Genomic DNA, 96,512 nt, shown 5'->3' with positions numbered 1-96,512 from the left:
TATAAAAATGTAGTGAAATACTTAAAACAAGGACAATCTCTCAGAAACACAGCTAAGTTATGTAATGTGAGTTTGGGTACTGTGCAAAAGGTAAAAAGGATTTTGGAAGAAAATAAAGTGTAATTTATATTTATAGACATAAAATTATGTGATATATTTGTAATATTAACATCAAAACATGTCTTTTTATATAAAAAAATCAATATGGACTTAAAGAATATTATTTTACATCAAATCACTCGTGAAGGAGACGAATTACCTACTCTGAATTATTCTGACCATAACTTATTAGTGGATGAAACTGTTATAGAGTTTGTAAAAAAACTAATTAAAAATTATAGTTCTAAAAATCCAACCTTTGGAACTTTTGAGGAAGACATTACAAATTATCCTTTTCAAACAAAAGTAAAGCAATATATACAGAATCTTGATTTTGTAACTTTTTCTACTGAATCTATGAATATTCTTAAGAAAGAAATACAAGTTCCTAAAGCTACAGGAGGCTATATTGTTTTTGTGCATTATGAAGAAAGGCATGAAGATTTCATTATTACTGCTATGTTAGATAAATCTACACAATTTGCAGTAGATGACACTAATTTAGGAATAGAAAAATTAAAGACACTTGATATTGAAAAAGTAGCAAGAGCAAATAGAATTAATATAAGTAAATGGAATCGTGGAGATTCTTTATATCTATCTTTTATAAAAGGGACAAGAAACGTTTCAAATTATTTTCAAAAATTTATAGGCTCCACAGATATTACCTCAGCAAAATACAATGTTAAATTGCTTGATAATGCCATAAATATGTATTTAAGGAAGAATAATGTTACTGGAGGTAAAAAAGATTTGATTAAGGAAAATATATCTAATTATTTTGAAAGCCAATACAAAAATAAAGAAGATATTACTCTTTCTTCAATTGCATCAATTATAAATCCAGAGCAGCCTAGTTTATTTAGTGATTTTCTATCAAGTCAGAATATCGAACTAAGTGGTAATTTTAGTTTATCTAAAAGGGACGACTTTAATATTTTTAAAAAGAGTGTAGTTAAAGAAAAAGGATATACTTTTGGCTTTGAAAAAGAATTAATAAAAAATGGAAAAATAGAAAGAGTTGGAAATGACATTCTAATTAAGAATGTTCCAGCCGAGCAATTAGATTCCGCATTTAATATTTAAAAATGAATGATGTAATTGATAACATTATTTTACTCAAGCAAAGACTAATAAATTTAGAAAATGTTGAGTTTGGGATCAAAGGTGATATTCCAGACTTAAAGTCTGAGGATATTAATGTTATCACAAATGTTTGGGAATATATTGATGATATATTTTCTCCAGAAAGTGGTGGCACAATTTATAAAGAAGATATCAATAATTTTATATCACAGAATATTTGTTTAACAATAAAAACAGGAGATATTCCTAATTATTACGAGAATTTTAATGATTTTTTATCAGGAAATAAGATAAAATGCAGTAATATCAATTTTTATATTGAAAAATTAAATTATAGAGACGGAAAGACAGTCCCTATTCCTACGATTATAAACCACTATAAATCTAATTTAGAAATTATCTCATTACTTGACAAAATTGCAGACTACAAGAAAGAACAAGGAAATAGACTTGAATTATTTTTTTATAAATCAGAAAATGGAGTCTCATTAAATATTAATTATAATGAGAAAGATTTACAAAGTTTAAAGGCAAATAGAATTTTAGATTTAAGAACACAGCTATTAAATAATATTGATTCCAATGAGAGAAAGCAACTATTTGTAAATGAATTAATTTCGGAATTAAATAAAAATGGAAATCTTTATAAAAACCTCCTTGAAAATTGGGATTCTATAGTCAATAATTATGAGAGAAGTTTTAGATTATACCTATCAGGATTTTCATTTGATAAAATTAAAACGTCTTCAGTAGAATATTTTCAAAAATTAACTGATAGAATATATGAAACTATTAGTAAAGTATCAGGTTATATATTTGGGATTCCAATAGGGTATATTTTACTATTGAATAATTTTGATTTTACAGGAAAAAGCATTGAGAAGAATATAGCTCTTTTGTTTTTAGGTGTATTATTTTTCATCTTAATGTGGTTTGTTTTTTTTAAAAATATTGATGAATCCATATCAGCAATAGAAAAAGATATATCTAAATTTAAAGATAAGATTGAGGGAAGAGATGAATTGAAAGAAATTTTAAATGATTTAAAAGACCTAGAATCAAAGTCAATTAAAAAGCAGAAAAATAAATTATTACTCGTAAAAATTCTAACTATTGTAGTTCTTGTTGTAACTATTGTAGTCCTAGCATTTATATACAAAAATATTTTAAGTACTAAATTATGTGATTTATATTTTTGGCTAAAATCAGTAATAAACTGCGCATAGTCAAAAATATTTAAAGATTCAGTAGTTGAGCAAATGTCGAGCAACTATTGAAAACAAAAAAACCTAACATATTAATTATAAACATATTAGGTTTTTATTCTGCAGAGAGGAAGGGATTCGAACCCTCGATACAGTTACCCGTATACTACCTTTCCAGGGTAGCCTCTTCAACCACTCGAGCACCTCTCTAAATTTTGGTATGCAAATGTATAAAAAATTTTACTTATAAATTAGTTTTTTTTAATAATCTAATTGTAAATAGATATTATTAAATCATCAACTAAAGTTAAAATAATTAAAATTATCATTATGCATTTATATTTTTAATTAAATATTAAGTAATTATCCCAAATTTAAATTTTAGTAAAAAAAACTATTCTTATAGAATAAAACCCAATCTTTGTTTACCTAATTTATTAGAAATGAAATCAATACTTAACCAAATCTAAACCAGAAATTATATCTATACATATATCTTTGGCTTCGAAAATTAATTAAAGAACCCATAATTTATGAAAGCTATTTTATTTAAAATTGGCCTACTATGTTTAAGCCTTACTGCTATAACTTCTTGTAGCAATGATGACCAAGCTGCAGAAAAATTGCCTTCTTCCAGTTCCTTCAAAAGTATTAATTCCTTAGTTTCATTGAATTATGATAAAGCTACACAAAAGAATATTCTTGAAGTAAAAAAAGATGGAAATTGGAAGCTATCTAAGTATCCAGATGTCGGTACAAATAATCTTTTATTGAGTCACAATAAGGCTGGTAAATACTATATTGATAATGATTTGTTTAATTTGTTCACCTTTGAATGGAATGGACATGAAAAAAATATCATTGGTTTAAGACAATTACCACTAAACACTGTTAAGAACGTAAGAGACTTAGGTGGATTTCCTACTCAGGATGGAAAATTTGTTAAATGGGGTACGGTTTTTAGATCTGGAGCTTATAATGGTCTTTCCCAAAGAGATATTATATATTTAAATTCAATTCCTTTAGTTACCACGGTAGATTTTAGAACTCAAGAAGAAAAAGATAAAACGAAAAACTCTTATATACCTTCTGTTAAAAACAGAATTGAAATACCTATAGGTTTTGGAAATATGTCTACAGAATATATAACTCAAATTCTAACTACAGGAACACCTGAACAAGCTAAGGAATTCATGATTAATGGGAATAGAGCTTTTTTAAAGGATTTTCAACCTGAATATAAAAAGTTCTTTGCTTTGCTAATGGATCCTAAAAATACACCTCTTATGTTCAATTGTACCGCTGGTAAGGATCGTACAGGCTTTGCAAGCGCTTTATTCTTATCTGCTTTAGGGGTAGATCGAGAAACTATAATTAACGATTATCTTTCAAGTAATAAATTTATGGAAGTTACCATGGAAAGTATGAAGAATTTATATGGAGATACACCTTTAGCAGAAAACTTTTATTATGTATCATCAGTACAAAAAGAATATATTGAAACAGCATTTTCTACCATTGAAACGGAATACGGAAGTGTTGAAAATTATTTAAGAAATCAATTAGATGTAGACATAAATCTTTTGAGAAGTTTATACCTCTATTAAATTTATAAGCTTAATGACAGGTAGGGGTTATTATTTAACCCCTATTTAATTTATATATGTATTATTGAATAAGTAATTTATCCGTTACCATACGACTTAATATAACCGTTTCATTCGTTTTTAAAATTCTAATCTTCATATTACCATCAAAATTATCAACTGATTCAATTTCAAGTTCTAAATTTAGACTTAGTTTTTTTGAATTTAAATATTCCAAAAACTCTTTAGAACCATTAATAATTGCGGATAGTACAACAACCTGTCCTTCTTTGCTTTCACTTAGTTTTTTAAAATTTACCCATTGCATATTGCCATCTAGATCTGGAATTGGTGAACCATGAGGATCAAACTTAGGATTACCAAGGATTTCATCCATTTTATTAAAAAATTTTTCTGAATGAATATGCTCTATTTGCTCAGCAATTTCATGAACATCCTCCCATCCAAAGCCCATTTTTTCAACTAAAAACATTTCAGTTAGCCTATGTTTTCTAAGTATTAAGGCTGCCTCCTTCTTTCCTTTCTTAGTTAATTTAAATGGTTTATAATTTTTATAATAAATAAGTTCTTTATCCGCAAACTTTTTCATCATGCTATTCACTGTTGGCATTTTTATATCTAAAGCTTGACTTAAAGCTAAAGAAGAAACTTCTTCTTTCTCATCAGCTAAAAGATAGAGTGCCTTTAAATAATTTTCTTCTATGGATGAATACATATAAGCAAATATAATAATTAATAATACCAAAAATAAAAACAATTAACCTAAACTTATTCTTAGTTTAATCTAATTCTGTATTTTTGTATTTCTAATTTTAAAATCGATGAAATTTTATTTATCACTGGTAAATTTTTTATTTTTAACACAATTAATTCATTCTCAAACTTATACCGATTCATTAAACTATTTAAAAAATGAAGTTGATGAATTAGATAAGGTTATAATAACAAGTAAGAAAAAGGATATTAAAAAATCTGAAAGCCCTATACCTACTACAATAGTGTCCTCAGAATTATTTAAAAAAAGTGGTGCCACTAATTTTTTTGATGGTATGGGAATGATTAACGGAATACAATCTCAAGTCAATTGTAATGTTTGTAACACGGGAGATATTCATATTAATGGTATGGATGGACCATACACATTAATCTTAATTGATGGTACGCCTATTGTTAGCGGTTTATCAACCGTTTACGGATTAAATGGTATTCCTACTAGCATGATTGATCGCGTAGAAATTATCAAAGGACCGGCATCTGCTCAATATGGTGCTGAAGCCATGGGAGGTGTTATAAATATTATAACTAAAAATCCTAAAAAAGCTCCTTTATTAAGTACAGATCTATCTGGATCTAGCTGGGGAGAAATAAATACAGATCTAACCTTAAAAATTAAAGCTGGTAAAAAAGTTTCCAGTTTATTAGGGTTAAATTATTTTTATTATGATAACCCCATAGACAAAAATCACGATGGATTTACAGATCTAACCCTGCAAAATAGAATTTCAGTCTTTAATAAGTGGTCTTTTAGAAGAAATGAAAATAGATGGGCAGACTTTGCTTTACGCTGGATCAATGAAGATCGATGGGGTGGTCAAATGAATTGGAATAAAAAATACAGAGGAGGTGATGAAGTTTATGGTGAAAGTATTTATACAAAAAGGTTAGAAGTTTTAGGTACTTATCAACTACCAATTAAAGAAAAGGTTTATACTCAATTTTCCTATAATTGGCACAATCAAAATTCCTGGTATGGAAATAAACCTTTCATGGCTACACAACAAATTCTATTTGCTCAAACTTATTGGAATAAGAATATTCATTCTCACAATTTGATGTTAGGTGCTACTTTTAGATATACCTATTACGATGACAATACCCCAGCTACAGCTTCTTCGGATGGATTAAAAAATAAGCCATCTCATAGATATTTACCTGGTTTCTTTGTGGAAGATAATTGGAATTTTAATGATAAAAATAACTTGTTAATTGGTTACCGTTACGACAATGATAATATTCACGGTTCAATAAATTCACCTAGAATCGCTTATAAATATAAACTAGACTCTAAAAACACTTTTCGTATGAGTCTAGGAAATGGTTTTAGAGTTGTTAATATATTTACAGAAGACCACGCCGCACTTACAGGGGCCAGGGATGTAATCATTAAAAACACTCTAAAGCCTGAAAAATCTTACAATTCTAATATAAATTATACCACAAATTTAACTACCAACCACTTTAATTTAAATTTAGATATTACTGGATTCTACTCTTATTTTACCAACAAAATTGTTGCAGATTTAGATACGGATCCTAAAAAAATTATCTATAACAACTTAGACGGACATGCGATCTCCAATGGCATTTCTCTTGATACTGATTGGACCTTTACTTTCCCCTTAAAAATTACCACAGGAATTACTTATATGAATGTTTATACGAGAGAAAAAAATGAAAATGGGGATTTTGAACAAAAGAATCAATTATATTCCCCTAAATGGTCTGGTAATTTAATTTTGAATTATAGTTTTAAAAATAAACTATCCATTGATCTTACTGGTAATTGGAAAGGTCCTATGCGATTACCTATTCAACCTAACGATTATAGAAAAGAATATTCCCCATGGCAATGGATCGCTAATATACAAATTACCAAAGGCTTTACAAATGGGTTTGAAATCTATGGAGGAATAAAAAATTTATTAAATATTAAACCTAAAAATCCTTTGATGCGCCCTTTTGATCCTTTTGATAAGACTGCAGATGATCCCATAAATAACCCTTTCGGCTATACTTTTGATACGGCTTACAATTATGCTTCAATGCAAGGAATCAGAGGATTTCTAGGAGTTAGGTATACCGTTTTTTAATTTGGAAAAAGTTGAATTAAAATCTCAATTTTTTATCCTTTTAAATTTTTTTAATTATTGAGCTTTAAAAAAAATTTCATTCTACATTTATGACTATATGATTTACATTTATATATTTTAAGTTCTATATCTGAATTTGTTCTGTTTGGATATAGTTTTAGAATTAAACCCATTTAGATAAAATCTTGAATTTATGTTTAAGTTAATAAGTAGTACTATTCATGCTTATTCTATAAGTTGGGAATTAAAAATTCATTGACGATTCTCCAATAGCTTTAAACTTATTTCCATAAATATTCCTAACTTTTCTTTAATGTAAAAAGAAATGTAAGACCTGAAGGGATATTTTTCTTAATAAATATTTCTCCTCCATGAAGTTGTATTGCGTTTTTAACAATGGACAAACCTAATCCAGTTCCACCATTATTTCTTGTTCTTCCCTCTTGTGCTCGATAAAATCGTTCAAACAACCGATTGAAATATTTTTCATCTAGACCTTTTCCCGTATCACTATAGGAGAAGTATAAGTAACTTTCATCTTCTTTATAGTTATCAATAATTATTTCTATGTTTTCTCCTCCGTAATTGATAGAATTTTCCATAAGATTCTGAAAAACAGAAAATAAAAGAGTATAATTCCCTTGTAGAGTAAGTGCTTTATCAACTAATAAATTTAATTGTATTTTATTAGCTATTAATCGATCCGATAAATTAATTCTTACTTCCTGTATTAATTGATATATTGAAACCGGCTCCTTTTTAAATTGTTCTTTTGCTTCTTCTAACTTGCTTATTAATCCTATATCTTCAACTAAATCAGACAAACGTATGGATTGCTGATAGGCTTTGTTTATAAATAATTGTTGTTTATCTAATGGTAAAGTTTGTTCATTCAAAGTTTCTAAATAGGCTCGAATGCTGGTTACCGGAGTTCGCAATTCATGAGTAATATTGTTTGACATCTCTTGTTTAATCAAGCGTGTTCTTTCCGCTTTTGTAATGTCTTTAATTTGTATTTCAAAACTATTATCTTTAAATTTTATAGCTTCAATTAACCAAACTTTATCTTCTTTATAAATAGTAATTGAAGTATGGTTTAGATTTTCATCTGTTTTGGAAAGAAATTCTGTTACGGGTCTAAAAAAATCTTGCTTGAAAATTTCTTTAAGTTCTAAAGATGGCTGATCTGTAAGTAAATTTATATATTGAATAAGTTGGGAATTATAATAGATTACACTATTATCAGAATTAAAAATTCCTACTCCTTCTTCAACATGTTGAAAGTGAAAAATAATCTTCTCTTGTTCTTGTTTCAATTGTTTTTCGCTTTCCAGTTTTTGTTGAAATATTTCTTGAAGCTCTTCCCCTACTTCCCCTAAATCATCGTCTTGAAAAGTTACTTGTGCTGATAAATGTTTTCCTTCTTTTACCTGACTTACCAACAATTTTAGTTGTACTATAGATTTGTTAAAACGATTGGCAACAGCATTTAATAAAATAAGTACTAATATAAAAATTATAATGGTTAAGTAAATAAAGGCATTATCCGTTTTAAAAAATTTCTGGGTTTGTATATTGTAAGGCAAAGCAACCCGTACAAAATAATTATCAAACAATTGGGCATAATACATATATTCATGCTGTGTGGATACAGATTTTCTTATATTTATACCTCTATCTCTTAAATAGAGCGTCTGTTTAATTTCTGGTCTATTTAAATGATTCTCTAATTTTTGAATATTTTGAACATCATTGTCATACAAAACTTTTCCATCTCTTGCAATTAAGGTTATTCTTATATCTTTAGGTAATAAATCTGCAAGATGGTTTACTTTAGAAATTTCTAAATTGTTCTTTAGCAAATGTTCTTGTTGAACATAGTTATGTATAATTTGTGTATAATTGGCTAAGGAATTTTCTAAAGCCTCTGTTTTAAACTTTTTTTCTTCTTTTTGCTGAAAAAAAACTAATACAAAGGAGTACAATGCAAAAATTATTAAGAAAGTAAAGAATATTTTGTGTTTGTAGGACAATTTCATTTTTAATAAAGTTTGAGTATGTGTAATTTTTTTTAATGAGAGAAGCAATATCCGTAACCGGTTTTGTTTATAATAAACTTTCCATAATCGCCAATTTTTTTCCTAAGTCTAGCAATATGAACATCAACTGTACGCTCTAAAACATACTCATCTTCGTGCCAAACCTTAGTCAAAATATCGTTTCTAGAAAATAATTTGTTTTGATTTTTAAGTAATAATAACAAGATTTCAAACTCTGTTTTTGTCAAATTCACTGATTGATCATCAATACATACTTCCTTTCTATCTATATCGATTGATAGATTTTTTACTATTATAATCGATGATTTATTTATTATTGAATCGTCAACTTTACCGGTTCTCTTTAAAATACTTTTTACTCTTGCTATAACTTCTTTTACAGAAAAAGGTTTAGTTATAAAGTCATCAGCTCCAATGGAAAATCCAGTTAAAACGTCATTTTCAGTATTTTTAGCTGTTAAGAATATAATGGGTATATCATTGTTATTTTTACGAAGTTTTTCTGCCATTTTATAGCCAGATATTCCTCCCATCATTACGTCTAAAAGAATTAAATGGTAAGTAGAATTTTGAATTTTTTCCAGTGCTTGCTCCGCAGAATCAGCTAAGTCTACTAAATATCCTTCATTTTCCAAATTAAATTGGAGAATCTCTCTAATATCTATTTCATCGTCAACTATTAATAAATGAATCTTTGCGTCCGTCATAATACTTTTAGATTATTTTATGTCGAATATCTTTCCCTTCTGTTAAATACACTACAGCTTCCGCTATATTGGTTGCAGCATCTCCTATCCTTTCTAAATTTTGATTGATATAGCCTAAAGGAAAAATGCTTTTTAAATCGTTATCATTAAATTTTTTTTCAATAAGAACTAATTCTAAGTTGTTATTTAGATTGTAAAAAAGCTGATTTACTTGTTTATCTTCTTTAATAACCTGATAAGCCAGCTCAGTATCTTCCGTTTTAAAAGCTATTAATGTATCCCTTACCATCTGATTAACCAAATCTAGCATAGCTAAGAGCTGCTTACACTCTTTTTGAAAGTAGGAGTTGGAAACATCCACTTTTCTAAGTAAGTTAACTATATTTAATAGCTGATCTCCTATTCTTTCTAAATTGGTGGTGCTATCTTGGTAAGCAATTATCCTTCTAAGATCTGCTGCTAATGGATTGAAAGTAAAAATTGTAAAAACTACTTCCTCCCTAATTTTCATTTCTAAACGATCAATGATAATTTCATTCTCATTAAATTCCATGTACAATTCATCAATGCAATTGTTAGTAAGAAGTTTCTGAGTGATTTGAAGTTGAGTTAACACAGTTTTTGAAATTAATTCAAAATCATTTAGTAATATTTCTAATTGTTTTATTTTTATAGGTAACATGGATGTAAATTTGTATTTAGCTAAAAACTCCGGTTAAGTAATCTTCTGTTCGTTTATTAGAAGGCTTGGTAAACATTTGTCTTGTTGAATCATATTCAACTAACTCGCCTAAATACATAAACATTGAATTATCAGAGATTCGGGCTGCCTGTGACATATTATGGGTTACAACAAGTATCGTATAGTCCTTCTTTAAATCCAAAATCAATTCTTCAATTCTATTGGTTGAAATAGGATCTAGTGCTGAAGTAGGTTCATCCATTAATAAAACCTCAGGTTTTAAAGCTAAGGCTCTAGCAATGCATAATCTTTGTTGTTGCCCACCGGATAAAAAGGTTCCTTTTTTATTTACAGAATCTTTGACTTCCTCCCACAAACCTACGTTTCTCAAATTTTCTTCTACAATTTCTTTTTTTTGAGATTTTTTTAGTTTAATTCCATTTAATCCATACCCTGCCAAAACATTTTCAAAAATACTCATATTAGGAAATGGATTGGGACGCTGAAATACCATACCTATCTTTCTTCTTACCAATATGGGATCAATGGAAAGAATATTATTATTTTTTAATAATATTTCTCCTGAAATTTTAATGTTAGGATAAAGCTCATGCATGCGATTTATAGCACGAAGTAAAGTACTTTTTCCACATCCTGAGGGGCCCATGATCGCAGTAATTGTATTTTCATTGATGGTAGCATTAACTTTTTCTACTGCATTTTTACCTGGAGTATATGATATACTTAAATCTTTAAATTCTAAAATCGGTTGTTTTATGTTTTTTTCTATTGAATTTTCCATTTTTTTGAAATTGATTTTGCTATCACATTTATAAATAAGATAACTAATAATAAAAGCAAAGAAGAAGACCATACCAAATCTGATAAATTGGGATCGTTATAAAATTCCCATATCAGTAAAGGTATTGCACTGGTTGGTTCTGCTACATTCCAGTTAATGGTTGAAGCTCCTAAGGCTGTTACCAGCAGTGGAGCAGTTTCTCCCATAACTCTAGATACAGCCAATAATGAACCTGTAAAAATTCCTCCAAATGCGGAAGGCAATAATACTTTAAAGATAACATTGGTATAAGATCCTCCTAAAGCTAAAGCTGCTTCTTTTAAAGTAATTGGTAACATTTTAACACTTTCTTCTGTAGAACGTATAATCATCGGTAACATCATAATAGCTAAGGCTACGCTACCAGCTAACGCAGAATAAGAATGCATAGGTTTAACTACCCAAATATATACAATAACTCCTATTACTATTGAAGGGATACCCTGCAACAAATCTGTTAATGAACGAATCAACTGTACATAAAAATTATTTTTCTTTTCTGCTAAAAATATACCTGTAAATATTCCTACAGGTATAGATATTAATATAGCCATAGCTAAAATTAATAAACTTCCTGTAATCCCATTTAATATTCCACCCGGAATCAAATCATTACTCATTTTAGCTAACATCGCATCCATAGAAGTTGGAGCAATCTCGGTAAATAAACTAAAATTAAATTGTTTATATCCTTTTTTTATCAATTCCCACAATATAAGAAAAAGTGGAATCATTGAAATGAATGAAATTATGCAAATAATGTAAAAAAATATTTTACTTTTTATTTTTCTATAGGTAAGGTTAGAGGTTATCATGATTTGGATTTGTTTACAGGATTAATAACTCTCATGCTATATTTAGCTATAAAATTGATGATTGCTGTTATTAAAAATAATAATAGTCCTATGGCTATTAATGAACTTAATTTTAATCCGCTTGCTTCTCCGAATTGATTGGCTATAATACTTGCCATAGTGTTTCCTGTATCTCCTATAGAAGTTGGAATTAAATTGGTATTACCGATTAGCATTGTTACAGCCATAGTTTCTCCTAAAGCTCTCCCTAAAGCCAATATGTAAGAAGTAAATATTCCTGAACCAGAAAAGGGCAATGAAACTTTTGTAATCACTTCAATTCTTGTAGCCCCCAAACTATAAGCAGCTTCTTTTAAATCGTTGGGAACCATGGATATAAACTCTGTACTTAAAGAAGAGGCATAAGGTATTATCATTATCGATAAAACTAAGGAAGCGGCTAAAATACCAAATCCACTACTATTTACACCCAAACTTACTAATACTGGGCATATAACATAAAACCCCCATAGTCCATAAACTATGGAGGGTATACCTGCTAATAAATCTACAATAGAACTAACTATGGAAGAAAGTTTGGATCCTTTAAAGTATTCTCCGTTAAATACCGCAATAGGAAAGGAAAAAAATACACAAAAAACTAGAGCTAAAATGGACGTTAATAATGTGCCTGATATGAAAGACAATGCTCCATATTGTTCATTTTTTGGATCCCATTGATCTGAGGATATAAATTTAAAAATTCCTATTTCAGAAAATGCTTTTAAACTTTGAATCACTAATGCATATACAATCCCTGTAGTTATTAATAAAATAATTATAGAAGATAAATAAAGTAAAACTTTAAACAATCGATCTTTCATTGAGTCATCTATATGTAAATAGAAATATTTTAAGTTTTTTAATATTATTCAGCAACTGGTTTACCGTTATAAGTCATGGTATTTAAAATAGCATGAACTCTTTCAACCGCTTTTTCCGGAATTGGAGCATAGTTTAAACGAGAAGCACCTTCTTGTGACTCTGGGCTAACTATAAAATTTAATAAATTTTTTAATGCTCGCGCTTTTTCTTCTCCCCTGTTGTTATAATCTTGCTCTTGGTACACAATGATCCAAGTAAAAGTACTTATAGGATATGCATCTGGAGAACTTGAATTACTGATCATTATACGAGTATCGTCCGGCAAATCTACATTGGCTGAAGCTGAAATACTTTTAGAATTAGCTTCAATAAATTTTCCAGAAGAATTTTGTAAAGCTGCAAAAGGTATATTTTGTGCTAAAGCATATTCAGACCCTATATAACCAATGGCTCCTTTTGTTTTTGAGATAATTCCCGCAATCCCAGGATTACCCTTTGCTGCTATACCTTTAGGGAATTCTAAAGATTTTCCTGCACCAATTTTATCTTTCCATTGCTGATTAACCTTAGACATATAATCTGTAAATACAAAAGTAGTTCCGCTTCCATCGGATCTATAAACAGGAGTTATTTCTAAATCTGGGAAATTTATTTCCGGATTAATCTCTTTAATTTTTGGATCGTTCCAGTTTTTGATATTACCTAAATAAATATCTGAAATAATAGACGATGTTAAATTAATTTTGTCTATCCCTGGCAAATTATACGAAAGAACTACAGCTCCCATGGCCGTTGGAATATGCAAGATATTCCCTCCCATTTCTTTTATTTCTTCTTCAGAAAGGTAAACATCTGTAGCACCAAAGTCAACCGTTCTGTCTTTTAAGCTTCTTATACCGCTTCCACTTCCAGTTGCCCCGTAGGTAACTTCATTCCCTGTTTTTTTAGTAAAATCTTTAAATACTAAAGTGTAAAATGGGGCTGGAAAAGTTGCTCCTGCTCCGGACAATTTAGTGCCTTTTTTTTCTCCTCCGGAATTACAAGCAACTAAAGCTATTAGAGCTGTAAATAATAAAAAAATGTTTTTTTTCATTTTCAAAATTTTAAGCAATAATAGCTTTAATTCGTAACAATTATATTACAAAATTGTTACGATATAGTTAAGTAGTTATAATTAACAAAGGCAATAACTGGATTAAATAAACACATCTGTTGAAATGAATTTTAGATTTGATTTAAATAAATTTATATACCAAAATTTTTAATTTTAATTAGAGTAATGATAAAAAATAAATTATAATTCAGAATTGTAATATACTTTATAGTAAAACATTTTTTTCTCTTCATCATACCCCTGTTCCATAAAATCTTCTGATGATTCTGGAGAATTAATATCTAGTTTTATCTGTATATGAGTATCAAGCTTTATATCTGTTTTTATTTTTCTTTTCTCACGATTCAAAGCTACTGTAGAAACATCAAAAATTTCAGAAAATTGTAAAGCGCTTGTCTCGGAGTATTCTTTTTTGTAATTCTTAAATTCTTCGGTTACCCCATAATTATCCAATAATTCTTTTTCTAAAAGCTCTTGAGAAATGGTCTCGTTTTCATTAAAAACTTGTAAACAATTGCCAATAAATTCTGTTTGCACTTTTTTTCCTTTCTCTTCCAAAATGTATTGTTGCGAAAAATCTGACAATAAATGAATATAATTCTTTGTTTGATAGGCATCGTCTTTTATGTAATCTACATCTAAAAATGATTTTTTCCAATATTCTGATTCTACTTGAGCATCGTCATGGGTGAGTACTAAATATCCGGATTCTTTTTGTACATTCAAAATAACACAACCTTTATCCAAAGATGATTTTAGTCGATACCCCTTTTGTATGGCCATTTCAACAATATCTGATTCACGAAATCTTAGAAATTTATTTTTATTTTCTAACTTAAATATCCCAATACCTTTTACTTTAGATTCTTGTCCTACATCTATTCCTTCTAATAAGGCTATAAACACTTCACCTTTTTTTATTTGTGGATGGTTCGAACGTTCCAATAGATGATCCAATACTTTATCTGAGAATTCTACAAAATCTTTATCTTCATCAAATATATCTTTACATAAAGTATATAAAACATTGAAGTTTATATCTTGTGTATAATGAGTAAATTGATAATATTCTGACTGGTTTTTAAATGGAGTTATGAAGAAAGGTTGCAATTCTTCTTCTTCTTTTTCACTTAAGTGAAAAAGATCTCCAGCATAAACATTCTTTTCTTCTCTTAGCTTATTACCCACTGATTGTAAGGTCAGTTTAGTTATTAACGCAGTTCTTAAATTAATCATTTTAATTTATAATCTTTAAAATTGTGCAAAAATACCTTTTAATTCTCTCTCTTTAAAATTCTTATTCCAATGGAATTAGTATTTTTGTCATTAATAAAGAAATTTGTATGGTTCTATTGCCTTGTTTTTACTTTGCCCCTATTTCGTATTACAATGTTTGGGGATTACATAAGGATAAAGCTATTGAAAGGTGGGAGAATTTCCCCAAACAAACTTATAGAAACCGATGTATTATTCAGGGAGCCAATGGTAAACTTCCATTAATAATTCCTATTGAACATTCTGGAGCTCGTATTATAAAAGATATAAAAATATCTTACTCAAGCGCATGGCAAAAAATTCATTGGAAATCATTACAATCTTCCTATCAAAGTTCTCCTTACTTTGAATATTATGAAGATTCATTATCAAAAATTTTTGAAAAGAAGGAGACTTTTCTTTTTGATTTAAATTTGAGTACTTTAGAGTGGGCATGTAAAATTCTTGATTTAGACAACAATTTTATTTATACTCAGGAGTACATTCAAAAATCAGAAATCACGGATTTTAGAATGTCATTTAATGCTAAAAAAAATGATGAATATAAAAACCCATATTATATACAGGTTTTTTCTGATCGATTTGAATTTATGAATAATCTATCAATTTTAGATTTGGTTTTCAACGTTGGTCCGAAATCTGCTAATTATATTAAAACATTTTAAAAAAAATACATATTTAAATGAAAAAAATACTTTTAAGCTTAGGTATAATATTTACAATTACCTCAGCTTCTTTAACTGGACAGGTGGTTAGTCAACCGGTTGATTCAACTTACTTAAAGAACTGGTATCATCAAAGCTATGAAAAAACTAGTGTTTTTGGAGTTGGAACTAATGAAGCTTTAGACTTTTTAAAGTCTAAAGGGTTAAAACCCTCACCAATAATTGTTGGTGTTATAGATAGCGGTGTACAAATAGACCATCCTGATTTAAAAAACAATATTTGGGTAAACATAAAAGAGATTGAAAAAAATGGAAAAGACGACGATGGAAATGGATATATTGACGATGTATACGGTTGGAGCTTCATAGGTAATAAAAATGGGAAAGATGTAGATCATGATACTACTGAATCTACTCGTATAGTTGTTAAATACGAAAAGTTATTTGAAACCGGAGATCCTAAAACCAACGAGTCCAATCGCAAAAAATATTCAAAAGAATTTAAAGAATACCAAAGAGCGAAAGCGAAATATGACGAAGACTATGCTGAGGCACAACAGAATTTAAACCAAATAAATTCTCAAAAAGCTATGATAGGACAGATGACTTATGCTTTACAAGAGGCTTTAGGTGATAAACCATTAACAGTAGCAAATGTTAAAGCGGCTACATTCCCTAATGATCAGATTAAACAAGCATTCTTACACATGTCTGAAGATGAAGAAATTAGCGGTAAAAATGCGGATGAAATTAAGAAAATGTTTGATGAGCAAATAAAAGATGCTGTGGATTATTATTCCAATAAGTTAAATTATATGCTTAACAAAGAATATGATCCTAGAGGAATAGTTGGAGATAACTACGAAGATGTTACAGAGAAATTTTATGGAAATAACCAAGTAGAAGGTCCTGATGCTTTACACGGAACACATGTATCTGGAATTATTGCAGCAGAAAGAAACAATCATATAGGAATGGATGGTATTGCTGGTGATGTAGCAAAAATATTAGTGGTTAGAGCTGTACCAGATGGGGATGAAAGAGATAAAGATGTTGCTAACGCAATTATTTATGCTGTGGATAACGGAGCAAAAATTATTAATATGAGCTTTGGAAAGCCTTTTTCTCCTAATAAAGAAGTAGTATGGAAAGCTATGAAATATGCTGAGAAAAAAGGGGTTTTACTGGTTCATGCTGCGGGTAATGATAATATGAATGTAGATACGGAATATAACTTTCCAACCAATTTTAAAGATAATGAACATAAATCATTTGTTAACAATTGGATTACCGTGGGTGCAAGTACTAAAGATAGTTTAAAACTCAAAGCTTCTTTTTCTAATTATGGAAAAGAACGAGTAGATATTTTTGCACCGGGTTCTGAAATTTATTCTACGGTAACGGGTAGTAAATATAAATTTTTACAGGGTACAAGTATGGCTTCTCCGGTGGTTGCTGGATGTGCTGCTCTACTTTGGTCTTACTTTCCAGGTTTAACTGCTGAACAGGTAAAAGAAATTTTATTAAAAACTGCTAATGTATCTACAGTTGCAACAACTGCAGGTGGAGAGAGTGATAATAGCCCTAAAATCACAGTTCCTTTCAATGAACTTTCCATGAGCGGTGGAGTTGTTGATGTTTATAAAGCCGTAAAATATGCTTATGAACATTATCCTTCTAAGGAAACTAAAAAATCTTCCAAGAAATAAATTGTTTAAAATGAAAAATCCTGAATTATAAATTCAGGATTTTTTTTGATTATATTTTTGAACTCTTATTAATTTTCTGATATACCTTCAGTCAATGATTTAATAAGATTTTTAAGGGGTTTCTCAACCATAGCAGATATAAACATATTAAATTTTCCATCGAAGCTAAATTGCACATGGCAAGATTGCTCATTAATATTTTCAATTCTAAGGGATAAATCAAAATTTAAAGTTTCTTTGGCAGAGGTTAAAATTATCTTTGAAAATGGTTCTTTTTCCTTAAACTTTAAAGCTATTTCAGGCATACCCTTTAATGCAAAAACAAATCCATCTTCCGTAACCTCAAACTTCTCAGTATTTTCAGGCATAAAGCTTTTAAATTCTGAAGGATTTTCTGCTTGTTTATAAACTTCCTCAGCTGATTTATGAACAACTATTTTATCTCCCTTTATATTCATTTTTTGTATTTTTGATAAAACTTAAAAAAACAAATGTACAAAATTTCAGTAAACGAAAAATTTCTATCCTTAGGCAAAAAAAAAGTTAAAGGTGCCATTAACTTACCTTATAGCCCTACTAGCTTTCAAACATCTTTTGAACTGCTTTACAATTCCAAAGAAGTTCGTTATGTAAATATTTTTTCTAAAAATAAAAAAAAGACTTGGGCTAAATTTCAAGAATTTGCATTGCCCATTTATGCTGCTGGTGGAATCGTACATAATCAGTTGAATGAATTTTTATTTATTAAAAGAAATGGAATTTGGGATTTACCAAAAGGACATGTTGAAAAAGGTGAAAGCTTTGAAGAAACAGCCCTAAGAGAAGTTGAAGAAGAATGCGGAATTAAAAATTTAGAATTGAAGAATTATTTAAAAACTACTTATCATGTTTATTATTCTAAAGATCAGTATTATTTAAAAGTTGTTCAATGGTTTTCATTGTTTTACTTGGAAAATAAAAGTCCTAAACCGCAAATTGAAGAAGGTATTGAGATGGTTAAGTTTGCTTCTAAGAAAGAAGTGTCTACGTTTATGAAAAATACATATCGTACTATTTATGGTCTTTGCAATAAATATATTCTTAAATAAAAATTTTATAGTTAAAAAAATGAGAATAATTAAATTCTCATTTTTTTAACTATAAATTTCAATTAAAAAGAATACTGCATACCAAATTTAATTCCAAATTTATTTACCTTTTTAATATCTAAATAATTTCCTCTCCAGTTAAAATCTACTCTAAAAATTCTTAGATTTCCAAAACCTATATTTTCAATTCCAAACCCATATTCATAGTAAATGTCTTTATTAGGTGCAACATATTCAATATTGGAAGCATTCATGCTTTTGGAACCATCGGAAATATCTCCCCAAGCCCCTCTGAAAATAAGAACTTCTCTTAGTTGAAGTTTTTTAAGTAGAGGTATATAAGAAAATATTCTCCCGTTAAAATGATGTTCCAAGTGCATAGTTGCATATACATCTGTTACAAAGTCATAATAATTTAATAAGGCAAAAGTATTAGGAATGATTCCGTAAGATTGATTCCCCGGTATAACGCCTAAAAGTGATACGGGTAATTTGTTAAATGTTTTTCCAAATTCCGTAGTTATATCGGTTCTACCAATAGGTCCCCAAAGTATGGGTTGGCTATACATGAATTGAACTTTATCATAGTTAAATCCGCTGTTAAAAGCTCCTTTAATTCCTCTTACATATTTTAAAATAAACGTTGGCGCTAAAGTTGTATGTTCAAATCTATCTAATCCATATCGTGAGTATTTGGCTCCCGGTCTAGCTTCAACACTAAAGGTAAGATGTGTATCATACAAATCTTGCTTTATGTTTCCAAATTTATCGTAATAACCAATGTCAAATTTTTCAGGATTTGCTGATTTTATAAACTGATACGTTCCATCTAATCTTAATTGAACATTTTTCCATGGCTCTATTGAAACAAAGGCGTTTGTTTTATTTACAGAACTTAGAAATTCATTACTACCTCTTGATATAATTGATGATGAAGCAAAAGATCTACTCATTATACTTTCTCCTTCAGTTAATGATACTCCTAATTGAGATATATCTCGTTTAGTACCTAAACCAATAGTAAATCTATTGAATTTATTAAACATTAACCTACCTTCTGCTCCATATTTAACTTGCTCATCTTTAAATCCATAGGCTGTATAACCTTCTAGTCTCCACATATCATTAGGAGTAAAATATGTTCTAGCACCCAATCGTAGTCGTAATCCTTCTACATCATTATACCCTATAAATTGGTATAAGTTACCTATATCAATAGCTTTGCCTACATTTACATACCCTGAGGATAATATTTGCACTAAATTAGTAATATCTCTATAAAGCTTTGTTTTGGAAACCTTTGTTATTACTTCGTTAGCTTTTAAATCGTCATCAGTCAATTTCTCTAATCTATGTTCTTCCCAAAATTGATCATTTTGCTTATAGGCTCCTCCAGATATTGGTTCCCATTGTTCATCTAAGAGTGTATCAATTTTGCTTGATGGCTCATCAAATAAATAATTGTCATAGATGAGAGTTCTTTTTGCAAACATGCCTTTAGATTTATCTTTTTTCGTAATTAAAGACATATCCAAGTTGGTGTAATACTTTAAAGGCAAAAACACGGAGTCATTAACGTTTTTATAATCAAGCTCCATATAAATATCTTTTACAAAATTTACATTAATACCAGAAGCTGCTTGTAATGTTGCATGTTTTACTGCATATGTATCGTATGTAATGTATAGGTCACCCTTAAAAGTTAATTCATTTGCTCTGCGGGGTTTGTATTTTAAATAGTAGCATTTTACAGAGTCTACCATTACAGTATCAACTAACATATAATCATAGACTGAAAACCCTATGGTTGCTACAGGACTTGTAAATCCTTTATTAAAGAAGTTTAATACATTGTCATAAATATTAACGTCTTTATATAGGTTTTTTACTGTATTTGCTATAATGTCATTATCACTAGGAACACCTACTGATCTATTCCCTCTAAGAAAAGACTTTTCTCGCTTGGATGGTTTATTCTCTCCTACCACTTGGGTAATTGATTCGTTTAAAAATACAGGAAGATATGTTTTCCCAAGAAAAGCTGAGGTGTCAATATCCTGAACTGTAATATCTAATTTTTTAAAAATTTTCTTACTTATAAATGCACTATCAATATTATTTAAATCAAACTCAATTTTCTCGTATTCGTTATATTGATAGTTATTGAAATTTTTCAATCCATTGGTTTTCTTTCTCTTCCAAACTTCCTGCATAATTCTATAGGCTGGATTTTCCTTTTTAGGTATTCTCTTAGGTGGAAATCCTTTAACTACAACTCCTTCTAATTTATCTGACTTAATAACTTCTCTTTTTTCTTTTTCTTCAATTTTATTTGAAAACTCTACGATTAAGTTCGAATTATTACCTTTATCTAAAGTTACATACTTTACATCGAAATCATTGGTATAGATTGCTAATCTATTTACATTTGAATCATCTTGAATTTCAAAGTATCCATTTTCATCAGAATTTGTAAAGTTCTGAGTCCCTTCAAAAAAGATAGTAGCATCCGCAATTGGTTCATTTTTATCCATATTATAAAGATGTCCATTCGCTTTGTAATAACTTATGGAGTCTGTATGAATAATTAAAGAATCATGATCTATTTTTTCTTTAAGATTTGTTTCATTACTAACTATATACTCAGAATTTGGATTGCTATTACTATTAGAAAAATTAATTTCTAAATTTAAGTTATCTCCTTTACTTAAAGGAACTGATTTGATCGGATACTTATTAGCATCTATAAATATAGAATCGGAGAACTTTCTATTTATGATTTCAAAAAAACCATTCGAGTCTGAATAGGTTTGTACATGAGAATCCTTAAAAAATATTCGTGCATTGGTAATAGGTTCTTGATTTTCTAAATCTTTAAGCGTACCTGTTACTTTTACATATTCCTGAACCAAAGGGTGAACCGGTGAATCTTTTTCAAGATCATTAGAAGAAAATTTGACAATAATATTTGAGTCTTCTTGAGAATGAAGTGGAATAATTTTCTTTTTATATCCTAAAGCTATAATTACTAATGAGTCATTAGTGGTATTAGACTCTAAATGAAAAGTCCCATCAGTATTTGTTAAAATCTCTGCTTGTGGATGATTTGAAAAAGATATTCTAACTCCTGAAATAGGCCTTTGAATATCTTGATTAATGACTACTCCTGATATTTTAACCTGTGCTATCATGACCAATGTTTGCAATAACACAGATACAAATAATATTTTTTTCAACATAAAGCAATAGTTATAATAAAGAAAACTTTCATTTATTTGATAGTAATATCATTTAAACGAAAGTTTCTTTTAAAAATTATATTTTATAAATTTTAATAAGAAATATATTATAACAAATAATTTCTAATGTGTTAATTTTAAATTTTGTAATAGGATATTCATTTATTAAATGTAAGATCATTTAATAATTTTAACGCTTTTCTAAAACCTCATCTATTAATCCATATTCTTTAGCTTCACTAGAAATCATCCAATAATCTCTATCAGAATCTTTTTCAATTTTTTCGAAGGATTGTCCTGAATGAGAAGCTAAAATCTCATACAATTCATTCTTTAATTTTAAAATTTCTTTAAGGGTAATTTCCATATCGGATGCTTGTCCTTGAGCTCCACCTAAAGGTTGATGAATCATAATTCTTGAATGTTTCAATGCCGATCTTTTACCCGGTGCTCCTGCTGTTAATAAAACTGCTCCCATTGAAGCTGCCATTCCTGTACATATAGTGGCTACATCAGGTTTAATAATTTGCATAGTGTCATAAATTCCTAAACCAGCATAAACACCTCCTCCTGGTGAATTTACATAGATTTGAATATCCTTAGAAGAATCAGCACTTTCTAAAAACAACAACTGAGCCGTAACAATATTTGCAATATGATCATCAATGGCAGTACCTAAAAATATGATTCTATCCATCATTAATCGAGAAAAAACATCCATTTGAGCAACATTCAATTTCCTTTCTTCCGTAATATAAGGAGTCATTGAATTAAAATATTGATCCATAGTTAAACTACTAATTCCTCTATCTTTTACCGCATATTTTTGAAATTCTTTTCCTAAATTCATAGTTATATTATATTTATATTAAAAAATGTCTAAGTTTCACTTGATCAGCATTGACCAATGTTTTTAAAGGTACGATTTAATTTTGTTTGCAATAGTTTCAAATTCGTTAACTGTTAATTTCAATTTTTTTTCAAATTGCAAATCTGAAGGTTCATTTAATGGTATTAAATGAACATGTACATGAGGAATTTCTAATCCTTGAACCACCATACCAACACGCTCACATGGAATAGCTTTTTTTACAGCTTGAGCTATATTATAGGTATATGACATTAGTTCATTATATTCCTCTCTTGGTAGTTTAAATAATTGGTCTGTTTCTTTTTTAGGAATTACCAATACATGTCCTTGAACTACTGGAAATGCATCTAAAATAGCTATAAATTTATCATCCTCAGCTATTTTATAGCAAGGAATTTCACCAATTATGATTTTAGAAAATATACTGCTCATGGGTATTATTCTAATGAAATTTCTAAAATTTCAAAATCAATTTGATTTCCATTGGGTAAAGTTATTTGGGCTGTCTCTCCCACTTCTTTACCTAAAAGACCCTTTGCTATAGGAGTATGTACTGATATTTTATTTGCTTTCAAATCAGTTTCTGTATCAGGAACCAAGGTATACTTTAGCTCTTGCCCATTGGCTTTATTTTTTATTTTCACAGAACATAATATAGCAACTTTTGAAGTATCTAACTGGGATTGATCAATAACTTTTGAATTTGAAATAATATCTTTTAATTTAGCTATTCGCATTTCTAACATACCTTGAGCTTCTTTTGCTGCATCATATTCAGCATTTTCAGATAAATCACCTTTATCTCTTGCTTCAGCTATTTGTTGCGTAATTTTAGGTCTTTCAATTTGTTCTAATTGTTCTAGTTCTTTTCGCAATTTTCCCAAACCTTCTTTCGTTACATAACTCATGATACTTATATTTTTATTAATTTAGTATATATATAAAAAATAATCCGACTTTATATTTTCGCCGGATTATTTGAACTACAAAATTAAAGAATTTTATTATGATAAAAAAAAATATTAATCTCTTCTTATTTTTTTTAATTTTTTCATTGTTTACCCATTGCACAAATGGCGATAAAACAATAAGTTGTTTTCCCAACACAAGTATAAATGTTGCATTAGATTTAGGTTTACCTAGCAACCAAAATCTTGCAAGTATTAATGGTTATGTTTATGTACCGGCTGGTCCATTGTCTGGAACACGTGGGCTTATAGTAATTAATACATCTCAAGGCTTTGTAGCCTACGACAGAAACGCCCCTCACATTTGCCCATCAGAATCTAGCACTTTAGAGGTTGTGGATGACTTTTATATTTTATGTCCTGACGATGGTGCTCAATGGTTATTTAATGGACAGCCTATTGGAGACAAAGCTGCTGGAAGACCACCAAAATCTTATCCAGCACAATTAATTGGAAACATGGTATATATCAATTACAATTAATTTATTTTAAATTTGTTCGCAAGGATCATTTTCCTTTTTAAAAAAAATTTAAAATTTATTAACTAATAAATGTTTGACAATAAAAATTTATTTAAAACTCCTATTTCAGAATATGGAGAATTTGGTCTTATAGAGCATCTTACCAAGAACCTTTCACTATTTAATTCCTCAACTCTTAAAAGTATAGGAGATGACGCATGTGTTTTAGATTCAAAAAATAAAGAAGTTTTAGTTAGCTCCGATACACTTGTCGAAAATATTCATTTTAACCTTACATACACTCCTTTAAAACATTTAGGATATAAAGCAGTGGTTGTAGGAATAAGTGATATCATTGCTATGAATGCGATACCAGAACAAATATTAATATCTATAGCTATATCAAATCGATTTCCTGTTGAAGCATTAGATGAAATCTATGCGGGTATTTCAACTGCATGCAATTTCTACAAAATTGATTTAGTAGGTGGGGATACAACTTCTTCAAACCTTGGATTAGTTATAAACATCACTGCTATTGGATATGCAAAAAAGGAAGATATCGTTTATAGAAATGGTGCAAAACCCAATGATTTACTTGTTGTTACAGGGGATTTGGGAGGAGCATACTTTGGATTACAAGTACTTGAAAGAGAAAATGTCGCTTTTAAAGCAAATCCTAATTTACAACCAGATTTAAATGATTATACATACTTATTAGAAAGACAGCTTAAACCTGAAGCTCGGGTTGAAATTAAGAATCTATTGGAGGAAATGCAAGTACACCCTACTTCAATGATTGATATTTCTGATGGATTAGCTTCTGAAATTCTACATCTATCGCAAAAAAGCAATGTTGGTTTTTCTATTTATGAAGATAAAATACCTATGGATAATCAAGTTATATCCACAGCCTCTGAGTTTGGAATAAATCCTGTAACGGGTGTATTGAATGGAGGGGAAGATTATGAAATACTATTTACAATACCCGTAAGTGAACACGACAAAATCAAGCATAATCCAAATTTTTCAATTATTGGCCATGCAACACAAAATAATAAAAACTTTTTAGTAACTAAAGGCCAAAATGAAATTATTCCATTAAGGGCCCAAGGTTGGGAAGCCTATTTGAAAAACTAATTATTAACATTCTCACTGAAATTAAAACTTGTTTAAATCAAACATATTAGTATCTTTGCGAGATTAAAAAATAAAATTTTGGGACGGGTTCCCACTAATACATTTAATTTATGGCAGTTAAAATCAGATTACAAAGACACGGAAAGAAAGGTAAACCTGTTTATCACATTGTAGTGGCAGACTCTAGATCTAAAAGAGATGGTAAAAACATTGAAAAATTAGGTATCTATGTACCTACAACTAACCCAGCAACAATTGAGTTAAATTTAGACAAAGCGGTTGATTGGTTAGAAAAAGGTGCACAACCTTCTGACACAGCTAAAAGTATTCTTTCATTTAAAGGTGCATTATTAAAAAAACATTTAAATGGTGGAGTAAAAAAAGGTGCATTTTCTGCTGAAGATGCTGAAAAAAAATTCCAAGATTGGTTAGAACATAAAGAAAAAAGTATTCTAACTAAAAAAGAAAAATTAGTTTCATCTAAAGAACAAGCTAAAAAAGAAAAGTTTGAAGCTGAGAAAAAAATTAATGAAGCTCGTATAGCAGCACAACAAAAAGCTCTTGAAGAAGAAAACCAAGAAATAGCTAATGATGCTGAAGCTCCAGTAACTGAAGAAAATACTTCCGCAGATACTGAAGAAAATAAAAATGAAGAAACCAACGCTTAATAGCTTATGCTTTTAAAAGATTGTTACTATGTAGGCACAATCACTAAAACTCATGGTTTAAAAGGACATCTAGTTGCTAAATTAGATACTGATGAGCCAGAGGTATATGAAAATTTAGAATCGGTATTTATAAATATAAATGGAATGCCGATTCCTTTTTTTTTAGTAGAATGTCAGCTTCTTAATAAGAATTCTTTACGAATAAAATTTGAAAATACTTCTTTAAATTCACAAGAATTAATAGGCAAAGATATATATCTACCTTTAGAATTTTTACCTCAACTATCAGGAAAGCAATTTTATTACCATGAGGTAATAAATTTTAATATACTAGATCAAAATAATATTTCTGTTGGTAAAATTATTGAAATTAATGATCAATCCCCACAATCATTATTTAGTATTGAACTTTTAAATTCTAAAAATATTTACATCCCTATTATAAATGATTGGATTATTGAAGTAAATAGAAAAGAACAGTATATTAAAATGAATTTGCCAGAAGGTATTCTGGATATATAAGAGTCCTTATCTATTATATAAATTTAAAACCTTATACACAAAATACTTTATAAATGGAATATTTAGATTTTGAACTTCCTATAAAAGATTTGGAAGAGCAATTGAGTAAATGTATTGCTCTAGGTAAAGAAAGTGGAATTAATATTGACTCCGCTTACAAAGAAATTGAGGAAAAAATTATAAAAACCAAACATAACATTTACGATAAGTTAACCCCATGGCAAACTGTTCAATTATCTAGACATCCTAGCCGCCCCTACTCTTTAGATTACTGCATGTCAATCACCGATAATACCTTCATTGAATTACACGGGGATAGAAATTATGCCGATGATAAAGCTATGATAGGTGGAATAGGCAAAATAGATGGCAAAAGTTTTATGATCATCGGGCAACAAAAAGGTAAGAATACTAAAGAAAGACAATTCAGACGTTTTGGTATGCCTAATCCTGATGGTTATAGAAAAGCTTTACGTCTAATGAAAATGGCTGAAAAATTTAATATCCCAATTTTAACCTTAATTGATACTCCTGGAGCTTATCCTGGACTTGAAGCTGAAGAAAGAGGGCAAGGCGAAGCTATTGCAAATAACATACGCCAAATGTGTAGTATTGAGGTACCGATAATTTCTGTAGTTATAGGTGAAGGGGCTAGCGGAGGTGCTTTAGGCATTGGTGTCGGTAATAAAGTTTATATGATGGAATACAGTTGGTACTCTGTAATCTCTCCTGAAAGTTGTTCATCAATTTTATTTAGAAGTTGGGAATATAAAGAAGTTGCTGCAGAAAGTTTAAAACTAACCCCAAAACATTCTTACGAATTAGGGATTATTGACGGTATAATTAAAGAACCTTTAGGAGGTGCACACTATCAACCTCAAGAAGCTTTTAATTCATTGAAATCAAAAATCTTAGATGCTTATAATGAACTTGAAAAATTAAGTCCAGAAGAATTAGTTGAACATAGACAAAATAAATTTATCAATATAGGAGATTATAACGGCTAAATACAAATAATAAATAACAAAGCACTAAAAAATTTAGTGCTTTTTTTGTATATTCATTTTTAATAGAATATCATGCTTATAAAAAATTAAAACTATAGGGATCAATTCTAAAATAAAAAGCCCTACTTTAAAATTAAAGTAGGGCTAAAACTAACTACTATGAAAATTCACTGCCTTATGAATACTTTTTAATATTCAATTTACGTGCCAATTCATAACTATAAACGGATTATTATAATATGAACTTAAATTCAATTTATAAGATTAAAATGTATGAATCAAATTACTATAGTATAATTCTTAATATATAAAAAACCCTACTTTAAAAAATTAAAGTAGGGTTAAAACTAACTACTATGAAAATTCACTGCCTTATGAATACCTGTTTATAAACAATTAATATGCCAAAATAATTCTTTATTTTATTTTTTTATTTAAAACGATATAAAATAAAAAACCCTACTTTAAAAAATTAAAGTAGGGTTAAAACTAACTACTATGAAAATTCATTGCCTTATGAATACTTGTTTATAAACAATTAATATGCCAAACTTAATAATTATATATTTTACAAATTAAAATATAAAAAATAAAAAAAACCTACCTCTAAAAAAGGTAGGGCTAAAACTAACTACTATGAAAATTCATTGCCTTATGAATACTTATTATTAACCAATTTGCATACCAAGATTTAAATATTTAAAAACTTTTTTTTTCATCCCAGAATTTATCTAAATATTTATATCTATTATATACATACCTAGCATATATTTTGGATATAATAAATCCTTCTTTTCCATCTAAAATCCCATATTGAATGATGTAATGATGAAAAAAACGATATAATGGTTTTATATAACGATGAAAAAAATTTGCTTTTTTACCTTTTTCAAATAATTCTTTTGCTTTGAGTTGGGAATAATGATCTAATTTATCTTCATAACTCTTAACGGATGCCAATGAATAATGATCAATTTTATTTTTTAAAAATCCAGGTTCAGAATTGTAAATCATTTCTTCATGCACTAATTTTGATACTTTGTACTTGCATTTATTTTTTTTGAATAAACGTATTACTTTATCATTTTTCCATCCACTATTTTTAATATGCTTATTCTTAAAATAAAAATTTCTATATACCCAATATGCATCTTTAGCATGTGGATCGTTAATAGTCATTAATATTTCCATCTTTAAATCCATAGGAATTCGCTCATCTAAATCAAAAAATATCACCCATTCATTTGAAACTTGATCTATTGCATAATTTTTTTGATTAGTAAAATTGTCAAATTTTCTTTGTAAAAATTTTACTTTATTGCTTTTTTCAACCAACTCTTTAGTAGAATCAGTGCTATAAGAATCAACAACAATTATTTCATCTGCAAAATCAATATCTTTCAAAAATTTATTGACATTATTTTCTTCATTATAAGTTATACAAACTGCCGAAATTTTATTTGATGAATTTAATATTAATTCTAAATTACTTTTTTGTTCAATTTTTAACGTCTCAGTTATAAATTCATGTATTTTAGGGATTACCTTATTTGTATACATTAATTTATAAAAAGGTTCTGGATTATTTAGTATTTCTTTTATAGAATATAACTTGTAAATCTCTGGAAAAAGATCTGTAAGATGAAAACTTTGATGAATTGCTAAATTTTCATAACATCCCCAATCTTTCCTAAACTTATGTGGTGAAAAAATAGAATATGTTGGTATGTTTAATGCTTTAGCTATATTAACTGAGCCTCCTTCATTTGCTATTAGGGCATCACAATTAGATAAAATTGCAGCAAATTCCCGAATATTATTTCCTAAAATTGAAGTAAATATTTTTTCTTTTTCTACTATTTTATCTAGCAAATTTTCAACCTCTTTGAATTGTTCAGGTATATAATTAAATAAAAGATTTACATCATAGGAACTTAATATTGAGTTTATTAGTTCAGCCATATAATTTAATGGCCATGATTTTTTTAAAGAACTCCCCAATACACCAATTATTAAAACAGGTTTTTTAAAATCTACTCCATTTTCATACATAATTTTTTTAGAAATATCTTTTTCTTCCTGAGTTAAAAAAATTTCTGTTTGAAAATCTAAATTTCTAAATGGCCTCTTTAAAATTGAACTTAGTAATAAACATCTATTTTCAATGGATGTACATTGAATAACTTTGGGTAGACTTTCTTCTCTATGAGTTTTTGTATAAAGATATTTAAAAAATGGCTTGTCATAACTAATTTTTATTTTCGCAGTGGAAAATAAAGTCATTATCCTACTCTGTAATTTTGCATAAGGATCAATTAATATATCATATTTTTGATTTCTTATTAATTTTGAATAGGCTAATAGAACAGAAATTTTTTTTAGTTCCTCATTGTTAAAAGTTATAACTTTATCTATATAAGGATTATTTTCCAAAATACCTTTTGCTTTATCGTAGCAAAAAAAATGTATCTCAGCTTCTTTATTCTCTAACTTAATATTTTTAGCCAATACACTAGAGACTAATACATCACCAATAAATTTGTTTTGAATTATTAGGATTTTATTTTTCACCAGATGAAATTTATATAAATATACTTATTAATTATTTAGATGATCCAAAACCATAATTTAAAACATATGCCATGTAATAATTATTAATTTTTTTATAATTCGCAAAATATTTTGAACTTGATATATTATCTGTAATCCAACAAATAATATTTTTATCCATATTTAATTTAAAGGGTTCAACCCTATAGTGATTTAAAAAAGACCATAAATTCCCTTGATGAATTTTATATAATGCTTCTTTTAAGCCCCAAATAATATGTAAATAATCTTTTTGATTGTCTTTAGGAATAAAGCTGAATTCATCTTCTCTTACAAACTTTTCCTTTATGTTTTCAATTTTCTTATTTCTCTCCAATTCAATATCTACTCCAATTTGAAATGAAGAAGCTCCAACACATACCATTCCATGAGAATGAGAAATAGAAATATTATACGTTCCCTCAACGTAAGGCTTACCTTTATCAGTATACTTCACGTTATTGTCTAAACCTAGGGCCATCAAACAAGCTCTTAAACCCAAATATTCTCTTTTTCTTTTAGGTGTTAATAAATTATAGGTACTTAATCTATCTTTAGACAATTTTAGAATTCTTAGTAAATCTTCATTTGTTTCACTAACTTTCCATGTAACAATTCTTGTAAAATAATCCGGAATTATAAAGTCAACAACAGGCATTTATTAATGATAATATTTTAGTAAATATATGAATTTAATGATATACATTAATATTCATCAGTTTATATATTTTGATAATAATGTTTTAAAAAAAATCTGCAAAATAATTTTAATAATAAAAGAATATATATTACATTTGCAATCTTAAAAATTAGTATCGGCCGCGTAGCTCAATTGGATAGAGCGTCAGATTACGGCTCTGAAGGTTGGGAGTTCGACTCTTCCCGCGGTCACTAATATTTAATATTAATTCTACTTAATAGTTTAGTTTTTTTTACAAAAATTATATTAATAACTTAATAGTAGTTATCACTCGAACTATATTAGTATCTAGCCTAAAGTTCTAAATTCTATTCTACACAAATTGTATGTATTTTTCCAGCTTAGGAAATGTTAAAATTTTTTGAATGTTCATTGCGTTTAAATTGATTAAATAAATTTATAAATCTAATTTTATTAAATATCTATACTTTCTCTAATTCATATATAGAAATTTTAGTAGTAAATAACCCATAATTTAAAAATGCCATCTCTCCTTCTATTTTATCAATTGTTGCAGCACTTGTACTGCCTTTAATTTTTACTTTACGGTTTTCTTTCATCCACTGTTTCACACGATCTACTGTTGTTTTAATTTCTTGTATTTTCGCTGTTTGAAGTTGTTCTTTTATATCTTCTTTTTTTAATTCTAACTTAACTTTATTTCTGTGCCTTTTTGTTATAATTTTATCAACCTCCGTAATTTGAGAATTTTTAAATTTTTCTTGCTCTAAAAGTTTAGAAAAATCTTTAAATATATCTCTTTTACTTTTCCCATTTGCATAGGCATCAATAAATTTTTGAATTTTTTCTCCTAAAAAATTCAATCTAGATTCATCCTCATATAATTTCTGAAAATTTATCAATTTTTGTTTATAAAAATTTATAGTGTCTGATAATTGTTTGTTTTTCTCACTTGAATGATCTATTTGTTTATTTAAACTTCCCTTCAATCTTTCAATATTATATTTCTCTTGTTGTAATCTAACAATCGTCTTGTCAAGGTCAATTTTATTAGTTTCTATTTTTTTCCTCGCCAATTGAATGATTTCTGAAGGTATATTATTTTTCTCTGCAACTTCAAAAGTAAACGAGCTACCAACTTGACCTATTTCTAATTTATATATAGGTTTTAATGTTTTTTCATTAAATAACATAGAAGCATTCTGGGTATGTTTCAACTCTTCTACTCTTAATTTAATATTTGTATAATGGGTAGTTATAATTCCATAGGATTTTTTTTCATAAAAATATTCCAAAAAAGCTTCAGCTAGGGCACCACCTAATTCCGGATCAGATCCTGTACCGAATTCATCAATTAATAACAATGTTGAATTATCAACCTGTTTTATTATTGTATGCATTTTTTTTAAACGAGAACTATATGTACTTAATTGATTTTCAATCGATTGATTATCCCCTATATCTGTTAATATTTTATTGAAAAAACCTACTTTAGAATTAGGGTGAACTGGTACTAATATTCCACTTTGAATCATTAACTGAATTAACCCCACTGTTTTTAAAGTTATACTCTTGCCTCCTGCATTAGGACCTGAAATACAGATTATTCTAGTATCCTTGTTTATGCTTAAGGTTTGTGGGATGGTTTGTTTTTTTTCTTTTACATTATTTAATAATAATATAGGGTGATAAGCCTCTATAATCTGTATTTCTTGATCATTAGATATATGAGGTAATATCCCATGAATTGACTCTGCATACCGAGCCTTGGCTTGAACAACATCCAACTCATATATATACTTTTGATAGTTAAAAAGTAATGGATAAAACTCATAAATTTCCCGCGTTAAATCAGCTAAAATTTTTAGAATCTCATTTTTTTCTTGGTTGGATAATTCAATTAATTTTATATTCAAATTAGTCACTGATTCTGGTAAGATAAAGCAAATAGAACCAGTTTTGGAAAAACCTAAAACTCTTCCTTTTACTGATTTTTTTAAATTTGATTTTACAGCTAGAACTCTTTGATCATCAATTACACTTTCTTTAATTTCATCCAAATACCCACTTTGAGCATAATATGATAACGATTTATCAAAATTTTGTTGAATATTTCTTCTTGTGATCTGAAGTTGCTCTCTTATGATTTTTAACGAAGAAGATGCTTCATTTTTTATCTCTCCAAAACGATTAAATACATTATTAATTAATGAAATTATATTCTTGTTGTATTCTATATGAGATATCTGCTTGTGAAGAGTAGGAAAATATTCTTTAAATTTTTCAAAATGTACAATTAATGAATTAATGAGTTTGGAAAGATCTCTAATTTTTAAAAATGATTTTGCTTCAAGAGTGAAATTATCAATTTGAAGCATTTTTAATTCTGTATCAATACATTCAAATCCATTAAATGGAATGAAGTTCTCATTCATAAAACTGCTTAAATATTCATTAACACAATTTAGTGCATCTTTTATTTTCTCCTTTTTAAGTGGATGTAAGTTTATAACTTTTTCTTTTCCATAATCGGAATAGCAATAAACTGCAATTTCTTCAAGGATTTTATAATATTCAAGTTCTTTTAAGGTATCTCTAGCAATCTGCATATTTCAATCAATTATTAATTATCATTAACGCTTACTTTGCAAAAGTAAAGTTTTTGAATTTATCAAAATCATTTAGTTAAAAACATTCATACTAGTATTTATATCTATAGTTTATTAATAGAAAATTTTTTATAAAAATATTTATATAAAAATAAAAAACAACTTATATTTATATTATATTTATACTAATATTAACATTAAATAGTTTTTTATTAACAATAAAAGATTAATTTTATATTGTTTTTACTTAATTAGCTTAAACTCTTTTTCTCAAGTAGGAATTAATATAGATCAACCTACTGCAACACTTGATGTAAATGGCAATTTAAAAATTAGGGGTGTTATAGACCAAAATAGTCCTATTGCAAAAAATTCAAACAAATAATTTTCCATCTCAAATAAAGTTTTAGTTGTCAATGATGATGGTATAATACACTATGACACTAACATTATAAAAAATTCATACGTTAAAGGCGGCAATAGTTCAAACTCAACCTCAATAATTTCTCTTGATGGAATTTCTGGTTGGAATAAAATTGCTTTTGAAAATATTTCATTTGACTATAACAATGAATACGACTTAAATAGATACGAATTTATAGCTAAAAATAGTGGAATATATGTCGTATATATACAATACACCACCTCCAGTTTATTCTCTGCTTCTAACGTTGGTGTTGGTATATTAAAAAGAAAAGCCAGTGAAAATATTTATACTTTAGAAGCTGAGGAATCTTTTAATAATGTTTCAGTTTTAGGGATTAGTGTTTCTCCACCTACAAGAAAAATTTTTTCAATTGTTGATTTAAATGAGGGAGATGCTATAACCTTTGGCGCTTCAGGGCTATCCTTATCTATTCAACTACTCGGAGGGGCAGATACTTATTTTACCATATTTCAAATTAAATAAGTATAAATTTTATTTTAAATTTTTTAAGTATTATAATACATTACAATTTAAAGTATTTATATAAATACTATTTTATTAAACAGATAAATATATCTTAAAAAAAACCCCGTGTTAAAAACACGGGGCCAAAACTAACTACTATGAAAAATTTACTGTCTCGTAAATTAGTTTTATATTAACAAACACCGTGCCGTTTTATGATTTTAACGCTTTATTTTCTAAAAATTTTATATACTATCTATTTATAAGTAATTATTAAAACTATTGAAATTCTAATTTACTAAATTAACATGAAAAATAGAGATTAAATTACTTATATAAATGTTTCCACAAATTTAATAATCTATAATTTTTTACTTAACTTCACGTTATCAATAATAATTTCTTAATATGAAAAAGCTAGTCTACATTTTTTTATTATGCAATTTTTCGTTTTTAATAGCGCAAAGCATTTCTTTAGATAAAGATGTTATAGATTATGGAGATGTAAGGTTAAATTCTGATGGTCATAAGTCATTTACAATAACTAATAAAGGAAATAAACCTTTAATTATTTCTAACGTTAAATCTTCTTGTGATTGTTCTATTGTATCATGGACAAAAACCCCCATTCTTCCTGGCAAAACAGGTCAGGTTAACATCTCATATAATACTAAAATTAAGGGGAAATTTTTAAAATCTATTGAAATATATAGCAACGGTTTAGATAGTCCTAGAAAAGTTGTAAAGATAAAGGGAAACGTTTTATAAATATTAAATTCAAAAAAATATAGTTATGAAAAAAATAATTTTGAGCACTTTTTTTATATTTGGCGCAATAGCACTAAGTAACGCTCAACAATTAAAAATTGTTAATTACAACAATAATATTGTAGAATACGGGAATGTTGAAAAAGGTTCTGAAGGAAAAAGAATTCTTAAAATTGAAAATACTGGAGATAAACCACTTATTATTTCAAATATAAAGACTTCTTGTGGTTGTACTGTTCCTAGTTGGACTACAACTCCTATTGCCCCTGGTAAAAAAGGTGAAATAGTAGTTACTTACAACACTAGCATTGTAGGTAATTTTAATAAAACTATGGTTATATCTTCCAATGATGTTGAAAACCCAGTCTTAAATGTTACAGTACAGGGTAAAGTCAATTAATTTAACCTATACTTTTATAAGATAATAAAAAAAGCACTATTCAATAATAGTGTTTTTTTTAATTTGAAATATTAAACGAAAAATAATTTGTTTTTGTAGCTTTGTAAAGCTCTATAAAATATAGATTTTAAACAAATTGCATGAGAAAAATTCTGAATGTTTTTTTATTTATACTTTTTCTGTTAATTATTGCAGGATGTATTCTTCCTTACTTTTTACCTAAAAATATTGAGATTTCAGCTTCAAAGAAATTAATTAACCCTATAAGTGAAGTTTTTTTGGAATTTAATGATCTTGAAAATTTCGGTAGCTGGGGACTACTCACTGAACAGGATTCAATAAACACAAGAATTAATTATTTTTCACCTTATAAAGGTAAGGGTGCTAGCCTGACTTGGAAAAATAAAAAAAATTATGAAATTGGAAATGGAGAATTTAAAATCTTAGAGAGCATAATAAATAAGAAAATAAAAGCACAGATTATTTTTGTTAATTATGGCATATTATGCTCTGAAGATATTTATTTTAAATCTTTAAAAGAAGGAACTTATATAAAAGTATCATTAAAAACGCAAGATTTTTCATATTTTAAACGAATTTTTGCTTATTTAAATGCTGAAAATTTACAAGAAATTTTAGATGAATCCTTAAATAGATTAGAACTAAAATTAAATAAGAAAAATATTCCACAACAACTAAAACTCGGAGAATCTGATTTTATTGACAAAAAGAATGTACAATTATTAGCTGTAAAAAATGAAACTACTACTGATTCTGAAGAAATTTCTAAAAATTTACATAAATCTTTTCATACAGTAAATCAGTATATGGTTGATAGCTTAAATTACAGCCTTTTAGATATAAAAAATCCTATAGTTTATTATACCAATTTTGATACTATAAATAAATCTGCCACCTATTATGCAGGATATCCTGTAAATAATTTGGATATAATTCCAAATGATAATATTAAATTTATTTCGATCCCAAGTGGCAAAGCAATATTTACACCTATTAAAACTACTAATCTCAATTTATTAAATTCAAAATATACTTTAGATAGCTACGCCAAAGAAAATGGCATTAAACTAAAAAATCAATTTTGGCAGGAATTTAATGATTTCCCAATTTCCAATGATGATGAAATTAGAGGCAATGCATTTTATTTAATAATAGAATAAGTATTAACATTTATAAAAACAATTTCATGAAGAGAGCTCTAATTAGCGTATCAGATAAAACTAATCTAATTGAATTTTCATTATTTTTAGTTTCAAATAATTACGAAATTATTTCAACCGGTGGCACCTTTAACTATTTAAAAAACAACAATATTCAAGTAACTGATATTAATAAGGTAACGAATTTTCCTGAAATGCTAGATGGTAGAGTTAAAACTTTACATCCTAATATCCATGGAGGATTACTTGCTCTACGTGATAACGATGAGCATCTTAAAACTATTCAGGAACATAATATAAAACCGATTGATTTAGTTGTAGTTAATTTATATCCATTTTTTGATAAATTAAATACTGGATTAGCAGAAAATGAGATGATAGAATTTATTGACATTGGAGGTCCTTCTATGTTACGTTCAGCAGCAAAAAACTTTAAATTTGTTACAGTTATATCTGAAATTAATGACTATAAACTTGTTGAAGAAGAAATATCTTCCAATGGTGAAACATCCTTAAAAACTAGAAAATTATTGGCAGGAAAAGTATTCAATCTAACATCTGCTTATGATGCCGCAATATCAAACTATATTCTTGAAGATAGTTATCCAGAGTATTTAAATTTATCTTATAAGAAAATTCATGATTTAAGATATGGTGAAAACCCTCATCAAAAAGCTGCTCTGTATGTAGACATGACTAAAGAGGGATCTATGAAAAATTTAGAACAAATTCAAGGCAAAGAGCTTTCATTTAATAACTTTAGAGATATGGATATGGCTTATAAAGTTGTTAAAGAATTTTCTGAAATTGCCTGTTGTGCAGTAAAACATTCTACACCATGCGGGGTAGCCCTTGCAGATTCAGTTAAAAATGCATACCAAAAAGCATACGATTGTGATCCTGTCTCCATTTTCGGAGGTATTGTTGCGTTTAATAGGGAGGTTGATGCTGAAACTGCGGAAGTTATACTCCCATTATTTTTAGAAATTGTTATTGCCCCTTCATTTACTGAGGATGCCTTGAAAATTTTTTCTAATAAAAAGAATTTAAGAATTATAAAGGTTAATCATCCATTAGTTGATGAAGTAGAATATATTAAAGTTGATGGTGGATTATTAGTTCAAGACACTGACAGGGAGAATGCAACCAATTTTGAAAATGTTACAAATGCTTCTCCAAGTGATGAGCAAATGGAAGACTTAATTTTTGCACAAAAAATTGCTAAACATGCAAAATCTAATGCAATTGTTGTTGCTGCTAATAAACAAGCCGTTGGTATAGGTGCTGGTCAAACAAATAGAATATGGGCTGCAGAGCAAGCTATTCAAAGAGCTATCGAGAAAAATAAAGAAAATCTTGTATTAGCCTCTGATGCTTTTTTTCCATTTAAAGATGTAGTTGATGTTGCTGCAAAAAATGGGATTAAAGCAATTATACAGCCTGGCGGATCAATTCGTGACAAGGAAAGTATTGAAGCATGTAATGAATACAATATTCCTATGATATTCACAGGTCTAAGACATTTTAAACATTAAATTAAAAAAACCTGCTAAAAGCAGGTTTTTTTTAGAAATATTTATTAAAGTTATATATTAAATATTTTACTTATATACTAAAGTAAATTAATAATTTCTTCTAAAGTTATTTCTAGGTCTGTCATCTTTTGGTCTTGCTTCAGCAACGTTAATCACTTTACCGTCAATCTCTCTTTGATTTAATTCTTCAATAGCTGTATTTGCCTCATCATCTGACATTTCAACAAAACCAAATCCTCTTGATCTACCTGTTTCTCTGTCATTTATAATTTTAGCAGATTGTACATCTCCGTATTCAGAAAATAAATCATGTAAATCATCGCTGGTCAACCTATAATTAAGGTTGGAAATAAAAATGTTCATATAAAAATTTTAAAAATTGATAAAAATTGAGACCTTGTTAACTTAAAATTAATAATAAGTTCCAAAAATCTCAATGCGCTAATTTACATATTTTTATTTTATAAAAAGAATAAATTTTTAAAAAATTTAAAATTGAACTAATGCTATTATTTTTAATTTCCTATAATTTATATAAAGAGATTCATGTGAATTACAATTTTTATAATTATTGTATTTATAATTAAGTGAATTTATCTAAAACCAATTATTAATCTTGCAATTAATAAACCAAACAAACAACCTATAAAGTCAGCTAGCATATCTAAATATTCAAACGTCCTTCCAAGATTCATGAATTCTTGCAGAATTTCAATTAGTATTCCATACAATGAGAACAATACTAAAAAAATTATAGGTTTTTTATGAGGATAAGCAAACCTTCCTAATATAAATAATATAAAAAAAACTATAGTGTGTATAACCTTATCATTATAGAATGTAGAAATTATTTTTATAGATATATTATCTATCTGAGAATTCCCTCTTAACAATAACCAAGTTAATAGTAGAAAATATGAATATAATACTATTCTTAAAAAGGTTTGATTTCTATGCAACCAAACTCTTATATTCTTCAGCATTTAATAACCCTTCTGTTGATGATAACTTTGTTAACTCTACTTTAATAATCCAAGCTTTTCCATAGGAGTCAGAATTAATTAATTCTGGAGAATTCTCAATCTCATTATTAATTTCTAAAATTTTACCTTCTATGGGCATAAATAAATCCGAAACGGTCTTTACCGCTTCAACTGTACCGTAAACATCTCCTGGATTTAAAACTTTTCCTACCGTATCTATATCTACATAAACGATATCCCCTAATTGTTTCTGCGCATAGTCTGTAATCCCAATATAAGCGATATTATCATCAATTCTGATCCACTGGTGCTGATCGGTAAACCATAAATCCTTCAAGTTATTCATTTTTTCTTATTTTTAGATGATTTACAAATATAGTTAATTTCCAAATGTAAAGGTCGCACTCAACCCTGCCCTTATAGTTGAAAGTGGGTAAGCAGTAGATATCTTATATTTAGTAATCATTTGTTCATAGAAGAATTTTAAATTAAAGTTTTTAGTAAAGTTATAATCCGTCGAAAATTTAATTGATACTAAATTTTGTCCTCCAGTAATTTGCGAATCTTCATCTAAAATACGTCTTACTACCGTTTTATTATCTCTTAAAGAAATATCTCCTCGTATATTTAAATCTCCAACAATAGATTTAGTGTTTCCTCTATATCTCATATTTAGTTTAAGGTTCTTAACTATATATCCTAAACCAAATACAACTTCATTTCCGTAGTCTTCTTGTAAAGTATAGTTAGTTAGTCCTAATGAGAAAATTCTATCCTTATTGTAAGATAATCTAATCTGTATGTTGTTTCTCATAGTAACGTCAAATCCAATTAAAGGACTAAATCCTTCAGACATGACTACTGTGCCATAATTATAGTAATTATATAAATTTGAGATATTTGTTCCAGCTGACACCGATTGATTAGCATAATAATCTGGATTGGTTTGAACTCCGTTAATCGTATAGTTTGAAATATAAGAATGATTAATTCTAAATTCTTGGAACCAATAGTTTATAAACGGTATATTTTTTAATCCACCATAAGACAATGCCCAGTTAGGAACCGGTATTCCTCCTCTTTTATAACCTAAGCCTTGTTGATTAGGATTTTTACCTGTAAAAGCAGATACAAAGGATGGCATTAATACCGCTGAATTTGAGAGTCCGTAACCGTCAATATAACCATCATTATTTGAATCTATCATTGGTCTACCTTGAGAGGCAGCTACTCTTCCGGAAATAATTTTTGAGTTTTCAATCATCTTATTATATACGTAGTCTGATGATTTAAATGCGGTTGATATTGAAATTATGGTGGAGCTAAACATAGCTGATTGCGATTCGTAAGTATTTAATCTTTGCCCCGTAATTGGATCTACTAAATTATAACCTGATTGGGATAGAGTCTTTTGATGATTTCTCATGATATTTAAATCAATCTGTAAACGATTGATGGGCTCCAATTGCAGATTAGCGGTAATCTGAGAATTTTCAGTCCTAACATATGGGTTTGTCATATATTCATTGAGAGAAACCCATCCCTCTGTTACTGCTTTATTTCTTAAATCAAATTGAGAACCGAATAAAAACCCAAAAGTAGGTCCATTCGTAGATCCGGCATAGCTACCTACTCCAAAGAAATTAGGCGAAGATAATAATCCAGGTAAAATTGTTCCCCTATTTTCATTCACTTGAACTTGGCCTCTTTTAAATCCACCAGCTATCATCCACAAATAATCGGTAGGTTTATATTTATTTTTTAATTTATAAGACCTAAAAGGCTTTGGCTTCTTTAGTGAAAAGTTAGTTGTATAAACGTTATTTAGGGAGTCTATTTCTGATTGTCTTTTTCTTTTTCTTTCCTCAAAAGATTTATATGCCGGGAAATAATTATAAAATTTGTTAAAATCTACACTTCCCATAATATTTATGGTTTGTGCATTTTGTGCAGTATTTCCTAAACTTCTTTTTCTTGGATCTGCATTATTTAGGTCATATTCAAGATAAGCGGTAGAACCAGTCTGCCAATCGTACTGACCTGTATACCCCACTTCTAAAGATGTAAAATCCATATAAGGAAGTAAATGAATGGGAACTTTATAGTTTACTTGTAACTTTTGATTGTAATTGATGGGTCTGCCTGAATTTAATATATTGTTCCAAATCATGTTCTGATCGGGCATTCCTCCTCCCATTTCATCTAAAATTGTTCGCGTGGCTGATGAATAATCAATTTTTAAGGATTTAGTTAAATTGAAACCTATATTGTATTGCCAGCCAAAAAGAAAGTTATTAGCAAAACTTGGCTGATAATTGTTGGAACTTCCATTTAAATAGGCGTTTATATCTCGATATTGGAATTCATTATAGGTTCTGGCTATATCTGTTCTGAAGGAAACTCTAACAGGAATAGGGTTGAAATTGGTCTCTTTTAGTAATTTTAAATATTTTGCAAACCTGCTTGTGTCTTGTACTATTGCTAATTTTTTAAATGGTTGGTAATATTTTCCTTTAGGTGTGAAATTATAGTTTAATGAGGCTTGTAAATCTTTATTTATGTAATAAGAAGTATAAATGTCTCTTCTATAATCTACAGAATAGGAAAATGAAAGTGCGAAATTTTCAATATCATAGAACTTTGATTTGGATCTGTTTACTTTTTCTTTTCTTAAATTAGTTACAGATACATTTCTTTGAGTTGAGTAAGTACCTACAATTTTTTTTAGTTCATTTTTGCGAGGATCATTTTTTAATTCTACATCGTTATCCAAAGGATTGTATTTAGGTTCAATATAGGTTTCTGCTATACTAACACTTACCGGTATTTTTAACCCCCATTTTTCTGGTAACATTTTATCTACATTCACAGAAGCATTCACCATGTATTGCTTAGTTTCGTCTTGGCTTCTTTCACTGGGTTTACTATCTAGTGCTCCAAATCCTACAGATTGGTAAGTTCCAGTAGCAGAAACTTGTGCAAAATCTGCCAGATTGAACATTAAACTAGCATTGGCTGCATACCCTCCTTCATTGTCAATATCTGTCAACCGTAGCTCATTCAACCATAAAATAACATTCTTACTACCTCCAGAGGTGCTTCTTACCCCCATCATAATAGAGGATATTTGACCTACAGAAGGTCTACCTTTCACATAAATAATTTTATTATCTTCTCCTGTAATGGTACTTCTGTATCTTATATTACTATTGTAAGGATATAATTTATCTTTCTCACTTTTTGCCGCTACTAAATCACTTAAAGCTAGCTCTATGGTATTCTCTATTGGCCAAATTTCCAACGGATTGGCACTTGATGAGGCTGGCGTATATTTAAGAGAAATTTCATATTCATAGTAGTTGTCAGACAAATCACTTCCAAGTCTTATAAAGAACTTGGTGTCTTTGTCATAGATGTTACTTGAAGTATTTAACATATCTTCGGCATGAACATACATTTTTAACATTTTATAACGTCTCATGTCTAATGAAACATTCTTATAAATTCCTCTTGGTTCAGATTCTTGTAAATTTTTAACTTGTAATTTTAAAGATGCTTCATTTTGCATTTGAGTTCCTGTTATACTACCAAGTACTTCTCTATTCACACCAGGAGGCATCACATAAGGTGGTCTGGCTGTTGAATTTTCTTCAAGATTTACGGAACTTATAATTACATTATCAATTGGTGCTGCGGAAATAGTTCCTTCTTGATTTGCCTCTCCCGAAGCTCCACTAAGATCTGAGATATCTCTGTCGTATAACCTCCAATCACTTCTAACCAAATCCAAAGTTGCAAAACGTAGGGTTGCAGTATTTGTAAACCCTTTCATCATCATTCTTATGTAACGTACATTGTTTAAAATTTCTTCCCTACCGGTAGAACCAAAATCTGAAACTGGAATTCGAACTAAATACCATGTATTAACTCCTTTTTTTCCGTTAGGTAAAGTTGATTCCCAAACTTTTTTATCTGCAATGTATTTATTGTTTGGATCCCTTAAATCAGAATTGGTCAAACTTAGTTTATATTGGTTATAGTCTTCTGTTTCATCTAAATTAAAATCCCTATTCAAGTCTTCAGAATCTGGAATAGCCGTTGCTGCGTCTACTGAATTTGAGGGTGAATTATTTTCTAAATTTCTATAATATCTATAACGTTCAATAATCGATTTACCATCAGCGGCTGAATCCCAATTACTATCCAAATAAAATACAAAATCATCTGCGGCTGGGTCTAATAAATTTGTTATTGGATTGATATAATTGGCATAATCTCCGATATCAACTCCAATACTTTCATAAAATGCAGCTTCTTCACTACTCATCAAACCATCATACCCTACATCCTGTCTCCTTCTGGCTTCTCCTTCTGTGTCAAAAGTATAAAGTAGGGGATAATTTTTGGGCTGTCTTCCAAGTTTAGAATAAGTTAACTGACTTTCATCCTCTACAATACCATTTTCGTAAAACATGTATCCATCTTTCAATACATCCTCAGATACATTTCCTAAATGTATCAATAATTCTGGATGGTCACCCAATGGATTTGATTCTGGAAACTTGCTATCTGCATAAGGGTCCATCATCCAAAATTCAAGGTATTCTATATTCGACTCTATAAAGTTGGTTACGGTTATAGGTCTCATTAATCCCCCCCATCTAGTTTCATAATTGGTAAAAGCTCCCAATTCGGAAGGATTATAATTATAAGGTCCTCTTTGTTGTGGATAAAAGGAAATATCAAATGTATTTAAGTAGGTTTCATTTCCTGCAATATAATCTCTATTTGTAAATATCTCCCTGTAACTTACTCTTCTTTGTAGGTGTAGTGAGAGTGCATCGGTATTAATACCTTTGGGTTGTCCTCCTCCTACTCCATAAAATCTAGGATCAATATTATACCAACTTGTTAAAGCTCTTCCATCTCCATTTCTAATATCATTCATCAAGGCAGGGCTAAATTCTCCATACAATTCTGGCTTACTAGCTATACCCCAGTAAGCGGGATCTTTTAAACTTATCTTTGACGAGGTAGTTTCAAAATCATCTATGTAAGATTGATCTCCTATGGTTGAATTTTCTCCCGGTAGTAATGCTGCCCCTTCCACTTTTAAACTTAAATTTGATTTGGCTTCTGTTTTAACACCCGGAAATAAATTTGCCAATTTGGTTAGAAAAGGCATTTCCTTATTAAACATTAAATTTAAACCAACCATGGAATTGTTCACTGGCTCTGAACCATATTGCACTTTAGATGTTAATGGTCTCTCCTTATAATTTAGGTAGGTTGCACCTACCAATAATTCTTCACTGAATTTATGCTCTACATTCAACCCCATAAACCTTTTTTTCTGAAGATTAAAGGCATATTGATTTTCAAGGCTTATATTAATCGGGACTCCAGAATTTTTATAAGTTTCATTAATAATAGTTACAGTACCCATCTGATAATCCACCACATAATCTGCTCCTTCAGCCAATGTTTGACCGTTAGCGGTTACGGTCACAGAGCCTCTTGGAACATTAAAGGCACCTAAGGAAATTCCGCTTCCAATAGTTCCTTTAAACTGTCCTTCAATGGTATATCGGTTTGCTAATGGATTTGCTGTTACAACTGCACTGTTTTTTAAATTTGAATATAATTCTTTAAAAACGTATTGAGAAGCGACAGATTTACTTTGCAAATAATTCCCAAAGGGTTCAATCTTTGTAAAAATTAGCTTGCCTTTTTCTGAATTAATGGTTATTCCTTCAACATAATCAAAAATTCCATCCCCTATACCATTGGGTGTTAAATCGTTATTTTGATTTAATCGATCCCAATTTAATAAATGTATAAGGGTTTGGTTTTGAACCTTAGGATCTGGTATATAATTAATTTTTCCTTGTGATGGATCTTTAAAATGGACATTTAGTCTAAAATCTTCCGGAGTAATTTGATTTGCCTCCAAAGAATAAATATTTTTCATCATCAAATCCCACATGGGAGACTGGGTAGAAACTACTTGATTCGGTTTTAATAATTTAACCACTAATACGCCGGACTGTTCTGTTGAAAATTCTCCAACCTTATAAATTTTACCCGGTGTCCTAGAGTCTGTATATTGAAATGCTACTGCTAAAAGTTGATCGTTATTCAGTTTTTGATTTAATGATATATATCCTAACTGTTTATCGTAGGTAAATTCTGATTCTGCTAATTTTTTTACTCTACGGTTAGTTACAAAATTTTCTCCGCTAGCATAATTGACTAAATTTCCTTGATAGTCTGGAAGAGCTACTCCATTTACAGCATTGTAAACGGTGGATACATCTCTAATAGAATTGCCAAGTGCTGTTATGGAAGTATAAACGCCTTGATTGGAGTTATCTGGCATTTCCATTAGAGAATTCGATTCTCCCAAATCCCTAAGTGCTAATATAGGATGTTGTTCTTGAAGATTAGAATTTCCTAAATCTATTCTCCAAACTTCCATTCTGGTAATATCTATAGTAGAACCTATTACTGGATAATTCTCTAAAGATTTATCGTATTGGTTTCTAAAGTAATGGGTTAAAAAGTAATGTTGATTTTCTTCATAATCCAAAACTTTAATATTAAATGTATTAATAATACCTCCGCCTTGTACAGTAATATTTCTAGCTTCCGATTGCTGTTCTGAAAAAACCGTGGTCAATGATGTGTTACCAAATTGAAATTCACCTTTAACCCCGAAAAGGGATTGAGCACCTGTAATTAAACTTGTGCTTAAGGGCATACTTACATTTCCAAATTCAATATTTCTAACAATATTATCCTCTCCTCCATTGATTCCTCCTGGTTTCCAAGCCAAATTTATTCTATTTTCAAAATCAAACCCTGCTTGTGTATCGTAATTAACTCCTAGGTGAACATTATTCCCTACACTTCCCTGTAAACTTAATTGTATTCTTTGTTTAATGTCAATCGTGAAATTCTGTCTATTTTGAGGTAATAATTGTGGGTTCTCAATTTTTTGGTATAAAATCCCCAAATCAAAAGACGCATATCCAGAAGGTCTTAATTCAATTTTATTACCGCCAAAAATTTTTTCAAATAATTTAGATCTTACTGTTAATTGTGGAATAAAAGATTTATTTTCAGATTTTCTATTTTCTTTTTGTGCTCTACCAATTTCATCTTGTTGTCGGGTACGATCTTTATAATAATCGTCTAATTTTTTTTGAATGACATATTGAGTATATTCATCTGACGTCATAGTTATAGGCGTACCCACAACTACACCACCTACTTTAGGGTACAGTATATATCCCCCCGTTTTATAATCGTAATAAGCTTCATAATTAATAGGATCTTCAAGTTTCAAGCTTTGATCTTGATCGGAGATTGATTTGTCATTATTTTCTTGCGACCAAAGGAAATTTATTCCTAAGGAAAGAAAAATAAAAAAAAATAGGCAATAATGAATTTTCTTCAAAGTATTCTCTGTTTATAAATTTTTCAAAGTTTGTTTAATAAGGTCTTCTAAATCAATATCAGGGTTACTATCTAAAATTTTATCCATTAATTTTTCAGATATTTTTTTGGATATACCTAATACTTCTAGTGCATTTAACGCTTCAATTTTAGTTTTATTGCCTGATACTTTTTCTAAGCTGTCTGAATAATCTAAATGGATGATTTTATCTCTTAAATCTAATATTATTCTTTGAGCTGTTTTAGCACCAATCCCCTTAATCTTTTGTAAAGCTAAGTTATTGCCATTGGAAATAGCAGAAGCTATTTCTGAGGAGGACATGGATGATAGCATCATAATAGCTGAGGCTGGTCCTAATCCATTTACACTTATAAGTAGGTTAAATAATTCTCTTTCTGCTTTAGTTGAAAATCCATACAACAAGTAAGCATCTTCTCTAACTATTTCCTGTATATATAAATGTACTTTGCTTTGATTTTGTAAAGCAGTGTACGTTTGCAGACTTATAGTAGCAAAATATCCCACTCCATTGCAGTCAATGACTACACTAGAGGGGGATAATTCGTATACATTCCCTGATAAATGAGTTATCATAAAATTAATATCTTTATGCGAAAATAAGTATAATTTTTCACTAAAGAATTACAAGGAATTTACAATTATAAAAAATTCTTTGTTTTATACGTGATTTTAAATTAAGAATTTTTAGGAGTGATGTTTAATCTTTCTTCAAGTTCTTTTTCATAAGCCTTCCAATCCGAAATTGCTTTTCTTGATACTCCACTTTCAATAGCTGCTTTTGCTACAGCCATGGAAACTTTAGTAATTAATCGTTTATCAAAAGGTTTTGGTATTATATAATCTTTTCCAAATTTAAGATCTTGAATGTTATACGCTTGTTTTACATCCTCAGGTACAGGTTCTTTAGCTAATTCAGCCAATGCTCTTACAGCTGCTAATTGCATTTCTTGATTTATATCTGTTGCATGAACGTCTAAAGCTCCTCTAAAAATATATGGAAAACCTAATACATTATTCACTTGATTAGGATAATCACTTCTACCGGTGGCCATAATCACATCATTTCTAGTTTCAATGGCTAAATTATAGTCAATCTCTGGATCTGGATTAGCCATTGCAAAAACTATGGGATGGCCATTCATAGAAAGTAGCATTTCTGGAGATACTATATTGCCTTTAGAAAGCCCCATAAATACATCGCTACCTTTCATAGCATCTTCTAAAGTTCTATCAGAGGTTTCTACAGCAAATTCAAGTTTTTCTTCATTTAAATCTGTTCTACCTTTATAGATCACTCCTTTACTATCGCACATTAATATATTTTCTGCACTTGCTCCTAAGGCCTTGTATAGTCTAGTACATGAGATGGCTGCAGCCCCTGCCCCACTAACAACAATTTTAACTTCTGAAATCTTTTTTCCTGATATTTCTAAAGCATTTAATAATGCGGCAGCAGATATTATTGCTGTACCATGCTGATCATCATGCATCACAGGTATTCTTAATTCTGCCTTTAACCTTCTTTCAATCTCAAAAGCCTCCGGAGCTTTAATATCTTCTAAATTTATACCACCAAAGGTAGGTGCAATAGCTTTTACCACTTGTATAAATTTTTCCGGATCTTTTTCGTCAACCTCAATGTCAAAAACATTAATCCCTGCAAAAATTTTGAATAGAAGCCCTTTGCCTTCCATCACGGGCTTAGAAGCATCAGGACCTATATTCCCTAAGCCTAAAACCGCTGTACCGTTTGAAATAACAGCTACTAAATTTCCTTTACCTGTATATTTATACGAATCAATAGGATTTTTATTTATAGCCAAGCATGGTTCTGCTACCCCAGGGGAATAAGCCAATGCTAAATCTTTTTGTGTAGAATGGGGCTTTGTAGGTATAACCTCTATTTTACCTTCCGGTTTAGAACTATGATATAATAAAGCTTCTTCTTTTAATTTACTGTCTTTAGGCATATTTATTTTATTTTAATTATATTTTACAGCCCGTAAAGTTAATATTTTTATAAATTACAATAGTTAAAGTTTTTCAAGTTATTTAATTGAATAAGTTTCTTAAAAGCTATAATTATATGGTATGCAAGCAACTAATGATCGCAAATGAATTATTTTCTAAATAACCCTAAATGAATTTGTTGTATTGTACTATTAATAATCTTGAATTATACAATATATAATTTGATTATTAATTTTAGATTATATTTAAAAATTTAACTACTAAAGTAATTTTATTACCTTTGAATTGGTATGAAAGACTTATTTAAAGATTTAAACGAGATTCAAAAACAAGCAGTTAGCACCACAGAAGGTCCATTAATGATTATTGCAGGTGCCGGTTCTGGAAAAACTAGAGTTTTAACTTATAGAATTGCTCATCTAATAGAAAAAGGAATTGATTCTTTTAATATATTGGCATTAACCTTTACGAATAAGGCGGCAAGAGAAATGAAAGAAAGAATTTCTTCTCTAATAGGAGGAACAGAGGCTAAGAATTTATGGATGGGTACTTTTCATTCCGTTTTTGCTAGAATTTTACGTGCAGAGGCTCATAAACTAGGTTTTCCATCTAACTTTACTATCTATGACTCTCAAGACAGTGTAAACGTAATTAAAAAATTAATTTCAGAGATGCAACTGGACTCTGACATTTATAAACCTAAACAGGTTCTAGGGAGAATTTCCAGTTATAAAAATAATTTAATTACGGTTCGTGCATACTTCAATAACCCCGAATTAATCGAGGCAGATCAAGCAGCGATGAAACCCAAAATAGGTGAAATCTATAAAGCGTACGTGGAACGATGTTTTAAATCCGGAGCCATGGATTTTGATGATTTACTACTTAGAACCAATGAGTTACTAACTAGGTTTCCTGAAGTGCTAGCAAAATACCAAGATAGATTTAGATATATTATGGTGGATGAGTACCAAGATACCAATCACTCCCAGTACCTTATAGTTAAGGCTCTGGCTTCACGTTTTGAGAATATTTGTGTTGTTGGAGATGACGCTCAATCCATATATGCCTTTAGAGGAGCCAATATCAGAAATATATTAGATTTTCAGAAAGATTATTCAGATGCGAAAATAATCCCCTTGGAACAAAATTACCGATCCACCCAAATTATTGTAGAGGCAGCCAATGAAGTAATCGCTAAAAATAGAGATCAACTTGAAAAAAATGTTTGGACACAAAATAATGAAGGTGATAAAATACCTTTATACAGAGCTCTTTCTGATGCAGATGAAGCAAATTATGTAGCCGCGGAAATTTTTAATTTAAAACTTACTCAACAAAAAAGAAATAAAGATTTCGCTATTCTTTATCGTACCAATGCTCAATCTAGAGCAATTGAAGAAGCATTAAGAAAAAAAAATATCGCTTATCAAGTCTATGGTGGCTTATCCTTTTACCAAAGAAAAGAAATAAAAGATTTACTTGCATACCTCAGAGTATTAGTTAATCCTAGAGACCAAGAAGCTTTACTAAGAATAATTAATTACCCTGCAAGGGGCATAGGAAATACTACTTTAAATAAATTAATAGTAGGCGCCGATCAACAAGACCAATCAATTAACGAAATTCTTGAAAACATTGAGTTGCTGGGACAAGCCATAGGTTTAAACAAACCAACCATTGAAAAACTAGCCAATTTTTGGACGATGATTAAAAGTTTTCAAGTTTTACTAAAAACTGAAGATGTTTACGAAGTGGCAATGAAGGTGGCTATAACATCTGGGATTCTTAAAACATTGAAGGAAGACGATACTCCCGAAGGTATATCTCGAGTAGAAAACGTACAAGAGTTAATGAATAGTTTGCAGGGCTTTGTTGATGAGCAAAGACAATTGGAAGATGGAGACCCTAGTTTAAATTATTTTCTGGAAAATATAGCCTTGGCTTCTGATCTTGATAATGGCAATGAAGAAGATGATAAAGTATCCCTTATGACCATACATTTAGCGAAAGGACTAGAATTTCCAGTGGTTTTTATTGTAGGTTTGGAAGAAAACCTATTCCCTTCCCAAATGTCTTTAAATACAAGACAAGAATTAGAAGAAGAGAGAAGATTGTTTTACGTTGCACTTACTCGTGCCGAAAAGAAAGCTTATTTTACCTATGCAACTACTCGGTTTAGATGGGGTAAAATTGTGGATGGGGAACCGAGCCGATTTTTAGAGGAAATTAATAATAAACATTTAGAAATATTAAATATTGAATTTAAAGGTTCTACTAAAAATCGTTCAGGTTTAGATTCGGATCTTTTTGATGGCGATTTTTCACCACGATATCCGAAAGGACCAAACCCTAAATATCAAAATAAACAAGAACCTCCAAGATCTCCACAAAATTTGAAACCTATATCTAATGCTAAGTTAACCCATCCTGTTGGAGGATCACTCTCAGATTTAAAATTAGGAGATCATGTACTTCACGATCGATTTGGCAAAGGAATTGTTAAATCCATAGAAGGAGATCCCGAAAATGCGAAAGCTTTAATTGACTTTGAGAATGAAGGAGAAAAAAAACTTTTATTGAAATTTGCTAAACTTAAAATTCTTAATTAATTAATACAATTTTAAATTCATATAAACATTAGATAAACCTATAATCTAATTGGTTGTGTATACTAATTATATTATCTAGATAAGATTAAATATAATGTACATATAGTTTTATTCGTGTAATTAAATTATTATTTTTAATTTAATTCAATTACCTTAAAATTATTATAAAAAGTATTTATAATATAAATTATTTTTTTATAAATTATAATATATAATTTTTATTAATTATTTAATTTTGTAATTTGATTTTTACATGAAAAAACTGATTATCGATATGAATGAATCCAAAAGAATTTTTGGATTGGATATATTAAGAACTATTGCAATTATTTTTGTACTTTTAGGTCATTCATCAACATTTCTCCCTAAAAAAGTAGCTCATTATTCAAATAAGATTTTATATGATGGAGTTGGTATATTTTTTGTCTTAAGCGGATTTTTAATTGGCGGAATACTTATGCAGTTGCTTGAAAACTATAAAATAAATGTAAAATTATTACTTTATTTTTGGAAAAAAAGATGGTATAGAACTCTTCCTAATTATTATTTTGTTTTAATTATTCTTATACTTTCAGATTCACTTTACAATAAGAATTTTAACTTCATGTATTATTTAAAGTATTTCTTTTTTTGTCAAAATATATTTTCAATAAATCTAACCTTTTTTGGAGACTCTTGGAGCTTAGCTATTGAAGAGTGGTTTTACTTAATAACTCCTATTATAATTTATATCTTAATAGCTATATTTAATATCAAACCTAAATCAGCAATACTTTTATCTGCTATTTTTGTAATATCATTCTTTACACTTTATAGAATAATTTATACCCTAAATTTAGATACTTTAAATTACGAAAATATAATTAATGTTAGATACACTATTTTTGGAAGATCAGACAGTATTATGTTTGGTATTCTTGGTGCTTACTTATTATATTATAAGACCTATTTTTGGAATAATTATAAAAACATTTTTTTATTTCTGGGAATTTTTTTATCTGCCTTTTATTATCTCTTTCCTATAAGTAATAATTTTTATTCGCTAACTTTATCATTTACTATTACTTCACTATCTGTATTATTTATGTTACCGTTTTTTTACAATATTAAAAGAGGAAGAGGAATTTTTTATAGAATGATAACATTTATTAGCTTAATTTCTTATTCTTTATATTTGGTTAATATGCAAATTTCAAAATTTATAAGATTTATAGTTGACAATAAAGCAGATAATTTTATTGAATTTTATCATATTAATATCTCAAATAATTATGCTTGGTCAATCTTATTTGCAATATGTTTTATTTCATTTTGGGTATTAACATTTTTAATTTCAATTGTTCTTTACAAATATATAGAAGTTCCATTTATGAGATATAGAGATAAATATATTAAATTTAATTTAGCTAAAATATAGTTATCAAAATAGCACTATATTGTTTTAAATATTTAATTAACCAAATTATAAACTTAAATTATTAGTTGAACTTCATTAATTTTAATGCTTTTATAAAAATAACAAATGTTTAACTTAGAACAAAAATTTCAACTTTGAATTTTACTTGGTTTATATCAAAAAAAATAGCTTTTTCTAAAAGTAATAAAAAGAATCTTTCTCAGATTATTATTAGAATCGGTCAAACAGCAGTTGCCATTGGAATTATTGTTTCAGTCATTACCTTAGCCATCGGGATTGGGTCAAAAAAGGCTATTAAACAAAAAATGGCTGATTTTAATGGTCACATTACCATAAAAAGTTATGACAGTAACAATTCTTACAATAGCTCCAAACTTAATAAAGAAAATGTTGAAATTGATAAAATCAAGTCTAATCCTTATGTTTCTGAGGTTTATCAATATGCCACCAAAAGTGGAGTCATTAGAACTGAAAAAAATTTTGCTGGCGTAATCTTAAAGGGTGTTTCTAATGATTTTGATCGAAATAGATTTAAAGAATTTATTATAAGAGGTGAAATCCCTAAATATTCTGAAGATTCAGTTAATAATGAAGTTTTATTGCCTGAAAAAATTGCAAAAGAAATGCAATTGGATGTGGATTCATCCTTTGTTATGTTTTTTGTAAGAGAAAATGATTCCCCCATTTACCGTAGATTCAAAGTAAAAGGTATTTATAGGACTGACATTAAGCAAATTGACGATGTATTTGTAATTGGTGATATTAAACACATTCAAAAGTTAAACGGATGGTCGCCCAATGAAATTGGTGGATACGACATTTTTATTGATGATATAGAAATGTTAAATGAAGTTTTTCCATCTATCGAAGAAGCAGTGGGTTTTAATAACTACGCTGAAAAAGCTACTACTACTTTTTCACAGATTAATGATTGGATTCAAATTTTTGATACTAATATATTTATTATATTGACCATAATGATGGTGGTGGTGATTATCAATTTAATCATGGTGCTAATCATCTTAATTATTGAAAGAACCAATTCTATAGGTATGCTAAAAACACTAGGTGCTTCCAATAACCAAATCAGAAAGATTTTTATTAATTATACATTAATCATAATGGTTCCAGGCCTTGTTATAGGTAATATAATTGCTATTATTTTACTATACATACAGAAAATTTTCAAAATTATAAAGTTAAATCCAGATAATTATTACGTTAGTTCTGTACCTGTTTACATCAATTTTTGGCATATAGGTATAATATCAGTTTTAGCTATAGTAATAAGTGGAATAGTTTTACTTTTTCCTTCTTATTTAATCTCTAAAATATCTCCAATTAAAGCATTAAAGTTTCAGTAAATGAAAATTTTGAATAAAAAAATAAGTTTAACTCCCACCAAACTCTTATCTTCTTTAATCATTCAATATTTTATTTACCAAATTTTAATGATGGGTATAAATCCTACCGGAGGAAATTGGTATTTTACTATTTTACTGAAAATAAAATATTCATTTAATACTTTTTTTGGAAATTTCAAACTATCCATTGGAGATTGTTTTTATATACTGCTAGGTATATTATTTATTTATAGTTTATTTAAAATAATTATTTTCTTGTCTAAAAAAGAAAAAAGTAAAGCTATTAAGCACTCTATATTTATTTTATTTACTATAAATTTTTTGTATGGCTGGTTTATGTTATCATTTGGCTTACTATACAGTCAAAAGCCTTTTACAAATTATCAACAAAACAAAGGGCATAATTATTTAGACGATTATAAAATAGTTGCCAATCATTTATTAAATGAATGTATAGAGCTTAGAGAAAAATTACCCTCTACGAAATCAGGAGAACTTTATATAGGCAATGATATCATTAAAGAACTTTATCAAGAACAAAGTGCTGTTTATGGAATACCCCTACAAAAGAGTAATGTTAAAAATTCTTTGTTCTCCTTATGGCTTACTAAAATTGGGGTTTTAGGTTACTACAACCCATTTACAGGAGAAGCACAAACTATAAATGGATTACCCCCTACCTCATATCTATTTACTATAGCTCATGAAATGGGACACCAAGCAGGAATTGCAAGAGAAGACGACGCTAATTTTTATGCTTTTTATATGGGAGAATCTTCTTCCATTCAAAGTTTTCAGTACAGTGTAAAGTATAAGGCCTTGCAATATATACTTAGAGAAATATATGTAGACGACTCTACTTTTGTTCATCGAATTATAAATAATTATTCCACTCTTATGAAAAAAGATAGAGAAATTGAGATTAAATACTATTCCCTCATCTCAGATTTAGGATCAGACGCTTTTTCCGTTTTAAATAATGCATACTTGCGTAGTAACAGTCAAAACGAAGGCATCGTTGCTTACAATCAAGTTTCTAATATGATCGTTAATTTTTATAAAGGACAATATCCTTCACTATTTACAAATGAAGCGCTTATAAAAGGCAAATAACAATATTATATAATATTGTTCTATAGGTTGTTTTATAAATAACACAATAAACTACACCAATAAACCAACTATTCTAATAAATTCAATCATTGATTACATATTATAGAGATAGTTTTATATACAAATTTACTTATTTCATTATATTTTTAATTAGATTTAAAATAGAATTTCCATAAGCATATAATTTCTAATACTGATATTGAATATACGATCTTGCATATTAACAACTTTATTCAAGATTATTTTATCCATACAAAGTCATGGTTCTTTAAATATCCATTTTAATATTTTGTACCTTTGAAAAATTATTTAACCTGTATAAAAATATTATAAAAACATAACACTTAAATGAGTCGATATACAATTACTACCGCACTTCCTTATGCAAATGGACCATTACATATAGGACATTTGGCTGGTGTATACATACCTGCCGATGTCTATGCTCGATTTTTAAGAAGAAAAGGGCATGATGTTATATTGATTGGTGGATCCGACGAACATGGAATTCCAATTACCATACGTGCAAAAAAAGAAGGAATTACACCCCAAGATGTGGTAGATAGATATCATGAACTCATGAAAAAAACTTTTTATGATTTGGGTATTTCTTATGATAATTATTCAAGAACTACTTCCGATATACATAGAGAAACAGCTCAAGAATTTTTCACTAAACTCTACAAAGACAATAAGTTTATTGCTAAAGACATTGAACAATACTACGATGAAAAATCGAGAGAGTTTTTAGCCGATCGTTATATTGTAGGTACTTGTCCCAAATGCGGAAATACAAATGCTTATGGAGATCAGTGTGAAAAATGCGGTTCCACCTTAAGTCCTGAAGAATTAATTGAACCTCACTCTATGCTCAGTGGAGAAAAACCTGTATTAAAAAAAACTAAGCACTGGTACTTGCCTCTTGAAAACTATCAAGAATTTTTAACCCATTGGATATTACAAAATCACAAAAGTGATTGGAAACCCAATGTATATGGACAAGTAAAATCATGGTTGGATGACGGATTAAAAGCTCGAGCTATGACTCGTGATTTGGACTGGGGCATACCAGTCCCTCTAAAAGATGAGGATGGAAAAGTATTATATGTTTGGTTTGAAGCTCCTATTGGTTATATCTCATCTACCAAAGAATGGGCTAAAAATAATGAAAAAGATTGGGAACCTTATTGGAAAGATAAAGATACTAAATTGGTTCATTTTATCGCAAAAGACAACATTGTATTCCATTGTATAATTTTCCCTGCAATCCTTGAAGCTCACGGAGAATATATATTACCAGACAATGTCCCAGCCAACGAATTTTTAAACTTAGAAAACGATAAAATTTCTACATCAAGAAATTGGGCGGTATGGGCGCATGAATATTTACAAGATTTCCCCAATAAACAAGATACACTACGATATGTTCTGTTATCTAATGCCCCTGAAACCAAAGATAACAATTTTACATGGAAAGACTTTCAAACCAAAAATAACTCCGAATTGGTGGGTATTTTTGGTAATTTCATTAACCGAGTTTCTGTTTTAATGCAGAAGTATTATGAAGGCATTATTCCAGAAGTAACTATTTCTAATAATTTTCCAGAAATTAAGGAAATTAGTCAAATAGCAAAAGAAATAACTTCCTACTTAGAAAAATATGAATTTAGAAATGGACTTAATTCCCTAATGAAAATTGCACGTTTAGGAAATAAGTTCTTTCAAGATCAAGAACCATGGAAGCAGATTAAAGAAAATCCGGAAAAAGCCAAGGAAAGTTTATATATATCTGCACAAATAGCTGCCTATTTAGCTCAGTTATCAGAACCATTTATACCTTTTACCTCAAAAAAAATAATGGATGGTTTAAATTTGAATTACGTTTCTTGGAATGATTTAGAGGAAGGAAAAATTCTTTTACCGTCAGGTCATAAAATAAATACCATCGATTTACTTTTTTCTCCTATAGAAGATGATGAAATTAAAGCCCAAATTGAGAAATTAGAAAATTCAAAAAAAATAAATCAAATGACAAATAAAAATTCTGAACCGTCTAAAGAAATCATCAGTTTTGAAGATTTTGAAAAGATTGATTTAAGAGTGGGTACTATATTAGAGGCTAAAAAAGTAGAAAAAGCAGATAAGCTTTTACAATTTAAAGTAGATACAGGAGTTGATATTAGAACCATTGTTTCTGGCATTGCAGAAAGCTTTACGCCAGATGAATTGATCGGGAAACAAGTAACCGTTCTTTTAAATCTAGCCACTAGAAAAATACGTGGAATTGAAAGTCAAGGAATGCTTCTTTTAGCAAAAGATGAAGAAGGTAAGCATGTTTTTTTAACCCCGGATAAATTTCTTAGTAATGGTTTATCAATAAAATAAAACATAATTTTCTTAATTTATTTTTAAGCATGTTTATTTAATTAGACATGCTTTTTTAAATTGAGGAGAAAGTAAATGGTCACCTACAAAAATCTTAAATCATAGTGTGTTTATTTTTAACCCATGTTTAAAAAATTAACTATAATAAAATTATAGATATAATAGTTCAATGTATTGCCTTTAACGATTAAATTTCCATTTTTTAAATTCTTTTTGTAGCTTTGCGAGCTATATCAAATATGCATATATAAATGAATGTTACACAGAATAAAATAGATAATTTAAATACTGTTGTTAGTATTACTATTAAACCGGAAGATTACAAACCAAAAGTTGAAAAAGCACTTAAAGATTACCAGAAAAAACTAAATATGCCTGGTTTTCGAAAAGGCAAGGCTCCTATGGGTATTATTAAGAAACAATACGAAGGTGCAGTAACTTTTGAAGAAATTAACAAAGTATTAAATGATTCTTTAAGTAACTTCATTTCAGAAAATAAATTAAATATTTTAGGGCAGCCTTTACCTAAAACTAATGACAATTTAGATGTTAATGCAAATGAATTAACTTTTGATTTTGAACTAGGTTTAGCGCCTGAGTTTAGCGTAGATCTTTCAAAAGCAAAAATTGATTACTATAAAATTGAAGCTAGCGAAAAGGAAATCAATGAAACAATAGAGAAAATGCAAACACAATTGGGTCAAATTATAGATGTTGATCAAATTGAAAACGGCGGGCACTTCTCTGCTCAGGTTGAAGAAATAGATGAAAATAATCAATCAATTGAAGAAGGAATAAAAACTAATATTACTTTTATAGTTGACGATTTAAAAAATAAAGACTTATTTATAGGTAAAAAAAGCGGAGAAATCGTCGAAATAAATGCTCAAGACATTTTTAATGATCCTCATCAACTTCAACATTTTTTAGGATTGTCCCACGAACAGGCTCACGATTTTAATGGAAAATTAAAAATAACGATAGAAAAACCTTCAAAAAGAACTAAGGCTGAAGTAAATCAAGAACTTTTTGATAAAGTTTATGGTAAAGACAAAGTTTCCTCAGAACAGGAATTAAGAGATAAAATAAAAGAAGAATTAGAGGGCTATTACAAAAGAGAGTCTGACAATAAATTCATGAATGATTCTGTAGAATGGCTTTTTGAAAATATAAATTTTGATTTACCTGAAGAATTTTTAAAAAAATACATTAAAAATTCATCCAAAGAGCCTTTGAATGATGATGAAGTCAATTCAGAATATGAAAAATCTGAAAAAAGTCTACGTTATCAATTAATTGAAGGACAAATACTATCTGACAATAAAATAAGCATTCAATACAATGATCTTGTTGAATTTACTAGAGATCAAATGAAACAGCAATTTGCAATGTATGGATATAATGATATTCCTGAAGCTGAACTGAATAAATATGTTGCTAATGCTATGAAAAATGAAGAACAAGTACGTCAAGCTTCTAACAATTTGATTCAACAAAATCTATTTAATATTTTTGATAAGCAAATTGGAAAAGTGGAAAAAATTGTTCCTCTCGAAGAATTTAATTCAATGATTAAAGAAGAAAATGCTAAGTCTAAAAATTAAATAGGCTTAAAAAAATAAAAAAAGCTAAGTAATATTACTTAGCTTTTTTTATTTTTCATGATTAATAATTGACAAGTTTTAAATACAAAATTATTTATTTATAGCATTAAAAAAACCACCTAATAAATTAGATGGTCAAAATAAATATTCCCTAAAAATAAATGTTGTAAATGTTAGATTAGTCTAGTCAAAAGTTTATTTATTAGTCATTTTAGTGTTATTAGCTCTTAATTCTAGTTCCTATTTATTTTAAATTAGCTCTTATATAAAGTTTTTTAGTGGTGTATTTTTTAATACACTACAAATATATAGACTTTTTTCTAAACACAAACATTTTTATTGTTTTTTTTCAATTAATTATAAAAATTTTAACAAAAAAATCTAATAAATTAGATGATTAAAATAATTATTCCCTAATAAATATTGTAAATGTTAGAAATTAGTCTAGTTAAAAGTTTATCTACTAGTTATATCAATGTTATTAGCTTTTAATTATAGTTCCTATTTATTTTTTAATCAGTTCTAATAAAGTTTTTTTGTGGTATATATTATTGAATATTTTACAACAAGGTCACTTACTAATAAAAACCAGTAAGTGATATAGAAAATTTTCAATTCTTCTTATAAAGAACTATTTTAAACTATAATTCAAAATTCAAATTTGCATTTTCAAGAATTTTTTTCTGTCTTTGTTCTAACACTCTCTTAACATTATGAAAAACCCTTCCAGTTAAACTCCTTGCCCATCCCTTTCTTCTTAATGAGGGAAGCATTTTCTCTAAAGAATCAAAATGACTGTAGAGCATTTCAAACTCTTTTTTTTGTTCTTGTTCTTCATCTACAATATTCATTATCTCAATTCCCAATATTCTTCTCAGTTTATTTAATTCTTCTTTGGCTTTTAAAATTTCCTCTGTAGTAAAGTAATCATTTTCATAATCATTAAATTTTTCACAAATTTTATTAATTTCCTCTTGTTCTTCTTCAATAATTTTTAATGGTGATTTTAATGATATTTCATTCCATAAAGATTCCAGCCATATTTTTATCTTTTCATAAACATCAGTTTTTTTATTTAAAGTAAAACTATCATAAGATGAATAACGACCAGGAACACATTCTCCATATATTTCATATTCATCTTTTTCTTCTTTAAAATGATTTTTATCTTGAAACATTATATAATGCTCCGGATTAATTAATGAAGTTATATTTAAAGTATCTTGAATAATATTAATTTTAAAATCAATATATTCAAAATGAACATCTTTTTGAAAAACATCAATTATATTATCTAATAAATCTTGTTTTATCATAGTATAAATAATTTTGATAATAAAAATATTGATAAATATCTATCTTATTTTGTATCTTTGATTACAAATTTATAATTTTTTCTATATCGTTGTTAATAAAGTTATGAACACTAAAACTAAATTTACCATAGATCGCCTTGTTGAATTTATGGATTTTAAATGCCTTAATGATAATCAAATTACCAAAATTGCAGGACTATCCATTGGATTAATTGGCAGAGCAAGAAAAAATAAATCTGGCTTGCATACAGATACTATTGAAAAAATATTAATTACATTTCCTGAATTAAATCCTACTTGGTTATTAACTGGAAAAGGTAAAATGCTAATTATGGATAATCAATCGGTAGATGATAATAATAAATACTCCGAAACTTCTAATTCTGAAGAATCTAAAGATAAAGATTTTCTTTTTGAAGTTTTCTCTGCTCAAAAAGAAATTATTCATTCTTTAAAGAAAAAATTTTTTAAAACTGAAGAATCTTTAAAAAAATAATTATCCTTGATTGGCTGTTTCAATGACAACATATACAGGATAATGATCGCTATACCCCCCAAGGTATCTACTTCCTGTATAAGTCCTCCATGGAGTGCCTAATTTCCCTCTTTCTTTATTTTGTAGATAGGACTTGTTGAAAATTTCAGCTTTTTTATAAATTAACTGACTTTCTTTTTTAAAGAATGAGGCAGATAATAGGATTTGATCAAATAAAAGACCTTTTTTGTGATGATAAGTACTATATTTTCTCTCAGAATATAGATTTTCATAGGGATTGTAAAAATCTGTACTATTTAAATCTGATTCATATTTTTTACAATGAAGTTCTTTAGTTAAATATTCAGCTGTAGGATTTTCGTTTAAGTCGCCCATTATTATGATCTGAGCATCACATTCATTATTAAATATTTCATCAATTCTTTCTCTTAATTTGTGTAATAATACAATACGTTTAGGTTTATTGCTATCGTTTTCTCTTTTTGAAGGTAAATGTAGAACGAAAAAATGTATGTCTTTTCCAACGAATTTTCCTTGGGCATAGGTTATATCTCGAGTATAATCTCTTACCCCTTGGTTGTTGTAAACAGGTATGCGAATAAAATCGTATTTTTCAAGAGTAAAAAATTCTTTGTTATAAAAAAAAGCGGTATCTATACCTCTTTCATCCAACGAATCGGTATGCACATAACCATAATTGGCGCGAAATGGAAATTCTTTCAATAATTCTTCTATAACTTTTTTATTTTCAATCTCGCATAATCCAAAAAATGTAGGTAAGCGGCTGGTTTCTTCCTCCCCTATTAATGATATGGTTTTCGCAATTTTTATAAGTTTATGTTTGTATCTGTTTAACGTCCAAGATTTTTTACCGTAATAAGTATAATCATCGTCCAATTTATTTTTGTCTTTAACTATATCGTACAAATTCTCTACATTATAAAAAGCTATGGTATGGTGCATTTGTTTAAATTCTTTAAACAAAAATAGCTTTTTTTCTTGCCTTTTTGGAATTTGATTGTAAAATAAACACTATACCTCTAGCATTAACTTCTATATTTTAAGAGTAAACTATTTCCTACTACACTTAAGCTACTTAGTGCCATAGCTGCCCCTGCTATCATTGGATTTAGTAAAAATCCATTGATAGGATACAATATCCCTGCCGCAATAGGAATACCTATAAGGTTATATATAAAAGCCCAGAATAGATTTTGTTGAATGGTTTTAACCGTACGCTGGGAGAGTTTTATCGCTTGTGGAACTTTTAATAAATCTCCAGAAATAATGGTCATTTTTGCTACTTCAATAGCAACATCAGAACCATTTCCCATGGCAATACTTACATCGGATTGTGCCAATGCTGCGCTATCATTTATTCCATCCCCAATCATAGCAACAACCGTATTTTTCCCTGAATGTGCTTGAATTGATTGAAGATTTTTTACATAATCAATTTTATCCTTAGGAGAAACTTCTGCTTTATATTTTTCTATTCCAACTGATTTTGAAACTTCTTTAGCCGTATGTTCATTATCTCCCGTTAGCATAACCACCTCAATACCCATTTGTTTTAAACAAGCAATAGCTTTGGAGGAGGAAGGTTTTATTGCATCTGAAATGGAATATGCGGATAAAATCTTACTTTCGCTACCAAAAAATATTACTGTGCGAATTTGTTTTAATTGTTCCAACATCCATTCTTCCACATCATTAGATATTAAAACTTGTTTTTCCTTCATTAAGGCTAAACTTCCAACAAAATAGTTTATATTTTCGTAAGTAATTTGAATACCTTTACCTACTATATTTTCTAAATGAACATTTGAAATAAATTTTGGAGAATCAGTTTCTAAATTTTTTACCACAGAATTTGCTAAAGGATGATCAGAAGATTTCTCCATACTATAAAGAAGATTTACTAGGTACTGATCTTTTGGAACAAACCATTTAGAATCATATACTTTAGGCTTGCCTTCCGTGATAGTTCCCGTTTTATCTAAAACTACCACATCAATATTCTTTGCAGCTTCTAAGCTTTCCGCATCTTTAATTAGTATTCCTAATTCTGCTCCTTTTCCTATGCCTACCATAATTGCTGTGGGTGTTGCCAAGCCTAAGGCGCAGGGACAAGCAATCACTAACACAGTTACCAAGCATTGCAACCCGTAAATAAATCCATGGGTTCCTCCAAAGAATAACCAAATAAAAAAAGTAAAAAAAGCAATACCAAAAACGATCGGTACAAAAATCCCAGCTATTTTATCAACCACTTTTTGCACCGGTGCTTTACTTCCTTGAGCTTCTTTAACAGATTTAATTATTTGTGATAGTAAAGTTTCGCTCCCCACCTTTTCCGCTTGATATACAAAACTTCCCTTCTCATTTAATGTTCCAGCATATACATTTGAATCTTTAATTTTCTCTACGGCTAAGGGTTCTCCACTTATCATACTTTCATTAACAAATGAAGACCCTGAAATAACTTTGCCATCTACTGCTATTTTTTCTCCTGGTTTGACTAGAACTTTCATTCCTTTCTGTATAGATTTAATAGGTAACTGGGCTTGCTTTCCATCTTCATATATTACAGTTACAACTTTAGGTTGTAACCCTACTAATTTTTTTATGGCTAAAGAGGTATTTCCTTTCGCTTTTTCTTCTAGTATTTTACCTAACAATACAAATGAGATTACCACTGCAGATGCTTCAAAATAAACATGCGCACTCAATCCTTTATTTTCCCAAAAATGTGGAAATAAAGTATTAAAAACACTATAAATATAGGCAACTCCCGTACTACAGGCCACTAATGTATCCATATTAGCAGAACGGTGTTTGGCTTGTTTATAAGCTCCTATAAAAAAATTTCTTCCAAAAATAAATATTACTGGAGTAGCTAAAATCCACATTGCAAAATTAGCCCAAGGTTGATGCATGAGTTTAGGTACCATAGCAATAACAACCAAAGGTATGGAAAACAACAGGGAAGCTATAGTTTTAAATTTTAATTGATGAAAATTTTTCTTTTGAATATCTTCCAAAGCTTCCTGACCTTCCTCACTTTCATCAATTAACAGATCATAGCCTATTTCTTGCAAAGATTTTTTAAAATCTTCCGGTGTGATTAAACTTGGAATATACTCAATGGTTGCTTCTTCATTGGCATAATTTACAGAAGCGGAAATAACTCCAGGCTGAAGTCTTAAAACATTTTGACTACTATTGGCACAGGAAGCACAACTTAACTGTAAGACTGGATAATTTTTTTTGGTTGTTTGTATCTTAAAACCTAGGTCTTTCAAATTATTAAACACATCCCATATAACCTCTGCTTGATCCTCTCCTTTATCTATCTCAAAACTTATATTCTTGGTATTAAGATCTATTTTAAGATTTTTAACACCATCTAAATGATTAACTCCGTCAGAGATAATTTGAATTTCATGCTTATTATTTAGATTTACTATGGCTAAACTTACCTTTTTAAGAGAAATATTGTTTTCAACACTCATTATATACTGCTATTCGATATTCATTAGTATCTACACAAATTATTCCATATTTCTAAGTTATATTCTGAAACTTATTACGGGTATAATAATTCTGAAATTTAGGTTTTATGTTCATTTAGATATTTTTTATTAAATTCGCAAATCAAAATTTGGCCTCATAGTTCAATGGATAGAACAAAAGTTTCCTAAACTTTAGATGTGAGTTCGATCCTCGCTGGGGCTACAAATAAAGAAGATCTAATGTTAAAGGACATTAGATCTTCTTTGTTTTAATATTTAAAAAATTATTTAAAATCATTCTGCTAATTCTAATCTCCCTGCATATGTTTCATATGCCTTCCCTGAAAAATCTCCTGTTTTAAAATAGTCATACAACCTTTTAATATTAAATTTATAATTAAAGTTAATACTTCTTTATTTAGCAAGTTATGAGAGATTTAATTTATATTAATAAGTTCATTATAGTTTTCATACATTTGGAATTTGATATAATGTTTATATATAAATGAAAAATATGAATTCTAATATTTTTAGACTTGCTGCTATATTATATGCTGACAATAATTATGAAGTTAGTACTAAGACTATAAATAGGAAAATAATTGAATCAGTTTTCTTAGATAATAATAATGAGATACATCCAATTCATAAATTAATTGAAGTCATTCAAGATAAATATGAATTTATTTTTATGGTAGACGAAATTAGAGAAATCGTATCATGTAATGAGTATTTTATTATTTCTCCTTGTAAGACAAATGAATTAAATATTAGTCTAACATTAAATAGATTTGAATTTTTAAAGAAAAAAGTAAGTAGCAATAATATAGATTATTTTATATCTCAATTCCACCAAATAAATAAGGTTGAGCAATTAAATATTAATGATTTAAAGCAAATTATATATAGATTTTTATATGAAGTTTTCCAAACTAATATTACTAGCTTTTCCAAATTAATAAATCCTAATATAAAAATTGAAGACATAATAAATATCAATAACTTAGAATTTAATCAGATAGAAATTGACATTATTAATTCTTTTTTAAATTGGGAAAATGATGAAAAAAATAAAGTTGTTTTTGATATCTCTAGTTTAGCTCTTGAATACTGTTTAATATCAAATAAAAAAGGTAATAATTTTAAATTAGAGAATTTAAGGAATAAAATTTTTTATTTAGATACAAATATAATATTTAGAGCTATAGGGATTAATGGTGAAAATAGACAAAAGCAAACTATTACATTTCTAGAAAAATTTAAAGATGCTGATGAGCATTTATACATTTCTACTTTTACTATTGAAGAATTAAAATCCACAATAAACTATTATGTAAAATCACTTAATAAAGTTAATTCTATCAAAATCAACTCAGATATATTTATGCAGTACAGTAAAAATTCCGACTTTTTACTATATTTCCATAAATGGAAGAAAAATAGAAGTAATGCTAATTTAGATTTATTTCAGTCTCATATCCTTAGTGAAATCGAAATGTTAAAAAATAAGTATTGTATACAAACAAATTATAAAACACATTTTGATTTTAAAGATGAAAAAATTCAGGAATTAATATTAGATAAAGCATCACAAATAAATACTTATAAATCACAAAAGAAGGATTGGTCGAATTATTATGAATCAAGTATTTTTGACGCTAAAAACATTTATTTGATTGATACCCTTAGGAAAGGACTTTATGTAAATATTTTTGACTGTAAATATTTTATGATATCATCTGACCAATATTTGAGAAGATGGGATTATATTAGTAATAAGTCTACTCCTATTGTTTTACTACCTTCCCAATGGATGAGTATCTTATTGAGGTATCTTAATAGAACTAATGATGACTTTAAGAGTTTCGTTAGTTTTTTAAATATACATAATTCTGAAAAACAAATATCAAATGAAAATCTACAATTGATTTTACAAGGAATTTCAGAAATAACATCTGATTTTTCACAACAAAATAGTATTATTTCTGAAATGATAAATATAAAATTCAATGGAATATTAAAAAAATCATTTAATGAAGAACAAATTATTGAAAATTCAAAAACATTTGCAAAAACAAAACTTGAACAAGATTTAGAAGCAATTCAAAAAGAATTAAAAAGAAATATAAAAAAATTTGAACGCTATCAAGAAAATACAAGTAATGCGATTGATAATTTAAAACAACAAAAAGATAACGAAAAACTAGAAAAAGATAAAACAGAAGAAGAAAACAATAAAATAAAACAAGAACTACTTAATTTAAAAGTAAAAGATGGCTTAAGAAAATATAAATTAAGAGCATATTGGGCATTTTTTATTTTAGTAATGTGTTTATTTTATATATATTTTTCTTTCTTTTTTACAGATAAAAATTGGAATATAATTTCAATTTATAAAAATCATGTGAATAAACTTAATGATGGTTCTATTGAGAAAGATATTAATAAATATATTTTTCTTATACCTCTTACAATAATTATGTTTTTGATTAAATTTATTTATAATAGACTTTTTAATAAAGAAAAAATTGAGGAAAGAAAACAAAAATTAATTGAGAGATATACAAAATAATTGTTATTAGTATTTCCTAATTAAGGTTTGTTTTAATTTACTGATTCCCTTTTAAGGCAACTTTATTTTTTCGCCTAAAAATTTGGGTTGTTTATTTAGAATTAAGTCTATGAACATTTTTACCCGCGCCAGTTTTTCTCTAAGCATTGTTTTAAATCCGTAATAAGCCGTAACGTCTTGGGCATTGTAGCCAACGGCTTCTATATCGTAATGGCGAGCCAGGGTTATAGCTCTTTCGTTATGAAATTTTTGCGATACAATCGTAAATTTATTTTGCCCAAATATTTCTTTCATTCGGATAACCGAATCCAGAGTTCTCAATCCAGCATTATCTAAAAATATACTATCGGCGGGCACTCCTGCTTTAACCAAATCGTCTTTCATGTCTTGGGATTCGTTGTAGTCTTTCTGGCTATTATCTCCACTTACTACAAAAATAGTAGCTTTGCCTGCATGGTAAAGATCGGCAGCTGCCTTTATTCGGTAAACAAAATATAAATTATTTTGTCCGCTTTGCAGTTTTTTTGAAGTTCCTAAAACCATCGCTACCCGATTGGCTGGAATTTGTTCCGTTGAATCGTACAAATATTTTTTAGATAAACGGGAAACTGCCCAATCTGCCAGAACAATTATTACTAGAAGTAGTATAACAAATGCTATTGCAATTTTCAATAATTTTTTGAGATTCATAAAATTTAGAAGTTAGTTTTAGGTTGGCCATTGAGTTTACTTCTCTAGCAATCTTTCAATGAGATCATTTTTTTCTTTTATCATACGTTCATACAAAGCTTCTTTCTCCGTATACAATTCTACTATTTTATCTATAGGATTGAAAGTTATAGTTAATCCTGTAGCTGTATCACTGGTATGAAAATTATTTGCTACAAAATTTAATGCTCCTTCATCATTAAAATTCTCAATAGCCTCCACTGGTATTTTTAAAACCTTAGCAATACGTTCCAACATATCCTTTTCCAGCTCTTCCTTTGCCTCTAGCTTAGAGACAGTTGCTTGGGTAACATCCAACTCAATAGCTAATGTCTCTTGTTTGACACCTAGCATTTCCCGTAATCTTTTTATATTTCTTCCTTGATGTACTCTTTTATGGGTGGTATCTAAATTCATATTTTATATCTATTTAATTGGTTTACAAAAATAAAAAATATAATATGCGGAAAATATATTTTGTCTCTGTAGTTATATTTTTTCTGTTCCGATATTTTTAATCCGATAAAGTTATACTTTTTTTGTATATTAAAATTCAAACATGGGAGCACTTTTAAAAGAAATAAAAGAAAACCGAGGGCTTCGTTTTATGAATATCGGAGCAGTAAATTTCCAAAATTTAAGTTTTAATATTATATCAATTATTAATAGCTGTCAATCTCACCTCTTTAATTATAAAAAAGAATGTAATAAGGATTTTATAATAGATGTTTTAAATTTATTAGAAATAGCTAAATCCCTTATACCTCATGGGGAATTTGAATTGTTAGATCGGTTGGATAAAATATCGGAAAATTAGTATTTTAAAGTTTGAAATGTAATCTTAGTAAATACTAAAATTTAAAGCAAGCATTCTTCAATTATATTAATAAAAAATAAAGATAAATTATAACTATGGGTTCAATTCATAAAGTCTAATTTATCTTTATATTTATAATAAAATTAATATGCTAATTATTCCATTTTCTTAATGGTAAATCCAGCTTTTTTCACAGCTTTTACCACCTCCTCTTCTATTTCATTAGACCCTTCAACGGTAAGAATTTTTTCTGGGTTAGTGGTATCTACCTCCCATTTAGTAATACCTTCCACTTTAGACAAAGACGGAGTAACCGCTTTTACACAACCTCCACAATCTATATTTGTTTTAAATTTTAATGTTGACATAAATCTATTTTTCAGTTATACGGCAAAATTCATGCTAATTTATGGGTGAAATCTATATTAAAAATTATTATATCTTCATCACAAATACATTTTAATGCAAGTGTATAAATATCATTCTAGCAAATCTATACAAATACTTATATTTGTAAGGATCTTATAAAAAAATAACAAATGCTAGTATTAAAATTTGGTGGCACCAGTGTTGGAAGTGCTGAACGTATTAAAAATTTAGCGAAATTAACAGAAAATTTTTCGCCTAAATTAGTGGTTTTGTCTGCTATGAGTGGAACTACCAATGCTTTGGTTGAAATATCTAATGCTTTGTACGAAAAGAATTCTGCTAAAGCCAATGATTTAATTGAAGATTTAGAAAAAAAGTACCAAATTGAATTAGCTAACTTATATAAGAATCCTAGCATACTAGATAAAGCCAAAGAATTTATAAATACTCACTTTAATTATCTTCGTTCTTTTCTAAAATATCCTTTATTTACAGAAAAGGAAGAAAAGGTTATTCTTGCGGAAGGAGAACTATTAAGTACTACCATGTTTCATTATTATTTAAGTGAAATCGGAGAAAAGTCAATTCTTTTACCGGCTTTAGATTTTATGCGTATTACTCGTGAAAATGAACCCGATATGGTTTATATTGAAAACCATATTAAAGAGGAAATAAAGAAATATCCGGATATAGATTTTTTTATTACACAAGGATACATATGTAGAAATGCGCAGGGGGATATTGATAATTTACAACGCGGTGGTAGTGATTATACGGCATGCATTATTGGTTCTGTTTTAGATGCAAAAGAGATACAAATATGGACGGATATAGACGGAATGCATAATAACGACCCTCGATTTGTAGAAAAAACACATCCTATTCAAGAACTGAGTTTTGATGAAGCTGCGGAACTAGCCTACTTTGGTGCAAAAATTTTACATCCTACGTGTATACTACCTGCACAAAAAAGAGGAATTCCGGTGGCTTTGAAAAATACAATGCAACCGGAAGCTCCAGGCACTTTAATTGGAAATTTAAAAACGCCGGATGGAATACGTGCAGTGGCAGCCAAAGATAATATATTTGTAATTACCATAAAAAGTGGTAGAATGCTTTTGGCACATGGCTTCCTAAAAACAATTTTTGAGATTTTTGAAAAATATAAAACATCCATTGATGTTATTACAACTTCTGAAGTTGCAGTTTCACTAACCATAGATAATTCTAATCACTTAGAGGCTATTGTGCATGAGCTTTCAAAAATTGCACAAGTGGATGTTGTTAAAGATCAAACCATCATTGCTATTGTGGGAAATATAGCAAAAAACAAAGCCGGATATGGAGTGCAAATTCTTGAAGCTTTTAAAGAAATTCCTTTACATATGATTTCGTATGGAGGTAGCGAACATAATGTAACAGTAGTTATAGATAGCGAATATAAAAAAGAAGCATTAAAAGCTCTAAACCATAAACTTTTTGGCTATTAATTTGATAAGTAGATATTTAAAAAGGCGAAAAAATATTTAATTTTTCGCCTTTTTACTTTAAACCATATTTAATTTTTTAAAAATAAAATACATTTGCAACAAATCTAAAATTTAAAATAAATAAAATCAATGAATGCTGTTCTAATCGCCGTTTTAATAATGCTTATTCTTTCAGGACTTCGGGTACATGTTTTAATTAGTTTATTGGTGGGATCTATTACCGCTGGTATATTAGCAAACATGTCTCTGTCTCATACTATGGAAGCCTTTAACGAAGGAATCAAAAATGGCGCATCAATTGCATTGTCTTACGCATTGCTGGGTGTATTTGCAATTTCTATCTCAAAATCTGGATTGCCGCATGCCTTGTCTAACATTATTATAAATAGCCTAACCCATGGCGGTAGTAAAACTAAAATAAAATGGCTGTTGATTACCGTTATTGGTTTAGTTAGTATTTCTTCTCAAAATATTTTACCTATCCATATTGCTTTTATACCTATTTTAATTCCTCCTTTATTGTTTGTAATGGCTAAATTAAATCTAGACCGAAGAATGATGGCCTGCATTATTTCATTTGGTTTAGTTACCCCTTATATGTTCCTTCCGATTGGATTTGGTAATATCTTTTTAAATGAAATTCTAATGGCAAATATATCTAAAGCAGGTATGGATGTATCCAATGTTAACGTTATGGAAGCTATGAGTATTCCTGCTCTAGGTATGTTATTCGGGTTGCTTTTTTCAATTTTTATTTCTTACAGAAAGCCGAGAAAATACAGTGAGGGTAAGATAAAAAATACGGAAAAGCTAGAAATTAAATTAAATAAAAGATCCATTTATATATGTTTGATTGCCATTGTAGTAGCATTTGCCGTGCAACTATATTCAAACTCTATGATTTTAGGTGCTCTCGCTGGGTTTTTATTATTTGTTGGTACGGGAATTATTAAGCGTAAAGAGGTTGATGATACTTTTGTGGAAGGTGTTAAAATGATGGCTATGATCGGTTTTGTTATGATAACTGCCCAAGGATTCGCAGAAGTTCTTAATGAAACCGGTGAAATACCTAGCCTTGTAAACGCCAGTATTTCTTTATTTTCAGAAAATAAAATTGTAGCATCCTTCTTTATGTTACTTGTGGGTTTAATTATTACTATGGGGATTGGTTCATCTTTTTCAACCATTCCTGTAATAGCTGCAATTTACGTTCCCTTATGCATAAAAATGGGCTTTTCTCCTATGGCAACGGTATGTTTAATTGGTGCAGCAGGCGCCATTGGAGATACCGGATCACCTGCTTCTGATTCTTCTTTATCTGTTACAGCCGGGCTAAATATCGATGGTCAACATGATCATATAAAAGACACTGTTATACCAACATTTATACATTATAATATACCTCTTTTTTTAGCCGGATGGATTGCATCCTTAATGTTATAAAAAATATTTTGTAGTCTTTGTGATATATTATCAATCTAGATATAGTAATTATTTACAATATCTAGATTGATTTTTTTTAATATAGAAATATTTTACGTGTAAAATATTTATCAATGGGGAAATTCAATTTGAGCCAAACGAACAAACTCAATGATTTCAAATGTATTATTATAAATAATATAAAGTCCTAGAATACTTAATACTATACACAAAATATTATAGTATTTTTTTGAAGAATTTCTATAGAAAGACCATCCCAGAAGAATTGGTACAATAAATATGAAATGCCCACCGTAGATTATACTTTCAAATAAGCCCAATTTCAAGATCATATGAAGAAAAAAATCAACACCAAAAGAAATTACAGGTATCCAAATTAATCTTGATTTATAATTTTTAAATATGCCGATTAGCATTATTATAATAATTGCAAATATGCATAAATACTGCGTCCAAGAATCATAAAAATAAGAATATATTCCTCCTAAATTTTCTGTACCCCAAACATTAGTTTTTGAAAGATAAACTTTAGGAAATAAAATATTACCACCAAAAAATTGTGAAATAAAATATTCATGAATCCCATGTTTTAGATTTTTTAGAAATGCAAACATTTCAGCCCTCTCCATATTAACACCTAAAAATTCAAGCACTCTAAACCTAAGGGAAGCAAGTATTATTAAAGCAATTAATAGTGATGAAATAAATAATTTTTTAAATACATTAACATAATTCTTCTTGCTAAGCTTATTCTCAAATAAAATTGGAATCATTGCTTTCGGCGTATTAGTTATGGTTTGTCCTCCAATCAATGTTCCTATAAAAACATAATATAAGGTATGAATTTTTTTATTATTAGAAATAAAATAAGAAACTAAAAATATATTAAGCGATAGTAAAAATAACGAGAAAGTAAATGTTTCTGGTGTAAATGAAAGTAATAAATTACATGTATAAAATGTATACGGAAAAATAATAATTAAAGTTTCTTTTATATTTAATTTTAAAATTTTAGTTAAATATTTATATACGAATAAATTTGAATAGGAAACAAAAAAAGCGCATAAAAAAACTACTATTAAAGTATATATTTTAGGACTATACCCTACTGCATTAATAATATAATTTAAACAAATAATAGGAAAGTATAAAATTCCATTGATGGGGTGTGTCACTTCAAACATACTTCCATATTTTAAACATATGGAATTATCAAATCCAAAGTACATATCAACTCTACCATCTTTATCAATAATATCAGTTGTAAGAGATAAATAAACTCCAATTGGATAATATAAAATCAATGAAAATAATAAAACTAAATATTCATACTTGGTTTTAGGTAAAAGAATTGATAAATAATCTGTAATGACAGTAAATTTACGCTTTTCCATAAAATGCAGTTTTTTTTAATAGTTATAAATATTTGTAAAATATTAATTTAAAAATAATTCTATTATATATTTTTTAATTTTCTCGCAACTTAAATAAAATAAATTAATTCTCACATTAGAATCCATTATAAATATGATAAATATATACTTTATCATTCATAATTCAATATAACAAAATATCATTAAATTCTTTCAATAATAATAGCGCTAGCACCTCCACCTCCGTTACAGATCGCAGCTGCACCATATTTTCCATTTTTTTGTTTAAGTACATTTATAAGTGTTACAAGTATGCGTGAACCACTATTCCCGAGAGGATGCCCCAAAGAAACAGCTCCACCATTTACATTAATTTTGTCCAATGATAAATTTAAAATTTTTGCATTCGCCAATCCTACCACTGAAAAAGCTTCATTAAATTCAAAATAATCTATTTGATCTAAAGAAAGATTTGCTTTCTCCAATGCTAGAGGAATTGCTTTGGAAGGTGCTACTGTAAATTTAGAAGGCTCGTAAGAGGCATCTGCATATCCTATAATTTTAGCTAAAGGTTGTAAATTCAATTCTTGTGCTTTTTCCATTGACATTAAAACTAATGCAGAGGCTCCATCGTTTAAAGTAGAAGCGTTCGCAGCAGTTACAGTTCCTTCTTTAGAAAATACAGCAGAAAGGCTTTTCAACTTATCAAAATTAATTTTTTTATATTCCTCATCTTCTGATATTACAATTGGATCTTGTTTCCTTTGAGGAACAGGGACGGAAACAATCTCATCCTTAAACCTCCCCTCTTCCCAAGCTTCTTTTGCCCTAGTATAGGAAGCAATTGCAAATTCATCTTGTTCTACTCTTGAAATCCCATATTCTTTGGCGCAAATATCTGCAAAACAACCCATATGTTTTTGATCATATACATCCGTTAAACCATCTTTAATTAGTCCATCTAACATTTTTTGATCTCCAAATTTGCTTCCAATTCTTCCATTGGTTATATAATAGGGAACTTGGGACATGGATTCCATTCCTCCAGCAATTACCGTAGTATTATCTCCTGCCTTTATGGTTTGAGCTCCTAATATTACTGACTTCAACCCCGAAGCACATACTTTATTTATAGTTGTACAAGGTATTGTAGAAGACAAACCTGCTTTTAATGCAGCTTGTCTTGCAGGAGCTTGCCCAACATTGGCTTGTAAAACATTTCCCATAAAAACTTCTTGAATTTGCGAAGGACCTAAATTTATTTTTTTTAAAGCTCCTTCGATAGCTATAGCGCCTAATTCAGTAGCAGATAAAGAAGAAAGGCTTCCTAAAAAACTTCCTATGGGGGTTCTTACTGCAGATACTATTACAACTTCTTTCATTTATATTATATTGGAATGGTTTAATTAAAAGTAAATTTACCAATTATAACCTCAAAACCATACATTTATTTTATTTGGAAGTACAAATATTCATAAATCAGAAACTTTACAGCTACTTTTTTTGCATAGTAATATAATCTTTAATTAAAATATTTTCAAATATTTCTGAAATATTTGAAAATTAAAATATTTTTTCTATTTTTAATCTATGGAATTACAAGAGGCTAAAGAAAAATATATTCAAACTTGGGGGACCTTGGCTTCTCAATGGGGAACCAATCGTACCATGGCACAAATTCATGCATTATTGTTAATAAGCCCAAAAGCTCTATCAACAGAAGAAATTATGGATGAATTAAAAATTTCAAGAGGAAATGCAAATACAAATATTCGTGCTTTGTTGGATTGGGATCTTATAACTAAAGAACTAGTCCCTGGAGATAGAAAAGAATATTTTAAAGCAGAAAAAGATATTCTTGAGATGTTTAAACGTATTGTAAAGGAAAGAAAAAAAAGAGAATTGGAAAGCATTATTTCAACCATGAATGAATTAAAGGAAGTAAATGATTCTACTAACGAAGGAAAAGAGTTCAAAAAAGTTATAGCTGAAATTTACAAGGTAACTAAAAAATCCAACCGCATCATCAATTCCATACTTAAACTGGAAAACTCATGGTTTTTTGATAAAATTTCAAAATTATTGAATTAATCATTTATAATTAAATAAAAACCCTAACCACCTTATGAATTTTTTAACTGCTGAATGGAGAAAATTAGTAATGATTAACTTTATTATACCTCCAGATATAATTAGTGATTTTGTACCTAAAGGAACAAAGATAGATTTATGGAATGGAAACTGCTATGTTAGCTTAGTAGGTTTTATGTTTTTAAACACTCGTGTTCTAGGCATTCCTATCCCTTTTCATATAAATTTTGAAGAGGTAAACCTTCGTTTTTATGTGAAGAGAGAGGAGAGCAACTTAGTTAAAAGAGGGGTAGTTTTTATTAAAGAAATTGTCCCTAAAAATGCAATAACCTTTGTTGCAAATACTTTATATAAAGAAAATTACAAAACTTTACCCATGTCTCACCAATGGAATTTAGAAGATGATTTAGCCATTAAATATAATTGGAAATTTAAAAATAAAAATTATTTTATGGAAGCTATTGCATCTTCTAAAAAAGAACAACTAGGTATTGGAACTGAGGCTGAATTTATTGCTGAACATTATTGGGGTTATACAAAAGTCAATCCGCTAAAAACAACTGAATACGAAGTAACTCACCCCAAATGGGAAAAATATCAAATTAAAGACTACAACTATTCTATAGATTTTGGAGAGCTTTATGGAGAGCGTTTTTCCTTATTAAACGAACTAAAACCTTCTTCTGTATTCTTAGTTGAAGGTTCTGAAATAGCTGTTCAAACATTTAGGACGATTCATTAATAGTTAAAAAAATAATTAGATTTAATTTTTGGCTGTACATTTACAAAAAATTTAAGGTTTTGATAAAAATTGGCAAAATAAATTTCCCAGAATTTCCTTTTCTATTAGCTCCTATGGAAGACGTAAGCGATCCTCCTTTTAGAAGGCTCTGCAAAATGGAAGGTGCTGATTTAATGTATTCTGAATTTATCTCTTCAGAAGGTTTAATTAGAGATGCTATAAAAAGCAAAAAAAAATTAGAGATTTTTGACTATGAACGCCCCATTGGTATACAGATTTTTGGAGGAGATGAAGAAGCTATGTCTCTTTCCGCTAAAATTGTAGAGACTGTACAGCCGGATTTACTAGATATAAATTTTGGTTGTCCAGTTAAAAAAGTTGCCTGCAAAGGTGCTGGTGCCGGTGTTTTAAAGGACATTGACCTAATGGTAAAACTTACTAAAGCAGTGGTAAATAGTACCAAACTTCCGGTAACAGTAAAAACCCGTTTGGGATGGGATGAAAAATCTATTAATATTGATGAAGTTGCTGAACGCTTACAAGATGTAGGTATTCAAGCTCTTACAATTCATGCACGTACTCGATCACAAATGTACAAAGGTCATTCCGATTGGAATTATATTGCTAGGGTTAAAAACAACCCCCGAATCCAAATCCCTATTTTTGGAAACGGAGATATTGACTCTCCAGAAAAAGCGCTTGAATTTAAAAATAAATACGGTGTTGATGGTATAATGATAGGTAGAGCAGCCATAGGAAACCCGTGGATATTTAAACAAATAAAACATTTTTTTAAAACGGGAGAATTACTCCCCCCTCCTACACTAAAAGAAAGGATTGAAGCAGTTAAAAAACATGCGCTTTGGTCTACGGAATGGAAAGGAGAACGAACAGGTCTACTTGAAATGCGACAACATTATTCCAATTATTTTAGAGGAATAGCTGATTTTAAACCCTATAAATCTCAGCTACTATCCACCCTAAGTATAGATGAGTTAAATTCTATTTTCGATACGATTTTGACAGAAAAAGATATTCATTGATTTATATTACTTATTAATAATAATTAATATTAATTAAGATCACCGTTACATATCCTAATGCATAAGCTAAATATACAAAAGCTGTACCTATCCCGGCCAAGATGCCACTTGCCCAGCCTTTTCTATCTTTATCGTTTTTAATACTCATTCCCTCATAATCCGTAAATTCCTCTTCTACAGTTTGATTAAGAAGTTCTAATAATTTTTTCTTATTTGTTATTTCAGTTGAAAATAAAACTTCTCCTTTATAATTTATGATCTTCCATCTTTTCTTGGAGTCTTGCGCTAAAAAATTTTGAGTGAGTTCATTAAATTCAATATTTAGATAGTTTTCAGTTAGTTCTTCACCATTTAAATTCAATAACTTACTTCTTTTTTCTATAGTTGCTATAAAAACTCTTTGAGGGGTATCTTCTATATGGTCGTATTGAAACGGAACTAATAAAGTACCATCATTTTTAACAACTCCAAATTTCATATTCTCTTGTTTAATGCTATATGAATTTTGACTTAATAAATAATCTTCCCCTAGACCTCGGGAGTTATCTAAACTTACAAAAAATATTTGTCCATCCTCCTCTTGAACCTTTATGAATTTGGAAGATAAAGCAACTATATTAGTATAATTTATCGGTAATATTTCCTCATTATTATAGTTTATCAACCCCCACTTATCCCCATTTTTTACTTTAAAAAAAGATTTACCTAAAGGAATAATTTCATTCCAAACCACTGGAATGATTACTTTACCAGTATTTATGTTAATCATTCCAACAAAATTATGACTATCAAATACCTTTGCTAGATAAGGATCTTCTTTTCTAGATGGACGCATATATTCAATAGATTTATACAACGGTGGTATAACTTCCTTTCCATCTATACTTAAAGTACCATAAAGTCCATTTTTCTGCACATGATAATACGAAGGGCTGATAGAAAGAATCTTGTCATATTTATAAGAAGTATAATCATTTTTATTGCTAACTAATACAACTACTGATTCTGATTTTTTATCGGGTTTTCCTATAATTATAATTTTATTCTCATTAAAATTTTCGATAGGTACATGAATCTTTTCAAATGTATATGGAGATGAGATAATTATTCCTTCCTTAGAATAAATGATCCATTGATCTTCCTTATAAGCAGCAAACCCATCATCATTGATGGCTTTAATTTTATCATATAAGATTGGAATTATAACTTTATTTTCATATTCATTTACTACCCCATAATTTCCTTTTTTCTTTTTAATAATTAATTTTTCATTTCTAATTATTTTAGTGGAATCATGAACTGGAGAATAAAAACTATATAAGTGTAAAGAATGTAAAATTAAAATAAATAAGACCCAACCATATTTTTTCATAGTTCTGTGATAATAATTATAAATATTGAGTAAATACTATTTTAAGATAACGAAGAAAAATTACAATTCAGTATAATATTTTACAATTTCATAAATTCAAAAATGAAAATTTAATATTGTAATAACTACTATTGTATTTGTGTTTAAATATAAATTATTGAATAATATTATATTTCATTTAATTTTATTCTAGGTTAAATTAATACTTATAGTTTTATCTTATTTTTATATTTTTGATTTATTAAAAAAAATATACTTTGGAAAAAGAAATACTCTATCTACTAGCACTTTACAATTGTCCAAAGATTGGTGAAAAATTTATAAAAAAAATGATTCATAAATTTGGATCTGCTAAAAATGCTTGGTTCGCAGATCCTAAAGATTTATTGACTATACCAAATTTAGGAAAATCAAATATTCAATTTATCGGTGATGAAAATTATTTTTCCCAAGCTGAAAAACAGTTGCAAGAATGTACGAGTAATAACATAAATATAGTTCATTTATGGGAGAGTCATTATCCATTTCTATTAAAACAATGCCCAGATGCACCCATATTCCTTTTTTATAAAGGAAATATAAATTTTAATTTACCCAGTATTAGCATTGTTGGCACACGCAAAATGACTTCTTACGGAAAATTATTCACTGAAAATTTAATTGAATGCCTAAGCACTAAAAAAATAAACATCATAAGCGGTTTAGCCTTGGGTATTGATGGGTGTGCTCATAAAAAAGCCGTTGAAGTTAATATTCCTACAATCGGTGTATTAGCGCATGGATTAAATCAATTGTACCCACCTCTACATGAAACATTGGCTATGAATATGTTAAAAAATGGAGGCTTAATTTCAGAATATCCGGTTCATACTAAACCTGAAAGAACACATTTTATACAGAGAAATAGAATAATAGCCGGTTTATCATCCATAACTATTATTATTGAGTCAGCATACGGTGGTGGCGCAATTAGCACCGCAAAATTTGCAAATTCCTATAATCGAGAAGTTTTCGCTTTACCAGGAAGAATCACTGATATTTCAAGTCAAGGTTGCAATCAATTAATAAGAAATTTAGAAGCTCAAATAATTACTCAACCTAAAGATATTCTTTCATTTTTAGGAGACTCAATAAACAAAATAAAACAACCGGAACTATTTCCAAATCTGCTTGAAGATGAAGAAATAATTTACAAATATTTAAAAACAAACGGTAATACTTCAATAGATACTTTAGCTGTAGAACTTAGTTTAAGTACTTTTCAACTTATGCCCATCCTACTAAATTTAGAACTAAAAAATATAATTAGATCCAATCCTGGAAAATATTTTGAAATCGCATAATATATTATTTCTTATCTTAAGTCAAGAATTTTTTGTTATACAACAAATAAGTTTGCATTAAAATTTACAATCAATGAAAAATATTTTAATAACTATTACCTTAGTACTTACAACAATTTTAATTCCTGCTCAAAAATTAACCTTAGATCCTAACCATGCCAAACTAAAATTTGACGTCACACATATGACTATTTCCACCATAGATGGCGAGTTTAAAAAGTTTTGGGTGGATTTAGATTTTAATAATCCTGATTTTTCTGATGTTAAATTTACAGTAATTTCAGATATCAATTCTATAGACACTGGAATTGAGGCAAGAGATAAACACTTAAAGTCCGCGGATTTCTTTGATGCAGAAAAATATCCTAAACTAAAATTTATTAGTACCTCAATAATTAAAGAAAAAAAGGATAACTATGAGTTAAAAGGTAATTTAACCCTACACGGAATTACAAAACCTGTTAGTTTAAAAGTTAAATACAACGGTTCAATCTTAAATCCTATGACAAATCTTAAGACCTACGGTTTTACTATTTCAGGTAGATTTAAAAGATCAGATTTTGAAATTGGCAATAATTTCCCAGAAAACATAGTCAGTGATTATGTGAATATATATTCCAATTTAGAATTCACAGCCAATTAGTTTTAACTTTTAAGATTAGTTCAAATTATAAAACAGATTCATAAATAATATATTATCAATATAAAATTCGCAATAAAAACCCTTATATCAATCCTTAAAAAGATTATATTTATACAAAAAAACAATAAAAAATATTATTATGGCACAATGGACAATTGACAATTCGCATTCCGAAGTATTCTTTAAAGTAAAGCACATGGTAATTTCAACGGTTACAGGTGAATTTACAAGCTTTAAAAGTTCAATAGTTTCAGAAACTGATGATTTTACCAATGCAAAATTTGAATTTTCTGCGGATATAGATTCCATAAATACTAAGATTACTGATAGAGACAATCATTTAAAATCCGCTGATTTTTTCGATGCGGAGCAATATCCTACCTTAAGCTTTCATAGTATTTCTGGACTTCAAAACAATTCAATAAAAGGGAATCTTACTATAAAAAATGTAACTAAAGAGATTACTCTAGAAGTTGATTTTGGTGGAGTAATTAATGACCCTTGGAATAACCAACGGGCCGGCTTTGAAATGACAGGTAAAATTAGTCGTAAAGAATTTGGATTGACTTGGAACCAATTAACTGAAGCTGGAGGTATGGTTGTTGGAGATACGGTTAAACTTATCATTAATGCTGAATATATTTCTCAGAAATAAGTCAAAAAGAAGTGCATTAAACGTTTAATGCACTTCTTTTATTTAAGTAAATTGAAGGAATAATTTGAATTCATCTCTAAAATTATTTAATCTAATAATCTTACCCTATAAACAAATTCAATATTCCCAGCCAATTGCCAAAATTTTCAGACATATTTTTTTCCGTTTTAATAAATTTCATTAATTTTTTATAAGCCAACCTCATTAAATGACAAGTATAAAAAGCTACTTTGTATAGGATTTATTAACTCAATGGCATAATTAAATTAAATTGACATTAAAAAAACTTCAATTATCAATTTTGACAAGGATAAAATTGATAACTTTTGTCGTTGTAAAATATTAATGTTCTGGGAATTTTTAGCAAAACACTAAGCTAAAAACTGATTGTACATTTCTTGTACACATACAATAAATTATATTTTTCAGCAGTTTATATACTACTATGAGACTTTCAAAATTTATATTACTAGCTACATTATTTTTATTTTTGTTTTCCTGTGGCACTAATTATACTCCTACCTATAAGAATGCTACGGTAAGTTGGTATGGCAAACCATTTCATGGTAGAACAACAGCTAACGGAGAAAAATATAATATGCATAAGCTAACAGCTGCACATAAAAAACTACCCTTTGGAACAAAAGTGTTGCTTATAAATCCAGAAAACAATAAAAAAGTAATCGTTAGAATTAATGACCGGGGTCCTTTTGTTGCAGGTAGAGAATTTGATTTGAGCAAGAAAGCTTTTAGTAAGTTAGCTCCTAATCAGCGAGGAATTTTAAAGGTGAAATATAAAATTCTAAAATAATTTTAACTTAAATCTTGAATGTTAGAAATTTACTTTTCTAATAAATTCTTAATAAATTGGATGACTGCGTCTTTATCATTATATGGAAACCAGTGTACCGATATATCTTTCCTATACCAAGTTAATTGACGTTTGGCATATCTACGTGAATTTTTCTTTATTTCTTCGATTGCTTTATCCAAGCTTATATCTCCATCTAAATATGAAAATAACTCTTTGTATCCTACCGTTTGTAACGCATTTACATGCCGATACGGTAGTAAAGTTTTAACCTCTTCCAACAAACCATTCTGCATCATTTGGTCTACTCTTAGGTTTATTCTATTGTAAATAATTTCCCTTGGAGCTTCTAAACCAATTTTTATGGTTGAAAAATCTCTTGATTTCAAATTATTTTTCCTAAAAGAACTAAATGGTTTACCTGTACTTCTAAATACCTCTAAGGCACGAATTACACGCATCGGATTCTGATGATCTGCAATTGCATAATATTCAGGATCCACTTTCTTTAATTCAGATACTAGAAAACCTATTCCTATTTCATTAAGCTCACTTACAAGGCTATTTCTAATTTCTGGATCTACATCCGGAAATTCATCCAAACCTTCATTTATCGCTTTTTCATAAAGTCCAGAACCTCCAACCATCACTAATTGATCGTGCTTTTGAAAAAGAAAATTTATGACTTCTATGGCCTCACTTTCAAAATCGCCCACTGAATAGTCTTGCTTAATGCTTAAATTTTGAATAAAGTGATGAGGAACCATATCCAATTCTTCATCAGAGGGACTAGCCGTACCCACTTTCATTTCTTTATAGAATTGACGGCTATCACAAGAAATGATTTCAGTATTTAAGTATTGGGCTATCTGTATTGATAAACTGGTTTTTCCTATGGCCGTAGGCCCGACTATAGAAATAAGCTTCTTATTTGATGACAATGATAGATTCTTTTTGTTTTTCCCATTCTCTAAACTTATCTACTTCTTTGAATAATTTTGATAATGCCAAAAAAGTAAGAGTAATATCATCTAATATTCCTATCCCAACTAAGAAACCAGGGATCAGATCCAAAGGAGAAATTACATATACAATAACAAATAATGATATAAATATATTTTTAATTCCAGGTTTATAATGTCCCATTAAAGAAGCTCTAAGCATTCTGTATAAATCTGGAAACTTAGATACAAATCTTCGATGGGTAAATATTATTCCTATTAATTTTTTTAATTTCATTTAAATGCTAAAAAATAATTCATATATGTACAGAGCAATTTGCATTCCAAATCCTATAAATATTAATGATTGCCACACTTGCATTTTTCTTCTCCACATTTACCTTTTTTATTGGGCAAAAAGGTATCTTTAAATAAACGTATTAAATAAATCACTGAAAAAATTACAATTGCTAAAATAAAAATGTATTGTATATAAATATTCATACTCAAATTATTATTTAGATTTATTCTAACAAAGATACGTTATTAAATATTCTAAACATTTTTTAAAACATTTTTTTTAATATCGGAAGCTTCTTCAATACGTATTTAGTTAATATAGTTGTAATAAATACCGTAATTACTATAGAAAGAAACCATTTAATAAAAATAGGAATATTAGTATTAAGTAAGAATTGCAAAATTAACATTAATATTATTTGATGTAACCAATAGATTCCATAAGAATAGGGAGAAAAAAAATGAATGATTTTTTGCACTGATCCATGAATTCTCATACATAGAGTAATCAATAAAAAAGTTATGGATACAGATGCTAAACTATAAAAAATAGCCTCAGCGATTTGTTTTTTCCCATCGGTAATAGGATTGAATAGGTTCATTTGAATTATAATAACGCCCACCATAGAAATAAAGGAAGAGGGAAAAAAAATTTTTAAGGAGGGTTTCCAACCATCAACTTTAAACCAATGCTTATTTTGAGCATAAATCCCTAAGAAAAACATTAAAAAATAGCCCATAAATCTCGCCGGTTGAAAATACAATAGATAACCTACATTGGTCCATCCATTCGCAGGCTTATAATATCGAGTAGATAAAAAATAAGCTACAGCAGTAAGAAAAATTGTGAAAAATATCATCCTTGAGGTAGCAATATTTAATAACTTAATTTTTTTTGGTGATGCCCACGCATAGATGATAAAAAATAAAAATAAAACCCCTAAAAACCAGTAATGGGCTTGCTGATAAAATACTCCTAAGAAATCATTCAAGTAAAATGATATAAAAGGGATTGAAGGATAACCATAAGCAGACATGGTTAGTCTGGAAAAAAATGGAGCTACAAATAGGACTCCTAACATCCAAGGAATGGCTATATGTATTGTTTTATTTCTTATAAAAGAGAGCGTCCCTCTTTTCTTCAAAGAATTCGGCGCAAAATATCCTGAAAGAAAAAAAAGAACCGTCATAGGGAAAGTATCCAAAATTATGACTAAATAAGTAAAACCTAAACTTCTTTTAGGATTGATTACATACCACCACTCTGGTACATAATCCATGAAAGTCATTGCAGCATGCAGAGCAATGACAAGAACTACCATAGCAAAGCGAAGGTTATCTATACCCATTTCTCTTTGATTTTTCATAATCCTATCCGTAAAATTTTTAAATACCTATCATTTAACATACCATTTACCTCATTGGCTCACATAAATAACACAGTATATATTTTTTATTTGCTTTAAAAAAAACTTATTTTTGTAAATATTAAATTTGAGAACCATACACTATGTTCAATACCGATGATGAGGAACAAGATCATTTTTCCCCTACTGAATATACTCCTTTAAGAGAGGATGCTTTTACAATTTCTCCTGAAAAAAAACAGGAATTGATCCAGCACCACTTTACGGAAATTATGAAAATTCTAGGGCTAGATATGAAAGACGACAGTTTGAAAGACACTCCTAAAAGAGTTGCTAAAATGTATGTGAATGAAATTTTTGGTGGCTTGCTTCCTGAAAATAAACCTGCCATATCTACTTTTGATAATAATTATAAATACAAGCAAATGCTTATTGAAAAAGATATCACGGTGTATTCAACTTGTGAACATCATTTTTTACCTATTATAGGTAAGGCACATGTGGCTTATATTTCTAACCAAAAAGTTATAGGTTTATCTAAAATAAATCGTATAGTAAACTACTATGCCCGAAGGCCTCAGGTACAAGAACGTTTAACTCGTCAAATTGTGGAAGCTTTAAAGGAAGCTTTAAATACTAAGAATGTTGCTTGTGTTATTGATGCTAAACATTTATGTGTAAATTCTCGAGGAATTAAAGATACCAACAGCAGTACAGTCACTGCTGAATTAAGCGGAAGCTTTCAAACCAACCCAACCACTCGAAAAGAGTTTTTACATTATATTGGGATTGATTCTCACTTTAAAATTTAATTTATGCGTACCTATAAAAATAACAAAATTAAGCTATACAATTCCTTGCATAAACAAAAAGAAGATTTTGTGCCTGTACACGATGGATTTGTTGGCATGTACGTTTGTGGACCTACTGTATACAATAAGGTGCATTTGGGCAATTGTCGTACATTTTTATCTTTTGATATCATTAATCGTTATTTAAGACATTTAGGATACAAAGTTAGGTATGTTAGAAACATAACGGATGCCGGTCATCTTTTGGACAACGAAGAAGATAAAATTTCTAAACAGTCGGTATTAGAAAAACTTGAACCCATGGAAATTGTGCAAAAATACACCTTAAATTTCCACAAGGTTCTTGAACTTTTAAACCTTTTACCTCCAGATATTGAACCCACGGCTACTGGACATATTATTGAGCAAATTGAATTAATTAAAAAATTAATTGAAAAAGAATATGCCTATGTATCGGAGGGTTCCGTGTACTTTAATGTAAAAAAATATGATGATGATGGAGGAAATTACGGTGAACTTAGCAAACGTAAAATTGAAGATATGGCTGCCAATACCCGGGAGCTAGATGGTCAAGACGAAAAAGAAAGCCCTCAAGATTTTGCTTTATGGAAAAAAGCATCTCCAGAACATATAATGAGATGGTCTTCCCCTTGGAGTGAAGGTTTTCCAGGCTGGCACTTAGAATGTACAGCAATGAGTACAAAATATTTAGGCGAAGAATTTGATATTCATGGTGGTGGTTTGGATTTAAAGTTTCCACATCACGAATGCGAAATTGCACAATCCAAAGGTTGTTTTAATAAAGAACCCGTACGATATTGGTTGCATGCGAATATGCTTACTTTAAATGGTCAAAAAATGAGTAAATCTACGGGAAACACCATTCTTCCTGAAGAATTAATTTCTGGGGATAATTCATTTTTTGAAAAGCCTATCCATCCTATGGTCATACGTTTTTTCTTTTTACAAGCACATTACCGAAGCGTTTTAGATCTTTCTAACGATGCTATGATGGCTGCTGAAAAAGGTTTTTTAAGACTTACCTCTGCCATAGATAAACTTAGAACTATAAAACCATCGTCAACCTCAAGTTTCAACGTTTATGAATGGGTAGATAGTTGTTACGATGCATTGAATGATGATTTCAATACACCTGTTTTAATTTCTCATTTATTTGATGCCGTTAAACTAATCAATAGTTTAGATCTTAAAAATGAAACACTTTCGGAATCTGATTTACATATATTCACGCAAGCCATTCACAATTTCTTTTATGATGTTTTAGGGCTTGAATTGTTGACAGATCGCTTAAATGATAACGATAAACTTGACCAAACAATTAAAGTTTTAATTGATTTAAGAAATAAGGCTCGATTGGAAAAAGATTGGAGTTTATCTGATGAAATTAGAGATCGTTTAGCGGCTAAGGGTATCGTGTTAAAAGATGGTAAAGAGGGTACCACTTATGAAATTGAATAACAATTTATTAAAACTTATATGAAACTTAAATATTTATTTTTATATAGCGTTGGGATATTCTTCTTATTTTCCTGTTCCCAGAATAAACAACAAGAGAGAACCTCTATTATACCTGCGGAAGATATTATCAACGTTTCAGTTGCTAAAAAAGCAAAAGCTAAAATTACTGGCGAGAGAATGGCTATCAACATTGGTAATTCTGACTCTGATGTTTGGACAATTGTCTACACCGATGATCAAGGCAATATACATTCAACAATTTTAAGAAAAAATTCAGACAATTTAAACCAAATAGGAGATAGTATAACTATATATTATGACGATAGTACTCCTCAAAGTTTACCAATTTTCGAAAGTCAGTATTTAAAATTAGCGAAATAATTAGTAAACCAAGCTTAATCAAATATTACTTTTTGATATAACCTATAATGGTATTTTGTTAAATTAATAAACAGGATTGAAATTTTTAATCTTAATAATATTATACTAAATCTTCTATCGGAAGATGAATAAAATTAGGATAAACTTTATTTACTTTTTCTTTCAACGAAATTTCAGAATTGGTTGTGGAAAGCGCTACAACTTCCATACCTGCTTTCAAACCAGCTTCAATACCGGCAAAGGAATCTTCAAAAACTAGGCATTCACTAGGCAAAGAATTTAATTTTTTAGCCGCTAATAAATAACATTCCGGGTCTGGCTTACCCTTCTTTACATCACTCCCAGTAACAACCACATCAAAAATATTTTCCAAATTCATTTTTCTTAAGGCTATTTCTGTTTTTGGCTTTAAAGAGCTGGTTACTAATCCTAGTTTATAATTATTTAATTTTAACTTATTGATAAATGGTACAACACCAGGGATATTTTCATAGATCAAATCATTGGCTTCAAATTCATAAACTTTATCAAGAATTTTTTGGATTTCAACTTCCGAAGAATTTTTGAAATACCTCTTAATGATATCCGGCCAACGTACGCCTTTAACTTCGCTTAAAAATGTCTCTGACAAGTTATATTCTTCAATAAAAGATTGTAAAAAAATGTCATATTGCACTTCGGTGTTTGCGACTACACCATCCATATCAAACAAAAAAGTTTTAATCATTGATGAGAATTAAAATTTGTTATAAACCTTTAGTAAAGATATATATTTATTTTAATTAAAAATAAATATAATAAATGTGTTCCATTTAAATGCTTTTATCCCTTCAAAGCTTTTTTACCGGGTAAAAATACGGTTAAAAGTCCTATTAAAGGTAAGTAGGAACACAAAGTATATACATATTCAATACTTGTTTTATCGGCTACTTTACCCAAAATTGCAGCTCCTAATCCACCCATTCCAAAGGAAAAACCGAAAAACAAACCTGAAACCGTACCCACCTTACCAGGCACTAATTCTTGAGCAAAAACCAAGATGGCTGAAAATGCTGAGGATAAAATTAAACCTATAAGTATGGATAAGGCAATCGTCCAAGACAAATTTGCGTAGGGAAGTAGCAAGGTAAAAGGTGCTACTCCCAAAATTGAAATCCATATCACGTATTTTCTCCCTATTCTATCTCCTATGGGACCTCCCATGAAAGTCCCTGCTGCTACTGAAAACAAGAAAATAAACAGGTAAATTTGGGAATCTTGCTCAGTCACTGAAAATTTATGCATTAAATAAAAGGTATAGTAACTAGTTATACTGGATAAATAAAAGGCTTTAGAAAAAACTAGGGCTAATAATATAACTAATGAGATTACAACAACTTTTCTAGATAATTTTTTTGTCTCAGACACCTGATCATTATTACTCTTTTTATTTTTATTTTGAGCCGTGTACCATTTGCTGACTCTAAATAATATAATGGCGCCTAATAGAGCACATAAGGAAAAATATCCCATGTTTTGTTTTCCGTACGGGGTAATAATTAATGCGGCAAGTAATGGTCCTAACGAAGTACCTAAATTACCTCCTACTTGAAAAAAAGATTGTGCAAATCCATACCTTCCCCCAGAAGCTAAACGTGCAACTCTGGAAGATTCCGGATGAAAAATTGCCGAACCTATCCCTATCATTGATGCTGCCAATAATATTATATGAAAATTAGTTGCAAAAGCAAGAACAATAAATCCAACCATGGTAATTAGCATACCTATCGGTAAAGAAAAAGGTTTTGGATTTTTATCTGTATAAATTCCGATTAGAGGTTGTAAAAAGGAGGCTGTACATTGATATGTAAATGTTATAAGACCAATTTGCGAAAAGGTTAAAGAAAAATCACTTTGTAAAATTGGATAGATAGCTACAAGTATAGATTGCATCATATCATTTAATAAATGAGAGCCACTGATACTGGTAAGAATAGTTAAATTAGTTTTTTTACTGATCATCTACTTTTTATATGATAACTAAAAAATAATTTCTGCCTACGAATAGGCAGAAATTATAATTTTTTTAGGTTTTAAGAATTATTTATTCAAAGTTACAAAAACTTCTGATAAATAATTTATAATATCTTGCGCCGTCATGGCTTCTTGAGATTTTTTTAATGCTGCAATATCTCCTGCTTTTCCATGTAAATAGCATCCTATAATTGCTGCATCAGTGGGTGAATAAGATTGGGCTAGCAGTCCGGTAATTATTCCGGTTAATACGTCCCCACTACCACCCTTTGCCATTCCTGCATTACCCGTAGGATTGTAGTAACATATTCCTAAAGGAGTTAAAATTGTGGTATAATGTCCTTTTAAAACTATATGGATTTTAAATTCTATAGCTTTTTTTCGCGCCAATTCACATTGTTCTAAACTGGAATTTGTTTTCCCAAAAATTCTTTCAAACTCTTTGGGGTGCGGTGTTAGAATAGAATTTTCTGGAATTGATTTTAATAATTTTTTATCGGTGGCTATAATATTTAAAGCATCAGCGTCTAACACTAAAGGCTTATTTTCATTTTTTAAAAGTTGTTCAAATGCTCCCTTAGTAATATTATCACTTCCTAAACCTGGACCTATCCCTAAAGTATAATCATTAACCAATAATTCGATGGTTTCTACTATTTTTTGTCCTGCACCATGAAAAATGGCTTCTGGAGCTAGTGTTTGTAATATTTGATACCCGCATTCTGGAGCTAATGTATGTACGATTCCTGTACCAACTCTTAATGCTGCATTCGTGGATAAAGCAATTGAACCTACTTGTCCATAACTACCTCCTATAAGTAATGCTTTGCCAAAGTCTCCTTTATGTTCAAATTTTTGTCTTTTACGTATATTATTTTTAATATAATTGTTGCTTATAATAAAGTTATCAGTTGCCTCATTTTTAACAAAATCTTGATCTAAATCTAAATCAATAATATGAACATTACCTGTATATTCCGCACCTTCTTTATGTAAAAACGATCTTTTAATAAACCCAAAAGTCAAAGTTTCATCTGCTTTAAAAATGGTTTGATTTTCTTTAGGAAGTTCATCCGAAGGTAATCCTGAAGGTATATCTATAGAAATTTTTATAGCTGAAATTTGATTGATTTTATCTATGATTTTTTTTTCAATTCCGTCTAAAGATCTATTTAAGCCTATGCCAAACAAAGCATCTATAAGAATAGTAGAATTAAAATTTTCAATTTCAAATGAATCGTTGTCAATAAACTGTACAGATTTAGGAAATCTATCAAAGTTAATTTGAGTATCTTCTGTAAGATCATCTTTAGATTGCAGCATTAGAACTTCCACCTCATAATCCCCCTCTACTAACATTCTCGCTAATGCTAATCCATCCCCACCATTGTTTCCTTTTCCACAAACTACATAGAAACTATAGTCTTTCGTATATCTCTCTGTTATCCACTTGTAGCAGTTGGTAGCAGCTACCTCCATTAAATCTATTGATCTTAAATTTCTGTTTTTTATCGTGTGTTCATCACACAATCTAAGTTGCTCTTTTTTAAAAATTTTCATTAATTTAAATACTTTCTTTTTTCAATCTTTATTTTATATCGTAAATCTCCAACATATACTTTTCCATGGTTCCTCTGCATAATCTATACCTATTCTTGGTGTTTTCTTAATATTTTTAAATGTTTTATAATTTTTAACCCAAATTCTTTTGGAATTATTAATATTTTCTCCATAAAAGCTATGATCCAGCTGTAATTTTTTACCCAACCTTCCAGGACCTATACAATCTTGCACGGATCTTATTAAAACCGCTTGTGGATTTTCCGCTTTCCCCGTTACAAAATTTAACATCCAATATTTACCATAGATTAAATACACATAAATTTTACCCCCGTCATGGTACAGTATCTCCGTTCTCTTAGTTCTTCCCTTGCTTGCATGACAGGCCATATCTTCCTCCCCGACGTAAGCCTCTGTTTCAGTGATAACATATTCATGAATTTCCTTAGTTTCAAAAACTCTTACAATTTTTTTCCCTAACAAACTTTCTGCAACCACTAAAGCGTCTTGATAAAAATAATCTTTACCAACCCTATCCATAAAATATTATTTTATTAGAAGCTTTAAACCAACTCAGCCGATTTATTTTCAATAGAATTAAATTCTTTTAATTGTTTTAAATTATCTAAAGTTACTAAGGCTATTTGACTTAACGCCTCTTCTGTGAAGAAGGCTTGATGTGCGGTAACTAATACATTCGGAAATGATAATAATAATTGAATGGTTTCATCTTCAATAATCGTTTCAGATAAATCTCTAAAAAAAAGCTTATCTTCTTGCTCATAAACATCAATCCCTAATGCTCCTATTCTTTTTGATTTTAATCCCTCTATAATTGCCCTAGTGTCAATTAATCCACCCCTACTCGTATTGATTAAATAAACCCCTTGCTTCATAACACTTATAGTATCCTTATTAATAATATGATGAGTTTCTGGGGTCAAAGGACAATGCAATGAAATTATATTTGATTGCTTTAAAAGTTCTTCTAAGGATACGTAGTTAAAACCTTCACTTATTAATTCATCATTAGGAAAAGGATCATACAATAAAACATGGGTTCCTAATGATTTTATCGTTTTAGCAAAAACCTTTCCTATATTTCCTGTACCAATTACACCTACTGTTTTACCATGTATCGTTGTACCTAACAATCCATTTAAGGAAAAATTTTGCTCCCTTACTCTATTATATGCCTTATGAGTTTTTCTATTAAGAGTTAGGAGCATTGCTAGTGTATGTTCTGCAACAGCTTCCGGAGAATAAGCAGGAACTCTACAAACTTTTAAACCGTTTCTCTTTGCTGATTCTAAATCTACATTATTAAATCCTGCATTTCTTAGAGCAATATATTTAATTCCTTTTTTAACTAGTTTGTTAATTACTTTATCATTTACTACATCGTTTACAAAAACACAAATAGCCTCCGAATCTTCAATAATATTTACAGTGTGCTCATCTAAATTAGATTCAAAAAATTCAAGTTCGAACTTGAATTTTTCATTGCATTCTTTAAAGAATTTAATATCGTACGGCTGGGTCGAAAAAAAAGATATTTTCATGCTTTATTTAATTTTTTTTAATAATTGGTATGAATAAATATTTACAAATCCACTTCTACTTCTCCTCTTATTAAAACTTTTGCTGTTCTAAAAACAGTACCTCTTATAGCTTTTATATCTTCTTTATCCATTTGTATTTCTGAATCAACAGAAAGTGTACCATTGCAATGACCTATAATAATTTCTTCCTTTACAGATTCATCCTTCACAATTTCATTAACAATAGTTCCGGGTATTTTAGCTGCAATTGCTGTGCAAATGCCTCCAGTTATAGCATAGGTTGGATGTAATTTGCCCATGGAAAGCATTCGAGCGGATAAATGATAATCCTTTTTATCAATCTTACTATTATTTACAGTTGTGTAAGTTTCTGGTTTAGAAACAAAACAAAACTTAGGAATTGCTGGTATTTGTTTAGCTTCCTCTAAATTTTTAGCTATGCCCATATAAACAGCAGCCGTTTCACGAATAGCTAACATTTTATCTAATAATTCCTTATTATCATCGATATCCTCAGGTAACTCAACACCTATAATACCTAAATCTTCTGCTTTAACAAAAACTAAGGGATTAGAAGCATCAACCATTGACACTCTGAATTGCCCCAAACCTACAACATCCAAAATATCTACCACATTACCTGTAGGCAATAATTTTCCAGTTACTGCTCCACCTGGATCTAAAAAATCTAACTGTATTTTAGAAGCGGTTCCAGGTACTCCTGAAATTGAATAATCGCCCTCGTAGACTACCTTTCCATCTTTCACAGGCACATGAGCCACTATCTTCTTATTCGTGTTAGTATTGTAAATATTAACTAGGGTTATAGGCTCCTTAATACTATCTACCAATTTTTTTTCAATTGCAAAGGGACCTACTACTGTTGACATATTTCCACAATTTCCCTTACGATCAATCAAAGTTGATTTAGTATCAACTTGCGCAAAAGTATAATTTATAGCATTTACTCCCTCCGTCCGTTTACTTATAATAACTGCCTTGCTAGTGGTTGAAGTCCCTCCTCCTAAGCCATTAATTTCTCTACCAGAAGGATCATTTCCTCCGTAAATATTTGTTAATTCTTTGTCTTGCTCCGTAAGATCTTTAGATAAATCAGATTCTAAGAAGCAACCACCTTTACTAGTTCCTCCTCGCATCCAAGTGCATGGAATTATTTTTTTCATGTTTAACTTTATAAATATTTTTAATATATCAATATTTATACCCTAAATCCTTAATACTTGTTTATTTTAAACAATAGATTTATACTTTAAACTTATTTACATTTATACAAAAAAACTCTGAAATAAATTCAGAGTTTTTAGTATTTTATAAACTTGAAGCAGGCGGATCTTTTTTACAACGTACACTAAATTTTTTATCTAGCGAGTAAGCTTTTGTGTAGATATTATTACTGCTTACACTATAATAACCATTTCTACCATAGCTTTGCTTTACTCCATCTTTTGGGGAAGCTGTACTAGATGTCCATATAAATCCAAAGGTTCCAAAATTCGCAAAGGTTCCACCCAAAACAGTAGCAAAACTATACCCGGCATATAAAAAATTGAATCCTACACGCTCAGTTGGACTTATCGGATTGGATTGTCCAGCATAATCTGTCCCAAGATTTAGACAGGTTTCTTTAACTGCAAGACCAACAATATTGGCAGGAGAATTATTTTCAATACGAGAATAAATACTGTAATTCTTTGAAATCTCACCTATGATATTAGTTCCAGCAATATCCGTAATACCCACTAATTGTGCATACTCAAGGCTCGATGGTAAGTGCCATCCATAAGGACATATACCTTGAACTTTAGAAATATCTTTAGTCATTTCATTAACATTACTATTAATCCTACCCATTGTAGCTGCATTCCAATTGTATAACAAACCAATTCGCTCATCATTGTTAAAGTTTTTCTTATCTTGGGCATTATTGTTATCACCTGTATCTGCTGGATATGAAATGTACGGGGCATTAACTGTAGCAGATTTTACATTAAATATTGGATTAGTAGCTGATACAACCGTACCATCCGATCTTTTAGGATCATATTTTGTAGCAGCTAAATTAGTAATCATCCAACGATTATCATTGGAAAGAGGATCATTGGCTACAAAGCTTCCAGATAAGAATATATTACCATCTTGATCTCTGTGCCAAGCTATTCCACTGATCTCTTGAGGAATATCTATACCAGCAGCTGTATCAGCAGCAGTTCTTTCTTCAAGTGTAGCAAGTGCTAACCAATCCGTTTTAGACTTAACTCCTTTAAATCCCAGAAATTCTACCCATTGAAATAAAGTCCTTGATGCATTAGGAGAACAAAGATAATAGCTCAAAGTTAAATCATTAAACCTAGGTGGATTTTCTGCATCTTTTAAAACCACTGAAGCTGATGTAGACATACCTGAAGGATTTTCAAGAGTAATTTGTAAAGGATTAATATTTGCTTTATCGTCTTCTCTTTCACTACCGAATATAGTTTCATCTAGTACTACAACTTTAGAATCTACTTGTAAACCTTTTACAATTTCTGGGGATGATATATTTGTAACTTTCCATTTGGCATTACTATGTATATTACTCACAACCGATATAGATTCTCCAACTGCAGGAGAGGCAATAGTTTTTTGTTTATGTAAATATTTGCCCTCAACGGTCAAGGCTTTATTGGTTTGATTAACAATAACAGGCTTAAATGCGGTTTGCGTAGTAGAACCATCGCTTACGGAAAAAATATAATTTGATAGATTAGTTTTAAATGGGTTACCAGGTTTTTCATCTTTTACATCCTCTGGAGCCATGGAAGTGGGCATTAACTCTATAATTGCCACTGGAGCTTTATAAATGGATAAATCTACAGGTTGATAATCAACTTTATTATACAGTGCAGAATTTTCTACATTTTGAAGCTGCAATGTAGCTTTTTCATTTTTCCAAGTTACTACAAAGGTCATTTTAGTAATTCCTCTTTTATCTTGACCACTAGGAACATATAGAGTATCAGGATATACAGATATGGGACCCGTTCCAAATTCCCCGTTAGCACATTTTTTCAAAGGAATCCATTCTTCTCCATTCCAAGAATATATACCCTTACAAAAAGGATCAACTTCACTAACATTGTATACTGTTAAGCCAGTATGAATAAGCTTTTGATTACCTCCGTTGTCAGCATCAGCAATTGAAAAGTCACTAAAAGTTAATTCATTAGCATCTACCAATTCAACACGTGGAAGCACCAAACCTCCCTTTGCAGTAATATTATTTGCATCAGGTTCTTGAGCTTTTAAATCAAGAATACTCCCTTTTACAGGCTTAGACAAACTCCCAATTGTTACCTGTGAATTAAATTTTAAGGAAAATAGAAAAAAAATAGAAATAAAATAATAATAAGCTATTTTCATTTTAGTAAATTTTAAATAAATAATAATTGAACAAAAAAAATAAATGACTAAATGCTATTCTTGCAATAACCACTCAGATCCTGACCAAACATATATTCCTTTTTTAAAGGGTAATGTTTCATTTACATTATAAACAATCATACCTGTATGCTTTAATTTTTGTCCTCCCTCATCCAGATCATCAGAAATGGTAAAATCACTAAATGATAATTCAGTGGGACTTTTTAGCTCAACACGTGGAAGTAATATCCCAGCTTTTGCAGTAATATTTTTATTATCAGGATTAAATTGCTTTATATCTAAAATACTTCCCTTTACAGGCTCATTAAGGCTCCCAATGGTGACCTGAGAATTGACGGATAATACAATAAAAAAAAAACAAAATTTTGTAAGAATCTTATAATTGAAACACATAATCTAAGTTTAATTGATAATAAATTTTTATTTTTTACAAATATATAAAAATTTATGCATTATAGTACATAATAATTTTGAATAATAAAACTAAATTTAATATCAAATTAAAAAAATTTATATATTTTCATATACTTAAATCGAACTGCCTATTTGATTTATGAGACGTTAATGAATAATCAATAACGAAAATAAGAGTTAATTATTATATAAAATATATTAATTAGCAAATTTTGGCATGGTATTTAATATATAGTAGGTAAGTAAATTTTTTTCATAATAAATTAACATGTAAAAGACTTTATTGTCTTTACTCTATTTTTAATTGAGCAAGTAA

The 96,512-nt window shown here is 29.0% G+C and carries 79 protein-coding genes, 3 tRNA genes and 1 pseudogene; 39 read left to right on the top strand and 44 right to left on the bottom strand.

All coding sequences use genetic code 11. The features are described from left to right. Positions 1–204: 204 nt before the first annotated feature. Entirely contained in the window at positions 205–1,185 is a 981-nt protein-coding gene (locus ETU08_RS09055) for a nucleoid-associated protein (RefSeq protein ID WP_146262706.1), read from the top strand. Between the two features lie 2 nt (positions 1,186–1,187). After that, on the top strand, positions 1,188–2,411 hold the full coding sequence (locus ETU08_RS09050) for a hypothetical protein (RefSeq protein ID WP_146262705.1): 1,224 nt from the start codon (positions 1,188–1,190) through the stop codon (positions 2,409–2,411). 102 nt (positions 2,412–2,513) lie between these two features. Here ETU08_RS09050 and ETU08_RS09045 read toward each other — a convergent pair. Then, positions 2,514–2,600, bottom strand: a tRNA-Ser gene (locus ETU08_RS09045). 323 nt (positions 2,601–2,923) lie between these two features. Between ETU08_RS09045 and ETU08_RS09040 the strand changes: the two genes are divergently transcribed. Beyond that, positions 2,924–3,997 (top strand): tyrosine-protein phosphatase, encoded by a 1,074-nt coding sequence (locus ETU08_RS09040; protein ID WP_146262704.1) that lies wholly within the window; start codon positions 2,924–2,926, stop codon positions 3,995–3,997. 61 nt (positions 3,998–4,058) lie between these two features. Here the strand turns inward: ETU08_RS09040 and ETU08_RS09035 are convergent, their stop codons facing one another. Beyond that, entirely contained in the window at positions 4,059–4,712 is a 654-nt protein-coding gene (locus ETU08_RS09035) for a metal-dependent transcriptional regulator (RefSeq protein ID WP_146262703.1), read from the bottom strand. Between the two features lie 106 nt (positions 4,713–4,818). On the opposite strand from ETU08_RS09035, the gene ETU08_RS09030 reads away from it, so the two are divergent. Continuing rightward, positions 4,819–6,867 carry a TonB-dependent receptor plug domain-containing protein gene (locus ETU08_RS09030; RefSeq protein WP_146262702.1) on the top strand — a complete coding sequence of 683 codons (2,049 nt, stop codon included), beginning with the start codon at positions 4,819–4,821 and terminating at the stop codon, positions 6,865–6,867. Between the two features lie 299 nt (positions 6,868–7,166). Here ETU08_RS09030 and ETU08_RS09025 read toward each other — a convergent pair whose 3' ends face one another. The 8 genes from ETU08_RS09025 to ETU08_RS08990 form a co-directional block, all read right to left on the bottom strand. Further along, on the bottom strand, positions 7,167–8,906 hold the full coding sequence (locus ETU08_RS09025; protein WP_146262701.1) for a sensor histidine kinase: 1,740 nt from the start codon (positions 8,904–8,906) through the stop codon (positions 7,167–7,169). A gap of 32 nt (positions 8,907–8,938) precedes the next feature. Further along, complete coding sequence (locus ETU08_RS09020; protein WP_146262700.1) at positions 8,939–9,634, bottom strand: two-component system response regulator PhoB; 696 nt, start codon at positions 9,632–9,634, stop codon at positions 8,939–8,941. Positions 9,635–9,641: 7 nt separating this feature from the next. Further along, positions 9,642–10,316: a phosphate signaling complex protein PhoU gene (gene phoU / locus ETU08_RS09015; protein WP_146262699.1), complete on the bottom strand. Its 675-nt coding sequence runs from the start codon at positions 10,314–10,316 to the stop codon at positions 9,642–9,644. A gap of 16 nt (positions 10,317–10,332) precedes the next feature. Then, positions 10,333–11,118, bottom strand: coding sequence for a phosphate ABC transporter ATP-binding protein PstB (gene pstB, locus ETU08_RS09010; protein ID WP_146262698.1), 786 nt, complete (start codon positions 11,116–11,118; stop codon positions 10,333–10,335). Beyond that, positions 11,103–11,972 carry a phosphate ABC transporter permease PstA gene (gene pstA, locus ETU08_RS09005; RefSeq protein ID WP_146262697.1) on the bottom strand — a complete coding sequence of 290 codons (870 nt, stop codon included), beginning with the start codon at positions 11,970–11,972 and terminating at the stop codon, positions 11,103–11,105. The genes pstB and pstA overlap by 16 nt, the downstream gene beginning before the upstream one ends. After that, the gene (gene pstC, locus ETU08_RS09000; protein ID WP_146262696.1) at positions 11,969–12,835 is read right to left on the bottom strand and encodes a phosphate ABC transporter permease subunit PstC; all 867 of its coding nucleotides are present in this window, start codon (positions 12,833–12,835) and stop codon (positions 11,969–11,971) included. The genes pstA and pstC overlap by 4 nt, the downstream gene beginning before the upstream one ends. A gap of 44 nt (positions 12,836–12,879) precedes the next feature. Beyond that, complete coding sequence (pstS, locus tag ETU08_RS08995) at positions 12,880–13,929, bottom strand: phosphate ABC transporter substrate-binding protein PstS (protein ID WP_146262695.1); 1,050 nt, start codon at positions 13,927–13,929, stop codon at positions 12,880–12,882. Between the two features lie 201 nt (positions 13,930–14,130). Further along, entirely contained in the window at positions 14,131–15,186 is a 1,056-nt protein-coding gene (locus tag ETU08_RS08990; protein WP_146262694.1) for a nucleoid-associated protein, read from the bottom strand. Between the two features lie 107 nt (positions 15,187–15,293). On the opposite strand from ETU08_RS08990, the gene ETU08_RS08985 reads away from it, so the two are divergent. Together ETU08_RS08985 and ETU08_RS08980 are read left to right on the top strand one after the other, a co-directional pair. Then, positions 15,294–15,890: a WbqC family protein gene (locus ETU08_RS08985; RefSeq protein ID WP_146262693.1), complete on the top strand. Its 597-nt coding sequence runs from the start codon at positions 15,294–15,296 to the stop codon at positions 15,888–15,890. A 17-nt stretch (positions 15,891–15,907) separates the two neighbouring features. Next, positions 15,908–17,599: a S8 family peptidase gene (locus ETU08_RS08980; RefSeq protein WP_146262692.1), complete on the top strand. Its 1,692-nt coding sequence runs from the start codon at positions 15,908–15,910 to the stop codon at positions 17,597–17,599. Between the two features lie 68 nt (positions 17,600–17,667). Here ETU08_RS08980 and ETU08_RS08975 read toward each other — a convergent pair whose 3' ends face one another. Continuing rightward, complete coding sequence (locus ETU08_RS08975) at positions 17,668–18,057, bottom strand: SRPBCC family protein (protein WP_146262691.1); 390 nt, start codon at positions 18,055–18,057, stop codon at positions 17,668–17,670. A gap of 33 nt (positions 18,058–18,090) precedes the next feature. Between ETU08_RS08975 and ETU08_RS08970 the strand changes: the two genes are divergently transcribed. Next, positions 18,091–18,687, top strand: coding sequence for an NUDIX hydrolase (locus tag ETU08_RS08970; protein ID WP_146262690.1), 597 nt, complete (start codon positions 18,091–18,093; stop codon positions 18,685–18,687). Between the two features lie 62 nt (positions 18,688–18,749). On the opposite strand, the gene ETU08_RS08965 is transcribed toward ETU08_RS08970, so the two are convergent. The 4 genes from ETU08_RS08965 to greA form a co-directional block, all read right to left on the bottom strand. Next, positions 18,750–21,926, bottom strand: coding sequence for a DUF5686 family protein (locus ETU08_RS08965; protein WP_146262689.1), 3,177 nt, complete (start codon positions 21,924–21,926; stop codon positions 18,750–18,752). A gap of 190 nt (positions 21,927–22,116) precedes the next feature. Continuing rightward, a complete protein-coding gene (gene clpP / locus ETU08_RS08960; protein WP_146262688.1) occupies positions 22,117–22,776 on the bottom strand; it encodes an ATP-dependent Clp endopeptidase proteolytic subunit ClpP in 660 nt (219 codons plus the stop codon). Positions 22,777–22,839: 63 nt separating this feature from the next. Continuing rightward, positions 22,840–23,229, bottom strand: coding sequence for an HIT family protein (locus ETU08_RS08955; protein ID WP_146262687.1), 390 nt, complete (start codon positions 23,227–23,229; stop codon positions 22,840–22,842). Positions 23,230–23,234: 5 nt separating this feature from the next. After that, positions 23,235–23,705, bottom strand: a complete 471-nt coding sequence (gene greA / locus ETU08_RS08950; protein WP_146262686.1) for a transcription elongation factor GreA — start codon at positions 23,703–23,705, stop codon at positions 23,235–23,237. A 98-nt stretch (positions 23,706–23,803) separates the two neighbouring features. Here greA and ETU08_RS08945 point away from each other — a divergent pair, with 98 nt between their 5' ends. The 5 genes from ETU08_RS08945 (at position 23,804) to ETU08_RS08925 (ending at position 27,563) form a co-directional block, all read left to right on the top strand. Beyond that, positions 23,804–24,247, top strand: a complete 444-nt coding sequence (locus ETU08_RS08945; RefSeq protein ID WP_146262685.1) for a Rieske (2Fe-2S) protein — start codon at positions 23,804–23,806, stop codon at positions 24,245–24,247. Between the two features lie 69 nt (positions 24,248–24,316). Continuing rightward, entirely contained in the window at positions 24,317–25,366 is a 1,050-nt protein-coding gene (thiL, locus tag ETU08_RS08940; protein WP_146262684.1) for a thiamine-phosphate kinase, read from the top strand. A 110-nt stretch (positions 25,367–25,476) separates the two neighbouring features. Beyond that, positions 25,477–26,034 carry a 30S ribosomal protein S16 gene (locus ETU08_RS08935; protein WP_146262683.1) on the top strand — a complete coding sequence of 186 codons (558 nt, stop codon included), beginning with the start codon at positions 25,477–25,479 and terminating at the stop codon, positions 26,032–26,034. A gap of 6 nt (positions 26,035–26,040) precedes the next feature. Then, positions 26,041–26,556: a ribosome maturation factor RimM gene (gene rimM / locus ETU08_RS08930; protein WP_146262682.1), complete on the top strand. Its 516-nt coding sequence runs from the start codon at positions 26,041–26,043 to the stop codon at positions 26,554–26,556. Between the two features lie 53 nt (positions 26,557–26,609). Further along, a complete protein-coding gene (locus tag ETU08_RS08925) occupies positions 26,610–27,563 on the top strand; it encodes an acetyl-CoA carboxylase carboxyltransferase subunit alpha (protein ID WP_146262681.1) in 954 nt (317 codons plus the stop codon). A 699-nt stretch (positions 27,564–28,262) separates the two neighbouring features. Here ETU08_RS08925 and ETU08_RS08920 read toward each other — a convergent pair. After that, the gene (locus tag ETU08_RS08920) at positions 28,263–30,134 is read right to left on the bottom strand and encodes a glycosyltransferase family 9 protein (RefSeq protein ID WP_146262680.1); all 1,872 of its coding nucleotides are present in this window, start codon (positions 30,132–30,134) and stop codon (positions 28,263–28,265) included. 31 nt (positions 30,135–30,165) lie between these two features. Continuing rightward, positions 30,166–30,810, bottom strand: coding sequence for a 4'-phosphopantetheinyl transferase family protein (locus ETU08_RS08915; RefSeq protein ID WP_146262679.1), 645 nt, complete (start codon positions 30,808–30,810; stop codon positions 30,166–30,168). Between the two features lie 159 nt (positions 30,811–30,969). On the opposite strand from ETU08_RS08915, the gene ETU08_RS08910 reads away from it, so the two are divergent. Further along, positions 30,970–31,043: transfer RNA gene (locus ETU08_RS08910), tRNA-Arg, on the top strand. 231 nt (positions 31,044–31,274) lie between these two features. Here ETU08_RS08910 and ETU08_RS08905 read toward each other — a convergent pair. Then, positions 31,275–33,422 (bottom strand): endonuclease MutS2, encoded by a 2,148-nt coding sequence (locus ETU08_RS08905; protein ID WP_146262678.1) that lies wholly within the window; start codon positions 33,420–33,422, stop codon positions 31,275–31,277. Between the two features lie 1,300 nt (positions 33,423–34,722). On the opposite strand from ETU08_RS08905, the gene ETU08_RS08900 reads away from it, so the two are divergent. From ETU08_RS08900 to purH, 4 genes are all read left to right on the top strand, one after another. Beyond that, the gene (locus tag ETU08_RS08900) at positions 34,723–35,082 is read left to right on the top strand and encodes a DUF1573 domain-containing protein (protein ID WP_146262677.1); all 360 of its coding nucleotides are present in this window, start codon (positions 34,723–34,725) and stop codon (positions 35,080–35,082) included. Between the two features lie 25 nt (positions 35,083–35,107). After that, on the top strand, positions 35,108–35,482 hold the full coding sequence (locus tag ETU08_RS08895; RefSeq protein WP_146262676.1) for a DUF1573 domain-containing protein: 375 nt from the start codon (positions 35,108–35,110) through the stop codon (positions 35,480–35,482). 140 nt (positions 35,483–35,622) lie between these two features. Next, complete coding sequence (locus ETU08_RS08890) at positions 35,623–36,663, top strand: SRPBCC family protein (protein WP_146262675.1); 1,041 nt, start codon at positions 35,623–35,625, stop codon at positions 36,661–36,663. 26 nt (positions 36,664–36,689) lie between these two features. Continuing rightward, on the top strand, positions 36,690–38,198 hold the full coding sequence (gene purH, locus ETU08_RS08885) for a bifunctional phosphoribosylaminoimidazolecarboxamide formyltransferase/IMP cyclohydrolase (RefSeq protein WP_146262674.1): 1,509 nt from the start codon (positions 36,690–36,692) through the stop codon (positions 38,196–38,198). Between the two features lie 87 nt (positions 38,199–38,285). Here the strand turns inward: purH and ETU08_RS08880 are convergent, their stop codons facing one another. The 6 genes and pseudogenes from ETU08_RS08880 to ETU08_RS08855 form a co-directional block, all read right to left on the bottom strand. Continuing rightward, positions 38,286–38,561, bottom strand: a complete 276-nt coding sequence (locus tag ETU08_RS08880; protein WP_146262673.1) for an RNA-binding regulator — start codon at positions 38,559–38,561, stop codon at positions 38,286–38,288. Between the two features lie 230 nt (positions 38,562–38,791). Continuing rightward, a complete protein-coding gene (locus ETU08_RS08875) occupies positions 38,792–39,181 on the bottom strand; it encodes a VanZ family protein (RefSeq protein WP_146262672.1) in 390 nt (129 codons plus the stop codon). Next, positions 39,150–39,527, bottom strand: a complete 378-nt coding sequence (gene gcvH / locus ETU08_RS08870; RefSeq protein ID WP_146262671.1) for a glycine cleavage system protein GcvH — start codon at positions 39,525–39,527, stop codon at positions 39,150–39,152. The genes ETU08_RS08875 and gcvH overlap by 32 nt, the downstream gene beginning before the upstream one ends. Positions 39,528–39,560: 33 nt before the next feature. Continuing rightward, entirely contained in the window at positions 39,561–46,640 is a 7,080-nt protein-coding gene (gene sov, locus ETU08_RS08865; protein WP_260391081.1) for a T9SS outer membrane translocon Sov/SprA, read from the bottom strand. Between the two features lie 12 nt (positions 46,641–46,652). After that, on the bottom strand, positions 46,653–47,234 hold the full coding sequence (gene ruvA / locus ETU08_RS08860) for a Holliday junction branch migration protein RuvA (RefSeq protein WP_146262670.1): 582 nt from the start codon (positions 47,232–47,234) through the stop codon (positions 46,653–46,655). Between the two features lie 125 nt (positions 47,235–47,359). Then, positions 47,360–48,631: pseudogene (locus ETU08_RS08855) on the bottom strand (malic enzyme-like NAD(P)-binding protein); the annotation flags it as partial. Between the two features lie 291 nt (positions 48,632–48,922). Here ETU08_RS08855 and ETU08_RS08850 point away from each other — a divergent pair. From ETU08_RS08850 to tig, 6 genes are all read left to right on the top strand, one after another. Further along, positions 48,923–51,244 carry an ATP-dependent helicase gene (locus ETU08_RS08850; protein WP_146262668.1) on the top strand — a complete coding sequence of 774 codons (2,322 nt, stop codon included), beginning with the start codon at positions 48,923–48,925 and terminating at the stop codon, positions 51,242–51,244. Between the two features lie 274 nt (positions 51,245–51,518). Beyond that, the gene (locus ETU08_RS08845) at positions 51,519–52,661 is read left to right on the top strand and encodes an acyltransferase family protein (RefSeq protein ID WP_185145308.1); all 1,143 of its coding nucleotides are present in this window, start codon (positions 51,519–51,521) and stop codon (positions 52,659–52,661) included. Between the two features lie 134 nt (positions 52,662–52,795). After that, on the top strand, positions 52,796–54,025 hold the full coding sequence (locus tag ETU08_RS08840; protein WP_146262666.1) for an ABC transporter permease: 1,230 nt from the start codon (positions 52,796–52,798) through the stop codon (positions 54,023–54,025). Continuing rightward, positions 54,026–55,138 (top strand): DUF3810 family protein, encoded by a 1,113-nt coding sequence (locus ETU08_RS08835; RefSeq protein WP_146262665.1) that lies wholly within the window; start codon positions 54,026–54,028, stop codon positions 55,136–55,138. Between the two features lie 348 nt (positions 55,139–55,486). Then, positions 55,487–57,523, top strand: a complete 2,037-nt coding sequence (metG, locus tag ETU08_RS08830) for a methionine--tRNA ligase (protein WP_146262664.1) — start codon at positions 55,487–55,489, stop codon at positions 57,521–57,523. Positions 57,524–57,774: 251 nt separating this feature from the next. Further along, a complete protein-coding gene (tig, locus tag ETU08_RS08825; RefSeq protein WP_146262663.1) occupies positions 57,775–59,127 on the top strand; it encodes a trigger factor in 1,353 nt (450 codons plus the stop codon). A 641-nt stretch (positions 59,128–59,768) separates the two neighbouring features. On the opposite strand, the gene ETU08_RS08820 is transcribed toward tig, so the two are convergent. Beyond that, on the bottom strand, positions 59,769–60,443 hold the full coding sequence (locus ETU08_RS08820; protein WP_146262662.1) for a hypothetical protein: 675 nt from the start codon (positions 60,441–60,443) through the stop codon (positions 59,769–59,771). 103 nt (positions 60,444–60,546) lie between these two features. Between ETU08_RS08820 and ETU08_RS08815 the strand changes: the two genes are divergently transcribed. Then, positions 60,547–60,939 carry a hypothetical protein gene (locus ETU08_RS08815; RefSeq protein ID WP_146262661.1) on the top strand — a complete coding sequence of 131 codons (393 nt, stop codon included), beginning with the start codon at positions 60,547–60,549 and terminating at the stop codon, positions 60,937–60,939. Here the strand turns inward: ETU08_RS08815 and ETU08_RS08810 are convergent, their stop codons facing one another. Both ETU08_RS08810 and ETU08_RS08805 read right to left on the bottom strand, forming a co-directional pair. Further along, on the bottom strand, positions 60,940–61,923 hold the full coding sequence (locus ETU08_RS08810) for an endonuclease/exonuclease/phosphatase family protein (protein WP_185145307.1): 984 nt from the start codon (positions 61,921–61,923) through the stop codon (positions 60,940–60,942). 62 nt (positions 61,924–61,985) lie between these two features. Next, complete coding sequence (locus tag ETU08_RS08805; RefSeq protein WP_146262659.1) at positions 61,986–64,454, bottom strand: heavy metal translocating P-type ATPase; 2,469 nt, start codon at positions 64,452–64,454, stop codon at positions 61,986–61,988. A gap of 151 nt (positions 64,455–64,605) precedes the next feature. Here ETU08_RS08805 and ETU08_RS08800 point away from each other — a divergent pair. Together ETU08_RS08800 and ETU08_RS08795 are read left to right on the top strand one after the other, a co-directional pair. Continuing rightward, positions 64,606–64,677: transfer RNA gene (locus tag ETU08_RS08800), tRNA-Arg, on the top strand. Between the two features lie 291 nt (positions 64,678–64,968). After that, positions 64,969–67,026 carry a hypothetical protein gene (locus ETU08_RS08795; RefSeq protein WP_146262658.1) on the top strand — a complete coding sequence of 686 codons (2,058 nt, stop codon included), beginning with the start codon at positions 64,969–64,971 and terminating at the stop codon, positions 67,024–67,026. A gap of 51 nt (positions 67,027–67,077) precedes the next feature. Here the strand turns inward: ETU08_RS08795 and ETU08_RS08790 are convergent, their stop codons facing one another. Together ETU08_RS08790 and ETU08_RS08785 are read right to left on the bottom strand one after the other, a co-directional pair. Continuing rightward, on the bottom strand, positions 67,078–67,716 hold the full coding sequence (locus ETU08_RS08790) for a SanA/YdcF family protein (protein ID WP_146262657.1): 639 nt from the start codon (positions 67,714–67,716) through the stop codon (positions 67,078–67,080). Positions 67,717–67,752: 36 nt separating this feature from the next. Further along, positions 67,753–68,151 carry a helix-turn-helix transcriptional regulator gene (locus tag ETU08_RS08785; RefSeq protein ID WP_146262656.1) on the bottom strand — a complete coding sequence of 133 codons (399 nt, stop codon included), beginning with the start codon at positions 68,149–68,151 and terminating at the stop codon, positions 67,753–67,755. A gap of 142 nt (positions 68,152–68,293) precedes the next feature. On the opposite strand from ETU08_RS08785, the gene ETU08_RS08780 reads away from it, so the two are divergent. Then, a complete protein-coding gene (locus ETU08_RS08780; protein ID WP_146262655.1) occupies positions 68,294–68,551 on the top strand; it encodes a hypothetical protein in 258 nt (85 codons plus the stop codon). 155 nt (positions 68,552–68,706) lie between these two features. Here ETU08_RS08780 and ETU08_RS08775 read toward each other — a convergent pair whose 3' ends face one another. Beyond that, the gene (locus ETU08_RS08775; protein WP_146262654.1) at positions 68,707–68,919 is read right to left on the bottom strand and encodes a heavy-metal-associated domain-containing protein; all 213 of its coding nucleotides are present in this window, start codon (positions 68,917–68,919) and stop codon (positions 68,707–68,709) included. Positions 68,920–69,090: 171 nt separating this feature from the next. Between ETU08_RS08775 and ETU08_RS08770 the strand changes: the two genes are divergently transcribed. Beyond that, complete coding sequence (locus ETU08_RS08770; protein WP_146262653.1) at positions 69,091–70,410, top strand: aspartate kinase; 1,320 nt, start codon at positions 69,091–69,093, stop codon at positions 70,408–70,410. A 129-nt stretch (positions 70,411–70,539) separates the two neighbouring features. After that, positions 70,540–71,853, top strand: a complete 1,314-nt coding sequence (locus tag ETU08_RS08765; protein ID WP_146262652.1) for a Na+/H+ antiporter family protein — start codon at positions 70,540–70,542, stop codon at positions 71,851–71,853. A gap of 110 nt (positions 71,854–71,963) precedes the next feature. Here the strand turns inward: ETU08_RS08765 and ETU08_RS08760 are convergent, their stop codons facing one another. Both ETU08_RS08760 and ETU08_RS08755 read right to left on the bottom strand, forming a co-directional pair. Beyond that, a complete protein-coding gene (locus ETU08_RS08760; RefSeq protein ID WP_146262651.1) occupies positions 71,964–73,247 on the bottom strand; it encodes a DUF6080 domain-containing protein in 1,284 nt (427 codons plus the stop codon). Between the two features lie 182 nt (positions 73,248–73,429). Further along, the gene (locus ETU08_RS08755) at positions 73,430–74,608 is read right to left on the bottom strand and encodes an acetyl-CoA C-acyltransferase (protein WP_146262650.1); all 1,179 of its coding nucleotides are present in this window, start codon (positions 74,606–74,608) and stop codon (positions 73,430–73,432) included. A gap of 208 nt (positions 74,609–74,816) precedes the next feature. Between ETU08_RS08755 and ETU08_RS08750 the strand changes: the two genes are divergently transcribed. The 3 genes from ETU08_RS08750 to dusB are packed head-to-tail and all read left to right on the top strand — an operon-like array spanning position 74,817 to position 77,102. Further along, positions 74,817–75,317: a GbsR/MarR family transcriptional regulator gene (locus ETU08_RS08750; protein WP_146262649.1), complete on the top strand. Its 501-nt coding sequence runs from the start codon at positions 74,817–74,819 to the stop codon at positions 75,315–75,317. Positions 75,318–75,351: 34 nt separating this feature from the next. Further along, positions 75,352–76,059, top strand: coding sequence for a YqjF family protein (locus ETU08_RS08745; protein ID WP_146262648.1), 708 nt, complete (start codon positions 75,352–75,354; stop codon positions 76,057–76,059). A 59-nt stretch (positions 76,060–76,118) separates the two neighbouring features. After that, positions 76,119–77,102 carry a tRNA dihydrouridine synthase DusB gene (gene dusB / locus ETU08_RS08740; RefSeq protein ID WP_146262647.1) on the top strand — a complete coding sequence of 328 codons (984 nt, stop codon included), beginning with the start codon at positions 76,119–76,121 and terminating at the stop codon, positions 77,100–77,102. A gap of 13 nt (positions 77,103–77,115) precedes the next feature. Here dusB and ETU08_RS08735 read toward each other — a convergent pair whose 3' ends face one another. After that, complete coding sequence (locus ETU08_RS08735; protein WP_146262646.1) at positions 77,116–78,474, bottom strand: WG repeat-containing protein; 1,359 nt, start codon at positions 78,472–78,474, stop codon at positions 77,116–77,118. Between the two features lie 257 nt (positions 78,475–78,731). Here ETU08_RS08735 and dprA point away from each other — a divergent pair, with 257 nt between their 5' ends. The 4 genes from dprA to ETU08_RS08715 all read left to right on the top strand — a co-directional run bounded on the left by dprA (position 78,732) and on the right by ETU08_RS08715 (position 81,926). Then, complete coding sequence (gene dprA / locus ETU08_RS08730; protein WP_146262645.1) at positions 78,732–79,817, top strand: DNA-processing protein DprA; 1,086 nt, start codon at positions 78,732–78,734, stop codon at positions 79,815–79,817. Between the two features lie 73 nt (positions 79,818–79,890). After that, positions 79,891–80,460: a YceI family protein gene (locus tag ETU08_RS08725; RefSeq protein ID WP_146262644.1), complete on the top strand. Its 570-nt coding sequence runs from the start codon at positions 79,891–79,893 to the stop codon at positions 80,458–80,460. Between the two features lie 136 nt (positions 80,461–80,596). Beyond that, the gene (locus ETU08_RS08720) at positions 80,597–81,115 is read left to right on the top strand and encodes a YceI family protein (RefSeq protein ID WP_221410549.1); all 519 of its coding nucleotides are present in this window, start codon (positions 80,597–80,599) and stop codon (positions 81,113–81,115) included. 445 nt (positions 81,116–81,560) lie between these two features. Next, complete coding sequence (locus ETU08_RS08715; RefSeq protein ID WP_146262642.1) at positions 81,561–81,926, top strand: septal ring lytic transglycosylase RlpA family protein; 366 nt, start codon at positions 81,561–81,563, stop codon at positions 81,924–81,926. 29 nt (positions 81,927–81,955) lie between these two features. Here the strand turns inward: ETU08_RS08715 and miaA are convergent, their stop codons facing one another. The 3 genes from miaA to ETU08_RS08700 all read right to left on the bottom strand — a co-directional run bounded on the left by miaA (position 81,956) and on the right by ETU08_RS08700 (position 84,534). Beyond that, the gene (gene miaA, locus ETU08_RS08710) at positions 81,956–82,867 is read right to left on the bottom strand and encodes a tRNA (adenosine(37)-N6)-dimethylallyltransferase MiaA (protein ID WP_260391080.1); all 912 of its coding nucleotides are present in this window, start codon (positions 82,865–82,867) and stop codon (positions 81,956–81,958) included. Continuing rightward, positions 82,854–83,165, bottom strand: a complete 312-nt coding sequence (locus ETU08_RS08705; protein WP_146262641.1) for a YkvA family protein — start codon at positions 83,163–83,165, stop codon at positions 82,854–82,856. Before ETU08_RS08705 ends, miaA begins: the two co-directional genes overlap by 14 nt. Before the next feature lie 268 nt (positions 83,166–83,433). Then, the gene (locus tag ETU08_RS08700; RefSeq protein ID WP_146262640.1) at positions 83,434–84,534 is read right to left on the bottom strand and encodes an acyltransferase family protein; all 1,101 of its coding nucleotides are present in this window, start codon (positions 84,532–84,534) and stop codon (positions 83,434–83,436) included. Positions 84,535–84,677: 143 nt separating this feature from the next. Between ETU08_RS08700 and folE the strand changes: the two genes are divergently transcribed. From folE to ETU08_RS08685, 3 genes are read left to right on the top strand one after another with little or no spacing between them, the layout of a single operon-like run. After that, a complete protein-coding gene (gene folE, locus ETU08_RS08695) occupies positions 84,678–85,346 on the top strand; it encodes a GTP cyclohydrolase I FolE (RefSeq protein ID WP_146262639.1) in 669 nt (222 codons plus the stop codon). Positions 85,347–85,349: 3 nt separating this feature from the next. Continuing rightward, positions 85,350–86,825, top strand: coding sequence for a cysteine--tRNA ligase (gene cysS / locus ETU08_RS08690; RefSeq protein ID WP_146262638.1), 1,476 nt, complete (start codon positions 85,350–85,352; stop codon positions 86,823–86,825). A gap of 18 nt (positions 86,826–86,843) precedes the next feature. After that, positions 86,844–87,206 (top strand): hypothetical protein, encoded by a 363-nt coding sequence (locus ETU08_RS08685; protein WP_146262637.1) that lies wholly within the window; start codon positions 86,844–86,846, stop codon positions 87,204–87,206. Between the two features lie 100 nt (positions 87,207–87,306). Here the strand turns inward: ETU08_RS08685 and ETU08_RS08680 are convergent, their stop codons facing one another. The 8 genes from ETU08_RS08680 to ETU08_RS08645 form a co-directional block, all read right to left on the bottom strand. Next, complete coding sequence (locus tag ETU08_RS08680) at positions 87,307–87,933, bottom strand: HAD family hydrolase (RefSeq protein ID WP_146262636.1); 627 nt, start codon at positions 87,931–87,933, stop codon at positions 87,307–87,309. Between the two features lie 95 nt (positions 87,934–88,028). Beyond that, positions 88,029–89,207, bottom strand: a complete 1,179-nt coding sequence (locus ETU08_RS08675) for an MFS transporter (protein WP_146262635.1) — start codon at positions 89,205–89,207, stop codon at positions 88,029–88,031. 78 nt (positions 89,208–89,285) lie between these two features. Beyond that, positions 89,286–90,779 carry an NAD(P)H-hydrate dehydratase gene (locus ETU08_RS08670; RefSeq protein ID WP_146262634.1) on the bottom strand — a complete coding sequence of 498 codons (1,494 nt, stop codon included), beginning with the start codon at positions 90,777–90,779 and terminating at the stop codon, positions 89,286–89,288. Positions 90,780–90,812: 33 nt separating this feature from the next. Then, positions 90,813–91,319: a DNA-3-methyladenine glycosylase gene (locus tag ETU08_RS08665; RefSeq protein WP_146262633.1), complete on the bottom strand. Its 507-nt coding sequence runs from the start codon at positions 91,317–91,319 to the stop codon at positions 90,813–90,815. A gap of 23 nt (positions 91,320–91,342) precedes the next feature. Next, on the bottom strand, positions 91,343–92,341 hold the full coding sequence (locus ETU08_RS08660; RefSeq protein WP_146262632.1) for a 2-hydroxyacid dehydrogenase: 999 nt from the start codon (positions 92,339–92,341) through the stop codon (positions 91,343–91,345). Between the two features lie 41 nt (positions 92,342–92,382). Continuing rightward, on the bottom strand, positions 92,383–93,525 hold the full coding sequence (locus tag ETU08_RS08655) for a 2-methylaconitate cis-trans isomerase PrpF family protein (RefSeq protein ID WP_146262631.1): 1,143 nt from the start codon (positions 93,523–93,525) through the stop codon (positions 92,383–92,385). 145 nt (positions 93,526–93,670) lie between these two features. Further along, the gene (locus ETU08_RS08650; protein WP_146262630.1) at positions 93,671–95,761 is read right to left on the bottom strand and encodes an FISUMP domain-containing protein; all 2,091 of its coding nucleotides are present in this window, start codon (positions 95,759–95,761) and stop codon (positions 93,671–93,673) included. A gap of 54 nt (positions 95,762–95,815) precedes the next feature. Then, positions 95,816–96,175, bottom strand: a complete 360-nt coding sequence (locus ETU08_RS08645; RefSeq protein ID WP_146262629.1) for a hypothetical protein — start codon at positions 96,173–96,175, stop codon at positions 95,816–95,818. Positions 96,176–96,512 lie beyond the last annotated feature (337 nt).

It is taken from the genome of Apibacter muscae (genome assembly GCF_007845635.1).
GTDB classification, from domain to species: Bacteria; Bacteroidota; Bacteroidia; order Flavobacteriales; family Weeksellaceae; genus Apibacter; species Apibacter muscae.
The sequence above is the reverse complement of the archived record's forward strand: the minus strand, read 5'-3'. Positions and strand labels throughout refer to the sequence as shown.

What these genes read in the sequence shown, in the direction of transcription:
- ETU08_RS08680 (WP_146262636.1), bottom strand. Translation starts at nt 87,933, where the DNA reads ATGATTAAAACTTTTTTGTTTGATATGGATGGTGTAGTCGCAAACACC.
- ETU08_RS08925 (WP_146262681.1), top strand. Translation starts at nt 26,610, where the DNA reads ATGGAATATTTAGATTTTGAACTTCCTATAAAAGATTTGGAAGAGCAA.
- pstS (WP_146262695.1), bottom strand. Translation starts at nt 13,929, where the DNA reads ATGAAAAAAAACATTTTTTTATTATTTACAGCTCTAATAGCTTTAGTT.
- gcvH (WP_146262671.1), bottom strand. Translation starts at nt 39,527, where the DNA reads ATGAATAACTTGAAGGATTTATGGTTTACCGATCAGCACCAGTGGATC.
- cysS (WP_146262638.1), top strand. Translation starts at nt 85,350, where the DNA reads ATGCGTACCTATAAAAATAACAAAATTAAGCTATACAATTCCTTGCAT.
- ETU08_RS08780 (WP_146262655.1), top strand. Translation starts at nt 68,294, where the DNA reads ATGGGAGCACTTTTAAAAGAAATAAAAGAAAACCGAGGGCTTCGTTTT.
- ETU08_RS08685 (WP_146262637.1), top strand. Translation starts at nt 86,844, where the DNA reads ATGAAACTTAAATATTTATTTTTATATAGCGTTGGGATATTCTTCTTA.
- ETU08_RS08715 (WP_146262642.1), top strand. Translation starts at nt 81,561, where the DNA reads ATGAGACTTTCAAAATTTATATTACTAGCTACATTATTTTTATTTTTG.
- ETU08_RS09040 (WP_146262704.1), top strand. Translation starts at nt 2,924, where the DNA reads ATGAAAGCTATTTTATTTAAAATTGGCCTACTATGTTTAAGCCTTACT.
- ETU08_RS08705 (WP_146262641.1), bottom strand. Translation starts at nt 83,165, where the DNA reads ATGAAATTAAAAAAATTAATAGGAATAATATTTACCCATCGAAGATTT.
- ETU08_RS09025 (WP_146262701.1), bottom strand. Translation starts at nt 8,906, where the DNA reads ATGAAATTGTCCTACAAACACAAAATATTCTTTACTTTCTTAATAATT.
- ETU08_RS08945 (WP_146262685.1), top strand. Translation starts at nt 23,804, where the DNA reads ATGATAAAAAAAAATATTAATCTCTTCTTATTTTTTTTAATTTTTTCA.
- ETU08_RS08700 (WP_146262640.1), bottom strand. Translation starts at nt 84,534, where the DNA reads ATGAAAAATCAAAGAGAAATGGGTATAGATAACCTTCGCTTTGCTATG.
- ETU08_RS08935 (WP_146262683.1), top strand. Translation starts at nt 25,477, where the DNA reads ATGGCAGTTAAAATCAGATTACAAAGACACGGAAAGAAAGGTAAACCT.
- ETU08_RS09030 (WP_146262702.1), top strand. Translation starts at nt 4,819, where the DNA reads ATGAAATTTTATTTATCACTGGTAAATTTTTTATTTTTAACACAATTA.
- ETU08_RS08975 (WP_146262691.1), bottom strand. Translation starts at nt 18,057, where the DNA reads ATGAATATAAAGGGAGATAAAATAGTTGTTCATAAATCAGCTGAGGAA.
- ETU08_RS08990 (WP_146262694.1), bottom strand. Translation starts at nt 15,186, where the DNA reads ATGATTAATTTAAGAACTGCGTTAATAACTAAACTGACCTTACAATCA.
- ETU08_RS08955 (WP_146262687.1), bottom strand. Translation starts at nt 23,229, where the DNA reads ATGAGCAGTATATTTTCTAAAATCATAATTGGTGAAATTCCTTGCTAT.
- phoU (WP_146262699.1), bottom strand. Translation starts at nt 10,316, where the DNA reads ATGTTACCTATAAAAATAAAACAATTAGAAATATTACTAAATGATTTT.
- ETU08_RS08875 (WP_146262672.1), bottom strand. Translation starts at nt 39,181, where the DNA reads ATGCTGAAGAATATAAGAGTTTGGTTGCATAGAAATCAAACCTTTTTA.
- pstC (WP_146262696.1), bottom strand. Translation starts at nt 12,835, where the DNA reads ATGAAAGATCGATTGTTTAAAGTTTTACTTTATTTATCTTCTATAATT.
- ETU08_RS08850 (WP_146262668.1), top strand. Translation starts at nt 48,923, where the DNA reads ATGAAAGACTTATTTAAAGATTTAAACGAGATTCAAAAACAAGCAGTT.
- ETU08_RS08895 (WP_146262676.1), top strand. Translation starts at nt 35,108, where the DNA reads ATGAAAAAAATAATTTTGAGCACTTTTTTTATATTTGGCGCAATAGCA.
- ETU08_RS08760 (WP_146262651.1), bottom strand. Translation starts at nt 73,247, where the DNA reads ATGGAAAAGCGTAAATTTACTGTCATTACAGATTATTTATCAATTCTT.
- greA (WP_146262686.1), bottom strand. Translation starts at nt 23,705, where the DNA reads ATGAGTTATGTAACGAAAGAAGGTTTGGGAAAATTGCGAAAAGAACTA.
- ETU08_RS08845 (WP_185145308.1), top strand. Translation starts at nt 51,519, where the DNA reads ATGAATGAATCCAAAAGAATTTTTGGATTGGATATATTAAGAACTATT.
- purH (WP_146262674.1), top strand. Translation starts at nt 36,690, where the DNA reads ATGAAGAGAGCTCTAATTAGCGTATCAGATAAAACTAATCTAATTGAA.
- ETU08_RS09035 (WP_146262703.1), bottom strand. Translation starts at nt 4,712, where the DNA reads ATGTATTCATCCATAGAAGAAAATTATTTAAAGGCACTCTATCTTTTA.
- ETU08_RS08805 (WP_146262659.1), bottom strand. Translation starts at nt 64,454, where the DNA reads ATGAGTGTTGAAAACAATATTTCTCTTAAAAAGGTAAGTTTAGCCATA.
- ETU08_RS09050 (WP_146262705.1), top strand. Translation starts at nt 1,188, where the DNA reads ATGAATGATGTAATTGATAACATTATTTTACTCAAGCAAAGACTAATA.
- ETU08_RS08735 (WP_146262646.1), bottom strand. Translation starts at nt 78,474, where the DNA reads ATGAAAAAATATGGTTGGGTCTTATTTATTTTAATTTTACATTCTTTA.
- ETU08_RS08745 (WP_146262648.1), top strand. Translation starts at nt 75,352, where the DNA reads ATGAATTTTTTAACTGCTGAATGGAGAAAATTAGTAATGATTAACTTT.
- thiL (WP_146262684.1), top strand. Translation starts at nt 24,317, where the DNA reads ATGTTTGACAATAAAAATTTATTTAAAACTCCTATTTCAGAATATGGA.
- ETU08_RS08655 (WP_146262631.1), bottom strand. Translation starts at nt 93,525, where the DNA reads ATGAAAAAAATAATTCCATGCACTTGGATGCGAGGAGGAACTAGTAAA.
- ETU08_RS08645 (WP_146262629.1), bottom strand. Translation starts at nt 96,175, where the DNA reads ATGTGTTTCAATTATAAGATTCTTACAAAATTTTGTTTTTTTTTTATT.
- ETU08_RS08650 (WP_146262630.1), bottom strand. Translation starts at nt 95,761, where the DNA reads ATGAAAATAGCTTATTATTATTTTATTTCTATTTTTTTTCTATTTTCC.
- ruvA (WP_146262670.1), bottom strand. Translation starts at nt 47,234, where the DNA reads ATGATAACTCATTTATCAGGGAATGTATACGAATTATCCCCCTCTAGT.
- pstA (WP_146262697.1), bottom strand. Translation starts at nt 11,972, where the DNA reads ATGATAACCTCTAACCTTACCTATAGAAAAATAAAAAGTAAAATATTT.
- ETU08_RS08670 (WP_146262634.1), bottom strand. Translation starts at nt 90,779, where the DNA reads ATGAAAATTTTTAAAAAAGAGCAACTTAGATTGTGTGATGAACACACG.
- folE (WP_146262639.1), top strand. Translation starts at nt 84,678, where the DNA reads ATGTTCAATACCGATGATGAGGAACAAGATCATTTTTCCCCTACTGAA.
- ETU08_RS08880 (WP_146262673.1), bottom strand. Translation starts at nt 38,561, where the DNA reads ATGAACATTTTTATTTCCAACCTTAATTATAGGTTGACCAGCGATGAT.
- ETU08_RS08770 (WP_146262653.1), top strand. Translation starts at nt 69,091, where the DNA reads ATGCTAGTATTAAAATTTGGTGGCACCAGTGTTGGAAGTGCTGAACGT.
- ETU08_RS08890 (WP_146262675.1), top strand. Translation starts at nt 35,623, where the DNA reads ATGAGAAAAATTCTGAATGTTTTTTTATTTATACTTTTTCTGTTAATT.
- ETU08_RS08660 (WP_146262632.1), bottom strand. Translation starts at nt 92,341, where the DNA reads ATGAAAATATCTTTTTTTTCGACCCAGCCGTACGATATTAAATTCTTT.
- ETU08_RS08775 (WP_146262654.1), bottom strand. Translation starts at nt 68,919, where the DNA reads ATGTCAACATTAAAATTTAAAACAAATATAGATTGTGGAGGTTGTGTA.
- ETU08_RS09055 (WP_146262706.1), top strand. Translation starts at nt 205, where the DNA reads ATGGACTTAAAGAATATTATTTTACATCAAATCACTCGTGAAGGAGAC.
- ETU08_RS08965 (WP_146262689.1), bottom strand. Translation starts at nt 21,926, where the DNA reads ATGTTGAAAAAAATATTATTTGTATCTGTGTTATTGCAAACATTGGTC.
- ETU08_RS09020 (WP_146262700.1), bottom strand. Translation starts at nt 9,634, where the DNA reads ATGACGGACGCAAAGATTCATTTATTAATAGTTGACGATGAAATAGAT.
- clpP (WP_146262688.1), bottom strand. Translation starts at nt 22,776, where the DNA reads ATGAATTTAGGAAAAGAATTTCAAAAATATGCGGTAAAAGATAGAGGA.
- rimM (WP_146262682.1), top strand. Translation starts at nt 26,041, where the DNA reads ATGCTTTTAAAAGATTGTTACTATGTAGGCACAATCACTAAAACTCAT.
- ETU08_RS08980 (WP_146262692.1), top strand. Translation starts at nt 15,908, where the DNA reads ATGAAAAAAATACTTTTAAGCTTAGGTATAATATTTACAATTACCTCA.
- ETU08_RS08820 (WP_146262662.1), bottom strand. Translation starts at nt 60,443, where the DNA reads ATGATAAAACAAGATTTATTAGATAATATAATTGATGTTTTTCAAAAA.
- ETU08_RS08915 (WP_146262679.1), bottom strand. Translation starts at nt 30,810, where the DNA reads ATGCCTGTTGTTGACTTTATAATTCCGGATTATTTTACAAGAATTGTT.
- ETU08_RS08750 (WP_146262649.1), top strand. Translation starts at nt 74,817, where the DNA reads ATGGAATTACAAGAGGCTAAAGAAAAATATATTCAAACTTGGGGGACC.
- ETU08_RS08815 (WP_146262661.1), top strand. Translation starts at nt 60,547, where the DNA reads ATGAACACTAAAACTAAATTTACCATAGATCGCCTTGTTGAATTTATG.
- ETU08_RS08755 (WP_146262650.1), bottom strand. Translation starts at nt 74,608, where the DNA reads ATGAAAGAAGTTGTAATAGTATCTGCAGTAAGAACCCCCATAGGAAGT.
- ETU08_RS08905 (WP_146262678.1), bottom strand. Translation starts at nt 33,422, where the DNA reads ATGCAGATTGCTAGAGATACCTTAAAAGAACTTGAATATTATAAAATC.
- ETU08_RS08725 (WP_146262644.1), top strand. Translation starts at nt 79,891, where the DNA reads ATGAAAAATATTTTAATAACTATTACCTTAGTACTTACAACAATTTTA.
- ETU08_RS08835 (WP_146262665.1), top strand. Translation starts at nt 54,026, where the DNA reads ATGAAAATTTTGAATAAAAAAATAAGTTTAACTCCCACCAAACTCTTA.
- metG (WP_146262664.1), top strand. Translation starts at nt 55,487, where the DNA reads ATGAGTCGATATACAATTACTACCGCACTTCCTTATGCAAATGGACCA.
- ETU08_RS08795 (WP_146262658.1), top strand. Translation starts at nt 64,969, where the DNA reads ATGAATTCTAATATTTTTAGACTTGCTGCTATATTATATGCTGACAAT.
- ETU08_RS08665 (WP_146262633.1), bottom strand. Translation starts at nt 91,319, where the DNA reads ATGGATAGGGTTGGTAAAGATTATTTTTATCAAGACGCTTTAGTGGTT.
- ETU08_RS08970 (WP_146262690.1), top strand. Translation starts at nt 18,091, where the DNA reads ATGTACAAAATTTCAGTAAACGAAAAATTTCTATCCTTAGGCAAAAAA.
- ETU08_RS08790 (WP_146262657.1), bottom strand. Translation starts at nt 67,716, where the DNA reads ATGAATCTCAAAAAATTATTGAAAATTGCAATAGCATTTGTTATACTA.
- ETU08_RS08765 (WP_146262652.1), top strand. Translation starts at nt 70,540, where the DNA reads ATGAATGCTGTTCTAATCGCCGTTTTAATAATGCTTATTCTTTCAGGA.
- ETU08_RS08900 (WP_146262677.1), top strand. Translation starts at nt 34,723, where the DNA reads ATGAAAAAGCTAGTCTACATTTTTTTATTATGCAATTTTTCGTTTTTA.
- tig (WP_146262663.1), top strand. Translation starts at nt 57,775, where the DNA reads ATGAATGTTACACAGAATAAAATAGATAATTTAAATACTGTTGTTAGT.
- pstB (WP_146262698.1), bottom strand. Translation starts at nt 11,118, where the DNA reads ATGGAAAATTCAATAGAAAAAAACATAAAACAACCGATTTTAGAATTT.
- ETU08_RS08785 (WP_146262656.1), bottom strand. Translation starts at nt 68,151, where the DNA reads ATGAATTTAGATACCACCCATAAAAGAGTACATCAAGGAAGAAATATA.
- ETU08_RS08985 (WP_146262693.1), top strand. Translation starts at nt 15,294, where the DNA reads ATGGTTCTATTGCCTTGTTTTTACTTTGCCCCTATTTCGTATTACAAT.
- ETU08_RS08675 (WP_146262635.1), bottom strand. Translation starts at nt 89,207, where the DNA reads ATGATCAGTAAAAAAACTAATTTAACTATTCTTACCAGTATCAGTGGC.